109 protein-coding genes, 4 tRNA genes and 2 pseudogenes (2 of these 115 cut by a window edge) are annotated in these 115,343 nt (G+C 39.7%); 58 read left to right on the top strand and 57 right to left on the bottom strand.

Annotated elements, in window-relative coordinates; all coding sequences use genetic code 11:
* The 6 genes from pstB to MP622_RS02955 form a co-directional block, all read right to left on the bottom strand.
* Positions 1 to 650, bottom strand: partial view of a phosphate ABC transporter ATP-binding protein PstB gene (gene pstB, locus MP622_RS02980; protein WP_016166804.1) — the 5' portion only. It extends 262 nt beyond the left edge of the window; only the first 650 of its 912 coding nucleotides appear in the window; its start codon is at positions 648 to 650; the stop codon falls past the left edge of the window.
* A gap of 13 nt (positions 651 to 663) precedes the next feature.
* Entirely contained in the window at positions 664 to 2,055 is a 1,392-nt protein-coding gene (gene pstA / locus MP622_RS02975; protein ID WP_243792422.1) for a phosphate ABC transporter permease PstA, read from the bottom strand.
* On the bottom strand, positions 2,052 to 3,431 hold the full coding sequence (gene pstC / locus MP622_RS02970; RefSeq protein ID WP_243792420.1) for a phosphate ABC transporter permease subunit PstC: 1,380 nt from the start codon (positions 3,429 to 3,431) through the stop codon (positions 2,052 to 2,054). The genes pstA and pstC overlap by 4 nt, the downstream gene beginning before the upstream one ends.
* A 99-nt stretch (positions 3,432 to 3,530) precedes the next feature.
* Positions 3,531 to 4,556, bottom strand: a complete 1,026-nt coding sequence (locus tag MP622_RS02965; protein ID WP_016166807.1) for a substrate-binding domain-containing protein — start codon at positions 4,554 to 4,556, stop codon at positions 3,531 to 3,533.
* Positions 4,557 to 5,024: 468 nt separating this feature from the next.
* The gene (locus tag MP622_RS02960) at positions 5,025 to 6,404 is read right to left on the bottom strand and encodes an amino acid permease (protein WP_243792419.1); all 1,380 of its coding nucleotides are present in this window, start codon (positions 6,402 to 6,404) and stop codon (positions 5,025 to 5,027) included.
* Positions 6,405 to 6,537: 133 nt separating this feature from the next.
* Positions 6,538 to 8,262 (bottom strand): thiamine pyrophosphate-binding protein, encoded by a 1,725-nt coding sequence (locus tag MP622_RS02955; protein ID WP_243792417.1) that lies wholly within the window; start codon positions 8,260 to 8,262, stop codon positions 6,538 to 6,540.
* 133 nt (positions 8,263 to 8,395) lie between these two features.
* Here MP622_RS02955 and MP622_RS02950 point away from each other — a divergent pair, with 133 nt between their 5' ends.
* Positions 8,396 to 8,887 (top strand): Lrp/AsnC family transcriptional regulator, encoded by a 492-nt coding sequence (locus MP622_RS02950; RefSeq protein ID WP_016166810.1) that lies wholly within the window; start codon positions 8,396 to 8,398, stop codon positions 8,885 to 8,887.
* A gap of 65 nt (positions 8,888 to 8,952) precedes the next feature.
* Here the strand turns inward: MP622_RS02950 and MP622_RS02945 are convergent, their stop codons facing one another.
* Positions 8,953 to 10,485: an aspartate aminotransferase family protein gene (locus MP622_RS02945; protein ID WP_243792415.1), complete on the bottom strand. Its 1,533-nt coding sequence runs from the start codon at positions 10,483 to 10,485 to the stop codon at positions 8,953 to 8,955.
* Positions 10,485 to 11,861, bottom strand: coding sequence for a diaminobutyrate--2-oxoglutarate transaminase (locus tag MP622_RS02940; protein WP_243792413.1), 1,377 nt, complete (start codon positions 11,859 to 11,861; stop codon positions 10,485 to 10,487). Before MP622_RS02940 ends, MP622_RS02945 begins: the two co-directional genes overlap by 1 nt.
* A gap of 470 nt (positions 11,862 to 12,331) precedes the next feature.
* On the opposite strand from MP622_RS02940, the gene MP622_RS02935 reads away from it, so the two are divergent.
* The 3 genes from MP622_RS02935 to MP622_RS02925 all read left to right on the top strand — a co-directional run bounded on the left by MP622_RS02935 (position 12,332) and on the right by MP622_RS02925 (position 16,169).
* Positions 12,332 to 13,036 carry an SIMPL domain-containing protein gene (locus tag MP622_RS02935; protein ID WP_243792411.1) on the top strand — a complete coding sequence of 235 codons (705 nt, stop codon included), beginning with the start codon at positions 12,332 to 12,334 and terminating at the stop codon, positions 13,034 to 13,036.
* Between the two features lie 187 nt (positions 13,037 to 13,223).
* Positions 13,224 to 15,443: a TonB-dependent siderophore receptor gene (locus MP622_RS02930; protein WP_243792409.1), complete on the top strand. Its 2,220-nt coding sequence runs from the start codon at positions 13,224 to 13,226 to the stop codon at positions 15,441 to 15,443.
* Positions 15,444 to 15,572: 129 nt separating this feature from the next.
* Positions 15,573 to 16,169 (top strand): phosphatase PAP2 family protein, encoded by a 597-nt coding sequence (locus MP622_RS02925; RefSeq protein WP_243792408.1) that lies wholly within the window; start codon positions 15,573 to 15,575, stop codon positions 16,167 to 16,169.
* Positions 16,170 to 16,221: 52 nt separating this feature from the next.
* Here MP622_RS02925 and proB read toward each other — a convergent pair whose 3' ends face one another.
* From proB to uvrB, 9 genes are all read right to left on the bottom strand, one after another.
* Entirely contained in the window at positions 16,222 to 17,355 is a 1,134-nt protein-coding gene (gene proB, locus MP622_RS02920) for a glutamate 5-kinase (RefSeq protein ID WP_044740247.1), read from the bottom strand.
* A gap of 33 nt (positions 17,356 to 17,388) precedes the next feature.
* Entirely contained in the window at positions 17,389 to 18,606 is a 1,218-nt protein-coding gene (cgtA, locus tag MP622_RS02915) for an Obg family GTPase CgtA (protein ID WP_016166817.1), read from the bottom strand.
* Between the two features lie 265 nt (positions 18,607 to 18,871).
* Positions 18,872 to 19,246 (bottom strand): helix-turn-helix domain-containing protein, encoded by a 375-nt coding sequence (locus MP622_RS02910; RefSeq protein ID WP_016166818.1) that lies wholly within the window; start codon positions 19,244 to 19,246, stop codon positions 18,872 to 18,874.
* A 102-nt stretch (positions 19,247 to 19,348) separates the two neighbouring features.
* Entirely contained in the window at positions 19,349 to 20,023 is a 675-nt protein-coding gene (locus MP622_RS02905) for a hypothetical protein (protein ID WP_151503789.1), read from the bottom strand.
* A 13-nt stretch (positions 20,024 to 20,036) separates the two neighbouring features.
* On the bottom strand, positions 20,037 to 20,756 hold the full coding sequence (locus MP622_RS02900) for a hypothetical protein (RefSeq protein WP_044740244.1): 720 nt from the start codon (positions 20,754 to 20,756) through the stop codon (positions 20,037 to 20,039).
* Positions 20,757 to 21,045: 289 nt separating this feature from the next.
* A complete protein-coding gene (locus MP622_RS02895; protein ID WP_044740243.1) occupies positions 21,046 to 22,503 on the bottom strand; it encodes a glyceraldehyde-3-phosphate dehydrogenase in 1,458 nt (485 codons plus the stop codon).
* 277 nt (positions 22,504 to 22,780) lie between these two features.
* The gene (gene rarD / locus MP622_RS02890) at positions 22,781 to 23,716 is read right to left on the bottom strand and encodes an EamA family transporter RarD (protein ID WP_243792406.1); all 936 of its coding nucleotides are present in this window, start codon (positions 23,714 to 23,716) and stop codon (positions 22,781 to 22,783) included.
* 141 nt (positions 23,717 to 23,857) lie between these two features.
* The gene (locus MP622_RS02885; RefSeq protein ID WP_243792404.1) at positions 23,858 to 24,454 is read right to left on the bottom strand and encodes a lipocalin family protein; all 597 of its coding nucleotides are present in this window, start codon (positions 24,452 to 24,454) and stop codon (positions 23,858 to 23,860) included.
* 123 nt (positions 24,455 to 24,577) lie between these two features.
* Positions 24,578 to 26,623: an excinuclease ABC subunit UvrB gene (uvrB, locus tag MP622_RS02880; protein ID WP_243792403.1), complete on the bottom strand. Its 2,046-nt coding sequence runs from the start codon at positions 26,621 to 26,623 to the stop codon at positions 24,578 to 24,580.
* 222 nt (positions 26,624 to 26,845) lie between these two features.
* Here uvrB and MP622_RS02875 point away from each other — a divergent pair, with 222 nt between their 5' ends.
* Complete coding sequence (locus MP622_RS02875; protein ID WP_243792401.1) at positions 26,846 to 27,637, top strand: hypothetical protein; 792 nt, start codon at positions 26,846 to 26,848, stop codon at positions 27,635 to 27,637.
* Positions 27,638 to 27,816: 179 nt separating this feature from the next.
* Positions 27,817 to 29,259: a sensor domain-containing diguanylate cyclase gene (locus tag MP622_RS02870; protein WP_243792399.1), complete on the top strand. Its 1,443-nt coding sequence runs from the start codon at positions 27,817 to 27,819 to the stop codon at positions 29,257 to 29,259.
* A 40-nt stretch (positions 29,260 to 29,299) separates the two neighbouring features.
* Here the strand turns inward: MP622_RS02870 and MP622_RS02865 are convergent, their stop codons facing one another.
* Positions 29,300 to 29,479, bottom strand: coding sequence for a hypothetical protein (locus tag MP622_RS02865; protein WP_016166827.1), 180 nt, complete (start codon positions 29,477 to 29,479; stop codon positions 29,300 to 29,302).
* Between the two features lie 220 nt (positions 29,480 to 29,699).
* Here MP622_RS02865 and MP622_RS02860 point away from each other — a divergent pair, with 220 nt between their 5' ends.
* On the top strand, positions 29,700 to 30,935 hold the full coding sequence (locus MP622_RS02860) for a pyridoxal phosphate-dependent aminotransferase (protein WP_016166828.1): 1,236 nt from the start codon (positions 29,700 to 29,702) through the stop codon (positions 30,933 to 30,935).
* A gap of 85 nt (positions 30,936 to 31,020) precedes the next feature.
* Here MP622_RS02860 and MP622_RS02855 read toward each other — a convergent pair.
* Positions 31,021 to 31,436: pseudogene (locus MP622_RS02855) on the bottom strand (GFA family protein).
* Between the two features lie 204 nt (positions 31,437 to 31,640).
* Here MP622_RS02855 and MP622_RS02850 point away from each other — a divergent pair.
* Both MP622_RS02850 and MP622_RS02845 read left to right on the top strand, forming a co-directional pair.
* On the top strand, positions 31,641 to 31,886 hold the full coding sequence (locus MP622_RS02850) for a hypothetical protein (RefSeq protein ID WP_016166830.1): 246 nt from the start codon (positions 31,641 to 31,643) through the stop codon (positions 31,884 to 31,886).
* 97 nt (positions 31,887 to 31,983) lie between these two features.
* Positions 31,984 to 32,418, top strand: a complete 435-nt coding sequence (locus tag MP622_RS02845; RefSeq protein WP_044740236.1) for a PaaI family thioesterase — start codon at positions 31,984 to 31,986, stop codon at positions 32,416 to 32,418.
* A 44-nt stretch (positions 32,419 to 32,462) separates the two neighbouring features.
* On the opposite strand, the gene MP622_RS02840 is transcribed toward MP622_RS02845, so the two are convergent.
* Complete coding sequence (locus tag MP622_RS02840) at positions 32,463 to 32,909, bottom strand: hypothetical protein (protein WP_243792398.1); 447 nt, start codon at positions 32,907 to 32,909, stop codon at positions 32,463 to 32,465.
* Positions 32,910 to 33,156: 247 nt separating this feature from the next.
* Between MP622_RS02840 and MP622_RS02835 the strand changes: the two genes are divergently transcribed.
* Together MP622_RS02835 and MP622_RS02830 are read left to right on the top strand one after the other, a co-directional pair.
* Positions 33,157 to 33,232, top strand: a tRNA-Asn gene (locus tag MP622_RS02835).
* A 92-nt stretch (positions 33,233 to 33,324) separates the two neighbouring features.
* Positions 33,325 to 34,380, top strand: coding sequence for a hypothetical protein (locus MP622_RS02830; RefSeq protein WP_243792396.1), 1,056 nt, complete (start codon positions 33,325 to 33,327; stop codon positions 34,378 to 34,380).
* A 57-nt stretch (positions 34,381 to 34,437) separates the two neighbouring features.
* Here MP622_RS02830 and MP622_RS02825 read toward each other — a convergent pair whose 3' ends face one another.
* From MP622_RS02825 to MP622_RS02775, 11 genes are all read right to left on the bottom strand, one after another.
* On the bottom strand, positions 34,438 to 35,094 hold the full coding sequence (locus MP622_RS02825) for a tRNA-(ms[2]io[6]A)-hydroxylase (protein WP_243792394.1): 657 nt from the start codon (positions 35,092 to 35,094) through the stop codon (positions 34,438 to 34,440).
* 22 nt (positions 35,095 to 35,116) lie between these two features.
* The gene (gene pdxJ, locus MP622_RS02820; RefSeq protein ID WP_243792392.1) at positions 35,117 to 35,842 is read right to left on the bottom strand and encodes a pyridoxine 5'-phosphate synthase; all 726 of its coding nucleotides are present in this window, start codon (positions 35,840 to 35,842) and stop codon (positions 35,117 to 35,119) included.
* 13 nt (positions 35,843 to 35,855) lie between these two features.
* The gene (locus MP622_RS02815) at positions 35,856 to 36,566 is read right to left on the bottom strand and encodes a DNA repair protein RecO C-terminal domain-containing protein (protein ID WP_243792391.1); all 711 of its coding nucleotides are present in this window, start codon (positions 36,564 to 36,566) and stop codon (positions 35,856 to 35,858) included.
* 10 nt (positions 36,567 to 36,576) lie between these two features.
* A complete protein-coding gene (locus MP622_RS02810; RefSeq protein WP_104441740.1) occupies positions 36,577 to 36,774 on the bottom strand; it encodes an NF038104 family lipoprotein in 198 nt (65 codons plus the stop codon).
* A 34-nt stretch (positions 36,775 to 36,808) separates the two neighbouring features.
* Positions 36,809 to 37,837, bottom strand: coding sequence for a GTPase Era (gene era, locus MP622_RS02805; RefSeq protein ID WP_243792389.1), 1,029 nt, complete (start codon positions 37,835 to 37,837; stop codon positions 36,809 to 36,811).
* Between the two features lie 6 nt (positions 37,838 to 37,843).
* A complete protein-coding gene (gene rnc, locus MP622_RS02800) occupies positions 37,844 to 38,536 on the bottom strand; it encodes a ribonuclease III (protein WP_016166839.1) in 693 nt (230 codons plus the stop codon).
* The gene (locus tag MP622_RS02795; protein WP_044739971.1) at positions 38,508 to 38,882 is read right to left on the bottom strand and encodes a DUF4845 domain-containing protein; all 375 of its coding nucleotides are present in this window, start codon (positions 38,880 to 38,882) and stop codon (positions 38,508 to 38,510) included. Before MP622_RS02795 ends, rnc begins: the two co-directional genes overlap by 29 nt.
* A gap of 23 nt (positions 38,883 to 38,905) precedes the next feature.
* The gene (gene lepB / locus MP622_RS02790; RefSeq protein ID WP_243792387.1) at positions 38,906 to 39,733 is read right to left on the bottom strand and encodes a signal peptidase I; all 828 of its coding nucleotides are present in this window, start codon (positions 39,731 to 39,733) and stop codon (positions 38,906 to 38,908) included.
* Between the two features lie 21 nt (positions 39,734 to 39,754).
* Positions 39,755 to 41,572, bottom strand: coding sequence for a translation elongation factor 4 (gene lepA, locus MP622_RS02785; RefSeq protein ID WP_104441738.1), 1,818 nt, complete (start codon positions 41,570 to 41,572; stop codon positions 39,755 to 39,757).
* 172 nt (positions 41,573 to 41,744) lie between these two features.
* The gene (locus MP622_RS02780; protein ID WP_151503782.1) at positions 41,745 to 42,197 is read right to left on the bottom strand and encodes a thioesterase family protein; all 453 of its coding nucleotides are present in this window, start codon (positions 42,195 to 42,197) and stop codon (positions 41,745 to 41,747) included.
* A 161-nt stretch (positions 42,198 to 42,358) separates the two neighbouring features.
* Positions 42,359 to 43,738, bottom strand: coding sequence for a Do family serine endopeptidase (locus MP622_RS02775; protein ID WP_243793440.1), 1,380 nt, complete (start codon positions 43,736 to 43,738; stop codon positions 42,359 to 42,361).
* A 229-nt stretch (positions 43,739 to 43,967) separates the two neighbouring features.
* Between MP622_RS02775 and nadB the strand changes: the two genes are divergently transcribed.
* Positions 43,968 to 45,608, top strand: coding sequence for an L-aspartate oxidase (gene nadB / locus MP622_RS02770; protein WP_243792385.1), 1,641 nt, complete (start codon positions 43,968 to 43,970; stop codon positions 45,606 to 45,608).
* 83 nt (positions 45,609 to 45,691) lie between these two features.
* On the opposite strand, the gene MP622_RS02765 is transcribed toward nadB, so the two are convergent.
* From MP622_RS02765 to pabC, 4 genes are all read right to left on the bottom strand, one after another.
* Positions 45,692 to 46,117 (bottom strand): PaaI family thioesterase, encoded by a 426-nt coding sequence (locus tag MP622_RS02765; RefSeq protein WP_243792383.1) that lies wholly within the window; start codon positions 46,115 to 46,117, stop codon positions 45,692 to 45,694.
* An 89-nt stretch (positions 46,118 to 46,206) separates the two neighbouring features.
* Positions 46,207 to 46,806, bottom strand: a complete 600-nt coding sequence (gene tmk / locus MP622_RS02760; protein WP_016166847.1) for a dTMP kinase — start codon at positions 46,804 to 46,806, stop codon at positions 46,207 to 46,209.
* Positions 46,807 to 46,809: 3 nt separating this feature from the next.
* Positions 46,810 to 47,874 (bottom strand): endolytic transglycosylase MltG, encoded by a 1,065-nt coding sequence (gene mltG / locus MP622_RS02755; protein WP_016166848.1) that lies wholly within the window; start codon positions 47,872 to 47,874, stop codon positions 46,810 to 46,812.
* A gap of 7 nt (positions 47,875 to 47,881) precedes the next feature.
* Positions 47,882 to 48,694, bottom strand: a complete 813-nt coding sequence (gene pabC, locus MP622_RS02750; protein WP_243792381.1) for an aminodeoxychorismate lyase — start codon at positions 48,692 to 48,694, stop codon at positions 47,882 to 47,884.
* Positions 48,695 to 48,856: 162 nt separating this feature from the next.
* Here pabC and MP622_RS02745 point away from each other — a divergent pair, with 162 nt between their 5' ends.
* The 7 genes from MP622_RS02745 (at position 48,857) to MP622_RS02715 (ending at position 55,745) form a co-directional block, all read left to right on the top strand.
* A complete protein-coding gene (locus MP622_RS02745; RefSeq protein ID WP_016166850.1) occupies positions 48,857 to 49,864 on the top strand; it encodes a sulfate ABC transporter substrate-binding protein in 1,008 nt (335 codons plus the stop codon).
* A gap of 30 nt (positions 49,865 to 49,894) precedes the next feature.
* Positions 49,895 to 50,500 carry an alpha/beta hydrolase gene (locus MP622_RS02740; RefSeq protein ID WP_243792379.1) on the top strand — a complete coding sequence of 202 codons (606 nt, stop codon included), beginning with the start codon at positions 49,895 to 49,897 and terminating at the stop codon, positions 50,498 to 50,500.
* 75 nt (positions 50,501 to 50,575) lie between these two features.
* Positions 50,576 to 51,409: a sulfate ABC transporter permease subunit CysT gene (cysT, locus tag MP622_RS02735; RefSeq protein ID WP_016166852.1), complete on the top strand. Its 834-nt coding sequence runs from the start codon at positions 50,576 to 50,578 to the stop codon at positions 51,407 to 51,409.
* Positions 51,406 to 52,296, top strand: coding sequence for a sulfate ABC transporter permease subunit CysW (cysW, locus tag MP622_RS02730; protein WP_243792377.1), 891 nt, complete (start codon positions 51,406 to 51,408; stop codon positions 52,294 to 52,296). The genes cysT and cysW overlap by 4 nt, the downstream gene beginning before the upstream one ends.
* Before the next feature lie 14 nt (positions 52,297 to 52,310).
* Positions 52,311 to 53,372, top strand: a complete 1,062-nt coding sequence (locus MP622_RS02725; RefSeq protein ID WP_016166854.1) for a sulfate ABC transporter ATP-binding protein — start codon at positions 52,311 to 52,313, stop codon at positions 53,370 to 53,372.
* 50 nt (positions 53,373 to 53,422) lie between these two features.
* The gene (locus tag MP622_RS02720; RefSeq protein WP_016166855.1) at positions 53,423 to 54,346 is read left to right on the top strand and encodes a CysB family HTH-type transcriptional regulator; all 924 of its coding nucleotides are present in this window, start codon (positions 53,423 to 53,425) and stop codon (positions 54,344 to 54,346) included.
* A gap of 190 nt (positions 54,347 to 54,536) precedes the next feature.
* Entirely contained in the window at positions 54,537 to 55,745 is a 1,209-nt protein-coding gene (locus MP622_RS02715) for an outer membrane protein transport protein (protein WP_243792375.1), read from the top strand.
* 65 nt (positions 55,746 to 55,810) lie between these two features.
* Here MP622_RS02715 and carO read toward each other — a convergent pair whose 3' ends face one another.
* Complete coding sequence (gene carO / locus MP622_RS02710) at positions 55,811 to 56,518, bottom strand: ornithine uptake porin CarO (RefSeq protein ID WP_131263450.1); 708 nt, start codon at positions 56,516 to 56,518, stop codon at positions 55,811 to 55,813.
* Positions 56,519 to 56,809: 291 nt separating this feature from the next.
* Here carO and dapD point away from each other — a divergent pair, with 291 nt between their 5' ends.
* The 6 genes from dapD (at position 56,810) to MP622_RS02680 (ending at position 60,782) form a co-directional block, all read left to right on the top strand.
* A complete protein-coding gene (gene dapD / locus MP622_RS02705; RefSeq protein ID WP_016166858.1) occupies positions 56,810 to 57,631 on the top strand; it encodes a 2,3,4,5-tetrahydropyridine-2,6-dicarboxylate N-succinyltransferase in 822 nt (273 codons plus the stop codon).
* A gap of 82 nt (positions 57,632 to 57,713) precedes the next feature.
* Positions 57,714 to 58,424, top strand: a complete 711-nt coding sequence (gene queE / locus MP622_RS02700; RefSeq protein ID WP_243792373.1) for a 7-carboxy-7-deazaguanine synthase QueE — start codon at positions 57,714 to 57,716, stop codon at positions 58,422 to 58,424.
* 29 nt (positions 58,425 to 58,453) lie between these two features.
* A complete protein-coding gene (gene queC, locus MP622_RS02695; protein ID WP_044739960.1) occupies positions 58,454 to 59,122 on the top strand; it encodes a 7-cyano-7-deazaguanine synthase QueC in 669 nt (222 codons plus the stop codon).
* A gap of 16 nt (positions 59,123 to 59,138) precedes the next feature.
* Positions 59,139 to 59,549 (top strand): hypothetical protein, encoded by a 411-nt coding sequence (locus tag MP622_RS02690; protein WP_016166861.1) that lies wholly within the window; start codon positions 59,139 to 59,141, stop codon positions 59,547 to 59,549.
* Positions 59,550 to 59,621: 72 nt separating this feature from the next.
* The gene (locus MP622_RS02685) at positions 59,622 to 60,320 is read left to right on the top strand and encodes a diphthine--ammonia ligase (protein ID WP_243792371.1); all 699 of its coding nucleotides are present in this window, start codon (positions 59,622 to 59,624) and stop codon (positions 60,318 to 60,320) included.
* Positions 60,321 to 60,323: 3 nt separating this feature from the next.
* Positions 60,324 to 60,782 carry a peroxiredoxin gene (locus tag MP622_RS02680; protein WP_104441729.1) on the top strand — a complete coding sequence of 153 codons (459 nt, stop codon included), beginning with the start codon at positions 60,324 to 60,326 and terminating at the stop codon, positions 60,780 to 60,782.
* 46 nt (positions 60,783 to 60,828) lie between these two features.
* Here MP622_RS02680 and MP622_RS02675 read toward each other — a convergent pair whose 3' ends face one another.
* Positions 60,829 to 61,434, bottom strand: a complete 606-nt coding sequence (locus MP622_RS02675; protein WP_243792369.1) for a LysE/ArgO family amino acid transporter — start codon at positions 61,432 to 61,434, stop codon at positions 60,829 to 60,831.
* 142 nt (positions 61,435 to 61,576) lie between these two features.
* Between MP622_RS02675 and MP622_RS02670 the strand changes: the two genes are divergently transcribed.
* Entirely contained in the window at positions 61,577 to 62,467 is an 891-nt protein-coding gene (locus tag MP622_RS02670; protein WP_243792367.1) for a LysR family transcriptional regulator ArgP, read from the top strand.
* A 1-nt stretch (position 62,468) separates the two neighbouring features.
* Here the strand turns inward: MP622_RS02670 and MP622_RS02665 are convergent, their stop codons facing one another.
* Together MP622_RS02665 and MP622_RS02660 are read right to left on the bottom strand one after the other, a co-directional pair.
* Positions 62,469 to 63,065: a YceI family protein gene (locus tag MP622_RS02665; protein ID WP_243792366.1), complete on the bottom strand. Its 597-nt coding sequence runs from the start codon at positions 63,063 to 63,065 to the stop codon at positions 62,469 to 62,471.
* Positions 63,066 to 63,100: 35 nt separating this feature from the next.
* Positions 63,101 to 63,670, bottom strand: a complete 570-nt coding sequence (locus MP622_RS02660; protein WP_243792364.1) for a nicotinate-nicotinamide nucleotide adenylyltransferase — start codon at positions 63,668 to 63,670, stop codon at positions 63,101 to 63,103.
* Between the two features lie 104 nt (positions 63,671 to 63,774).
* On the opposite strand from MP622_RS02660, the gene MP622_RS02655 reads away from it, so the two are divergent.
* Both MP622_RS02655 and MP622_RS02650 read left to right on the top strand, forming a co-directional pair.
* The gene (locus MP622_RS02655; RefSeq protein WP_151503767.1) at positions 63,775 to 64,575 is read left to right on the top strand and encodes an enoyl-CoA hydratase; all 801 of its coding nucleotides are present in this window, start codon (positions 63,775 to 63,777) and stop codon (positions 64,573 to 64,575) included.
* A gap of 115 nt (positions 64,576 to 64,690) precedes the next feature.
* Positions 64,691 to 65,473 (top strand): nitroreductase family protein, encoded by a 783-nt coding sequence (locus tag MP622_RS02650; protein ID WP_243792362.1) that lies wholly within the window; start codon positions 64,691 to 64,693, stop codon positions 65,471 to 65,473.
* Positions 65,474 to 65,727: 254 nt separating this feature from the next.
* Here the strand turns inward: MP622_RS02650 and MP622_RS02645 are convergent, their stop codons facing one another.
* Positions 65,728 to 66,039 carry an NGG1p interacting factor NIF3 gene (locus MP622_RS02645; RefSeq protein WP_243792360.1) on the bottom strand — a complete coding sequence of 104 codons (312 nt, stop codon included), beginning with the start codon at positions 66,037 to 66,039 and terminating at the stop codon, positions 65,728 to 65,730.
* A 264-nt stretch (positions 66,040 to 66,303) separates the two neighbouring features.
* On the opposite strand from MP622_RS02645, the gene MP622_RS02640 reads away from it, so the two are divergent.
* The 4 genes from MP622_RS02640 (at position 66,304) to MP622_RS02625 (ending at position 69,275) form a co-directional block, all read left to right on the top strand.
* Positions 66,304 to 66,654, top strand: coding sequence for a hypothetical protein (locus MP622_RS02640; protein WP_243792359.1), 351 nt, complete (start codon positions 66,304 to 66,306; stop codon positions 66,652 to 66,654).
* Between the two features lies 1 nt (position 66,655).
* Positions 66,656 to 68,341, top strand: a complete 1,686-nt coding sequence (locus MP622_RS02635) for a PepSY-associated TM helix domain-containing protein (protein ID WP_243792357.1) — start codon at positions 66,656 to 66,658, stop codon at positions 68,339 to 68,341.
* The gene (locus tag MP622_RS02630; protein WP_243792355.1) at positions 68,338 to 68,676 is read left to right on the top strand and encodes a DUF3325 domain-containing protein; all 339 of its coding nucleotides are present in this window, start codon (positions 68,338 to 68,340) and stop codon (positions 68,674 to 68,676) included. The genes MP622_RS02635 and MP622_RS02630 overlap by 4 nt, the downstream gene beginning before the upstream one ends.
* 86 nt (positions 68,677 to 68,762) lie before the next feature.
* Positions 68,763 to 69,275 carry a tetratricopeptide repeat protein gene (locus tag MP622_RS02625; protein ID WP_243792353.1) on the top strand — a complete coding sequence of 171 codons (513 nt, stop codon included), beginning with the start codon at positions 68,763 to 68,765 and terminating at the stop codon, positions 69,273 to 69,275.
* 60 nt (positions 69,276 to 69,335) lie between these two features.
* Here the strand turns inward: MP622_RS02625 and MP622_RS02620 are convergent, their stop codons facing one another.
* The 3 genes from MP622_RS02620 to MP622_RS02610 all read right to left on the bottom strand — a co-directional run bounded on the left by MP622_RS02620 (position 69,336) and on the right by MP622_RS02610 (position 71,710).
* The gene (locus MP622_RS02620; RefSeq protein ID WP_243792351.1) at positions 69,336 to 70,292 is read right to left on the bottom strand and encodes a DUF4424 family protein; all 957 of its coding nucleotides are present in this window, start codon (positions 70,290 to 70,292) and stop codon (positions 69,336 to 69,338) included.
* A gap of 168 nt (positions 70,293 to 70,460) precedes the next feature.
* Positions 70,461 to 71,000, bottom strand: a complete 540-nt coding sequence (locus tag MP622_RS02615) for a cysteine peptidase family C39 domain-containing protein (protein WP_044739946.1) — start codon at positions 70,998 to 71,000, stop codon at positions 70,461 to 70,463.
* A gap of 113 nt (positions 71,001 to 71,113) precedes the next feature.
* Positions 71,114 to 71,710 carry a hypothetical protein gene (locus tag MP622_RS02610; RefSeq protein WP_243792349.1) on the bottom strand — a complete coding sequence of 199 codons (597 nt, stop codon included), beginning with the start codon at positions 71,708 to 71,710 and terminating at the stop codon, positions 71,114 to 71,116.
* A 514-nt stretch (positions 71,711 to 72,224) separates the two neighbouring features.
* Here MP622_RS02610 and ahcY point away from each other — a divergent pair.
* From ahcY to MP622_RS02580, 6 genes are all read left to right on the top strand, one after another.
* The gene (ahcY, locus tag MP622_RS02605; RefSeq protein ID WP_016166879.1) at positions 72,225 to 73,607 is read left to right on the top strand and encodes an adenosylhomocysteinase; all 1,383 of its coding nucleotides are present in this window, start codon (positions 72,225 to 72,227) and stop codon (positions 73,605 to 73,607) included.
* 143 nt (positions 73,608 to 73,750) lie between these two features.
* Entirely contained in the window at positions 73,751 to 74,587 is an 837-nt protein-coding gene (gene metF / locus MP622_RS02600; RefSeq protein WP_016166880.1) for a methylenetetrahydrofolate reductase [NAD(P)H], read from the top strand.
* 24 nt (positions 74,588 to 74,611) lie between these two features.
* A complete protein-coding gene (locus tag MP622_RS02595; protein ID WP_044739943.1) occupies positions 74,612 to 75,328 on the top strand; it encodes a 16S rRNA (uracil(1498)-N(3))-methyltransferase in 717 nt (238 codons plus the stop codon).
* 170 nt (positions 75,329 to 75,498) lie between these two features.
* Positions 75,499 to 78,360: an EAL domain-containing protein gene (locus MP622_RS02590; RefSeq protein ID WP_243792347.1), complete on the top strand. Its 2,862-nt coding sequence runs from the start codon at positions 75,499 to 75,501 to the stop codon at positions 78,358 to 78,360.
* A 144-nt stretch (positions 78,361 to 78,504) separates the two neighbouring features.
* Complete coding sequence (locus tag MP622_RS02585) at positions 78,505 to 80,784, top strand: NADP-dependent malic enzyme (protein ID WP_016166883.1); 2,280 nt, start codon at positions 78,505 to 78,507, stop codon at positions 80,782 to 80,784.
* A gap of 81 nt (positions 80,785 to 80,865) precedes the next feature.
* Positions 80,866 to 82,107, top strand: coding sequence for a multifunctional CCA addition/repair protein (locus tag MP622_RS02580; RefSeq protein WP_243792345.1), 1,242 nt, complete (start codon positions 80,866 to 80,868; stop codon positions 82,105 to 82,107).
* A 56-nt stretch (positions 82,108 to 82,163) separates the two neighbouring features.
* On the opposite strand, the gene epmA is transcribed toward MP622_RS02580, so the two are convergent.
* Positions 82,164 to 83,141 (bottom strand): EF-P lysine aminoacylase EpmA, encoded by a 978-nt coding sequence (gene epmA, locus MP622_RS02575; RefSeq protein ID WP_243792343.1) that lies wholly within the window; start codon positions 83,139 to 83,141, stop codon positions 82,164 to 82,166.
* Positions 83,138 to 84,205, bottom strand: a complete 1,068-nt coding sequence (locus MP622_RS02570) for a 4-phosphoerythronate dehydrogenase (RefSeq protein ID WP_243792341.1) — start codon at positions 84,203 to 84,205, stop codon at positions 83,138 to 83,140. Before MP622_RS02570 ends, epmA begins: the two co-directional genes overlap by 4 nt.
* 208 nt (positions 84,206 to 84,413) lie before the next feature.
* Here MP622_RS02570 and MP622_RS02565 point away from each other — a divergent pair, with 208 nt between their 5' ends.
* Positions 84,414 to 84,731 carry a hypothetical protein gene (locus MP622_RS02565; RefSeq protein WP_243792339.1) on the top strand — a complete coding sequence of 106 codons (318 nt, stop codon included), beginning with the start codon at positions 84,414 to 84,416 and terminating at the stop codon, positions 84,729 to 84,731.
* A 70-nt stretch (positions 84,732 to 84,801) separates the two neighbouring features.
* Here MP622_RS02565 and MP622_RS02560 read toward each other — a convergent pair whose 3' ends face one another.
* Entirely contained in the window at positions 84,802 to 85,395 is a 594-nt protein-coding gene (locus tag MP622_RS02560) for a 1-acyl-sn-glycerol-3-phosphate acyltransferase (protein WP_016166888.1), read from the bottom strand.
* A gap of 461 nt (positions 85,396 to 85,856) precedes the next feature.
* Between MP622_RS02560 and MP622_RS02555 the strand changes: the two genes are divergently transcribed.
* On the top strand, positions 85,857 to 86,324 hold the full coding sequence (locus MP622_RS02555; RefSeq protein WP_243793439.1) for a copper resistance protein NlpE: 468 nt from the start codon (positions 85,857 to 85,859) through the stop codon (positions 86,322 to 86,324).
* 72 nt (positions 86,325 to 86,396) lie between these two features.
* On the opposite strand, the gene MP622_RS02550 is transcribed toward MP622_RS02555, so the two are convergent.
* Positions 86,397 to 88,001 (bottom strand): isocitrate lyase, encoded by a 1,605-nt coding sequence (locus MP622_RS02550; protein WP_016166890.1) that lies wholly within the window; start codon positions 87,999 to 88,001, stop codon positions 86,397 to 86,399.
* 657 nt (positions 88,002 to 88,658) lie between these two features.
* On the opposite strand from MP622_RS02550, the gene MP622_RS02545 reads away from it, so the two are divergent.
* The 3 genes and pseudogenes from MP622_RS02545 to MP622_RS02535 form a co-directional block, all read left to right on the top strand.
* Entirely contained in the window at positions 88,659 to 89,648 is a 990-nt protein-coding gene (locus MP622_RS02545) for a LysR family transcriptional regulator (RefSeq protein WP_016166891.1), read from the top strand.
* Between the two features lie 129 nt (positions 89,649 to 89,777).
* Positions 89,778 to 91,106, top strand: coding sequence for a hemolysin family protein (locus MP622_RS02540; protein WP_243792337.1), 1,329 nt, complete (start codon positions 89,778 to 89,780; stop codon positions 91,104 to 91,106).
* Positions 91,107 to 91,388: 282 nt separating this feature from the next.
* Positions 91,389 to 91,580, top strand: a pseudogene (locus tag MP622_RS02535) (citrate transporter); the annotation flags it as partial.
* 53 nt (positions 91,581 to 91,633) lie between these two features.
* Here MP622_RS02535 and MP622_RS02530 read toward each other — a convergent pair.
* The 3 genes from MP622_RS02530 to MP622_RS02520 all read right to left on the bottom strand — a co-directional run bounded on the left by MP622_RS02530 (position 91,634) and on the right by MP622_RS02520 (position 94,623).
* Complete coding sequence (locus MP622_RS02530; protein ID WP_243792336.1) at positions 91,634 to 92,140, bottom strand: hypothetical protein; 507 nt, start codon at positions 92,138 to 92,140, stop codon at positions 91,634 to 91,636.
* Between the two features lie 160 nt (positions 92,141 to 92,300).
* Positions 92,301 to 93,293 (bottom strand): NAD(P)H-quinone oxidoreductase, encoded by a 993-nt coding sequence (locus tag MP622_RS02525; RefSeq protein WP_243792334.1) that lies wholly within the window; start codon positions 93,291 to 93,293, stop codon positions 92,301 to 92,303.
* A 148-nt stretch (positions 93,294 to 93,441) separates the two neighbouring features.
* Entirely contained in the window at positions 93,442 to 94,623 is a 1,182-nt protein-coding gene (locus MP622_RS02520) for a trypsin-like peptidase domain-containing protein (protein ID WP_044739938.1), read from the bottom strand.
* Between the two features lie 167 nt (positions 94,624 to 94,790).
* Between MP622_RS02520 and MP622_RS02515 the strand changes: the two genes are divergently transcribed.
* From MP622_RS02515 to MP622_RS02480, 8 genes are all read left to right on the top strand, one after another.
* Entirely contained in the window at positions 94,791 to 95,549 is a 759-nt protein-coding gene (locus MP622_RS02515; protein WP_243792332.1) for a Nif3-like dinuclear metal center hexameric protein, read from the top strand.
* Positions 95,550 to 95,747: 198 nt separating this feature from the next.
* Complete coding sequence (locus MP622_RS02510) at positions 95,748 to 96,374, top strand: superoxide dismutase (RefSeq protein WP_044739936.1); 627 nt, start codon at positions 95,748 to 95,750, stop codon at positions 96,372 to 96,374.
* 147 nt (positions 96,375 to 96,521) lie between these two features.
* Positions 96,522 to 96,597: transfer RNA gene (locus tag MP622_RS02505), tRNA-Asn, on the top strand.
* Positions 96,598 to 96,601: 4 nt separating this feature from the next.
* Positions 96,602 to 96,677 (top strand) — tRNA-Asn (locus tag MP622_RS02500).
* Between the two features lie 132 nt (positions 96,678 to 96,809).
* Positions 96,810 to 97,115 carry a hypothetical protein gene (locus tag MP622_RS02495; protein WP_243792330.1) on the top strand — a complete coding sequence of 102 codons (306 nt, stop codon included), beginning with the start codon at positions 96,810 to 96,812 and terminating at the stop codon, positions 97,113 to 97,115.
* Between the two features lie 99 nt (positions 97,116 to 97,214).
* Positions 97,215 to 97,290: transfer RNA gene (locus MP622_RS02490), tRNA-Asn, on the top strand.
* Positions 97,291 to 97,342: 52 nt separating this feature from the next.
* Positions 97,343 to 97,786 carry a DUF2726 domain-containing protein gene (locus tag MP622_RS02485; protein ID WP_044737381.1) on the top strand — a complete coding sequence of 148 codons (444 nt, stop codon included), beginning with the start codon at positions 97,343 to 97,345 and terminating at the stop codon, positions 97,784 to 97,786.
* Between the two features lie 224 nt (positions 97,787 to 98,010).
* Positions 98,011 to 98,640 (top strand): hypothetical protein, encoded by a 630-nt coding sequence (locus MP622_RS02480; protein WP_243792328.1) that lies wholly within the window; start codon positions 98,011 to 98,013, stop codon positions 98,638 to 98,640.
* Positions 98,641 to 98,674: 34 nt separating this feature from the next.
* Here MP622_RS02480 and ppk1 read toward each other — a convergent pair whose 3' ends face one another.
* Together ppk1 and mtgA are read right to left on the bottom strand one after the other, a co-directional pair.
* Positions 98,675 to 100,756 carry a polyphosphate kinase 1 gene (gene ppk1, locus MP622_RS02475; RefSeq protein ID WP_044737383.1) on the bottom strand — a complete coding sequence of 694 codons (2,082 nt, stop codon included), beginning with the start codon at positions 100,754 to 100,756 and terminating at the stop codon, positions 98,675 to 98,677.
* A gap of 131 nt (positions 100,757 to 100,887) precedes the next feature.
* Complete coding sequence (gene mtgA / locus MP622_RS02470) at positions 100,888 to 101,562, bottom strand: monofunctional biosynthetic peptidoglycan transglycosylase (RefSeq protein ID WP_044737384.1); 675 nt, start codon at positions 101,560 to 101,562, stop codon at positions 100,888 to 100,890.
* Positions 101,563 to 101,640: 78 nt separating this feature from the next.
* Between mtgA and MP622_RS02465 the strand changes: the two genes are divergently transcribed.
* Positions 101,641 to 102,459: a rhomboid family intramembrane serine protease gene (locus MP622_RS02465; RefSeq protein ID WP_243792327.1), complete on the top strand. Its 819-nt coding sequence runs from the start codon at positions 101,641 to 101,643 to the stop codon at positions 102,457 to 102,459.
* A gap of 17 nt (positions 102,460 to 102,476) precedes the next feature.
* Here the strand turns inward: MP622_RS02465 and MP622_RS02460 are convergent, their stop codons facing one another.
* Both MP622_RS02460 and MP622_RS02455 read right to left on the bottom strand, forming a co-directional pair.
* The gene (locus MP622_RS02460; protein ID WP_243792325.1) at positions 102,477 to 104,954 is read right to left on the bottom strand and encodes an FtsX-like permease family protein; all 2,478 of its coding nucleotides are present in this window, start codon (positions 104,952 to 104,954) and stop codon (positions 102,477 to 102,479) included.
* Complete coding sequence (locus MP622_RS02455) at positions 104,951 to 105,655, bottom strand: ABC transporter ATP-binding protein (RefSeq protein ID WP_243792324.1); 705 nt, start codon at positions 105,653 to 105,655, stop codon at positions 104,951 to 104,953. Before MP622_RS02455 ends, MP622_RS02460 begins: the two co-directional genes overlap by 4 nt.
* A 43-nt stretch (positions 105,656 to 105,698) precedes the next feature.
* Between MP622_RS02455 and MP622_RS02450 the strand changes: the two genes are divergently transcribed.
* On the top strand, positions 105,699 to 106,328 hold the full coding sequence (locus tag MP622_RS02450) for an arylesterase (protein WP_243792322.1): 630 nt from the start codon (positions 105,699 to 105,701) through the stop codon (positions 106,326 to 106,328).
* Between the two features lie 42 nt (positions 106,329 to 106,370).
* Here MP622_RS02450 and MP622_RS02445 read toward each other — a convergent pair whose 3' ends face one another.
* The gene (locus MP622_RS02445) at positions 106,371 to 106,985 is read right to left on the bottom strand and encodes a carbonic anhydrase (RefSeq protein WP_016166907.1); all 615 of its coding nucleotides are present in this window, start codon (positions 106,983 to 106,985) and stop codon (positions 106,371 to 106,373) included.
* A gap of 376 nt (positions 106,986 to 107,361) precedes the next feature.
* On the opposite strand from MP622_RS02445, the gene MP622_RS02440 reads away from it, so the two are divergent.
* Positions 107,362 to 108,330 (top strand): alpha/beta hydrolase, encoded by a 969-nt coding sequence (locus MP622_RS02440; RefSeq protein ID WP_228155366.1) that lies wholly within the window; start codon positions 107,362 to 107,364, stop codon positions 108,328 to 108,330.
* 12 nt (positions 108,331 to 108,342) lie between these two features.
* Positions 108,343 to 109,353, top strand: a complete 1,011-nt coding sequence (locus MP622_RS02435; RefSeq protein WP_243792320.1) for a hypothetical protein — start codon at positions 108,343 to 108,345, stop codon at positions 109,351 to 109,353.
* A 28-nt stretch (positions 109,354 to 109,381) separates the two neighbouring features.
* Here MP622_RS02435 and MP622_RS02430 read toward each other — a convergent pair whose 3' ends face one another.
* Both MP622_RS02430 and nfuA read right to left on the bottom strand, forming a co-directional pair.
* A complete protein-coding gene (locus MP622_RS02430) occupies positions 109,382 to 111,610 on the bottom strand; it encodes a TonB-dependent siderophore receptor (protein WP_243792318.1) in 2,229 nt (742 codons plus the stop codon).
* A 205-nt stretch (positions 111,611 to 111,815) separates the two neighbouring features.
* Positions 111,816 to 112,454: a Fe-S biogenesis protein NfuA gene (nfuA, locus tag MP622_RS02425; RefSeq protein WP_016166911.1), complete on the bottom strand. Its 639-nt coding sequence runs from the start codon at positions 112,452 to 112,454 to the stop codon at positions 111,816 to 111,818.
* Positions 112,455 to 112,613: 159 nt separating this feature from the next.
* Between nfuA and MP622_RS02420 the strand changes: the two genes are divergently transcribed.
* The 3 genes from MP622_RS02420 to MP622_RS02410 form a co-directional block, all read left to right on the top strand.
* The gene (locus tag MP622_RS02420; protein WP_016166912.1) at positions 112,614 to 113,231 is read left to right on the top strand and encodes a rhomboid family intramembrane serine protease; all 618 of its coding nucleotides are present in this window, start codon (positions 112,614 to 112,616) and stop codon (positions 113,229 to 113,231) included.
* A 176-nt stretch (positions 113,232 to 113,407) separates the two neighbouring features.
* Positions 113,408 to 113,566: a hypothetical protein gene (locus MP622_RS02415; RefSeq protein WP_228130572.1), complete on the top strand. Its 159-nt coding sequence runs from the start codon at positions 113,408 to 113,410 to the stop codon at positions 113,564 to 113,566.
* A 248-nt stretch (positions 113,567 to 113,814) separates the two neighbouring features.
* A protein-coding gene (locus MP622_RS02410) for a hypothetical protein (RefSeq protein WP_044737390.1) crosses the window boundary here: on the top strand, positions 113,815 to 115,343 show its 5' portion. Its footprint extends 19 nt past the window's final position; only the first 1,529 of its 1,548 coding nucleotides appear in the window; it begins with the start codon at positions 113,815 to 113,817; its stop codon lies beyond the right edge, outside the window.

Below are 115,343 nucleotides of genomic sequence, written 5' to 3'. Positions count from 1 at the left end.
CTCACAGCAATAGTACGTGCAATACATAAACGTTGTTGCTGGCCACCTGATAAACCTGTCCCTGGTTGATTCAGACGGTCTTTAACTTCATCCCAAAGACCTGCTTTACGCAAACTGTTTTCAACAATTTCTTCCAAGTCATATTTATCACGTGCCAAACCATGCAGTTTTGGACCATACGCAACATTGTCAAAAATAGACTTTGGAAATGGATTTGGCTTTTGGAAGACCATGCCTACTTGCGCACGCAGTAACACCACATCTAGATTTGGATCATAAATGTCCTGATTATCCAACAAAACTTTACCCGTCACACGGCATGAATCAATGGTGTCATTCATACGGTTTAAAGTACGCAAAAAGGTCGATTTACCGCAACCCGAAGGGCCAATAAAGGCAATCACTTCATTTTGATAAATTTCTAAATCAATCCCTTTAATGGCTTCAGCATCGCCATAATAAACATGAACATCAGAAGTGCTGAGTTTTACTTTGGCAGTTTCATTTTCTTTTTTTGCAGATGCTTGCGTATCAAACTGTGAAATAAACGACGTTTGACGCTTTGAATCAGCTTCAGGAGATGTAAATTGAGTCTGTTGTGGATTCACTGACTTGTCCTGCTCTAAAGAGTTATTTACAACGGTATTCATATATTGCCCTCAATTACCAGCGGACTTCAAATTTCTTACGTAACCAAATTGCAAGACTGTTTAATCCAATCATTAATGCAAGGAGTACGATAATGGCTGCCGCAGTACGTCCTTCAAAGAAGTTACGCAACTCATTACCCTGCCATAAATAAACTTGTACAGGTAATGCTGTGGCTTGATCTAATGGTGTACTTGGAATACTGGCAACAAAGGCACTCATTCCAATTAATAATAATGGTGCAGTTTCACCCAGTGCATGTGCAACACCAATGATTGAACCTGTCATGATCCCTGGGAGTGCTAAAGGAAGCACATGATGGAATACAGTTTGAATGCGCGATGCACCCAAACCTAATGCAGCTTGGCGAATGGATGGCGGAACTGCTTTTAAAGATGCGCGTGTGGTAATAATTACCGTTGGTAAAGTCATTAAACTTAACACCAAACCACCAACCAATGGCGCAGACAATGGTAACTGCATCCAGCCAATAAATATTGCTGCACCCAACAAACCAAATACAATCGAAGGAACAGCCGCAAGGTTGTTAATGTTCACTTCAATAATATCGGTAATGAGATTTTTTGGCGCAAATTCTTCAAGATAGATTGCTGATGCTACCCCAATTGGAATTGAGATAAAAATCACAATCAACATCATGAACAGCGAGCCCATAAATGCACCTGCTAAACCAGATGTTGCTGGTGCACTACGTGAGTCCGGATTAGTGAAAATATTGGTGTTAAAGGTATTTTCAATTACACCTTTAGCTTCCATAGAGTCAGCCAACTGACGAACTTCTGGGCTTAATTGCTGTTGCTCATCAGGAAGACTACGGTCAATGTTCCCTGCCAACCATACATCGACATTGGCATCAGTTAACAACTTAATATCTTCTGTTTTACCAATTAACGTTGGATCAGCCAACACCATATCACGTAAACGGTACGATTCTGAATCAGTATAAATACTGGTAAGTTCGTCACGTTGAGCCGCCAGTGACGGATCTTTTTTAATCAGACCATTCACAATCAGTGCATCCCAATCCACCATTCCCATTTCAGTTTGCCAAGCTACATAACGCTCTTGGAACTGTGCTGGAGACTCTCCTGCACGCTGTACAGGTTTAGCACCCGCATTCACAATCGTTGGGTCAAAATACACTGGAACTGACATACTGGTTTGCCAGAAGGCAGGCAAACCTTTCGCCAAAATACTGCCAAACAGTAAAACCACGAAGAATAAGCCAGAGATTACTGCTGCAAAGCCAAATCCACGAAAGATTTTTTCCTTGCGGTGACGTTTAGATAATGAGTTTTCAATAATCTTTTTACGTTTTTCGCGCAATTCAGCAGCCGATTGCGAGTCAAATGTTTGACCCATAGAAGAAGAATTCGATGTGCTCATTCGTATTGCTCGCGATATTTACGCACGATGTAAAGTGCAATAATGTTCAGACCCAAAGTAATCACAAATAAGGTCAGACCCAATGCAAAAGCAACCAATGCTTGAGGGCTGGCAAAATCTGTATCCCCTGTTAATTGCTTCACAATCGTCACTGTTACGGTTGATACTGCTTCGAGTGGGTTTGCATGAAGTAATGGACTATTACCTGCGGCTAAAACCACAATCATGGTTTCACCAACAGCACGAGATACTGCCAGTAAGAAAGCCCCTGTAATCCCAGGTAAAGCTGCTGGCAAAACTACTTTTCGGATTGTTTCAGACTTGGTTGCACCTAAACCCAAAGAACCATCGCGTAATGCACGAGGTACCTGAGTGATAATGTCGTCTGAAAGTGAAGATACGAATGGAATAATCATGATGCCCATCACGAATCCAGCCGTCAACGCACTGGTCGCATTGATGTTCACGCCGACTTGTTCACCGAGCATTCTAAAGAATGGACCAATGATCATCATCGCAAATACACCATAAACAATGGTTGGAATACCTGCGAGAACTTCAATAGCTGGCTTTACCCAAGAACGGAAGCCTGAAGAAGCATATTCAGCCAAGTAAATGGCAATCATGAGACCTAAAGGTACTGCAACCAGTAGTGCAATACCACTAACCATCAAGGTTCCCCAAATTAATGGGAGCAGACCATAACTGCCTTCCGCATTGCCTGAAGTACTAAAACCTGGGTTCCATTCAGTACCAAAGAAGAAATCCATTGGGCTGACAAAACGGAAGAAATGCATGGCTTCAGTAAACATCGACATCACAATACCGACGGTTGTCAGAATTGCCACGCCCGAACACAACGCCAAACCAATATTGATGATTTTTTCAACTTGGTTTCGTGCTCGGTATTGTCCTTGTACACGTTTTTTTGCCCAGACTAAACCGACTAAGGCAGCACAAATCACCACAGCTAATTTTGCAAAAGAACCAATACTTTCAACCTTTGCCAATTGTTGTGCAGCCGCGATTTCATATGGCGCAGCTTGATCACTTACCCCAAAACCTGATGCAATTGCCTGTACACGATCTAGAAGTACTTCAACACCCGCAGCATCCAAACCACTTAATACATTTGCAGGAACATTGTTCATAACAATGTGACGCAAAATATTGGGTTCAACGATATTCCAAACAATCAAAATTAAAAAAGCAGGGATACCACACCACAACGCAACCAATGCCCCATAATATCCTGGGCGTGAATGCAACATTGCTGAGTTATTTCCCTTACCTGCTAAGTTACGACTTTTTGCGAGACCAATTTGGTAAGCGATCGCAATTATGGCCAGTAACACGCCTATAAGTAGCAGATTCATGTATTCTCCACCGTTTTTTCAATTTTCATTCTTTGAAAAAACTCACTAAGTACAAAAAGCCAATGGTGGGAGATCCCACCATTTGCCTATTTCACTGAATTACTTAACCGCTTTACCTGCTTTAAAGTCAGCAAGGATTTTTGCACGCTCTTTGTCTGACATAGAAATCAAGCCTGCTTTTTCTAACTTAGAACCTTTACCTGAAACTTTCTTGTTTAAGAAATATTCCGTGTATTGTTGTAAGCCTTTGATTGATTGAAGGTGCTCACCTTTCACGTAGAAGAACAATGGGCGTGAAACAGGGTAAGAACCATTCAGAATTGTCTTCTCAGATGGCGCAACGTTGTTCACTGTCGCTACACGTAACTTGTCACGGTTTTGATCATAGAAGCCTAAACCAAACACACCTACTGCACTTGGAGAAGTTTTCAAGCGAGCCAATGTTTCAGTGTAGTCGCCTGCAATTTCAATGACTTTGCCGTCTTTACGGAAAGCTGAACATGCTTTCTTCTGAGCATCTTTATCTAACTTCTTGAAGTAATCGTAAGATTCACAACCAGCTTCAACCATTTTCTCTTGGAACACTTCACGTGTACCGTGGTTTGTAGCAGGAATTACAAGAGTAATTGGTTCGTTTGGAAGTGTTTTGTCAATTTGGTTCCAACGTGTATATGGGTTTGGAACTAACTTACCATTTGATGGTAATTTTTCAGCTAAAGCTGCAAATACATGGTAAGGCTTTAACTTGTATGCTGCTTTGTGTGAGTTTGACGCAAAAACAATACCGTCATAACCAATTTTGATTTCGTGAATTTTGTTTACGCCTGCTTTTTTACAAGCAGCTAATTCTGTATCTTTAATTTTACGTGATGCATTTGCCACATCAATCGTATTGTCACCTACACCTGCACAGAACTGTTTTAAACCGCCTGAAGTACCACCAGAACCCACAACTGGAGTTTTATATTGCGGAAATGTATTACCAAATTCTTCAGCTACAATACTTGCATATGGCAATACTGTTGAAGAACCAGCGATTTGAATTGTGTCACGTGCTGCATTTGCAGTTGTTGCTACAGCTGCCCCTGTTACTGCCAATGCAAGTGCGATGTGGTTTAAGCGCATACTCATCTCTCTTAATGTGTGCAATTTGAAGTACGTCACTTTTTTATTCAGTTTTGTACTTTTTTCGATATATGCATTTTGATTTTAAAATATGACAAATAAGTTACAGCAATATGACGCTTTTATGATATTTGGAGCTTGAATGATGATTTATTTAAAATTCTTTTAGATTCAATATGTAACATAAATTATATTCTTATTTTTATGTTTTCATTTCTAGCTGTAAAGTGTAACAATTCATCTTGATGTCATTTTTACATGCTTTAAAGTGTGTCCATTATCTTAATACCCTCTTACCCAATTCAGCCTTTCCTACCTAATTAAACAGGTTTAAAGCATGAATTTAAGAATCTAAGAATTTTTTACCTATCTCGAATACCTACACTTACTCTACTCAGTCATTCTTAAATACAAAAAGGGCTACCCCACGTTAGTCGGGTAACCCTAAATGTATAACCTTTAAAAACTTTAATTGGACTGTGCTTCTGGCATTACCAACATTTTTTTACGATATTTGAGCACATATGTGATCGCTAAAGCTGCCATCCAGATGGGACCTAAAATCACAGCTAAACGCATATCTGGTGTAAGCGCCATAATAATCAGAATCATACAAACAAATGCAATGGTCAAATAGTTGGTCCATGGACTTAAAATACTTTGAAACTTGGTCTGACGTCCTTGCAGTTTCATGGCTTTACTAAATTTCAAATGTGTTACTGAAATCATCAACCAGTTAATCACCAATGCGGCAACCACCAACATCATAAAGAGCTGAAAAGCTTGTCCAGGAATCAAATAATTCACCAAGACACAAACTGCTGTGATTGATGCCGATACAATTGCAGCAGGTACTGGAATACCGCGACTGTTAATTTTTTTCAATATTGCAGGTGCATTCCCCTGCTCTGCTAAGCCATGCAACATACGAGTATTACAGTAAATACAACTGTTATAAACAGAAATTGCAGCAATTAACACAACAAAGTTTAGAACATTAGCAACACCGTTACTGTTGAGTGACTGGAAAATTAAAACGAATGGACTACCACCTTCTGCCACCATATTCCAAGGATAAAGGCACAGCAAAATACCAATTGCACCAATATAGAAAATCAAAATTCGGTAGACAATTTGATTAACTGCTTTAGGAATAGTCGTTTCTGGCTGCTTAGTTTCTGCTGCGGCAATCCCAATCAACTCTAAACCACCAAAAGCAAACATAATGACTGCCAATGCCATGACAAAACCATGCATACCATGTGGGAAAAATCCACCATGCTGCCATAAATTTGCAATACCAGCCTGTGGCCCTGCTGAACCCAAGAACAGTAAATAAGCCCCAAAGCCAATCATGCTCAAAATCGCAATAATCTTAATAAAAGAAAATATAAATTCTGATTCGCCAAAAAAGCGGACATTCACCAAGTTAATGCCATTCATTAAAATGAAGAAAAATAAAGCGGTGAGCCACGTTGGAATTTCAGGCCACCAAAACTGAACAAATGTACCGATTGCACTTAATTCAGCCATGCTGACTAGCACATACAACACCCAATAATTCCAACCAGACATAAATCCAGCCATTTTGCCCCAATACTTGTTGGCGAAATGACTAAATGAGCCACTGACGGGTTCTTCGACCACCATCTCACCCAACTGACGCATAATTAAAAATGCAATAATCCCTGCTATAGCATAGCCCAACAAAATAGAAGGCCCTGCCAGTTTAATGGTTTGTGAAAGTCCTAAAAATAGCCCTGTACCTATTGCGCCACCTAAGGCAATCAATTGAATATGCCGATTCGACAAGCCTTGTTTCAAAGCATGCTGATTATTTTCATCCATACATTTTCTCCGTTGTAAGTGTAACGTCCTGTACACCTTTATTCAGCACTAGACCGAAGACCTATAATTGATCTTCGGACTTAATATGCTTTAATTTAATTCCATTTTTTAAAAAGACGCTGCGGTCTCCAGCTTAGAACGAGCTTACATTTTTACATTCCAGCGTATTTGAACGCTGAGTTAAAATTTCATAGCCACGATCACCATAGTCAAATCGTGCAATCACGTTGGCAAATTTTTTCAAACTTAAAGGAGCATCCATGGCAGGGAGTTTTAATTCCACAAAAGTCAGTCCATCCTGTTGCTGCACGTTATCCAAAACCTGTTGCAGTTGCCCAATTGTTTCAACCACATGTGATTGATAAGCCTTACTTCCATTAAACACTGCTGGAATTTGTGCATAGTTCCAGTTTTGAATATCGTTATACGCCGCATTTTCACCCATAATTAAACGCTCGATGGTATAGCCACCATTGTTCAACAAGAAAATTATTGGCTTGAGACCATGACGAATAATGGTCGAGAGTTCTTGTACAGTTAATTGAAATGAACCGTCTCCAATAAACAGAATTTGTCGACGCTCAGGCGCAGCTAACAGGCTTCCAAGTAAAGCGGGCAAGGTATAACCGATTGAACCCCAAAGTGGCTGAGAAATATATTTTGCAGTGGCGGGTAGCTTTAAACCCGATAGTGCAGAGTTTGAAGTTCCAACCTCTCCAATAATGACATCATCATCCTTAAAGAAACCTGCGATAGCATTCCACAGTAGTTCTTGACTGAGTTTCTGCTGCTCATTAACTTCAGGTCTTTTTTGTGTAGGGGACTGAGTCACAATATGGTGTGGTGTTTTACGCGGTGCTACTTTTTTATTTAATTCAACTAACAATTGGCCAATTTCAATACCCGGTATGTCCTGACCAAAAATATTCAAGCCATAAGGCTTAATTTCAATATAATTTTCAGTCGCAATTTGATGCGTAAATACTGCTGAGCCTACATCAGTAAAGCGAACACCAACCCCAATTAAACAGTCCGACTGTTCAATCACATTTTTAACATGCGGTTGACTCGCCCCACCCACATAAGTTCCGATATAACGCGGTGAGCCCTCATCCATGATGTTTTTTGCTGTATTCATACCAGCAAATGGAATCGAGCACTTGTTAGATAAATCATGTAATAAAGAGGTCACCCCAAAAACGGCAGCTTCATTGTCAATCAACAATGCTGGGCTTTTTGCTTTTGCCAAAATGCCACACAGTTGATCGACTACGCTACTTAGTAAATCAGGTTCAACCGATGGATAACTGAGATCGAGTGGACGCGCATCCACTTCGATTTTTACATGGGTAATGTCCGATGCTAGCTGAATATGTACTGGACGACGCTCCAGAAAACACTGACGTAAAACACGATCAATTTCATAAGCTGCATTGGCAGGTGTTAAACGTGTCTGTGCGACAGTGAACTCCTTCATACAGTTCATAATATTGTCATAGTTACCATCGACCAATGTATGGTGAACTAGAATGCCTTTTTGAACCACATGCAAAGGAGGAATACCTGAAATATGTACCATCGGTACATTTTCCGCATAGGCTCCTGCAATGCCGTTAATTGCACTTAGATCACCAACGCCATACGTAGTTGCCAACGCTGCAAAACCGTTAATTCGTGCATAGCCATCTGCTGCATAAGCCGCATTTAACTCATTACAGTTGCCAATAAATTCTAGCTGAGCATCTGCTTCAACTTGTTCTAAATAAGAAAGATTGAAATCACCAGGTACACCAAAAAGATGCTGTATACCCATTTGTTTTAAACGAAGATTTAAAAATTCACCAATTTCTATGAACATTGCTCGATATCCTTTGAGACCATTTTTTATTCCATAGAAAAATAATATTTCATCTACGCCGTAAATTTCGTGCATAATGAAACGGAATTTTAATAAAAATACAAGATTTGTGTATCACAAAAGGATTTTATGCATGGATAAGTTCGACTGGCAAATCATTCAAGCACTACAAAAAAATGGACGGCTCACCAATCAGGAAATTGGCGATCTAATTGGTTTATCTGCATCACAGTGTTCGAGAAGACGACAACTACTGGAGCAAAAAGGCATTATTTTGGGCTATACCGCCCGCATACAGCAGCAGGCTTTAGGCATGGAAGTGACTGCCATGATTCATATTAACTTAAGAACACATGAAGCATCTTCTCAACAAGCCTTTCAAGAACTCATCGAAGCGGAAGACAATATTCAGGATGCTTTTTCGATCAGTGGCGATGCAGATTTTATTCTGAAAGTTGTCGCTGAAAACTTAGAGCAACTTTCCCATTTTGTGACAGAACGCTTATTAACCTATTCTTTTATTGGGCACATTAAGTCTTACATTGTTTTGAAAAAAATCAAGGAACAGAATCACTTTTTACTTAAATCGAAAAGTCACAACTATCATCCTGTGCATTTAGCTTAAACATTTTTCCTATATAACAAATAAAAAAGCCTGGAATTTTCCAGGCTTTTTGAACAACATGACGATTAGTCAATCGCTGGTGTATATGTGCCTGCTTGAATAGGACCTTTAATTCGATCTGCTTCTGCAAGAACAAGAGACAGCAAGTTCTGTACGTTTTCTAATGTTGCAACAGGGCTCAGTGTCGTCATTTTCAATGATTGCACTTGACCTACTTTAGTTACACCAATATTCGCTTCACCACGCGCAAACAATTCATCTGCAACGTTTTGATTCAATGTATCCAACAATTCTACTGGGTAGCCTGCTGGTACAACACGGAATAAAACAGAGGCAAATTGTGGCTCAACCAAAAGCTCAAGACCGTCAGTTGCTTTAATATAATCGGCAACATCACGTGTCAATTTAACACCGTGATCGATCATAGAACCATAAAGCTCTTCACCTAAAGCTTCTACAGTCATCCACAATTTCAACGCATCAAAACGACGAGTTGTTTGTAAAGATTTCGATACTAGGTTAGGAACACCATGTTCTTCATCATAGGCTGAGTTCAAATATTCAGCTTCGTAGTGCATGAAACGATAGTTCGCTTCATCTTTAAGCAAGAATGCACCACAAGAAATGGTTTGGAAATAGTGCTTATGGAAATCAAGCGTAATCGAGTCAGATAACTCAATCCCATCCAACATCGAACGATAATCATTCGATAAAATTAGTGCACCACCCCATGCCGCATCGATATGCATCCACGCGCCAAACTTGTTAGTGATTTCACGAATTTTCTTCAATGGGTCAATTGCGCCCGCATCGGTTGTGCCCGCAGTTGCAACTACACACGCCACGATTTTGCCTTCTGACTGTAAATGCTCCATGGTTTTTTCGAGAGCATCTACATCCATTTGAGCATTTTCATTAACAGGAACAGTGACCACTGATTGGAAGCCCATACCCATCATCGCCATGTTCTTTTGCACAGAGAAATGTGCATTTTCAGAACAAATGACTTTAACGTTTTTCATGGCTTCTGCTGGAATACCATCGCGCTGTACAGACCACGGATTACCGTTTTCGTCTTTCCAGTTTTTCGAGATGCAAGCATCACGCGCAAGGAGTACACCCATCAAGTTAGACTGTGTACCACCAGAAGTGAATACACCTGCTTGACCTGCACCATAACCGACTTTTTGACGAAGCCAATCAATCAATTGAACTTCCATCAAAGAACCCGCTGGGCTTTGATCCCATGAGTCCATAGATTGGTTGGTTGCATTAATCAAAACTTCAGCAATTTGGCTTGCAACCATGGTTGGGCAATGCAAATGTGCTAAAGAATGAGGGTGATGTACTTTTAAGCTTTTATTTAAGAAAAGCTCAACCATACGATCCAATGACTTTTGTACACCTAAACCTTCTTTAGTTGGATTAAAAGCAATCGCATCACGTAATTCTTTGATGCTACCGCCTGTATACATTTTGTCATTTTGCAACCATGCCGCTACCGCTTTGGTAGCTTGCTCCATTGCTGACTCATAGTCAGCAATGGATTGGGCATCATTGCAGAGTAACGCTTTACGGTGTTCTGCAAAATCAACCATTATTGAGCGCCTCGCACTGCAACAAGCGCTTCAGCAATTGCTTTCTTAAAGCGAGCAATTACCTCTACACATTCTTCTTGCGTAATGATTAATGGGCAAAGTAAACGAATCACAGTACCGTTACGACCACCTTTTTCTAACAAAAGTTTGTTATCAAAACATGCCGCTTGAATTGCTGCTGCCAATTGACCGTCTGCTGGTAAAGAACCCATATGGTCAGCTGGTTTACGCTCATCAACGATTTCGATACCGATCATTAAGCCACGACCACGAACGTTACCAATGCATGGGAATTCTTGCGCTAATTTTTTCAATTCAGCTTGTAAGAAATCGCCACGCTCTTGTGCATTTTGCGCTAAGTTCTGCTCAGTAATCGTTTTTAATACGACCAAGCCAGTACCCATTGCCAACTGGTTACCACGGAAAGTACCCGTGTGACCCGCTGGTTGCCATGCATCAAACTTACGTTTAATACCTAGTACTGCAAGTGGTAAACCACCACCAACAGCTTTTGACATTACAACTACATCTGGCTCAATGCCTGCATGTTCATAGGCAAACATTTTACCTGAACGAGCAAAGCCCGCTTGAACTTCGTCAAGAATTAATACAATGTTGTGCTTTTCAGTCACTTCACGGATTTTTTTCAACCATTTGGTTGGCGCTGTCACAACACCGCCTTCACCTTGAATCGCTTCAAGAATAACTGCTGCTGGCTTAGTGACACCGCTTTCTACATCTTCAATGAAGTTTTCGAAGAAATAGGTTAACGCATCAACACCCGCTTCACCACCTAAACCCAGTGGGCAACGGTATTCATGCGGATATGGCATAAACTGTACGCCTGGCATTAAACCATTCACAGCATTTTTAGCAGACAAGTTACCTGTCATTGCCAAAGAACCATGGGTCATACCATGATAACCACCAGAGAAACTGATTACTGAGCTACGACCTGTATAAGTCTTCGCAAGTTTAATCGCTGCTTCAGTCGCATCTGCACCAGATGGACCACAGAACTGTAAACAGTACTCTTCTTTACCGCCCGGAAGATACGAAAGCAACGCTTCCGTGAAAGCATCTTTCAACGGTGTAGTTAAATCTAAAGTATGTAATGGAATGCCACTTGTCAGTGTATCTTGAATACTTTGAACGACCGCAGGATGATTATGGCCTAATGCCAATGTTCCTGCCCCAGCTAAACAATCAAGGTACTCTGTACCTTCAACATCGGTAACCCAGCAACCTAATGCTTTTGCTATCGCTAACGGTAATTTACGTGGATAGCTACGAACATTGGATTCCATCTGACTTTGGCGAGTCAAATAGTATTCGTTAGTAGAATTAGTGGCAGGGTTTACAGAAGAAACGCTCATATCGAATTACCATCTCTGATATGGGTTGAAAGAAATAAGTCTGGTGACTTGCGGTCCTTTGACTCGGTGCTTTATAGAATCTAGTTAGACAGTATTTAATTAAATAACTAGGAGCGGCATGATACCGAATTTTTCAGGAAAATAAACAACTTTTAGCAAATATACGCCCTAATTTTTTGAAATAAACTGTACACCTAACCAGCCCTTTCATTATCATCTTACATTGTGACAAGTGAAAGAAAATACGATTTTTTTTACTTTTTAGAAATTTCATTTCCTGATCATTTTATTTATCGTTTTTTATAAAATTAAACCCTTGATTTAAGACTATTTAATTTAAATATTTTTAGCTTGGCTTTCATGCAAAAATTTACAAACTCACCACAATTCCTGCAAAAGTTCCCCATGAACTGCCTATACCATTACCTTAATCAAATAAGTTTGAAAAATTCAAATAAAGGTTACTTCTTATGCGCCATTTTGTAGTTTATTCCCTCCTCCTCGGTGGTTTATTCAGCAGCACTGCTTTTGCGCAGCAAACAGAAGCTTTGAATTACAATTTAGTAAACGTACAAGCAGAAGCATCACGTCAAGTTTCAAATGACGAAATGCACGCTGTACTCTATATTGAAAAGAGCAATAAACAGCCTGCTGAATTGGCAAGCCAAATCACTCAACTTATGAATCACGCGATTGCGACTTCGCGTAAGTACCCAAATGTAAAAGTCGAAACAGGGTCTCAAACGACTTATCCAATTTATGACAACGATAGTCGCAAATTAAAAGAATGGCGTGGTCGTGCTGAAATTCAAATTGAAAGTACCGACTTTAAAGCGGCGAGTCAGTTAGTGAATGAGTTACAGCAAAACTTCCAAACTCAATCAATCAACTTTACTGTTTCAGATGCTCAACGTAAAAAAGTTGAAAATGAACTTATGGTTGAAGCCTCTAAAAACTTCCAACAGCGCGCGCAGTTATTAAGTCAGTCATGGAATAAGTCAGGCTATAATTTAGTCAATTTAAATTTAAATACCAGCAACAACTACCCTCAACCCATTATGATGCGTAGCAGTATGGCAAAATTTGCCGATGCAGAAGCAGCATCAATGCCTGAAGTTGCAGCAGGTGAATCTAAAATTACGGTGAATGCAAACGGTACTGTACAATTTAAATAATTGTAGATTTAACTTAAAAACCGTGTCACAGACACGGTTTTTTATTTTTTGTTGTTTTAGATCATATTCAAGATCGAAATCTAATCATAAATTTGGAAAATAATAGTAATTAATGATAACTATTATTATTCAATAATTGCGAGAGTCTCGATATTATATCGTCAAATTTGCAATCTCTGTGTTCAATATGTCAAACCATTTGATTCAGTCTGGTATTCTTAAGCCAACTCAAGTGTCGCCTTTAACCCGAGCGATTCAGCTTGCCCTCACATGCCTTGCGACCCAAACGGCTTTCGCAACAGATTCAGAGAACAATTCTGTCAACACATTACAAACCATTACTCTTCAAGCTGAAGGCAACTGGTTAGAAAATGCCAATGCCGAAAAAGTCCAAAAGCATGCGGGTGCCCGCACGATTATCGACCGTAAGCGTTTAGATGAGGTGGCTGCAACATCCATTAAAGATGCTCTTAAACAAGTTCCAGGTGTACAAGTCCAAGAGAATAATGGTACTGGTGGTAGTGACGTTTCTTTGAATATTGGCGTACGTGGTTTAACTTCACGTTTATCTCCACGTTCAACAGTATTACTCGATGGCGTACCTTTGTCATTTGCACCTTATGGTCAACCTCAACTTTCACTCGCCCCAGTTTCATTGGGTAATATTGAATCTGTAGACGTGGTTCGTGGTGCAGGTTCAGTACGCTTTGGGCCACAAAACGTAGGAGGAATTATTAACTTCACGACTCGTGCAATCCCGAAAGATTTTGCAGGTAATGTGAGCTTAACCACTGAATATACTTCTGGCACAGATCAAACCAAACTTAGCCCAAGTTTATTTATGGGTGGTACTCTCGATAATGGTTTAGGGCTTGCTTTGCTTTATTCAGGGACCAAAGGCAATGCTTACCGTGAAGCTAACAATCAAATAGACATTGATGATGTCATGTTAAAAACAGCGTACCAAATTACAGATGCTGATGCTGTGGCGCTAAATTTACATCATTACGAAGGTCGTGGAGAAATGCCTGAAGGTTTAACTGCAAAACAATATGCAGAAAACCCATATCAATCCAACCAATCACAAAGCTATTTTGCAGGTCGTCGTTCAGATGTGTCTTTGCGTTATACCCATCAAGATGAACGAAATAATTTTGAATTATTAACCTATTATATTGATTCATTCCGTACGAGTAATTTAGGAACAAATCAACAACGTCAGGATGGTACTCCGTTCAAACGTTTAGACAATGCTCCTCGAGATTATTCTGTATTTGCAATTGAACCTCGTTTTTCTCGTGCTTACTCAATTGGTAATACACAGAGTGAAGTTACTATCGGCTATCGTTATATGGATGAAGATAGTACTGAGTTTGCGGGGCGTACAGATTATGCTATTGATGCTCAACCAGGGAAATTCCTCGCACGCACATCGAGTAAAGGTGGCACTAAAGCACATGCCTTCTACATTGATAACCGATTCGATTTAGGCAATTGGGTAATTACCCCTGGTGTCCGCTTTGAGTCTATTGATACGCACAATAATTTTAGCGCCTATAAATCTGGTAACTTACTGAATACCGTAAATCCATCCATTCAATCTGATGAATGGTTACCAAGTCTGGCAATTATGTATAAAGCCACTGATAACTGGAATATATTTGCAAATGCGGGCGTATCTTTTGGTCCTCAACAATACAATCAGTTAGCAACCACAAACTCAAAAACAGGTATAGCAATTTCTACTTTAGATGGTCTTTCACCTGAGAAATCCAATAACTATGAGATTGGTACAAAATATTTAGGTAATGGTTTGAATGCAGAATTAACTGCATTCTATTTAGACTTTAATAAAGAATTAATTCTAGAACGTGACGCCCTTCAAAATGGCTATTGGACCGATTTAGGTGCAACCAGCCATAAAGGTGTTGAACTTGGTCTGGCTTATGACTTTGCTTACCTCGCAGATGCCTTAGAGGGACTCAAAATATATAGCAATTACACCTTCACGAAGGCTGTTGCTGAAGCAGGTAACTTTAAAGATAAAGATCTTCCATTTTATTCACGTCATACAGCCAATGTGGGTTTAGGCTATAAAGTGAATCAATGGACTGTCAATGCCGATATGTTTGCACAATCGAAGCAACATTCTCCAGGAAACCAAGAGTCTGGTATTTATCAAATTATAGAATCTTCGGATGGTAAGTACGGGGATATTCCAGGTTACTCAATTTTTGCAGTACGTACAGCCTATGACTTTGGTGAGCAATACTACGGTTTAAAAATTGCTGGCGGTATTAAAAATGTGTTCGATAAACAATATTTCACACGTTCTACCGATTCGACTGGCGGTAAATATGTTGGGCAACCACGTACTTTCTACCTACAAACCTCATTTGACTTCTAAGCTGAATAATACGTAAACGACGTAAGTTTCTTGAAATAAAAAAAGACTACAAATCTGTAGTCTTTTTTTATTTCAACAGGATGACAGAATTATTACACTTTACGCACTTTGCATACATAATCCGCTTTCATGTCTCTTTCTGAACTCAATCTCTCGCTCTTTTCATTCATCAATGCATCTCCAGATGCTAGCAACTTGAAGATTAATTTTGCGATTTTTATTGCGAATGACCTGTTATATTGCATGATTGCACTTTTTGCTTGGTTTTGGTTACGTGGTGACTATCAAATAAAGAAACAGATTCTTAAAGCTTTTATTTTTACCAGTATTGCGCTTTTCATCAGTCAATGTATTTCACACATCTACTATCACCCACGCCCTTTTGTGATGGATGTTGGACGTACCTTGATTTATCACTCACCGAATGGCTCTTTTCCTAGCGATCATATGCTCATTTTTAGCAGTATTGCTTTTTCTTATTTCTTTTCAACTTACCGTAAACTTGGTATTTTCTTAATTATGCTGGCTTGGTTAGTTGCATGGTCACGCATTTATGTAGGTGTTCATTTCCCTTTAGATATGCTCGGTGCCTTTGTACTGGCTTTTGCGCTGAATTTGTCTGGTTTAACGCTCTGGAATCACTATAAAGAAAAACTTATGGAATGGGTACTGACGCTTCATTTCTATGTATTTAGACCACTGATTCAAAAAGGCTATATTAAATAATTTGGTCTTAAAATAAAAAATCCCGCTTTAGAGCGGGATTTTTTTAAATTTTTTAGTAAATTGCCATATGATCGCGATGAATCATCTCAAGCGAACGAGCTTCACCCAGAACTTGATAAACCTTGTCTGAAGACAAACCTTTAACCAATTCTGCCGAACGCGAACTGAAATTAACACGCCCAACCGCGACACGATAACCAGAAGGGTCAACACACTCTACAACATCGCCACGGTCAAAATGCCCTTCAACCGCTTTCACACCGACAGGTAATAAACTACGATGATTATCTTTAATGGCTTTAACTGCACCATCATCTAAAATTAGACGTCCCGCAGTTTGCAAATGTGCTGCCAACCATTGCTGATGCGCGGTAATACGGTCATTGTCCGTGATAAACAAAGTGCCAAGCATTTCACCTGCCATTAAACGGGCAAGTACTTGATCACTTTCACCACTCGCAATCAGGGTTGGACAACCCGACTTTGCTGCTAGTCGTGCAGCACGAACTTTGGTGAGCATACCACCACGACCAAACTTACCACCACCACCTGCCATATCAAACAAGCTTTCATCTAAAGCCCGTACGGTATGGAACAGTTTCGCATTTGGGTTTGAGCGTGGGTCAGAATCAAACATGCCTTGCTGATCTGTTAAGATAATCAACAAATCTGCATGGACTTGGCCTGCAACCATTGCAGCAAGCGTATCGTTATCACCAAAACGAATTTCATCAGTTGAAACTGTGTCATTCTCATTGATGACTGGAATCACACGCCAATCGATTAAATTTTGCAAAGCATCACAAGAGTTTAAATAACGACGACGATCCGCAAGGTCATCGTGGGTTAAAAGCACTTGCGCTGTTTGAATACTGTGCTGTTCGAGTACACTTGACCATGTATGGATTAAACCCATTTGACCAATCGCAGCACATGCCTGAAGACTGGGTAGATCGGTGGGTCGATTCTCTAGCTTCATTCGAACCATACCTTCAGCCACAGCGCCTGAGGAGACAAGAATAATTTCATGTCCAGCTTGGTGTAAATCTGCAATTTGTTTCGCCCAATGCGAAATTGCATCTAAATCTAAGCCTTGCCCATTTGCTGTGAGTAAAGATGATCCGATTTTAACAACGATACGTTTTAAAGCCTTGAGCTGACGTTGCCCATCTACCACTTCTATCATCTTGTCCTCAGTTACATGTTGTTCGCTTGGAAATTAACGAACGTAAAACACTTCCATATCGCCATCGTCGCCATCATCATCGTCTTCATCATCATCGCCCAATAGACCAGCAAGACGCTGTTGACGACGCATTTCACGATAAGCTTCTTTAGCGGCAATGGTTTGTTCACGTGTTTCAGCTTCTAGCTGCTCACGGAATGCTTTCACTTCTGCTGCGTACTCAGGATCTTCAACTTCACGTTCACGTTGTTGTTCAATTTGATCCATGAGGTAATAAACTACTGGCTTTGTCCCTTCTGCGAGTAAACCAGAAGTTTTAAATACTGGACCTTTCCATTCTAATTCTTCAAGAATGTGATTACACCATTCTTCACTGGTGTCTGGTGCAAGTTGATCTAACTTATTAAGTACCAAAACCACTGGAAGTTTCGCCAAGGTTGGAGAAAATTTCTTTAATTCTTTGATGATCGCCTTAGCATTATATGCAGGATCCGAACCATCAATAGGCTGTACATCTACAATATGCAATAAGATACGTGTACGTGCCAGATGCTTTAAGAAACGAATACCAAGACCTGCACCTTCCGAAGCACCTTCGATTAGTCCAGGAATATCCGCCATGACAAATGAACGGTGACGATCTGCATCGACAACACCTAAGTTTGGTACCATCGTAGTAAATGGATAATCTGCAACTTTTGGTTTTGCTGCTGAAACTGCACGAATAAAGGTTGATTTACCCGCATTTGGCATACCCAATAGACCAACGTCTGCCAATACTTTCAACTCTAAACGAATTTCGCGGAATTCACCTTTAAAACCATGCGTACATTTACGCGGCGTACGGTTGGTCGATGATTTAAAGTGTGTATTTCCTAACCCCCCATCACCACCAGAAGCCACTAGAATTTTCTGACCATCTTCAACCAAATCGCCAATAATATCGCCAGAGTCAGTATCTACAATGGTTGTACCAACTGGAACTTTGAGAATGACATCTTGTCCGCCACGCCCAGCACAGTTTGCGCCTGAACCATTTTTACCCCGTTCTGCACGGAATTTACGGGTATAACGATAATCTACCAGTGTGCTCGTGTCGTCGTCAGCTTGAATATAAATGCTGCCACCACGACCACCATCTCCACCATCTGGCCCACCAAAAGGTACAAATTTTTCACGGCGAAAACTGGCTACGCCATTGCCACCGTCGCCAGCCTCTACGGTAATGACTGCTTCATCAACAAAGCGCATACTGCCAATCCTCTAAAATCTTTAAAACCGCTTATTCTGCCACATTTTAAAGAATTTCTCGAATAGTATTATTCAACTAAATATGAATTTCACGCATTATTTTTATAGGTCTAGTTATTTTTATACTTGTTTTACATTAATTTATACACAATGAACTTAAGCATACTTGAAACATTAAACTTTAATTTAATTAAGATTCTTAAGAAAGAGATTAATCTCAATGCGGCTTAATGCCTAAAGTTAAACGACCAAGTACATCATTTATCTAAATATTTACTTTAGGTTTCTGCTCTAAGATTTCAGATAAATTTCGCTCTATCCAGAAAATTAACTCATTCACTTTTTCCGCAGCCTGCGAGCCTAAAATTGTCAATTGATATTCAACCTTCGGTGGCACAATCGGATAAACTGTCCGTAGAATAAAACCATCCTGCTCTAATGTTTTCAGGGTTTGCGACAGCATCTTTTCGCTAATCCCCTCAATTTTTATTTTTAATTCACTAAAGCGGTGTACACCTTCACTTAAACAATGTAACACCAACAACGACCATTTACTGGAAAGATGCTCAAGTATTTCGCGTGATGGGCAAGCAGTTGAAAGAACTTGCCCCAATAGATTACTGGTTGCATAGGTACTCATGTATTCCCCTTACTTTAATCAGCTTACTTTTCTTATACGTACTTTCAATAGGTAAGCTACCAGATTAATCTTTAACCATCAAGGAAGCGCTGCATTCTTTACTCAAGGATGAATATTCCGTACAGGCAAATGCATATTCAGTTCTAAATTGGCTGAGGTTTTTCGTACAGCGTTGTACATGGTGGCATTAAAACTTGCGATGCGTTCCATCTTCATTGGATCATTCAAGTTGAGTTGTGGTGCAAAATGATGAACGACGTGTAAACCAACAGGTTCATTAAATTCAAAATACACGGGACCATCAAATTGAATCTTCACAGGAATGGTATACTCTCGCTTTAAATGGAAAGGTACGTCCAATTTAACTGGAATATTCAATTTCAGAGGGAATTGAGGCAACAAACGATTTTGATAAATTAAATCTGTAGTCGTTTCCACAGGCATCAACTGATCAATACGGATCATGGTTTGATAGTCAATATTCACAGTAATTGGCGTTTCGACTTCAAACTGTAAAGCGGCAAGATATTTTCCTTTTAACGGCAACTCCAATCGCCGATCAATATCAATTTGTGTACCCAACCGCCCTTTAGAATGAATATCCAAATAATTACCCACATGAATTTGAGTCGGCAAAGATGCTGGTAATATAATTTCGGAGCGGTGTGCTGAAATTTGCATCGATGCAATCACATTCAAATACAACCAAAATAAAAGTGCTATCGTAGCGACCAACCCAATAAAGCTCAAACACCAAAAGCGATAAGAAAAAAACACCTGCTTATCCCTCCTATTCAGCTCGAACCAACTGTGGTTGTTCGTACTGTGGAGACGAAAGTTTTACAGTATTTAAAGGGACTTTGAGTTGTCCATTCTGAATTTTTACGGGCAAGGTATTTTTCACATCTACGGTGGCATTTAGGGCTGTCTTAATGGGTACATTTAATTGCCCTTGCACTGGTATTTCGGTCTTCAACGTTGCATTTAAAGGAATATGCAGATTTTCTTTCAATACCGTTCGCACTGGGGCATCAAATTTCAGATGTACATTTTGTTCTAATGGCACATCAATCTGAATCGGCACATCAAGATTGATCGGGATTGAACCTTTTAACGGCAGACTAATATTTTTCCCCATGATCATCACATTTACACGCGTATCGATGGGTAAATTTTGCTGCACTTTCAGAGCTTCTCGCACAGGAATCATGGTTTTAATTGGCACTTGATTATCAAAATACACGCGTGGAGTAAGTGTCTGCGCCAGTGGAATCTCAAGCTGTTCTTGAATTGGAATTTCAGCGCGAATTCGCCCAGAGACATCCACATCTAAGGCATCATGTATTTTAACTTTGGCCTGTAATGGCTCTTGCAAGTCAATATTCACAGCTTGATTATTCAGAGGAATATAAATACTGAAATGTTGAAAGATCCAAATTGCAAGTAAGACACCGCTGAGGGTTGCTAGACTCAAAAATGCCAAACCAGCAAGCACTTTTTTTATTTGCAATGACTTAATCCTTTAAGTTCGTTTTTAATAGACTCAATTCATTTGAGTCGTTCTATCGACCATTACTGTCTTTAATTCCAATCGAGTAATGATCACATTTATTTTGAGATGAAAAAGCGACACTAACATAGCGCGTTTGGCTTAATACTACTAATTTTGTCGGAATTATGGCATTGACCTAATATGAATGCATCTTATTATTTTGGTCAATTCAAAAAAGAATGTCGGGAGTTTTGATACAAAAAAAAGAGCTTCATTTCTGAAGCTCTTTTTTTCTTAACCGAACAAATTATGCATTTGTTTCAGCAGGAACTTTTGGATAGCTTACGCCGCCCATTTGTTCAGCAATACGTAATACTTGGCAGCTATAACCCACTTCATTGTCATACCATACGTATGCAGTTAAACGGTTGCCTGAAGTAATCGTTGCCTGTGCATCAAACACACCCGCAGTACGTGAACCAATGAAGTCAGAAGATACAACTTCCGTCGAGTTGGTGTAACCAATTTGACCTTGAAGGTTTGAACTGATTGAGATTTGACGGATGTATTCGTTTACTTCTTCACGATCCACTTCTTTATCTAAAGTTAAGTTCAAAATCGCAAGTGAAACGTTTGGTGTTGGAACACGTACAGAGTTACCTGTCAATTTACCTTGAAGTGCTGGAAGTGCTTTCGCAACTGCTTTTGCTGCACCAGTTTCAGTAATTACCATGTTCAATGTTGCAGCACGACCACGACGATCCGCTTTGTGGTAGTTGTCGATAAGGTTCTGGTCATTTGTGAACGAGTGAACTGTTTCAACGTGACCATTTAACACTGTGTATTTGTCATGCAATACTTTCAATGTTGGTGTGATTGCATTGGTTGTACAGCTTGCAGCTGAGATGATTTGGTCTTCATCCAGAATGTCTGCTTGGTTTACACCAAACACCACGTTTTTCATCTCACCTTTACCAGGTGCAGTTAAAATTACGCGTGCAGCACCTGGGCATTTAAGGTGTTGTGCAAGACCTTCTGCATCACGCCATTTACCCGTGTTGTCAATCACTAACGCATTGGTAATACCATAAGCAGTATAATCAACTTCAGTTGGATTAGACGCATAAATAACTTTGATGAATTGACCGTTAGCAATAATTGCTTCGTTTTCTTCATCTACAGAAATAGTGCCAGAGAATGGACCATGAATTGAGTCACGACGCAATAAAGACGCGCGTTTCTCTAAATCACCGTCAGATGACTTACGAACTACAATCGCTTTTAGGTTTAAGCCACGGCCAAGACCAGACTGACCAATCATTAAACGTGCAAGGATACGACCGATACGACCAAAACCGTAAAGGACAACGTCACGACCTTCTACTGAAGTCGCACGACCTTCTACAGATTTAACAGCTGCTGAAACAAATGCATCAACATCGCCACCTTGCTCTTTAAATGCAACAGCTAATTTGCCTAGATCAATTTCAGCAGTACCGATATTTTCAATTTTAGCCAACGCTTGAAGAATTGGGAACGTGTGTACAACTGAAAGCTCAACGTCCATCATACGAGTGAAACGGTGTGCTTTTAAAATTTGCATAACTGAACGGTTAACTAAAGAACGTCCAAACACTGAAACCACAATATTTTTTTCACGGTAAAGCTGACCGATCAAAGCGATCATTTGTTCCGCGATTTCTTCACGGTTTTTCCAGCGACCTTGGTGTTCTGCGTGTAGGGCGATGATAGTCTCTTTGCTCACAGATACGTCCTCTAATTAATTTAATCTAAGCATAAATTTTAAAACCCAACGATTGTAAAGGATTTAGCGCCAAGTTTGAATCAAAAGCTGGTTCAGTCGCTGCTATTTTCCTACATATTCATTATAAATTTACAAAATAGTTGTAATTTTTATGATGATTGTACTTTTCCTACCAAATTTTAATAAAACTGACTTTCTTTTCAACCACCAAAAGAGAACATGAGAATCCCTTCATTTTGTGGACTCTTAGCTAGCCTAAATGCCTTTAATAGAACAACTAATCTTGATCATTTAAGCGTGTTTCGACTTTATCAATATTACGGACGAGGTTTTGCTTCTGACGCTGTTGTTTATAAAAATGTAAACACCCTTCAAGCACCAAGACCAAAACTGCACACCAAATTGGGATGTAAGTCAGCCATTCTTCTGGCGCAACTTGCTCACCTAAAGCAATTGATGCTGTCGCCAATAATACGGGTTCTAAATAACTAAGCAGACCAAATAAAATAAATGGTAAAAAACGGCTCGCTAGAATATAACTTCCTAGGCCAAGTGCACTTAAAAAACCCAAGCCGATAATGGCCCAGATTAGATGCGGGTAGTGCGATATGACCCTTAAAGCTTCTGCATCAGATAACAGATAAAAAGCGACTGGAAGAATTAAAAACAAATCCCACCAAAAACCACCCAAGTGATCGGATTTAAAGCGTCGGCGTAAATAAAAATATAAAGGATAAGCCAAGGCAACATACCATGTTTCCCACGCGACACTACCTATACGCCAAATCTCATGGATAACACCCAGTGCCGCAAGAATTACAGCCAACAGTTGCCAACGGGAAAGTTTCTCTTTATGCAAGACACAACCAATCAGCACCATAACCAAAGGCAGTAAAAAATATCCTAACGATACCGCTAACCCTCGCCCATTGATTGGTCCCCAGAGGAATAACCATAACTGTGAGGTACATAACAGTGAACTGATGAACAGCCAAAGGAGATAAATTGGATTTTGGAGTACTTTTTTGAATAATTCAGCAATAAGCTTGAGTTCGCCTGACCACCACATAAACAAGGTTAAAAAAGGCAATGTCGACAACATACGCCAAGCAAAAGTCTGCTCGCTATCTAAAGGTTTTAAAAATTCTGTATAGCCGTAAAGCACGCCAAATGTGACGGATGCCAATACCGACAGTGCTACGCCTTTATACATCTTTTCACCCAAACTATTCGCTGGGCTTAGTATAGCGATAAGTTAAATAAAATACGTCATGATTAGAATAACTTTCACACAAGTCACAACTTTGAATGTGTTCGGATAATCTATCTTCAAAATTTATTTTAAGTTTGAAAATTATTCTGCTTTACCTTTAGTGTGTGCTGTTCGAATTAAATCACTCAAATCATAGCCCAAGCTTTTAGCATATTCTAAATATTCATTCATAACTTCTGGTTTTACTTCTGGTGTACGTGACAGTACCCACATATATTTACGGCGCGGCTCGCCGACTAACACTGTTTGATAGTCATCATCCAGTTTCAAAATCCAATAATTGCCTCGTGCAACAGGGATCCAACGCACGGCTTCGGGTAAAAAGCTGACTTGTAACTTCGAATTAAATGGCGGATTTTGCACAAAGGCTTCACCTAAAGCTTGCTGCAAAATCCCCTCTTTGGAATAACAACGGTTATCCACACTCACATTGCCATTTTCATTTAAGGTATAGGTCGCAGATACATCACGCGCACATTTATTTTGAAAGTACATAGGCTTCCGAGCAATCTCGTACCACACTCCCAAATAGCGGTCTAATTCGACTTTTTCAACCACAGGCATGGGTTTGGTTTGCGCATATGCCAAAGTCGCAGCCCCCAACCCCACTAAAATCGCCCCACCAATGACTATTTTTGTTATACGCCAACTTGCTTTAGGAAGATGATTTTCACTCATAACAACATCCTTTAAACGATTGATCTGGACCAAGCCCGAATGTAATTTCTTTAAAAAATAACGGGCTTTGATCCTACACACTGTAGCGTTATGTAATGATTTTGCTGCAAAAAGTTTGTGACTTTATTGCAACAGCTGTGCTTTCAAACGCACAATTTCATCACGTAAACGTGCTGCTTGCTCAAACTGCAACTCTTTCGATGCTTTCAACATTTCTTTTTCTAGTTTAGTTATATGTTTACTGAATAATTTCGGATTCGCCAAAATATGCTGTTCATCCGCCGATAAGGCTTGTGCCTGATCTGCAATATTGGCTTCAATCTGATCATCACTGAGCACTTCACCTGTGTCAATTTCTTTCACAACCTGACGCACAGCGCTTCGTGGTGTAATCCCGTGTTCAAAATTAAACTCAATTTGTTTAGCACGACGACGGTCAGTTTCATCAATCGCCTTTTGCATAGAGTCGGTGATACGGTCAGCATACAAAATCGCTTTACCTTTTAAATTACGTGCAGCACGACCAATGGTTTGGATCAAAGAACGTTCTGAGCGCAAGAAACCTTCTTTATCGGCATCCAAAATTGCCACCAAAGACACTTCCGGCATGTCTAAGCCTTCACGTAACAAGTTAATCCCGACCAACACATCATGAATACCTGAACGCAATTCGTGAATAATTTTAACGCGCTCAACCGTATCAATATCTGAATGTAAATATGCAACTTTCACACCATATTCTTTTAAATATGAGGTCAAATCTTCCGCCATTCGCTTGGTTAATGTTGTCACCAAAACACGTTCATTGAGTTCTTTACGGATATTAATCTCAGACAGTACATCATCGACTTGTGTCAATACTGGACGGATTTCAATTTCAGGATCAACTAATCCTGTTGGTCGCACCACTTGTTCAACCACTTGTTCCGATTTTTCCAATTCATACTTTGCTGGGGTTGCGCTCACATAAATGGTACTCGGAACAATGCGCTCCCATTCCTCAAATTTCATTGGACGGTTATCTAGCGCACTTGGCAAACGGAAGCCATAGTTCACCAGATTCTCTTTACGCGAACGGTCACCCTTATACATAGCGCCAATTTGTGGCACAGTCACATGTGATTCATCAATAATTAACAAGGCATCATCAGGCACATAATCAAATAAAGTGGGTGGTGCTTCCCCAGATGGTCTTCCAGATAAATGACGCGAATAGTTTTCGATGCCATTGGTATAACCCAACTGCTGCATCATTTCCAAATCATAACGGGTACGCTGTTCAATTCGCTGCGCTTCTAGCAATTTGTCGTGTTCACGGAAAAATACAAGACGATCTTTGAGTTCTTCTCGAATGGTACCAATCGCACGCTCAAGATTATCTTTGGGTGTTACATAATGGCTTTTCGGATAAATAGTGACACGTGGGACTTTTCTAATCATTTTTCCTGTTAATGGATCAAACCAACGGATGGAATCGACTTCATCATCAAACAGTTCAATTCGAATCGCATGTTGATCCGATTCGGCAGGGAAAATATCAATAATTTCACCACGGATACGATAAGTCGCACGTAAAAATTCCAATTCGTTACGGCTATATTGCATTTCAACCAGACGACGAATGATGTCATCTCGGTTCATTCGATCGCCCTGTACAATATGTAACAACATGCTCATATAGGCATTCGGATCACCCAAACCATAAATAGCAGAAACCGAAGCGACAATAATGGCATCGCGGCGCTCAAGTAAAGCCCGCGTTGCAGACAAACGCATCTGATCAATATGATCATTAATGGCAGCATCTTTCTCAATAAAAGTATCTGAAGACGGCACATAAGCTTCAGGTTGATAGTAATCGTAATAACTGACGAAATACTCAACCGCATTATTCGGGAAAAATGCTTTAAATTCGCCATAAAGCTGGGCTGCAAGTGTCTTATTATGCGCCATGATAATAGTGGGACGTTGCGTCCGAGCAATCACGTTCGCCATGGTATACGTCTTACCAGACCCTGTTACACCAAGTAATAATTGATTGCGATAACCTTGCTCAACACCATGTACCAGTTTTTCAATTGCCTGTGGCTGATCCCCAGCAGGTTGAAACTGAGTCACCAAATCAAAAGGTTGTTGGTTATCTTGCACAGGTTTTTGACGCTCTTGCATGGTTTCCATCTTCGGTACACTTATGACTTAACATAGTATGGGGGCAGTTGAGCAACATGCAATAAGCATTGTTAGACTTTTACATGAAGCATGTTCGAATATTTCACATCTACTTCAAATGATGCCTAAAAATAATCTGTTTAAAAAAGCATAGCCTGCTACTTGACCCATGCCCTATTCAGTTGCAACATGAATCAATAATGATGATTAGATAAAGTACTTATGCGCTACCATTACCACGATGAAACAATTGTAAAAAGTTTACCTGAAGATACCGTGTTTGTTTTTGGCAGTAATCTGGCGGGTACGCATGCGGGCGGTGCTGCTAAAATTGCCTTATTACATTTTGGTGCCATGAAAGGTTCAGGACGTGGCTGGGCTGGTCAAAGCTATGCCATTCCCACCATGAATGAACATTTACAACAAATGCCACTATCCCAAATTCAACATTATATTGATGATTTTAAAATTTATACCAAGCATCATCCTAAAACCAAATATTTCATTACTTCCGTAGGTTGTGGTGTTGCAGGTTATAAAGTTGAAGAAATTGCACCAATGTTTAAAGGCATTTCTCATAACGTCATTTTCCCTGTTTCATTCCGTCCTTTTGTAGAACAAGCTTTACCTAAATTACGCCAAGCATTCTTAAAAGCTGTTTTGCAAGATCACGTTATTTTCCCGAACAAACCACTTGATCAAGTGATTGAACAGCTTCCATTGGCAGAAAATGAAAAAAGTCTGGCACAAATCATTTTAAATACACCAATGTATCCAACCGACAGTAATGGGCGAGATCGTATTTTTGAAATTGAAGATATTTTGCACCGATTAGATGCACAAGGCTTCAAGGTAGATTCACCTTTAGAAAGTCGCATGGTGATTGGCGGTATAGTGCTTGCATTACTTGAGCTTTACAACATCAATGAACAAGATTTCCTCGATGTCTGGAATCATCAACGCGAAATAGCAGCACCTAAACCTGAGAATAAAGCCCGAAAAGCAGCTCACTAATTCAACTGTATTAATATGGGGTTGCACTGAAAATACGTTCAGACAACCCCATTTTGTGGCAAGTTTAATGCCAAAATCATCACCAATTTAGATTTAATGCTTTTATTAATCACATGATTTAAAAATGAAAAAATTATCCCTATACTAAGTTCAACTTAAATAATAAATACGAGCAATCCATGGAATTATTAGATTCCTCAATTTTTGAATTATCCCCCATCGCCATGTGGCTAGAAGACTTTAGCGAGGTCAAAAAACAATTTGATCTCTGGCGAGCACAAGGTATCCAAGACCTCCAACACTTTTTACTCGAAGATGAATTTCGCGTATTAGACTGCGCACGTAAAATTAAAATTCTACAAGTCAACACCAAAACTTTAGAGCTCTTTCAGGCTCAAGACTTGGCTCACTTACAACAAAATCTGGATCTCATCTTCAAACAAGACATGGCCAAAACTCATATTCAAGAATTAATCAGTTTATGGGAAGGTCATACTGAATTTATCAGTAGTACAGTCAATTACACCATTTCAGGACAACGCTTAGATATTCAGTTACGAGGTACAGTTATTCCTGGGCATGAACATGATTTATCACTACTATTAATCACAACTGAAGATATCACACCATATAAAACAGCCTGTCGATTAGAAGAAAAAAACCGACTACTTGCTGAATCAAGGTTTAAATATTCTCCAACCTCTTTGTGGGTCGAAGATTTCAGCCGAATCAAATATCGTCTAGATCAACTCAAGCACATGGGCATTCAGGATTTTCAAACCTTCTTAGATGTACATCATGATTTTATTCTGCAATGTATTCAGGACATTATTATCATTGATGTCAACCAAGCAACACTTGATTTATTTGGCGCGGCTGACAAAGATACTCTATTCAAAAATACCCATAAAATTTTTGCGAAAGAAATGGTACAAACGTTCCGTGAGCAATTAATTGAATTATGGAATGGCAACATTCATCATCAACGGGAAGCCGTAAATTATGCCCTTGATGGCAGTATCCGACATGTCTTACTACAATTTACCGTTTTCCCAGACTACAAAGATGATTGGAGCATGGTGCAAGTTGCTCTGACCGATATTACAGCAAGAAAAAAAGCCGAAAATTATCTGGAATATTTGGGCAAACATGATGTCTTGACCAAACTTTACAATCGCTCATTTTACACCGAAGAAATGAATCGCTTGGAACGTAGTCCTTTACGTCCAGTCTCCTGCATTTTTCTAGATATGAATGGCTTAAAAGAAGTAAATGACAGTTTAGGACATGACGTTGGTGATGGACTACTTCGACGCATGGGCGGTATATTAAATCAGCTCATTCAAAACACTTTATATTCTGCTTCCCGAATAGGTGGTGATGAATTAGTGGTACTTTTGCCAGGTGCAGATGAAGCAGCCTTACACAACTGCTTGCAGAGTTTGCAAGAACTGCTACATGTCGATAATCAATTTTATGCCAGTCAGCCGATTAGCTTATCGATTGGACATGCAACTATCAAAGCACATGAACGTATTGAAGACATGCTTAAACGCGCAGATCAAATGATGTATCTAAATAAAGAACAGTATTATGAGCACAATGAACGTCGCACACGTTAATTTTGTTCATAAAAAAAGAAGTGCATGTGCACTTCTTTTTTTAACGTTTACCCATCGAACGTCGTGTACCACGTGGAGGCATCCAAGTTCGATCTGCATATTGCTCAGGTTTAGGACGCACCTGATTATGGGCAGCTGAGTCTGACGATTGCTCATCAGTTGCTGGCATTGGGAATGGGAGTTTCACCAATGGCTTATTCGTAGGCTGTTGCTTACTCATGACCATGACTCAAATAAAATCTGACAGTAGTTTAAAGTTTTTTACGCTCAGTTGCGAGTGACTTCCTACCACTTAATAATTTTTGCCTGCTTTCAAAGCAAAAAAGATTTATTTTACGCTTTTTTATGAATTTGTACTTTTTTTAAACGACGCAGTCACTCTTTTTAGGCTAAGATAATATGCTTTTTATTTTTTACCCTCCATAAGAAGGAATAACGCCGTGGACGTACGTCTATCTGATCGTGTAAATGCCATCAAACCGTCCCCTACACTAGCTGTGACTAACAAAGCTGCTGAACTTAAAGCTGCTGGTAAAAATGTCATTGGTTTGGGAGCTGGTGAACCAGATTTCGACACCCCGCAACACATCAAAGATGCTGCTATTGCAGCAATTAACAACGGTTTTACTAAATATACCGCTGTAGATGGTACGCCAGGCCTTAAAAAAGCAATTATTGCAAAACTTAAACGCGACAATAACCTTGACTACCAAGCAAACCAAATTTTGGTTTCTTGCGGTGGTAAACAATCTTTCTTTAACTTAGCTTTAGCTTTGTTAAACAAAGGCGATGAAGTGATTATTCCTGCGCCTTTCTGGGTTAGCTATCCAGATATGGTAATCATCGCTGAAGGTACACCTGTCATTGTGAAATGTGGTGAAGAACAGCGTTTCAAAATTACACCAGAACAATTAGAAGCAGCGATCACTGAAAAAACTCGTTTAGTGGTACTGAACAGCCCATCTAACCCAACAGGCATGATCTACACCAAAGCTGAACTTGAAGCTTTAGCTGAAGTATTGCGTCGTCACCCACAAGTATTTGTTGCATCTGATGACATGTACGAACCAATCCGTTGGGATGACGAGTTCTACAACATCGCCACTGTTGCCCCTGACTTATATGACCGCACAATCGTATTAAACGGTGTGTCTAAAGCTTATGCGATGACTGGCTGGCGTATTGGTTATGCAGCGGGTCCTGCAAAAATCATTGGCGCAATGAAAAAAATTCAATCTCAATCAACTTCTAACCCAACTTCTATTTCGCAAGTTGCTGCTGAAGCTGCATTGAATGGCCCTCAAGATGTACTTGAGCCAATGATTGAAGCATTCAAACGTCGTCATGACTTAGTTGTGAATGGCTTAAACGAAATCAACGGTATTTCATGCTTACCTGCTGATGGCGCATTCTATGCTTATGCCAACATCCGTCCGTTAATTCGTGCAAAAGGTTTAAAATCTTGCACAGAATTCTCTGAATGGTTATTGGAAGAAACTGGTGTAGCCGTAGTTCCTGGCGATGCATTCGGTCTTGGTGGTTTCATGCGTATTTCTTACGCAACTGCTGACGAAGTGCTTGTAGATGCGCTTGCACGTATCAAGAAAGCAGCAGATTCAATTGAAGGCGTAGACGCTGCAATTGCATCGATTGAAGCTGAAAAAGCAGCAAAATAATCTCATCCATTATTTTGTAAAAAAAAGAGCTCTACAACAGTTGAGCTCTTTTTTATTTCTATATCTTATAACTATCGACAGATATTTAGGGGTTAAACATCGCCACCACTTCAGCCTCTGTTAACTTTTTAGTTGGCTGATTCAATGAATAAAAATCGGGTTTATTATCAATGTAAATTTCCATGTCTAAACTCAGCTCTTTAGGCAATTCATCCAGTGCAAACACATTAATATTACAATAACTATGATCTTGCATACGCCAAAACAAAGTGGTTCCACATTGCTTGCAAAAACCACGTTCCCCCCATTCCGATGATTTAAAAACTCCCAATTGATCCTGTTTTAAAAAAACAAACTCTCAGGTTTTACATCAATCGTCATAAGTAAGCCACTACCTTGCCGACGACAAAGCGAGCAATGACACACATGAACTTGATAATTTGCTAAATTTACTTCAAATTGTGTTGTCCCACATAAACACTGCGCATGCCTTTTTTTCATTTTTGACACCTCTTGAACTATTTTAATTTTCATCAATGTGTATTAAAAAATAATTTTACTCATTCTACTGCTTACACTTTATAAATAAATGTAAACCCTATTTATTTTTATGAATCAAACATTTCGCAACACATTAAGCATAGCAACCTTTGGCTCGATCTTCTAATATACGCTCACACACAGCCAAATGCCTATGAGTTCATCATGCGCTATAAGATTATCGATGTATACCGACAACAAAATATTAAACGTTACATTGCTAAATGCTTAAAAGCCCGTTCACCGCAGTTTATCGTTATCGAAAGTGCTTTAACCCTTTGCCGTGATTTAGATATTGTTGATGTTGACTTCAACTCTGATCAAGCCACTTGGGCAACGGGTGAACGTATTTCCCTGCATATTTTAACTGGTGCTGACAGCCTTGATAAAATTTACGAGCTAGATGCCTAACCCACCAGTCCTCATCTTTACTTGACTTCATTTTGCGCTCACTATTATCTTAATTACATAGTTCCTTTTTAGAACTTGATAAATTAAAGGATTGCAAATGAACATAAAAGAAATGACTGGATTACAGTTGCTCGAAGCCATGTGTGCTGGAAAAGTACCTGCACCGAGTATCAGTGAAACGATCCCTATGGCACCCTATGAAGTCACACTTGGTAGCATTCATTTTAAAGCCAAGGCAGATCAGCGCCATTTAAACCCCTTAGGTGGCGTACATGGTGGCTTTGCAGCAACAGTACTTGATTCAGTAACAGGTTGTGCAGTTCACACTATGCTTGAGGCAGGTGTCGGCTATGGCACCATCGATCTTAATATTAAAATGTGCCGTCCAATTCCTCAAAATAAAGAACTCATTGCGATTGGAACGGTCATCAACATGAGTAAGAATTTGGGGATTTCTGAAGGAAAAATCATAGATGAAGAAGGAAAACTCTATGCGCATGCGACAGCCACATGCATGATTATTCGCGCGTAAATGCTATTGCACAACACCCCTTGGTGTTGTGCAATAATATTAAATTAAACATGATGAAAGGTTTTTTGCACAGATTTTAATTTCGACTGTGGTGCAGTTAAAGCTTTGTAATAGCAATAATATTTCAGAGTTCGTTCTAGCTGAACAGTACATGACGCATGCTGTGATTTCGACCAAGCTTGAGCTTGTAATGGCTTAGACCAGAGTTTGCCTTCTAAAGCATAAATATAAACACGTTCTTGCGCTTCGGTCTGCTCAGAAAAATATGTTGCAATCCAACTTTCACGTTCAGATTCAACCAACCACTTTTCTGAAAACCACAGTTGCAATAAATCACCTAAATATAATTGCACCGTAGCAAATGGTTGTATAGATACAAAAGCTCCTTCCACAGCCGTGTAATACAATTCTGGCTGCTGAATCAAAAATAAATAGTTTTCTTGATAATATAAGAATTGAGAAAAAATTTCAGGGATGCTGAGCGTATTCATTCGCTTACTCCGATTTAGCCATTTTAGTGCTGGCAAGTTGGTTTAAATCCACACTGTTAAGGTTTACACCTCAACAACTTTCTTTAATTAATCTAACAACGCTTTTTTCAAAGTACAAGTCAAAAGCGCTTTTTTTATATAAATTCTTTTTGTTTGCTCAAATATAAAACATACAACTTTAAAATCTCTCTTTTTATGCTAGTAATGCTTGACCTACTTTAAAATCTGCTTATAATCGCACTCAGATTCTCCAATAGCTCAGTCGGTAGAGCGACGGACTGTTAATCCGCAGGTCCCTGGTTCGAGCCCAGGTTGGAGAGCCAAATACAAAAAAGCCCGCAGCCTTAAAGCGGGCTTTTTTATGTCTGAATAATGAAAAAAAATATCTTATATTCCTTATAAAAAAGTTCAGTATATGAATTCGACACACAATTTAGCCGTGCGCAGACTTAAAATTTTCAGCGTTGCAGTCATAAGTTTTCTTATTCTGATCGGTCTTGCCTTAGTCAGTTGTCATCCACAAGGTAAAGTCGAACAACTAAGTAACACCCCGCCATTGCTATATGATGCTCTGACCAATCAACCCATTCCAACCACACAACAATGGATTATTCCTATAGGTCAATTTGACTCAAATGCAATTGAAACTAATTTGAACTTGAATGAATTAACCAAAAGTTTAGGAGATCGTGCTTGGCTTAGCCCATCCACTACATTTAATAATCAAAGCAGCCAACTCCATTTTTATTTGGATTTTGGTGGTCAACAGAGCTCTCGTAAAGATGCTGAATTTTATGTCCTACCTATCTGTACCAATGGGACATTAATACAAGCCTGTACATCCTTATCATCTCAATCTACCCCTACTCCATTTTTTAACTTCAATACAGCAAATAACACTGACTATCAAGCTATCCAAACCAATCAATCTTGGTACTTTTATGGACATAGCGATGCCTATGTACTTCCTGTTGTACACGCGCAACAATTACAATTTTTAGTGAATGCCCAAATACCCAAAGGTTATCAAAATGGTTGGCTCAGATTAAGTTTGAATGAAAACCCAATTACCTCCAAGCCTTCAAGCTTCTTTTTAGGACGTAACAAGCTAACTTATTTTCCATTGTTATTACTTTTCATTCCCTTACTTGTCGCTTATTTCTATCGTATTGACAGAGGGTTTCAAAGTTATCGGAATCTTTCTATTGGATTATTGGTCTGTATATTATTTGCCGTCCATAGTGTCATTTGGGATCTGCACTACATGACTATAGGATGTTTTTTTCTTAGCTTATCTGGTGTGCTTTATGCTTTCTCTAGACCCTTATACATGCTTTTTTATGGGATTGGAGCCTTGATGATTGCAGGCTATGCACAGCAATTTTATGCAGGATTTAATACTGCCTTTTTCATGCAAACTGGTCTTATTTTTTTGATTGGTATTGGACTTTTTTTCCGCAAACCTGATTAAAAAAAAGATTCAGTAAAATCATGGTGGTTCATCCAGTTGAAACACCATGATCTAACGTTACGCTGCAACTATGGCTGGAATACCACTATGGAAGCGGAAAGTTTCATCAGGCGATAGAATCAGATTTGCTTCAACTTCACGAATATGTTCAATGCGTTGCTGTATATCTTCTTCAGGATCCTTCAATTTTCCTGTTCGTGCAACATCTAATGCCAAAGCTAAATAATCCTCAAAATGCCGTGATTCAGATTTAAGCAAGTAACGGTAATAACGCCCCAACTCATCATCCACAAGCGGAGCCAGTGCATAGAAACGCTCACAAGAACGTGCCTCTACAAAAGCTCCAATAATCAAAATATCAATTAAGGCTTCTGGTTCATAAGTGCGAACTTCCTTACGCAATCCACCCGCATAACGCCCAGCACTTAAGTTTGACCACGCTTGACCACGCTTCTTCATAAACTCAAGCACTTGCTCATAATGCAGCATTTCTTCACGCACCAATTGCGCCAGTTTCACTTGAAGATCCGTAAAGAAGCTGTAACGAAACATCAGGTTCATTGCAGTACCTGCTGCTTTTTTTTCACAGTTAGCATGGTCTTGCATCAGTATTTCAAGATGATTCAATGCTTCATCCAACCAAGCCTGTGGCGTGGTACAACCCAAGAAGCCAATGACTGGCTTCATTAGTTCATCATAATTTATATTCGACATATTTGAATCTTAAAGTGGATAATCAACGTGCAGCCTTAATCACAGCTTTCATTTCTTGAACAGCTTGCGCCAACCCAACAAATACAGCATCCGCAATTAAAGAATGACCAATATTCAATTCATGAATCTCAGGAATTTGCGCAATCGGGGTAACATTTTCTAGATTTAAGCCATGACCAGCATTCACCACCAAACCCTTTTCAGCGGCATAGCGCGAAGCTTTCACAATACGATCCAACTCATGTTGCTGTGCTTCAGGCGTTGCAGCATCCGCATAAGCCCCTGTATGAATTTCAATGGTTGGTGCACCACAAGCTACAGCAGCGTCAATTTGAGCAAAATCAGCATCAATAAACAGTGAAACATCACACCCTATCGCTGTAAGCTCCTGTGTTGCTGCTTTAACCTCTTCAAAATGACCAATCACATCCAATCCACCTTCCGTGGTTACTTCTTGACGCTTCTCTGGAACGAAACAGACATGCTGTGGCTGAATCTCTTTAGCAAAGGCAACCATTTCAGGTGTCACGGCAAGCTCTAGATTCATACGAGTTTTTAACGCTGGACGCATACGACGCACATCATCATCTTGAATGTGACGACGGTCTTCACGTAAATGCAGTGTAATTCCTTCAGCACCTGCTTGCTCGCAAATTAAAGCAGCATTAACTGGGTCTGGATACGTTGTTCCACGTGCTTGTCGCAAAGTTGCAACATGGTCAATATTTACACCAAGCAAAGCAGCCATCATTTTTTCCTAATCATGTTTTAGATTGAGTGTTTTGAATCCAGAGCTGGCGACTTTTCAACGGTCGATCCCCCAACAAGGATGTAATCATTTGCCTATACAGCTTCGACAATAATTGTAACTGTTCTAGGTTAAATTCCCTACCACTTTCATAATCCTGCATACTTAGAATCTGCTCACCCAATAGCGTAGAAGATGAAGCCCGAACAGTTGGAATAAAGCCATCATTTAACTGAAAAGCATAGTTTTGATGTGCTTGAATCACCTCTTGATTTGCATCAATTGTAAAATCAAGTGGATAACCCAATTCCTCCAATAATGCATGTTCAAATTGGCGTAGAATTTGTCTTAAAAATAGTGCTGGATTAGCGTGATTATTGAGTGTTTGTAGATGCTGAATGGTTGCAGAATATTGCCGAAAAGTTTCAGGCATTTCCACTTCGAGCGGACATAAGCGCAATAAAATTTCATTTAGATAAAAACCTGAAAAAAAAGCATCGCCAAAAAAGAAAATGGGATGATGCATAATTTCCAATTTACTGAAATTTTTGAGTTCAGACTTTCCTGATGCTTGTAGACGCAACGGTTGATATTGTGGAGCTGGAGTTTGTCTTAAAATACCATCAACTCGCCCATGCTCTTGGGTAAATAAATGCACAATATGACTACGTTCACGGTATTTTCTATGGTGAATTAAATAAGCATGCAGTACTTCGTTACGCATGAGAAATTAACTAATCTTTCTTATCTTTATCATTCTTTTCGCTGTCCTCATCATCCCCATCTGGGATAACAGCACCAACCACTGCTGCGGTTCCTTTCACCACGCCTTTTGTGGTTTTATAAGCAATCTTTACAGGGACAGTAACGATCTTGTAGATACAACCTTGCAAAAACAACACACAAGCTATAACTGCAAATACTTTGACCATAACACTATCCCTATAAGATTTGTTTTATGAAGACTTAGATATCACTATAACCCAAGCTTTTCAGTGCTCGCTCATCGTCTGACCAACCACCTTTCACTTTCACCCAAAGCGTTAACATGATCTTTTGTTCAAACATTTTTTCCATATCGACACGAGCATCCATACCGATTTTCTTCAATTTTGAACCTTTCTCTCCAATCACAATGGCTTTTTGTCCTGGACGATCCACAAAAATTGTCGCATCAATATAAGTACATGCAGGTTTAAGTTTGCCTGTTTTTTCATGTACAACAGCATCTTCTATACGGAATGATTCAATTTGAACCGTTAAATCATACGGAAGCTCTTCACCGAGCTGACGCATAATTTTTTCACGGATAATTTCCGAAGCCAAGAAACGCTCAGAACGATCTGTTAATTGATCCAATGAATACATTGGTGGCTGGAAAGGTAAATATTTTTCAATAGTATCACGCAGATGTTCCAAGTTTGCCCCACGAAGTGCGGAAACAGGAACAATCTCAGCAAAATTCATTAATTTTGCACGCTCTTGAATCAAGGGTAATGCATGATTTTTATTTTCAAGCGTATCAATTTTATTAATCACTAAAATCACTGGCATTTCTGCATTTTGAAGTTTTTCCAAAACAAGTTCATCGTTTTGAGTCCACTTGTCTGCATCAAGAACAAACATGACCAAGTTTACGTCACGCAATGCAGAAGAAGCTGCACGGTTCATCATTTTATTGATGGCACGTACTTCTTTTTTATGCATCCCTGGAGTATCAACAAACACCGCCTGAGATTTTTCACGTGAATCAATACCGACAATTTTATGGCGCGTAGTTTGCGGTTTACGTGAAGTAATTGAAAGTTTTTGTCCCAGTAAGTGATTCATCAATGTTGATTTACCCACATTTGGGCGACCAACAATTGCAACAAAGCCACTTCTGAAATCAGAAGGAATGGTAGTGCCTTGTTCGCTAAAAAACCGACTAATTAAATCATTAGTGTCGCTTTGCGACTCGTGATCAGCATCGTTGTGATCGGAAGAATTTGACATGGCAGATTACTGCTCCAAAAGTTTTAAAATATCCGCCGCTGCAGCTTGCTCTGCAAAACGACGACTTGAACCTTCACCCTTAAATAGAGGCAAACCCTCAACCGTACAATTCACCTTGAAATGTTGGTTAGGCGCATCACCTTGTATATCGACCACTTCATAAATAGGAAGCGGCTTCTTACGTGCTTGCAAATATTCTTGCAATCTTGATTTAGGATCTTTCAGTTGGTCTGTCGGTTCAATATGATCTAGGTAAGGTTCATACCATTTTAGCACGATACGCTCTAATACAGTTAAGTCAGCGCAATCCACATAAATTGCACCGATAATCGCTTCAACCGTATCTGCCAAGATTGACTCACGATGATGCCCACCAGACTTCAACTCACCTGTACTTAAAATTAAGCTGGTGCTGAGTTTTAAATCATTTGCGATTTTACCTAATGCTTCTTGCCGAACCAAGGTCGCTCGCATACGCGTCAAACGACCTTCATTTTCATGTGGATAAGCATGGTACAAATAATTGGCGATAATCATTCCTAATAACGAGTCACCTAGAAACTCTAAGCGTTCGTAATTATATTTATGGCTTACCGAACGGTGCGTTAAAGCAAGCTGAAGTAACTCAGCTTGCTTAAACTGATAACCAATGCGATTCACCAAGCGAATATCACTTAGTTTGGGCTGACCTTTGATCAAAACTTTTCTCAAACTTTAACACTAAATCAATATTCAGTAAGAAAGGCTTTCTTACCTCATAACTCTTTTTCACTTGTAAACCATCAACATTGGTCACTTGAGCAATGTCTTCAAATTTAATATCGCGAACATTGTTCATATCTAAACGCTGCCCCATTTGGCTTGAAAATTTCGATGGACTGATATCAGCAGGGCTACTTTGCAGTAATTCTGTAATCTGACTATCAATCACACGATCATCCCAATAGGGTCCCCAAACTGCAATTGCAACCTTTGCTAAAAAAGCAAAACCTATAACTGCAATTAAAATACCAATATATGATGCACCTTTTTGATTTCGACGCATTTTTTATTTTCCATTTCGGTCAATTAATCAATTCTGCCGTTACGACTAAATGACGGCAGTTTAAAGCCAGGCTCTTTATGCATCCAAACATAGAATGCTCGCCCAGTTAAGTTCTCTTCAGGTACAAATCCCCAAAAACGACTGTCAGCACTTTGATCACGATTATCCCCCATCGCAAAGTAGTGCCCTTTAGGAACTTTCACTTCCCAATATAAACCATTTTCAGTTGAGTATTTACCATTTTCAATATAATTAATAAATGGTGCTTGACGAGCAACATTCACCCCTTCCAACTCACGCATTGTAAAGGTATGTTCGCCCAAAGTTTCCTTATGATAAATCGAAGTCGGTGTATCTAAGGCATCTTTCTCACGACTAAATTCCACTGGGACTTTCGCAACTTTTTTCCCATTAATCGTTAACTGACCATGATCATAAATAATATGGTCACCTGGCAAACCCACAACACGCTTAATATAGCTAATAGTCGGTTGTGGTGGATAACGGAAGACAATAACATCACCACGTGCTGGTTCACCAACTTCGAGAATTTTCTTATTCACAATTGGTAAACGCACACCGTAGTCAAACTTATTTACTAGAATAAAGTCACCTGTCTCTAAAGTTGGCACCATAGAGTCTGACGGAATATTAAATGGTTCGTACAAGAATGAGCGTAAAACCAAAACCACCGCCAATACAGGCCAGAAGTCATAAGCCCATGTAATAATGAAGTTTTCATTACCCCTTCCCTTAGTTTGTCTTTGTTTTAATACAAACTTATCTAGTAACCACACCAAGAAAAAAATCAGGGTGGCAGGCACGAGTATTAAATTAAAATCAAAATCCATGAGCTAAACAACCTCTAATTCTTATCTTTCTACTTTCAACACAGCCAAGAACGCTTCTTGCGGGATTTCTACACTACCCACTTGTTTCATGCGTTTCTTACCTTCTTTCTGTTTAGCAAGAAGTTTCTTCTTACGTGAAACGTCACCACCATAACATTTAGCTAATACGTTTTTACGCATCGCTTTTACAGTTGAACGCGCAATAATTTGTGCCCCAATTGCAGCTTGAATTGCGACATCAAACATTTGGCGTGGAATCAAATCCTTCATCTTTTCAACTAATGCAATGCCACGATGGCGAGCATCTTGACGGTGACAAATCATAGCCAAGGCATCTACTTTTTCACTGTTAATTAAGACATCAACCTTAACTAAAGATGAACTTTCGAAACGTACGAAGTTATAGTCTAGCGATGCAAAACCACGTGAACATGATTTAAGCTTGTCAAAGAAATCCATTACGACTTCAGCCATTGGAATTTCAAAAGTAATCGAGACTTGATTACCCAAGAATTTCATGTCCTTTTGCACACCACGACGCTCAATACATAGGGTCATCACATTACCCAAGTATTCTTGCGGTACAAGGATATGACACTCAGCAATTGGCTCACGTAAATCTTCTACCGTTGAACCATCAGGCATTTTTGATGGACTATCGATATAAATTATTTCACCCTTTTTGGTTAATGCTTCGTACACGACCGTAGGCGCAGAACTAATCAGATCAAGATCGTATTCACGTTCAAGGCGTTCTTGAACAATTTCCATATGTAACATGCCCAAGAAGCCACAGCGGAAACCAAAGCCTAAGGCATCTGAACTTTCTGGTTCAAAGAACAATGCCGAATCATTGATTTGTAATTTTTGCAATGCTTCACGGAACGGTTCAAAATCACTTGAATCAATCGGGAACAGACCTGCATAAACCTGTGGTTTAACCTTTTTGAAACCCGGTAAAGTAGCAACTTCAGGGGTTGCTGCAAGCGTGATGGTATCACCTACCGGTGCACCAAAAATATCTTTAATACCCGCAATTACAAAACCTACTTCACCAGCTTCAAGGATATCTGTTTCCGTATGCTTAGGATTAAATACACCCACTGAAGTTACTGGATGAGTTTGACCTGTCGATTTAACCAACATTTTGTCGCCCTTACGGATACGACCTTGTTTAATACGAACTAAAGATACAACGCCTAGATAGTTATCGAACCAAGAGTCAATAATTAAAGCTTGTAAAGGCGCATCACGATCACCCACAGGTGCTGGAATCACGTCTACTAAGCGTTCAAGTACACCCTCGACACCCAAGCCAGTTTTTGCAGAACAGGTTGGGGCATCCGTCGCTTCAATGCCGATAATTTCTTCAATTTCGTGAATAACGCGCTCTGGTTCTGCTTGCGGTAAATCAATTTTGTTCAAAATTGGCAAAACTTCTAAACCTTGTTCAATTGCGGTATAGCAGTTTGCAACCGATTGAGCCTCAACACCTTGTGCAGCGTCTACAACCAACAATGCACCTTCACAAGCCGCTAAAGAACGAGACACCTCATAAGAAAAGTCTACGTGTCCTGGGGTATCAATGAAGTTCAATTGATATTCTTGCCCGTTTGGATGCGTATAATATAAGGTCACAGAAGCCGCTTTAATGGTAATCCCACGTTCGCGTTCTAACTCCATTGAGTCCAAAACTTGGGCTTGCATTTCACGATCTTGTAAACCACCACACATTTGAATAAAACGGTCAGCCAAAGTTGACTTACCATGGTCAATGTGAGCAATAATCGAAAAATTTCGGATGTTATTGATATCAACGGATTTTTTAGCTTGCGCCATGAGTTACCTTAAGAAAAAAATAGTGCCAAGTACAAAGCTGAGGTACTAAGCGTAAGCGGTTAAACAAATTGCTGCCGATTATAGCAGATTGCAAAAATGAAAAAGTGATAAATTCGTTTAAACGTTCAGGTTTTTAAGCCTGTACATTTTTCAAACTTGTGCCAATCGGCTTTTAAACCATATAGCTATGTGAAAAATCTAATGGATTAATCTGATCATTTAAGGGTTGATACGCTTGCGAAAATGTCGGCGAAATACGTTTAGGTCTTCCTGTTTCAATTTCAACACATGCCCATTTAGTCTGCCCCATAAATAGCACAGCTTGATCGGCTGGTCGGTAAAAAACATATTGACGAAATAAATACATACTATTGATGTCACTTAACCATGTACGTAAGACAATTTGGTCGTCTAATAATGCTGCTTTTCGATATTGCACATGATGCTCGACTGCAACCATGGCATGTTTGAGTTCTAAATACTGTTGAATGCCTAAACCTAGCTGATCAATATGTGCTGTTGCAACATCCTGCATCCACTGTACATAAACTACATTATTCACATGCCCCAAAACATCAATATGTTCTGGCTTTACCGTCAAATTTAAATCAAAAATCGCGCTCATTAATTTATTCGTCCTGTCCATGGTTACATTCATGTTTAAAAACCATGTATATGTTTTTCACACTTAAGCTGATTTGACTGTCCGAACATCAGTCAAAAAAGCCAGTCTAAACTGAATAGACTGGCTTTTACTAGTTCATGTCATGATTTCACATAAAACAGTTAAATACGCATCCCTAAAATAGCACGCTGTCCTTCACGAATCAGTGAAACACGCACAATGCTATCTTTCTTTAAACCTGAAACTGTTTTGATGAACTCTTTCGAATTATTGATGGTCGTATTGTTCAATTGGGTAATCACATCACCTGGTAGAATCCGTGCTTGAGACGCCACCCCACCACGCATGACGTCTTGAATCAATACACCACCTTTAATGTTCAGTTGTGCTAATTCAGCAGGTGTTAAATCACGAATTGCTACCCCAATTTTTGGCCCAGCACTTTCTGCGCCCTGATCTACTTTAGCAGGTGTATCATCTGGGGCTGTAGTTAAGGTTGCAGAAATATTACGGGTTTTATCATCACGCAATATTTCAAGTTGAATAGTTTGATTTGGTACAGAACGGTTTAAATAATTGAGGAGTTCTGAGGTCCGTGAAATCGCTGCACCATTGTATTTCAACACAATATCACCTGTTTTTAGACCTGCTTTTGCTGCGGGTGAATTTGGTGTTACATCGGTAATTAAGGCACCTTCAGGTTTTGGTAAATTGTAAGATTCTGCCAAGTTACGATCAATATCCTGCATCATAACGCCCAGATAAGAACGCGTTACTTTACCATTCTTCTTCAACTGGTCTGCAATATCCATAGCAACATCAATTGGGATAGAGAAAGACAAGCCCATATAGCCACCTGTTCCACTAAAAATACGCGAGTTGACCCCAACCACTTCGCCACGCTGATTAAATAATGGTCCACCTGAGTTACCAGGGTTTAAGGCAACATCCGTTTGAATAAATGGAACCGATGTTTCACCCATCATATTCCGCATTTTAGCACTGACAATCCCAGCAGAAGCCGAATAATCAAAGCCAAACGGCGAACCGATGGCCAATACAGGTTCACCCACTTTAAGTTGATCTACATTCCCCGTTGTTAATGCAGGAAATTGATTACCTTTGACTTTGAGCAATGCCACATCAGTACGTTCATCACTACCAATGACCGTTGCATCTAGTTCACGACGATCGTTCATCATAATCGTGACTTTTGAAGCATTTTCGACTACATGATGATTCGTCAACAAATAACCATCTTTACTGATAAAAAATGCACTGCCATAAGCCGTTTTTTCTTGTGGAACTTGCTGCTGTGGAATTATGACTTGATTACCAAAAAAACGACGTAAGATCTCTGGTACTTGTTGCTGCATAATTTCTTCTTGGGTCATTTTTTTGACCACATTCACGCTCACAACCGCAGGACTAACTTGCTCAACTAAATTTGAAAAATCTACTGCTGGTGCGGCTTGAGTTTGTACTGCCACCATTGTAAAAACCGCAGCATACATTCCTTTTTGTAAATAGCCACTTTTCATAAAACTCATTCACTCAGTTATTGTTACGTATTAGACAAAAAATTTTTATCATAAAACTCGTTATTCTTGCGTAATAATATGTTCAATTATGTTTTAGCAAAACAAGTACTTATTTTTAGATTAAGTTATAGGAAGTTAATTGCTTTTTCTGATGAGCACTCGACTATTTTACACTTGCCTTTTATCGCAAAAAGCGTTGTCATTACCAAACTTTTTTTAAAATTAGCTGATGGAAATGTCTAATTTAAGCTTAACGCATCAATTTGATGTGATTATTGTGGGCAGTGGTGGCGCAGGTTTAAGTTTAGCACTGTCATTACCTCATCATTTCAACATTGCAGTTTTAGCAAAATCAACCCTAACCGATGCCAGCACTTATTATGCACAAGGTGGGGTTGCCGCTGTTCTGGATGAAACGGATTCCATTCAACAGCATATTGATGACACCATGATTGCAGGTGCACATTTATGTGAACTTGATGCAGTCAAACAAACCGTTGAAGGCGGCAAACCTTCTGTTGATTTCCTGCTTAATAATGGCGTGCAGTTCACTTTAGATGAACAATCGCGGTTACATTTAACCCGTGAAGGTGGCCATTCACAGCGTCGTATTATTCACGCAGCCGATGCGACAGGGCGTGCAATTTCGACCACGTTGGTACAACGTGCGCAAGAAAAAGACAATATTACGATTTTTGAAAACTTTATCGCGATAGATTTAATTACTTCGCAAAAACTTGGTCTAGACGAAGCACATAATCGTGCCCTTGGTCTATACGCACTCGATGAGAAAACCGAACAAGTTCATACTTTCCTCGCACCGTTTACCGCTTTGGCATGTGGCGGAGCAATGAAAGCTTATCTGTATACCTCGAATCCTGACATCGCAACTGGTGATGGGATTGCCATGGCCTATCGTGCAGGGTGCCGCGTGGCAAATATGGAATTTAACCAATTCCATCCTACTTGCTTATATCATCCACAAGCTCGCTCATTCCTCATCACCGAAGCGATGCGTGGCGAAGGCGCTTATTTAAGATTGCCAGATGGCGAACGTTTCATGCTGCGTTTTGATGAACGTGCAGAACTGGCTCCACGAGACATTGTTGCACGCGCTATCGACTATGAAATCAAGCGTTTAGGTATCCGTCATGTCTGGTTAGACATTACACATAAGCCAGAAGCCTTCGTAAAAGAACATTTCCCGACGTTGTATGCTCGATTACTCGAATTAGGCATTGATATTACTAAGAAAATGATTCCTGTAGTCCCTGCTGCACACTACACTTGTGGTGGTGTGGTGGTTGATGAGCATAGTCAAACTGACATCCACGGTTTATACGCGATTGGTGAGACTTCCTATACAGGTCTACATGGCGCTAACCGTATGGCGAGTAACTCCCTACTTGAATGTTTCGTCTATGGCATGAGTGCTGCTGCACATATTCAATCACATTATGTTGAAAACTATAGCTCGCCTCAAGTTCCAGAATGGGACGACTCGCAGGTCATGAACCCCGATGAAGATGTCGTCATTTTGCAAAACTGGGATGAATTACGTCAAACCATGTGGAACTATGTGGGTATTGTCCGTACCACCAAACGCTTACAGCGCGCCTTACACCGTATTGAAATGCTCAAGCGTGAAATCACGGAATATTATGAAGACTATCAAGTCAGTAAAAACCTGATTGAACTGCGCAACTTGGTCTTGGTCTCTGAAATGATTGTACGTTGTGCAATGGAACGCAAAGAATCACGCGGGCTACATTTCACTTTAGACTATCCTGAATTGGCGCCTGAACTACGCAAAACAGTACTCACTCCTCCAAACTTTCAAGTTGAAACACCTTTAGTGAATGCTGAATAAAATAAGGCAGGTACAGTTATTTTGAACTGTACCTGCCTTTTAAACCATCAAATTTAAATAAGCACAATAAATCAAATGAGTCGTTATATCACTGTGCGCTGAGGTGGAACAGAATAAGTTCCTGTTACATGTGCCACAGGTTCATCTTCATTCACTGAATAGATCCAGACTTCTCCCACAATAAGAGATTGACCAACTTTCATCAGTTTACATACACCACGCAGGTCTTGCGAGGCAGCGGGTTTTCGTAAAAAATTAATGTTCAAGTTAGTGGTAACCGTTAGCCCGACAATGCCAATTTCACCTAGTATTGCAATATACAAAGCATAATCTGCAACCGTCATCATGGTCGGTCCCGAAACCGTACCACCAGGACGCAAATCTCGATCATCAATATGATAAATGACCGTTGCTGCCCGTTCGGTAATGGATTGAATCTCACATTTTTCCAAACTTTGCGGAAAATGTTGCATCAAAAACTGAATAATTTCAGCTTGTTTACTTTGCATATTCATTGCGTATTATGATCCGTCTTCCCTATTCGATCACCACTATAAAAGATTATTCAGTGATCGACACTAGGAAAATTGATCAACTATTACACCAAATATGACAAAGCTTGGGCAAAAACTTGTTCTGGTGTCTGCGTTGCATCTAAACGTTTCATACGCTCAGGTTGTTGTTCCCAAAGCGTTTGATAACCTGCACGAACCTTTTCAAAGAAGCTGACTTTCTCTTGTTCAAAACGATCTAAAGCACCACGTTCACGCGCACGTGCCATGCCAGTTTCAATTGGAGCATCTAACCAGAAGGTAATATTCGGCATATGAGAGACAAAATGATCGTTTAATAAATTTAATTTGGTTTGATCCAAGCCACGCCCTGAACATTGATAAGCAAAACTTGCATCGGTAAAACGGTCACATAAAACAGTTTTACCTGCTTGCAAGGCTGGGACAATCACTTGTTGTAAATGCTGCGCACGTGCGGCATAAATCAATAATAACTCAGTATCATTTGACATTGATTCATCATGATTCACGGCAAGAAGTAGGCTACGGATCTGCTCAGCCATTGGCGTTCCACCTGGTTCACGCGTCAGCACAACATCTTTGCCTTGCTGTTGAAAATGCTCATGAATTTTACGAATGAGAGTGGTTTTCCCGACACCTTCTGTGCCTTCAAAACTGATAAACATGCTTCACTCCTGCTTCGACTTTAATACGGATAAATATTCTTTGACAGCGCGATTATGCTCGTCCAAGGTTGCGCTAAATTTATGACCACCATTACCCGTAGCAACAAAATAAATCGTGTTGGAGTCATCTGGATGCATTGCTGCCTCAATTGCTTTTTTACTTGGTAAAGCAATAGGCGTTGGGGGTAAGCCACTCATGGTGTAAGTGTTATAAGCAGTCGGTGTTCTTAAATCTTGGCGGGTAATATTGCCTTTATAGCGATCTCCCATTCCGTAAATGACGGTTGGATCTGTTTGTAAACGCATACCCTTTTGCAAACGACGCACAAAGACACCTGAAACTTGCTGTAGTTCACTGTCCAAACTGGTCTCTTTTTCAATAATAGACGCCATAATCAGCGCTTCATATTTATTGTTATAGGGTAGATTCGGAGCACGATTTTCCCAAGCTTGATCGAGATTTTTCATTTGACGGCGGTACAAGTCTGTCAAAATTTTCTTGTCCGATTCACCTTTATTAAAGAAATAGGTGTCTGGTGCAAATAAACCTTCAGGATGTGAAAAAGGAATGTTCAAGGTTTGCAACATTTCAGCCTGAGGCAAGTTTGAAACCTCTTTTTTTACCAGTGGATTTTGTTGTAATTGCTCTACCAGTTGTTTAAAGGTGGTGCCTTCAATGACCAAAACACGATTCATCTGCGCATTTTCAGCGTTAGAAATAAACTCTAAAACCTGACGTACACTCATACCCTGATCAATTTCATAAACACCTGCTTTTAAGCTCTCGTGAATCATGATTTTTTGATAAAGCTTTAAAATGATAGGAAAATAAATCTTATTTTCTTTCGACAGTCGATCAATCAAACCTGAGTAACTATCCCCCTGACCAATGGCTAAAAGCTGTTTTTTCCCTTCAACTGGATAGGTCTTAAATAAACTTGACCAAAGAATACCTATGACAACAGCTAGAAATAGCCCAATAAAAATTCCCCATTTTTTAGCGGAGAATGTTGCTGTTGGTTTGCCTTTTTTAGCAGGCTTTTTTTTCGGTTTTGGTTTACTGCTCATAATAAAATTAGGCTATCTGATTCAATTCTAGGGTATTAAAAAGTTCAATGCAGGGTTCAACCATTAATGTTTGCTGATCTAACACTGTAGCAATTTTCATGGGCTGCAAGGCATTACAGAAAAATAGGCTTTGTATATTTACTATCTCTTCCGATTTCACCAAACGCTGTTCGCATGGAATATCTTGCTGCTGCATACGACGAAGAATTTCAGCACGCATGACACCATGCACGCCATTATAACGAAGTTCAGGCGTAATCCATGTGTCATTTATGCGAAAGAAACAATTACTGCTTATCCCTTCAACAACTGAGCCTTGTACATCCAACACCAAAGCCTCTAGCAACCCCTGTTGATCGGCTTCTTGTTTAAGCATGACCTGTTCTAAACGGTTTAAAGTTTTTATGCCAACCAAGTTTGGCATACTCAGTCCCATAACACGCTGCAAGATACCCGACTGAATTTTCTGGTAATGAAATGTGTCAACAGCTTGAGGATAGAAGAACACCCAGATATCGGCAACATGATCGGGTAGAGTATAGCCGCGTTGTCCATTTCCGCGGCTAATGACAACTTTTAAAGTCCCATTTAGACATCCAAAACCTTGTTGCATTTCTACTAAAGTTTCAGCAATCAAATCTAAATTTGCATGAAGTGATAAACGCTTACATGCCAACTGTAAACGCGCGTAATGTAAGCGTTCCAGCTCAATTTGATTATTCACAATTCGTGCAGTCGTAAAGCAGCCATCGCCATAATGAAAAGCACGATCAAGTAAGGTGACGTTCGTAACTTCCTGTGCATTCTTAAAACAAAGCATAACCTACTCCCCCAAAGATCCTGCTGTAGTTTAGGGACTAGATTATCTAACTTATTTCTTTTTTATTCATATTAAATTCGTTTTTTATTATTTTTTTTGCAAAAAACACAGCGCTATTCTTTGCTCATGTTAACGAACATTTAGAATTATTGAGGTCTGAAAATGCGTTTTTCTACACTTAAACTCGGGGTTGTTGCTGCACTCATTTCAATTACAGCAGTACATGCTTCTGCAAAGGATTTCCTAAACGTGTCTTATGATCCGACACGTGAACTCTACGAAGACTTTAACAAACAGTTTGGACAATATTGGAAAAGCCGTACAGGTCAAGATATTAATTTCAAACAATCTCATGGTGGTTCAGGCAAACAAGCACGTGCTGTTATTGATGGCTTAGATGCTGACGTTGTTACTTTGGCTTTGGCAGCCGATATTGATGCGATTGCAGACAAAACCAACTTACTCCCGAAAGATTGGCAAAAGAAATTCCCACAAAACTCGACCCCTTACACATCAACTATCGTGTTTTTGGTTCGTAAAGGCAACCCTAAAGGAATCAAAGATTGGGGAGATTTGGTTAAACCAGGTGTAGACATTATTACACCGAACCCAAAAACCTCTGGTGGCGCACGTTGGAACTATTTAGGGGCATGGGCATGGGCTAAACACAAATATGGTTCTGATGCCAAAGCACAAGAGTTTGTTCGTCAAATTTACAAACAAACCAAAGTACTCGACTCAGGTGCCCGTGGTGCCACAACAACTTTTGCTGAGCGCGGGATCGGAGATGTATTACTGGCTTGGGAAAATGAAGCTTACCTCGCTGTACGTGAACAACCAGGTAAATTCGAGATTATCACACCATCTTTATCTATTTTAGCGGAACCTCCTGTTGCGATTGTTGAAAAGAATGCGCAAAAAGATGGCAATTTAAATCTTGCGAAAGGTTATCTGAACTTCCTGTATTCACCTCAGGGACAAGAGATCGCAGCGAAGAACTATTATCGTCCACGTAATGCAAGCGTACTGAAAAAATATTCAACAACCTTCAAACCATTAAAACTGGTGACAATTGATAAGGAATTTGGTGGTTGGACCAAAGTGCAAAAACAGCATTTTGACAACGGTGGTATTTTCGATCAAATCGTGAAAATCAATAGCGCAAAATAAAACGTTATTTAATTACACAGGAGCAACGTCATGATTCATACCGTAATCGTACCAGGTGTAGGTGGTAGTGAAGCACAACACTGGCAATCTTGGTTGCAACGTAACCTCATGTCTAGCTCCAGTGTAAATCAGACCGATTGGAACCAACCTGTCCTTAATCACTGGGTAGAGCAATTTACGAAAACTCTGCGCCCTCTTCAAAGTGATGTACAAATCGTCGCACATAGCTTTGGCTGTTTAACGACAGTGGCTGCATTAGCATTACATCCTGAGCTAAACAAGCATGTGAAAAAGTTGATTTTAGTTGCGCCAGCCAATCCTGCCCGATTTGGCGAAGCGGGTTTCGCACGTGACAGTAAAACTGATTATCAAGCATTCTTTCACCAATTGAAGATTCAGGTGCCTACAACCTTGCTCATTAGTGAAAATGATCCATGGTTAAGCTTTGAAGATGCACAACAGTTGGCACGTAGCTGGAAGCTGCAACCAGTGAATTTAGGTCAAGTGGGACATATTAATGTTGCATCAGGTTTTGGACCATTCCCTGAAATTTATGACTACCTGATTCCTGAACGCTCAATGTCTCGAATGCGTCTGTCTGATGATTATCCACATTTTCTGAACTATGCACTCTAGGGTCTGCATAATTTAATTTACTGATTATTTTACTGATTTTATTTGATCAGTATTCTCACATTTTGAGGAATTGTCATGTCGCAGCGATCCCGAGTGCTGCCAGGGTTTGGACTTTCGTTAGGTTTTACCCTCGCCTATTTATCTTTAATTGTACTGATTCCACTTTCAGCAGTTTTTATTCGATCTCTAGATATTGGTTGGTCTGGTTTATGGGAAATTTTAAGTTCTGAACGTATCTTAAAAGCCTTGCAACTCAGCTTTACTACTGCACTCTTAGCAGCGATCATTAATGTTGTTTTTGGCTTATTACTGGCATGGTGCTTAGTTCGTTATCGTTTTCCAGGTAAACGCATTGTTGATGCCTTGGTCGATTTACCTTTTGCCTTACCCACTGCGGTGGCTGGTATCGCGTTAACTTCACTTTATGCACCTACAGGTTGGGTTGGACAATATCTCGATCCTTTAGGTATTCAAGTGGCATATACCCCAATCGGGATTACGCTTGCGCTTATCTTTATTGGCATTCCTTTTGTAGTTCGTACTGTTCAACCTGTATTAAGTGACCTAGAAACAGAACTAGAAGAGGCAGCATCTGCATTAGGCGCGAATCGTCTGCAAATTGTGACTAAAATTATTTTACCCATTTTATTCCCTGCGCTACTCACAGGTTTTGCTTTGGCATTTGCACGTGGTGTTGGCGAATATGGCTCTGTCATTTTTATTGCTGGTAATCAACCGTTCAAAACTGAAATTGCACCCCTCATGATTATCTCTCGTTTGGAAGAATATGATTATGCTGGTGCAACCACCATTGCTGTAGTCATGCTGTTAATTTCATTTGCACTACTCTTTTTAATTAACTTATTACAAGCATGGGCAAGTCGTCGTACAGGGAGAAATGCAATATGAGCTTAGTTACCAACAGCAATGCCTTTGCTGAACGCCTACAGTCTCGTGACGCCACTCGTGAACCTATTTGGGTCCGTTACACTTTACTGAGCATTGCCTTAATTTTTTTCTTAAGCTGTTTAATTCTTCCGCTTATTCTGGTTTTTGTAGAAGCCTTTAAGCAAGGGATTGCAGTTTATATTCAGGCTCTGGTCGATCCAGACACTTTGTCTGCGGTCAAACTTACCTTACTTACAGCAGCAATCGCAGTTCCATTAAATGTAGTGTTTGGTGTAGCGGCAGCATGGTCGGTCGCTAAATTTAATTTCCGTGGAAAATCTATTTTAACCACCTTAATTGATCTGCCATTTTCTGTTTCACCCGTTATTGCAGGCTTAATGCTGGCGCTCATTTTTGGTACGCAAGGTTGGATAGGGAATTGGTTACTCGACCATGACATTAAAATTCTGTATGCAGTTCCAGCGATTGTACTTGCAACTGTCTTTATTACCGTTCCTTTTGTGGCACGTGAGCTTATTCCACTTATGGAAGCACAAGGTACTGAGGAAGAAGAAGCTGCAATGGTTCTCGGTGCTTCAGGTTGGCAAACCTTCTGGAAAGTCACCCTACCAAACATTAAATGGGGTCTGATTTACGGTGTAATCCTATGTAATGCACGGGCTATGGGTGAGTTTGGCGCGGTATCTGTAGTTTCAGGACACATTCGTGGAGAAACCAACACCTTACCCTTGCATGTCGAAATTCTTTATAACGAGTACACCTTTAGTGCGGCTTTTGCAGTGTCCTCCTTATTGGCTCTATTGGCGATTGTTACCTTGATTTTGAAAACTTGGGTTGAATATCGTCAGGAAAAGCAAAACAAAAGTAACAGCAGTTCAAGTCTTTAAATAGGAATGTCCCCATGAGTATTCAAGTCAAAAACATTGAAAAGAACTTTGGTGCATTCCATGCACTTAAAAATATTTCTTTAGATTTCCCAGAAGGTCAATTGGTGGCTTTGCTTGGTCCTTCAGGTTGCGGTAAAACCACCCTGCTCCGTATTATTGCGGGTTTAGAATCGGCAGATGGTGGACAGGTGATTTTAGAAGGTCAAGATGCCACTGATGTACATGTCCGGGAACGCCAAGTTGGTTTTGTATTCCAACACTATGCGCTGTTTCGTCATATGACTGTCTTTGACAATATTGCCTTTGGTTTACGTGTTCGTCCGCGTGCAACACGCCCTTCGGAAGCAGAAATTAAAAAACGTGTTACCCGTTTACTGGATTTGGTTCAGCTTGGTTTCTTATCAGACCGCTATCCTGCTCAACTTTCAGGTGGACAGCGTCAACGTATTGCCTTGGCCCGTGCCTTAGCGGTTGAGCCACGAGTATTACTACTGGATGAACCTTTTGGCGCACTCGATGCCAAGGTGCGCAAAGAGCTGCGTCGTTGGTTACGTACCTTACATGACGAATTGCACATTACTTCAATTTTCGTGACGCACGATCAGGAAGAGGCGCTAGAAGTTGCCGATCAAATTGTGGTAATGAACAAAGGCAATGTCGAACAGATTGGTTCGCCTCGCGAAGTCTATGAAAAACCAGCTACACCGTTTGTCTTTGACTTTTTAGGTCAAGCCAACCGATTTGAGGGTCACAATCATCAAGGCATTATTCAATTGGGTGAAGACCGTATTCAGTTAGATGCTGCTCAACATGTGCCACATGGCAATGTCATTGCCTTTGCACGTCCGAATGAATTACGCATTCACACCCAACCCCAAGACAATGCGATTCAAGCCACATTCTTACGTGAAATTTGGATTGCAGGCAAAGTCTTGGCAGAGTTACAAGACCGTCAGGGCAACCTGATTGAAATCACACTCAGCCCAGAAGAGTCAAAATTACATCAATTTAGACCAAATCAAACTGTTTGGTTGAGTGCAACTGCATTACACTTATTCGAAAATCAAGTCGCATAGAGACATAGAGGTGAGGCATCAACACCTCACCCGCTTTAAGGTATAGAGAAATGAATTTCCAACAACTCAGAATTATTCGAGAAACAGTGCGACAGAACTTCAACTTGACCGAAGCATCTGCTGCCTTATATACCTCTCAATCTGGGGTAAGTAAACATATTAAAGACTTAGAAGATGAATTAGGGGTTCAATTATTCATTCGTAAGGGTAAACGTCTACTGGGATTAACAGAACCAGGACAAGCCTTACTCGGCATTGTGGAGCGGATGTTGGTCGATGCCGATAATATTAAACGTTTAGCCGACGATTTTAATAAAGTAGATGAAGGGACTTTGACCATTGCTACTACGCACACCCAAGCGCGTTATGTCCTGCCGCCAATTGTGAACTTATTTAAAAAAGAATTTCCTAAAGTTCATCTTATTTTGCAACAAGCCAGCCCTGTTGAAATTACGGAAATGTTGTTACAAGGCGAAGCAGATATCGGTATTGCTACAGAATCTTTGACCACTGAAGATAATTTAGCCAGTGTGCCATTTTATAACTGGCAGCACTGCATTATTACCCCACAACAACATGAGCTAGCGCAAAAAGAAAATATTGAATTGGCTGATTTAGCGCATTACCCATTAATTACTTATCACGGTGGTTTCACGGGTCGTTCTAAAATTGATAAAGCATTTGAAGATGCCCATATCGATGTCGATATTGTCATGTCTGCACTGGATGCCGATGTCATCAAAACCTATGTTGAACTCGGTATGGGCGTTGGTATTGTCAATAATGTTGCTTACGACGCTGAGCGTGATTATCGCTTAAAGCAAATTCAAACTGATATTTTTGGTGTAAACACCACGTGGCTTGCAGTACGTAAAGGGCATTTACTGCGTGGTTATGGTTATGAGTTTATTTCACTTTGCTCGCCAGAAACTGATATTAAAGCTTTGAAAAAAGTCGCATATCCTGAAGAATAACAATCAACATGGAGGTAATGCGCTGCATTACCTCCATGTTATCAACTCAGCACTACAATGCTCAAATGTGCTATTCACAAAAATGTGAATGACATAAACCTCTTGCTTCACTCTGTAGAATTCCACACAATAACAATCACTCGCACACCAAAACAAAACCTCTTTTTATAATAATTCAGAGTATTTTAATATGTGGGTGATCCGAACATTTACATCTATAGTTATTTTTATTCCCCCCACATTGCAAGCGGGTGGCATGGAGTTGTCTGGTCAATCCATTTGGCCTTTTTTTGAAAAAGGCAATTATGCCGAATTAACCTTCGCCCGTTTAAATGCAGATATTTCAGGTCAAGTCCAAAATCAAGCTGAATTGGCTGAAATTGGGGTCACTGACTTTTCCACCGGAAACTTTGTGGAAAACCGTAATTTTGTACAGGCTGCTTTAAAATTTCAGCCTCATCCGAAAGTTTCATTCGGTCTCATCTTTGATCAACCCTTTGGTGTCGATATCCAATACCTTTATCGCCCCAATACCGTGATTGGACCGATTGAGATTGAAGCTACAGATATCAATTTTGACAGTCACAATATAACTAGCCTATTTGGCTATCAGCCTAATCCTTCGTGGCAAATTTATGCAGGTCTCGGCATACAAAGCTTTGAAGGCAACTTAGATGTGTTTGGACAAAGTTTCTATTTTTTAAATGGATACCGCGCAGAGTTTGAAAAGGATCATGCCCTAGGTTGGCTTGCAGGTCTAAGTTATCAAATTCCTGAATACGCATTACGCAGTAGCCTAACATATCGCTCGGCAATTAAACATCAAGTGCATGTAAATGAATCGATTCAGAACCAACCTATTCACTTGACGACAGCAAATAAAACTAAGATAGAAACACCCGCTTCAGTCAATCTGGATTTCCAAACAGGACTTTCCCCCCAAAGTCTGCTGTATGCTTCACTGCGCTGGGTCAATTGGAGTGACTACATCATTCAGCCGACTCAGTTTGCCGCCATTATTGAAAGTGCAGCGCAATATGCCCCTGAAATTGCTTCCTTTAACATGATTCAATATCAAGAAGATCAATGGACTGGGAAAATTGGCATTGCGCATCAATTCAGTTCGCGCTGGGTCTCTACCCTTGATATAAGCTGGGACTCAGGGAACGGCAATACAGCTTCGACCTTAAGCCCTGTCGACGGTTACTATGGAGTTGGTCTAGGCGCCCTCTATTACTGGCAACCTCAATCCTTCTTTGCTTTAGGAACACAGTATTTACGCTTTAACAAAGCCAAAACTGTACAGGATGCTGGAGCAAATACCAAACTTACTACTTTATATTCAGTGAATCAAAATGATGCATGGGTATTTGGTGGAAAAATCGGACATCACTTTTAGTTGATATTGTATGAATGTTTAAAAAAACGGGCATTTAGCCCGTTTTTCTAGAATAAGATTATCTCTTAGAAGTGATAACTTACACCGAGTTTCGCCACTGGCATCCACTCATATTTATCGTCGTTTTCGACATTACGTTCGTGTTCAGCCAATAACGCCTGATCCGCTGCTGTACCACCGACACCTGTCAGTTTAGCTTGTGGATTACCTGTGTAGTAAGCACCTACCTCACCAAACACACCAACCTTGTCATTGATTTTAGGTGCAAAACCAAGACCTAAGTAAGGTGCAATGTCATTGTTATAGCTAACCTTACCTGTCACAGACTCAAAACTGGTTGGAGTCCCATCAATCTCGATATTACCGCTACCTGCTTTAGATTTGAGCGTATATTCACTATCGACATAACCCACACCTGCTGCCATATAGAGTGAATTTGCCCACATGTTCGAGCTTGTACCCCAAGGTCGTACCTCAGCATTTAAATATGTAAGGTTATTCTTCATGTCCATGTCGTATTTTACGCCATCAACAGACAAGTCATCTGACCAAGAAACATCACCACCATTGTAACCTAGAGTTACGCCCACATAAGGGTTAGCGGTCCAAGTGACTGCTCCACCATAACCTGTTGTTCCTGCTTCAGCACGAACAGAAGTAGGAATAAGCTGATTAGAAACACGACCATCATTAATTACAGGTTCTTCTGCCATTGCAGTCCCTGCAAAAGCGGTCATTGTTGTTGCAATTGCAATTAAACTTAATTTTTTCATTGCTGGTCTCCTCAGAAGATTAAACTTTTAATCGTGAAGTTGTTTTGATGAACTCATCCTAGACCAGAACTTCGGTGCTTTTTATGAACGATTTGCTTAGTTTTTGTTAACTTTTGATACATATTTCATAAAATATAGTTTGCAAACACTTATTTGTTTAACAACTTATACAATTTAACATAGGTTTTTACTGAACTACCTTAATTATTAATTCCGATGCTAAGACGATTTTTCATCTATTTTTGGGCAAATATAGTGTAAAATCTTCAAAATTTTTTTGGAAGGAAGATCATGTCTCAGCTTTCGACAATTATCGAACAAGCCTTTGAAGACCGTGCTAATTTCACAGCAGCAGACTGTTCTGCTGAAATTCGTGACGCTGTAGAACAAGCGATTGCAGGTTTAGATAATGGCTCATTACGCGTAGCTGAAAAAATCGACGGCGAATGGGTTGTTCACCAATGGCTTAAAAAAGCAGTGTTGTTATCGTTCAAATTAAACGACAACAAGCCAATTGAGTCTTGTGATCTTCGTTTCTACGACAAAGTTGACACTAAATTCTCTGGTTGGACTGAAGAACAGTTCAAAGCTGCGGGCGTACGTGTTGTACCACCAGCAGTTGCACGTAAAGGCAGCTTCCAAGCAAAAAATGTGGTGTTGATGCCATCTTATGTCAACATTGGTGCTTATGTAGATGAAGGCACAATGGTTGATACATGGGCAACTGTAGGTTCATGTGCACAAATTGGTAAAAACGTTCACCTGTCTGGTGGCGTAGGTATCGGTGGCGTACTCGAACCATTACAAGCAAACCCAACCATTATTGAAGACAACTGCTTCATCGGTGCACGTTCTGAAATCGTTGAAGGTGTGATTGTTGAAGAAGGTTCTGTCATTTCAATGGGCGTATTCATTGGTCAATCAACCAAGATTTATGACCGTGAAACTGGTGAAATCCACTACGGCCGCGTACCAGCAGGTTCCGTGGTTGTTTCTGGTAGCCTTCCTTCTAAATGCGGTACTTACAGCTTATACGCTGCAATTATCGTGAAAAAAGTTGACGCGAAAACTCGTGCTAAAACGAGCTTGAACGAATTATTACGCGAAGACTAATTTTTCAAACTGCTTTTCGGTCTCTACGGTCAGGTATGGTCGTAGAGATTTTTATTTTTCTATCTTGTGGTTATCTTGTGCTATGAATACTCTCCGATCTTCAGCTATTCCTGTTTCTGATCCGGCTGCGGGCTTACGCATCACGGAGATTTTTTATTCATTACAAGGTGAAGCCAATACAGCAGGACTGCCAACAGTATTTATCCGTTTAACAGGTTGTCCACTACGCTGTACTTATTGTGATACCACTTACTCTTTTGAAGGTGGTGAGCGCCAATCGCTCGAACAAATTATTCAAACCACACTCGATTTTAAAACGCCCTATGTCTGCGTGACAGGTGGTGAACCCCTCGCACAGCCGAATGCTTTACCGTTAATGCAACGTCTAGCAGATCTAGGCTGTGAAGTATCTTTAGAAACCAGTGGTGCTTTAGATGTTTCTAAAGTTGACCCTCGTATTTCTAAAGTTTTAGACCTTAAAACTCCAACTTCGGGTGAAGAACAACGTAATTTAATCAGTAATCTAGATCATCTTACTCAACATGATCAGATTAAGTTCGTGATTTGCAACCGTGAAGATTATGAGTGGTCAAAACTACAGGTCGCACAATACCAACTACAAGATAAAGTCAGTACCATTTGGTTCTCCCCTGCTTTTGCTGTAGAAAAAGGTGCTGTGCGCTTACCACAACTTGCGCGTGATTTAGCGCAATGGATTTTAGAAGACCATCTCCCTGTTCGCTTCCAATTACAGTTACATAAATTGTTATGGAACGATGAAACTGGTCGTTAATTGCTTTTAAATATTTTGGAGATTTGCATATGCGCCCTCGTGCCATAGTCTTGTTATCAGGCGGCTTAGACTCAACTACTTGTTTAGCTTGGGCGCAAGCACGTTATGAATGTATGGCTATTAGTTTTATGTATGGTCAACGCTCTACCACAGAGTTAGATGCTGCAAAAGCCCTAACACAACGTGTTGGTGTTGAACATCGTATTATTAATATTGATTTAGGTAACTTAGGTGGTTCTGCTTTAACAGACCATAGCATTGATGTACCAGAACAACTCCAAGAAGGTATTCCTGTAACTTATGTTCCAGCACGTAACACCATTTTCTTATCTTATGCTTTAGCAGCAGCAGAAGTTTTTGGTGCAGAAGCCATTGTAATTGGTATCAATGCTGTTGATTATTCAGGTTATCCTGACTGTCGACCAGAATATATTGAAGCTTTTGCCAATATGGCACGCTTGGCAACCAAGGTGGGTGTTGAAGGAAAACCTCTTAAATTTGAAACACCTCTGTTACATTTATCCAAAGCAAATATCATTCGCTTAGGTATAGAACATGGCGTAGACTATAGTCAAACGGTGTCTTGCTACCAAGCAGATGACCAAGGACGTGCTTGTGGTAAATGCGACAGCTGCCGCTTACGCAAACAAGGCTTTGAAGATGCAGGCGTAGCAGACCCAACACGTTACATACCGTAATTACAGGGTACAGTTTATGAAAAATTTAAAATCAAACATTATTCTTTCTACATTGGTTTCTGCAGCTGCATTGTTCGCAACAGCTTCACATGCTGCTGAGTCAAACAAATTACAAGAAGCCTATAAAAGCACCAATGTAAAAGCTGCGTTAATTAATGTTTGTAAAGAAGAAACAGCTAAAGGTAATAAATTATCTAGCGCTGAAGTAAGCAAATACTGTACTTGTGCAGTCGAGGCAGATGGTAAATTGACCAATGCTCAAAAATGGGAAATTCAAAGCGCAATTAATCAAAAGAAAAGTCCAAGCACCTTGGCTTTTGTTCAAAAGCAGAATAAAGATTTACAAGCCTGCTTTGGCCCTCAGTTAACGACAAAATTAAAGTCATTAACTGAAGCGGCAGTGAAAAACGCGCAAGCGAAAAAATAATTCGCTCAATATGAATGAAGCCTGCTTTATGCAGGCTTTTTCTATGTCACAAAATTGATAGAACTTGAAACTATGTGCAATGAATGGAATACAAACGCTCAAGGTCAAAAATTTATTGCGTCCTATAGTGGCGGTAAAGACAGCAGCCTCGCCCTCTATCAAGCCATGCAAATGGGTGAAGCCGTTGCACTAATAGTGATGCTTGAAGAGCAAGGCTTGAAATCTCGTTCGCACGGTATGTCCTTGGACATTATCCATGCTCAAGCCAATGCGATTGGATTACCCATTTTTACAGCTTCCGCCACTTGGCAAGATTATGAAAGTCATTTTATTCAACTGCTACAAAAAGCCCAAATCTTAGGCGCAGAAACGTTGGTTACAGGCGATATTGACTTAATGGCACACGCAGAATGGAACCAATCTGTTTGCGATAAAAGTCAGCTCGGTTTATGTATGCCACTTTGGCAACGTCCACGTTTAGACATTGTGCAGGAATTTATTTCACTAGGATTTCAAAGCATTATTGTGACGGTCAATCTGAACTTAGGCATGAAAATTGAAGATCTGGGACAAATTCTGACACTGGACTATATACAAGAGCTTGTAGCCAGAGGAATTGCCCCTTGCGGAGAAGCGGGTGAGTTTCACACGACAGTGATTAATGGCCCAATTTTTAAACATGCACTCAACATTATGAAAGGTGATATTCTCTATTACGAAAATTACGCCTTTTTACCCCTTGAACTAGAACAACACCAGATTGAAGGATGAACCATGACAGAGACAATTCAACTTCCAAATCAAACTTTCCCAACCACTACAGGCGAAATCAACTTAACTGAAGTGCCTAGTGAATGGTTAATTGTTTATTTCTACCCGAAAGATTCAACACCAGGTTGTACCACACAGGCCGTTGGTTTTTCATGTTTAAAAGACCAGTTTGATGCACTGAAAACTACGATCATTGGTGTTTCACGCGATTCGGTTAAAGCCCATCAGAACTTTACCGAAAAACAGGCTTTAACCATTAATTTAATCAGTGATAAAGAAGAAGTTCTGTGCAAGCACTTCGATGTGATTAAAGAAAAGAATATGTATGGCAAACAAGTCATGGGCATTGAACGCTCAACCTTTATTTTCCATCAAGGCAAACTCGTAAAAGAATATCGTAAAGTCAAAGCTGCGGGACATGCAGAACAAGTTCTTGCTGATTTAAAAGCTTTACAAGCTTAATCAATAGAGCCGCTGTAATGATTACTCAACTCAGCGGCTTTTATCATTAAGTATTTAAAATTAAAGACAGCGCAATACTCCACATAATCAGGGCAATCAATCCATCCAAGATTTTCCATGCCTTCGGATTTTCAAAAACTGGCGTTAATAGTCGTGCTCCGTAGCCCAAACTAAAAAAGAATAACCATGATGCAGTCATGGTACCCAGTGCAAAATAGAGTTTACTCTGCTCAAATTGTGTCGAGATAGAACCGATCAGTACCACTGTATCCAAATAAACATGTGGGTTTAGCCAAGTTAATGCTAAACATACCAACAAGATCTGACCTAAATTGGTCTCATTTTGCTGTGCTGCATGCAACCCCTGATTCGATTTGAATGCTGCTAACAAATGTTGCAAGCCATACCAAAATAAAAATAATGCCCCCGCCCACTTTGCCATTCCGAGTACAGACGGGTAATGCTGAAGTACCACAGAAAAACCTGTGATTCCTAATAAAATTAAAATTGAATCGGACAGCGCACAAACAAAGCAGACCCAAAATACAGATTGTTGTTTTAAGCCCTGTTTTAAAACAAAAGCATTTTGCGCTCCAATCGCTACAATCAGACTAAAACCAACCGCGATGCCCTGTAAATACGTTTGTAACATGACTTTTTCAACTCTATTTTTGCTCCATCGCATTATCAATCATTTTTTATTTAACTAAATAAAACTAAAAAAATATCAATTTAACTCAATTTATCTTAGATTACAGCCATAGCTTATTCATGAATAAAAACCGAGCCCTTCCATGCTAAATAGTAAACAATGTGATGCGTTTTTAGCTGTCGCTGAAACAGGCAGTTTTGATTTGGCCGCCGAACGCTTATGCATTACGGCTTCGGCAGTCACTATGCGTGTACAGAGTTTAGAAAAATCCTTGGGGCATTTGTTGATTGTGCGTGAGCGTCCTTGCCGACCTACTCAGGCGGGTCTATCTTTATTGCACTATTTACAGCACAGTAGATTGCTTGAACAAAATTTAATGCAAAATTTAACGGGTAAATCCGCTGAATCTGCATTTTATCAAATCAATATTGCTACCAATGCTGACTCCCTTGCTACTTGGTTATTACCCTTACTCAAACAAAACTTGATTGAAAACAAAATTGTGCTGCAATTTCAAGTTGATGATCAGTCACATACACATCACTTACTTGAAGCAGGGCTAGTGAATGCGTGCTTGACCACTGAACCTAAGCCAATGAAAGGATGTATCGCAGCCTATTTGGGTAAAATGGATTATCGCTTTGTTGCAACACCACAATTTAAACAACAATGGTTTAAACAAGGGGTAAATCGAGAGACTTTACGTCTTGCCCCTGCCCTGATTTACAACGAAAAAGATTTCATGCATACAGGCTTTATCCAGCAAAAATTTGGACTTAACCCAACCCAATACCCCCATTTTTTTATTCCCTGTTCGACTGCATTCGTGGATGCAACTGTGATGGGTTTAGGCTATAGCTGGCTTCCAGACTATCAAGCAAATCAGTATTTACAGTCGGGCAAACTCATCGAAATTTCAGAAGATTTAAGCATCGACTTAGCGCTCTATTGGCATCATTGGAAACAACAATCGGCTCAACTTGAGCAACTGACACAGCTCTTGACCCAAAAAGCTCAGGAGCTTCTGAATTAATTCAGTCGCTTTTTTTCCATTGTCCAATCACCTGAATCTTTACTTTTTCACCAACACCACCGAAAGCTTTTTTCATGCCAAAATCGCTACGGCGGATTAGAGTATACGCTTCTACATCTAACAGATCTGAATTATTCGAATTTGGAACTAATTTGGCATTAAACGAAATTGGATGAGTCACGCCTCTTAAGGTCAAATTGCCGAGAATCTGATAACGATGATCTCCAAGCGCTTTAAATTGAGTGCTGCTAAATGTCGCAGTTTTATATTTTTCTACATAGAATAGGTCTGGGCCCAAAACCATCTGTTTGAATGAGGGTTTATTTAAGTCGATACTGGTGATATCAAGTATCACCTCGGCTGTGGCTTGTTCAGGTTGTTGCGGATTAAACTGTAGGCTGGATTGGACTTTTTCAAACTGACCTTTCATAAAAGTCATGCCAAATGTATCTATATGAAAACTGACTTCAGAATGGGGGGTTAAATGCCACGAACTTGCCCGAGCAAATTGCATAGACATAAATATGGCAAGTACATAACCGCACCTAGAAAACCATAATAGAAATGAAGTTCCATAAGGTTCAACATGACACATCATATCCATTCCCTCATACGAGGTGATGAAAATATAGTTTACTCAAGATTGGTTTTGTCTTGGGTCTGGTATTTGTGTTGTAATTGTTGATAGATCACGCTTTGCATAAAGTTTTGTAAAAATGCAATCGTACCTTGTGGGAAAGTCTCTTCCCAAATTTCACCACGATAAAAAGCTTCGCGCATCGGTGTTGCAGACATCGCACCTTCTAAACTATCAATTTCAACCATTTCCCATTCTGGAAAAAGTTCTAAATAATAAGAAGATTCATCTTTAAAGTGCCCAATCAGCCCAACCTTATGTTCAGGCTGTACTACATTTGCCACTAAACTTTTGACCAAATTCACCCATTTTTTATCATTATAAACATCAACAACATGTACAAAATGAATTCGCGCTGCATCTTGCGCAGAGAAATTCGACAAAATCATCTGTTCACGTTCTTGGGCGGTAAATGGGTTTTTAATATTCCGTTCCATCTGCGCCGAACCCAATGCCAAAATAACATGGTCACTCAGTTCCAATGCAATTTGAATGGTTCGCATATGTGCCAAATGAAAGGGCTGAAAACGACCAATAAATACCAGATAATCAAATGTATGTTTCATAGAGAATGAACTTTTTTATGAACTCATCAGTAGCAGCGTTATTGTTTAAGATACGACATAATGGCTCATAAAATTTAACTAAATTTTAAAGCAAGGATAGTACGATGACGCTCAGTTGTATTCAACAACCACATGAACATTTAAATGCAAATTTAGACAACGGTATTTTGACTTTAGCCATTAACCGTCCAAAAGCAAAAAATGCATTGTATGGTGAATTGTATTTATGGATTGCTCAAGCCCTTGATGAAGCAGATCAATCTAAAGATGTACGCGTGGTGATTTTACGAGGTGAAGATGCCGATTTCACTGCGGGAAATGACATGCAAGACTTTATGCAATTCATTCAATCCCCATTACAAGGTAAAGCTGGCGATGCACCGCCATTTGTGGTGTTAAAAGCAGCAGCACGTTTCTCTAAACCATTAATTGCTGCGGTGCGTGGTGTAGCGATTGGTATTGGCGTGACTATTTTGCTTCATGCTGATCTTGTGTATAGCGACCAAACTGCTTTATTCCAAATTCCATTTGTGAGTCTTGGACTTTCACCTGAAGGTGCAGCCAGCCAATTACTGATTCAACAAGCGGGTTACCACAAAGCGGCTGAGTTGTTGTTTACTGCACAAAAATTTAACAGCGAAAAAGCCGTTGCTGCGGGTCTAGTCAACAGTATTGAAGAAGATGTTTATGCAGCTGCACTCAAGCAAGCGCAAATTTTAGCGGCACTACCTTTGGCATCTTTACGTCAAACCAAGGCACTCATGAAACATAATCTAGACAGCATTGTGGACTGTATTGACCATGAAGCCGAGATTTTCATGAAACGGGTATCTTCACCAGAAATGGCTGAAGCCGTTGCTGCATTTATGCAAAAGCGTAGACCTGATTTTTCTCAATTTAACTAATTGGGTATCAAAGGGGGGCATTTTGCCCCTTTTGTTTTAGCTCACTGAAATACAACAACAGGGGCACTACACCCGATATATTCTAAAACGACAACATTTAAAATTTATAAATCTCATGACAAATACCAACCAACCTAACTTCATTACAGATGAATCAGGCAAATCTCGTTACTACGAGCCTGCCCCGCAAGATATTGATGTTGCTAATTTCCGTAAGGTCATTGAAAGCCGCCGCTCAGTACGTAAATTTACTGATCGCACAATTCCTAGCGACATTTTGGATGCCTGTTTAGATTTAGCGCTGCTCGCACCCAACTCATCCAATTTACAACCGTGGACTTTTTATGTCGTACAAAGCCCGAGCAAGAAAAAGCAATTGGTAAAAGCCTGCCTAAACCAATTGGCAGCAAAAACCGCGGCTGAACTAGTTGTCTGTATTGCGCGTACGGACCGTTTGGATGATATGGCAAAACGTAACATCAGTGAATTTCCGTTCCCCGAAACGCCACCCGCGGTGCAAAAATATTATCGAGTGATTCCCTACAACTACAAAACAGGCTATTTCAATGCGTTAGGCAACGTCAAAAAAGTCGTATTCAAATTGGTTCGAACATTTGATAAGCAATTGCCTGTTACTGCTTTTAACTCTGCCGATGCTAAATTATGGGCAAGTAAAACCACAGCGTTGGCGTGTGAAAATCTGGTTTTGGCTTTGCGTGCCTATGGTTTTGATAGCTGCATGATGGAAGGTTTTGATGAGCCAATGGTTCGAAAAATCTTAAAACTAAATGACCAGCAATATCCTGTCATGGTCATTGCAGCAGGCGAACGTGCGAAAGACGGCGTGTTTTTCCCACAATACCGTTTTGATCGTGAGTTATTTATTCAGAAGGTTTAACGATTTTTCTAGATGGAATCTTTTCAATAAGATTCTAGTTAATAGAATAACCTTCGGTTCGACCTACTTTTCTTTTGGGAAAAGTAGGCAAAACCTGAGGTGCGACTATAGCAGCGCAAGATCTGCAAAACTCGGCTAATACCGTTTGCATTTCAATGCATCACAGAACCATTTTTTCATAATTCGTTCTGTCTCAAACAATTGCAGATGACATTTCCGTGTATCTAATTTTCAGTTTGTAAAAGCTATTTGGGCTAAATATCCAACATTTGAATAAACTCAAAAGCTGGTTCTTCATAAGGATGACTGGTTTTAAGCGCCTGAGCCACTGCTTTGGCATGAGCTTCTGGCACAATCGTTTCTACTCGCCATTCAGGCACTTGCTCCAAACTGTCCAGCTCACCAATGAATGGATTTGCCCCCTGTACAGGCTTAAACTGTCCCATACCCAGAACTTGCCATGCACAGTGTTCATAATGACCAATTCCCCCAGCCCCTGCTGAAAAAATGGCTTGTTTAGTCGACTCGAGGTGACTCTCTGGAACGTAGTAAATTAATTTCAGCATGAGTTCCCTTTTTTCAAATTTATGAGTGTGTATATTGTGGAATGATTACTTCTTAAAACACAAGTGACCGTTCTTACTTCACAAACCATATGATTTCTAACATCAAATTAAAAATGACATTGCATACCTGATAATCAAACTTCAGTAAAAATAAGTATTTTGATGTTTCATCCACAATTTCAATAAAGCACATTTATTTATTAAATAATAATTGTTATCATTTGCATTAATATTTAATCAACTCCTGTCTCCCGATGCTCTCTCATGAATAATTCAAGTGCGCCAGACCAGCCGATAGTAACCCCCTCACTTAAAATCAAATCCAAAGTACCGACTGATGCAACGCTGCTCAAATATCGTTGCATGGTGTTTTACCGTTTTGTTTTAGCCATTTTCGGTGGCTATCTACTTTCAGCCCTGACTGCAATTGTTATTGCGAAAGCATCTATCGACTATCAAGCGACTGCTGCAATCGCCGCAACGCTATTGGCTTTTTGCATTCATTGCGCCGCATTTATTTGGGTATTTATGGTGCATAAAACGCTCAAAGCCAGCCTTGGTATTTTTATTCCATGCCTCGTTCTTTGGCTAACTTCGCAATTTTTAGGGGCTTGATATGCGTCCAGATGACAAAGTTGAAGGCCCTCGTCAGTCCATGTCGTGGTTACACACGTGGGCAAGTCTGATTTTAGGTTGGCTGCTATATGCCATTTTTGTAACGGGCACGCTCAGTTTTTTCCAGAACGAAATTACCGTATGGATGAAACCAGAACTGCATCAATCCGTCGCCAATAATACCCAAATCCAACAAACTCAAATTGCATTAGATTATCTGCAAAAGAACCATCCTCATGCAGGCAGTTGGATGATTACTCTGCCAAATTCTCGTCAAACCACCACTGAAATTATGATTCGTAAACAAGGCGAAGATCCACGTGCTCGACGTGGTGGTGAACGTATTAGTTTAGACAGCCAAACTGGAGAAGTTTTACAGGCACGAGATACGCGTGGCGGCAGTTTTCTCTATCGTTTCCATTTTGAACTGTACGGATTACCACGACTTTGGACTCGTTGGTTAGTAGGATTAGCCACCATGCTCATGCTGGTTGCAATTGTGAGCGGCATCATTACTCACAAAAAAATCTTCAAAGACTTTTTTACGTTCCGTTCGGGCAAAGGACAACGTTCTTGGTTAGATGCGCATAATGCAACCGCGGTCTTTGCACTGCCCTTTCATATCATGATCACCTTCAGTGGTTTATTACTCCTGATGTTCATGTTTATGCCTTGGGGAATTAATCAGATCTATTCAGATCGTCAAGAATTTCTCAAAGATTTACGTCCACAGATCAATACTCAACCATCCAAGCCACCATCAGAATTACGTGGTTCTGGACGGGGTGAACAAGAGCGTGGTGAGCATGGACGTCATAAAAGAGAAGCAGAACCTCAAGCGGCACCAATGGCTGATCTTATTCCAATGTTGAACTATGCAGCATCGCAGTGGCAAAACAATCCCATTGGTTCAATTCAAATCATTGCCCCAAATACCACGGCAGCGAGTGTCGAAATTAAAGCACTGTATGCAGAAAGTGTCATTGCACGAAATATTATGCCCACGTTTACCTTTAATGGAATGACTGGTATCAACACGACAGAGCAAAATTCACCTTATCGGACTTCAGTTCCAATGGGTATTTATAATGTCGTGACTGTTTTACATGAAGCACGTGGCCTAGATTTAACCCTGCGTTGGTTATTATTTAGTTCAGGGATTCTGGGCACTTTAATGGTCGCAACAGGGCTTATTTTATGGTGTGTCAAACGTGCGCCACAACAACAAAAACAAGGTTATAAATCTTTTGGTTATCGCTTAGTTGAAGTCACCAATATTACGGCAATTATTGGTTTACCTTTGGCTTGTACAGGTTATTTTTACGCAAACCGATTATTACCAGTGCAACTCGAAACACGTTTGGATTGGGAAATTAATATTTTCTTGATTACATGGTTATGCTGCCTCATTTATGCCATTTTCCGCACCCATCGTCAGGCTTGGTTGGAATTACTCGGGTTCGCGACCATCATGTTTGCTTTGCTGCCTGTTTTAAATGCACTGACAGGTGGTCATGCGTTATGGCTCAGTATTGCAGAAGGACAATGGATGATTGCCAGTTTCGACCTCATGGCATGGGCTTTGGCATTCATCTTTGGCATGGCTTATCTTAAAGTCAAAAATCATAAAGGATTAACTGCCAAAAAAACCAAAACAGCTCCTCGACCACAGGAGCTAACATCATGATGTCCTTTTTATTGATTTGGTCATTATCTAGCTTAGCCTTTATTGCCTTAGCCAGTTCGATGTCGAAACATCAAAAACAGATTTTTGGCAATGAACTCAACGCCATACAAACGCGCTACGCCACAATCATAGGATGGCTACTACTCACCTTTAGTCTAGTGATATGTATCCTGTCAGGAAAACTCAGCAATATGCTCAGTTTCTGGGTAGGTGTCCTCAGTTTTGCTGCGTTATTTGTGGGTGTATCTTTGAGTTATTTTGAGCAGAAAATCAAAGCCTTTACGCTTGCACTTTGTATGCTTAGTCTCATGAGTGCAACGATACTGTGGTTTTAATGCTGCACTCCGTCAAAACTTTTAGGCTATAATCACTCGGCCAATCTTCGGATTGGCTTTTTTAATTGACTGCCTTTGGAATTTCTATGTCTCAACTTCCTTCTATTTCAGCAGAACTCATTAATCGTGCAATTGCTGGTAATGCAGCAGCACAGTTCGAGGTTGCCACTTTATACATGGAAAGTGAAGATGAACAGCACATTGAACTTGCCGAAGAATGGGCACTGAAAGCTGCTGCAAATGGTCATGTCGAAGCCATGTACTGGCTCGGTGAAGGCTATACTGTTTATGCAAAAGAACTGCTAGAAGAAGATCCAGAAGAAGCAAAATATTATTTTGAACAAGCCTACCATTGGCTTAAGCAAGCCAGTAGCGTCAAACATGCGGCTTCCATTTTAGAACTTGCAGGTTTCTACCGTCGTGGCGATGTGGTCGAAAAAGATGTTGTAAAATCTGTAGCCTTGGTACAACAAGCCGCAGAGCTGGGTGAAGTACAAGCCATGCGCGACTTAGCTTGTATTTATGCTCATGGTTTAGGCGTTGAAATTGACGAAGCCAAAGCAGATGGGTGGAACAATAAAGCGCAACAAGCTAGCTAAGCTTGAGTAATAAAAACAGAAACTCTTTTTGAAACGGGTTTCTGTTTTAATATCCTCTATTTACGAACGGACATGAACAAAAATAAGGTCTAAATCTCGCTTTGGTAGAAAATTCTTTTTCCTCATTTCAAAACGTGTTGGGCTAATTTTTTTGACTTCTCCGTCCCAACAAAATGACACCAACTCCCCCGCATCTCGCTCTACGGTCAGTTTAAAATCTGCTATCGGTTTTGCCCAATTTGCCCCTGTTGTTAAAATATAACTTAATGCTTGATAGGGCGCGTGCTGTGCCTTGGCTTTGGCAAGTCCCGCTTTAAAGTGCTGATCCATACAGTAGGTTTTTTCATCTTCTTCTGGATAAAGTGATACTGAACCACCTACCAATGGTGCATATTGATGCTGAATACGCGTAGTACTGTTTGCTTTAAAATTTTGCTGCCAACTATAAATAACCTGCGCTTCCCAATAGATTTCATCACCTGCTTGATAAGGTTTTAACAATTGCTGCACTTGAGGTTCTTTACAGGCAAACATCCGACCACTGTAATCAACGTCTTGCTGCATATTCCACGGATACAGCAAATCGTGTTCAGTAAATCCACATTTCTTTAAAGCACTGGTCACATCAATAGGATCAGCTTCCCAATTCACTTCACCTTGCTTGGTCAGCGTGGGTAAAAAAGCCCGTACATGCTGCTGTGGTTGAATGCTTTTACCATTGGCTTGTATTTTAAAACTTTGCAGCAAATGTTCAGTATTCGCAAAATCGCTTTCACGTGAACTTCCGACACGAGGTAAAGGAAATAAGACCATTTCTTGAATATCTTGATCTGTCAGATTCTTAAATTGATAATCCACGCGAATCTGCTTTTTACTCACAAATAAATCTTCACTTTGCATGGAGATTTTAGGATTTTTCAGATATTGCACACCACCTGTCGCCACAAAACCTGTACTATCATTGGCATTGACCCAACCGCACAGACACAAGAGCCCTAAACCATAACCCCATTTCATCTTATTCATCCTTCTTCTATTTCTAGTTCTTCAATACTATATAGGTAAGTCCATAATTGATAATCAGATCAATATTACACTTCACCCTTGATATTCAACTCTACTCAATAGCATGACTTTATCCATTCTAGAGCTTAACCAAATAGATAAAGTCAACGTTCGAATCATTTAGTTCAGCGTAGTCGATTGAAGTTTCACCTCACGATCATCAATCACAATCGCTTGTCGGCAAATACCTTCTGCTTTTCGTTGCTGTTCAAACACTAAGGCAGGCATTGGTTCAAAATTATCAAAGAAACAAATTTCCTGATCATCGATTGAATAGACCAAGGACTGGTTGCCCACTTCATCTAATGTGTCATAGTAGACAATCACCATTTTACCCTGCTCAATCTGGGACTGGATCTGGGTATAGCTCAGCGCAGGCTCAATTGGGATACGTAAAGCTTTCGCTTCGGCATAACTTTGTCGTTCGGTTCGGTCAATATTCGGGTCGGGGTCGGTATGGAAAGAAACGTGAAATCCAATCTTCTTTAAAGCGACCGCTAATGCAATGGTAAATGTACCATCTTGACGATCATGTCGGCATAATTTAATCAATTCATTCATATCGACATGTGTACCATGATGCTGTAACAACATCCAAACGGCAAATACACCACAATTCGCTTCTAGATTCAGCAAAGAATCAGGAATCTCTAAAGCCATACGTTCACTCTCAAGATAATATGAGGCGGATGATATATAAATTGATCGATAAAATTAAGATTTATTAAAACATAGTCGCTTTATAGTTCATTTTTACATAGTTTTCTTTATCGTCATGGTGCATTTTTGAGATACATGAATAAAATCCAACCTGCAAACAATATTGTCCACCCGACAATAAAGAATACAGCGATAAATACATAGCGTTTAGGTTTAGACCACGTTTGAATTGTATGAGATGGATTGATGGTTTTCTTTATCATTAAGCCTAAAGCCGCCAATAAGGCAAAGATACTAATAAGCTGCAAGCCCCATAAAATTTTTGCCAACCACGAACCACGTAGGTCAAACCATTGCTGTGAATAAAAATACATAGATTTTTGTGGTTGAGCTGGGTTAACCAACACCATCGCCTGACCATTTAAAAATTGATTTTTCAACTTAGATTCAGTGAGTTGACGCAGTCCTAGTTGTTCATCTGTCAACAACATTGAATATTGACGTACCAAGTCACTTTGTTCCTCCAAATAATATTTATCCTGATATTCATATTGATAAATCACATTCATATAGGCATAACTCACACTTCTCGAACGCCGATAAACATTTGATTGTGAATCGATGAGTTGAACCTGACTGACATGCTGCCAATGAGGATGCGTCCATTCAAATTCTTTTAATTGTAATTTAGGAGAAGCACCCCAAATCATCTGAAAAAATACATAACAAATAAAAATTGAAATAAATTGAAATAGAATCCGATGTTTTGATATATATTTTCTAAGGATTAACAAATAAATAGCAAAATGAAATACGACGGCATAAACCACTATGCGTAGATTTTCTCCGTAGAAAAACATCAAATAAAGCCCAAAAACTACTGCGATTCCCCCAAATATCTGTACTACATTTTCTTTTACAGTATCCAACTTTTCATTCATCCATTCATTTCACATATTTATATTTATCAGTAGATAAGTTTAAGACATCACAATTCTGCTGAATACAGTTGATACGTTTTTATACAATCTTCATTGGAACAAAACCAAAATGTGGGTACAATACTCCGCAGTCGAGGGATGCTGCGACTTTTTCACAGGCTGATTTTCAAAAACAGTAATGTGAAATCGCTAGGCTCGACGATTCGGTTAGACATTCGTGCTAATCAACAACGGCATCCGCGAACATAATGATCAATTTTTATTTTTAATTAAGGAGATCGTAATGAACGCGGTTAATGCTTCATTTACAGATTACAAAGTTGCTGACATCACTCTAGCTGACTACGGCCGTAAAGAAATCAAACTTGCAGAAGCAGAAATGCCAGCATTGATGGGGCTACGTAAGCGTTATGCTGCTGCAAAACCACTTGCTGGCGCAAAAATCCTTGGTTGTATCCACATGACCATTCAAACTGCTGTTCTTATTGAAACATTAGTTGAATTGGGCGCAGAAGTTCGTTGGACTTCTTGTAACATTTTCTCTACTCAAGACCACGCTGCTGCTGCAATCGCTGCTTCTGGTGTACCTGTATTTGCTTGGAAAGGTGAAACAGAAGAAGAATATGTATGGTGCTTAGAGCAACAAATCAATGTGAATGGCAAACCTTGGGATGCCAACATGATTTTGGATGATGGCGGCGACTTAACTGCACTTGTACATGACAAGTATCCAAATGTTTTAGCTAAAATTCACGGTATTACTGAAGAAACCACGACAGGTGTTCAACGTCTGCTTGAAATGTGGAAAGACGGTTCACTTAAAGTTCCTGCAATCAACGTTAACGACTCAGTAACTAAATCTAAAAATGACAACAAATACGGTTGCCGCCATTCATTAAATGATGCCATTAAACGTGCAACAGACATGCTCCTTTCTGGTCGTCGTGCGCTTGTGATTGGTTATGGTGACGTAGGTAAAGGTTCTGCACAATCTCTTCGTCAAGAAGGCATGATTGTACGTGTAACTGAAGTTGACCCAATCTGTGCAATGCAAGCATGTATGGATGGTTACGAAGTTGTTGCTCCTTACAAAAACGGCGTTCAAACAGGTAAAAAAGAAGACATTAATCTTGACCTTCTTCAAAATACTGACCTAATTGTAACGACAACGGGTAACTACCACGTATGTGACGCTGCAATGTTAGATACATTAAAAGCAGGCGCTGTTGTATGTAATATCGGTCACTTCGATACTGAAATCGACACAGCATATTTACGTGGTTACAAGTGGGTTGAAGTTAAGCCACAAGTTCACCAAGTTTACCGCTCTGAAAATGACAGCGATTACCTCATTCTTCTTTCAGAAGGTCGTTTAGTTAACCTTGGTAACGCGACTGGTCACCCTTCACGCGTTATGGATGGTTCATTTGCCAACCAAGTCTTGGGTCAAATGCACTTATTTGCTGAAAAATTTGCTGATCTTCCTGAAGATCAAAAACAAGCTGCGATTCGTGTAGAACTTCTACCTAAGAAATTAGATGAAGAAGTTGCTGCGGCAATGGTTGCTGGTTTTGGTGGTGTCTTGACTCAATTGACTCAAGAACAAGCAGACTACTTAGGTGTAGCGGTTGAAGGTCCATTCAAATCGGACGCTTATAAATACTAATTTTTCATCTCTGCTAAATCCTCTCCTGTCAGGAGAGGATTTTTCCCTGAATTAAATACCGCAAGGTTCCCCCTCTCCCTCTAGGAGAGGTTTCAGGCTGAGGGTAAAAATTAATACAAGCATTTATAAAAAAGGATTTGAACATGTCGAAACACATTCCTATTTCTTTTGAGTTTTTTCCGACCAAAACGGATGCGGGCGCAGAAAAACTGAAAGTCGTACACCAAGAATTACAACTCCTAAACCCTGAGTTCTTCTCAATTACTTATGGTGCTGGCGGCTCAACTCGTGAACGTACCTTAGCTGCTATTGCTGAATTTAATGGTAAAGGCACACCAGTTGCACCACACTTATCTTGTATTGGCGATGACAAAGCTCGTATCGCTGAATTACTCGACATCTATAAAGCCCAAGGTATTGACCGCATCGTGGCTTTACGTGGGGATTTGCCTTCTGGTCAGGTTGGTCTAGGTGAATTACCTTACGCTACAGATTTGGTTCGCTTTATTCGTGAACATTCAAATGATCACTTTCACATTGAGGTTGCTGCATATCCTGAAATGCATCCGCAAGCAGAAAGCTTTGATTTAGATATTCAACGTTTTTGCGATAAAGCCAATGCAGGTGCTAACGCTGGTTTAACCCAATTCTTCTTTAATCCAGATGCCTACTTTTACTTTGTAGATCGTATTCAAAAAGAAGGTGTAAATATTCCAATTGCACCTGGCATTATGCCAATTACCAATGCAAGCAACTTGATTCGCTTTGCAGATGGAACGGGCGCTGAGATTCCACGCTGGATTCGCAAGCAACTAGCAACTTATGGTGATGATACGGCAAGCATTAAAGCTTTCGGCCATGAAGTTGTGGTCAAACTTTGTGAACGCCTGATTGCTGGTGGTGCTCCAAGCTTGCACTTTTACACGATGAATACTACTGATCCAACTCGTCAGCTTGTCACTGACCTTGGTTTAGCTTAATCCTAACTTGACGAGTTGTACTTTATGCCACGTTTTTATATTGAAGCTGAATTAGCGGTTGATACACAGATTGAACTGACCGAAACTGTTTTTCATCATTGGTGTAAAGTACTACGCGCGCAAGTGGGAGACCAAGCCACCTTGTTTAATGGGCAAGGGGGAGAATATAACGTTGAACTCACTGATGTATCGAAAAAGTCGGCCAAAGTTCAAGTATTGACATTTAACCCATCCAATCGTACTCCTGCTATTCATACCTTACTTGGTCAAGTGATGAGTAAAGGCGACCGTATGGATTATGCCATTCAAAAAGCTGTTGAACTGGGTGTATCCGAAATTCAACTGTTGACTTCTGAACGCTGTGAAATGCGCTTGAAATATGACCGTGACCAAAAGAAGTTAGATCATTGGCAAGGCATTGCGATTGCAGCCTGTGAACAATGTGGCATGAACATTGTGCCAAAAATTCTTGCACCACTCAGTTTAGAGAAATGGCTTGCGTCTGAACTGCCAGAGACTAAACTTGTGCTCGCACCTAATAAGGATGAAACAAGTCCTTTGAGCAACGCAAAGGCAAATATTGCACTGCTCATTGGGCCCGAAGGTGGTTTAAGTGAAACCGAAATTCAAACTGCAAATGAGGTTGGTTTTGTTAACTGGTGCATCGGCGAGCGAGTATTACGTACCGAAACAGCCCCTGTTGTTGCATTAGCCATCCTAAATTACAGTGTTAGACCATAGTTTTTCTAAAAAGACGAAAATACGGATAGATAAGATTGATATTTATGCATAACCTGATTAATCTAAAAGTGATTCAATGCATTGTGATTTTATTAAAAGACTAAGTAAATAAATGGAACGTATAACCTATACAGTATCTAGAACAAAACAAAAATAAGGTTATGAATGTTATGCCCGATTTTTTAGATGCGAATCTTAGATCGCAGTTACAAGCTGCGCAAATTCATAATTCCATAAGGCATATCCAATTATTTTTGGTGAGTATTCTCATTATTTTTTTATATGTTTATTGTGTTTACCAATTTAATTTTTCGCACTTTTCTCTCTATTTTAATGTTTGGTTCTTGCTCACAGAGCTCTTCGTTGGCAGTTTTTGGATACTGACCACAACTCGATTTAAATTTGAACAATACACCATCTCCCAAGCACATCACTGGGTGCAATTTCTCTGCCTAGGAACAGGTATTCTGATTGCTACTGGAATCAGTCTAATTTATTACTATTTACCTCAGGTCAATCCAAGTTTTGAACCTGTCCACGCTTTAACATTATCGGCCTTACTGTTAATCGTGACTCAAGCATTAGCACTTACCTTCTTAACCCAACGGCTTGATTATTTTTGCTTAATTTTCATTCCATCTATTGTTCCCTATTTTATATCTCAATTTATACTTACTGATCAAATTAACCAATTATTTCATCTGACCGTGAACTTCGTTCTCATCGTCATTTTATTGTGTGCCAATTCAACTGTACGAATTCATAAACGCTTATCTGCTTTATATTTGCACAATGGTCAACTCATAAAAAATGCTGAGCAACAAGTGATTCGGACTGAAGAATTATGCGAACAACTGCAAAATGAAATGAACAAATCTAAAGAAATTGAATTACAACTACAGCAAAATAACCAGCACTTAGAGCAAAAAATTCAAGAACGTACTTTTGATATTGAACAAATGAACCGTAATCTAGAAAATCAGCAACAAAACTTGGATCTTGCCCATGAAATCGCAGGTTTAAAACCTTGGGACTGGAATATTAAAAAACGTCACATATCAGTCAGTAACTACCAGCAGCAAAAAAAGCGTAAGCATTCAAAAGAACACAGTATTCAGCTACAAAACATCATTCATCCAGATGATTTGTTGTGTTTTAAAAAAGCGTTAAAACAGCATCTTCGTGCCGAGACCGATCGTTATGAAGCTACCTATCGTGTACAGCAACCCAATGGTGAATGGACGTGGGTACATGATATTGGACGTGTGATTGAACGTGATCCAACCAATAAGAAACCTTTGCGTATGGTGGGTATACAGCGTGATATTCATCAGGAACGTACCGATCAAGAGCGTTTAAAACTGGCTGCCAGTGTCTTAGAGCAAGCAGCTGAAGGTATTTTCATCCTCGACAAACATTTAAATTATGTCAATGTAAACCCTTTTTATGAAAAGATCACAGGCTTTGATAAAGACCAATTTTTAGGTCAGCATCTTTTTGCAATCACATCAAACCATAAATCCTCACAGCAACAAAATCATCAGGCAATTTTGGAGCAATTAGCCCGTACAGGGGAATATGATGGCGAGCTCACTGAAAAATTTAGCACAGGGAAAGAACTGACATTTTGGCTACATATCAATGCCATACAGGATGAGCATAATCGTGTCATAAACTATATTGGGATTGTTTCTGATCTGACAGAACGTAAACTTCAGGAACAACGCTTATCTTATTTAGAAAATTACGACACATTAACGGACTTACCAAACCGTTTTTATTATAATTATCAACTACATCAATACTTAGTATCTCATCAAGCTTCCATTCAACAGCTTGCTGTGATTCGACTCAATATTGACCGCTTCCGCCCCCTTAATGAATATTTAAGCAATAATGGTGGCGATGAACTGTTAAGACAAGTCGCTCAGCGTCTGCGTTTAACAAACACGGATGCACTGTTCTTAGCACATTTAAATGGTGATGATTTTGCCATTGTGTATGAGATTTCTCATATCCGCCCTTCTATTCAACAACATTGTCAGCGTATTCAAGATGCTTTTGCCGAACCTTTTGAGATTTTTGGACAAGAACATATTATTACCGTATCAATGGGTATCTCATTCTATCCTGAACATGGTCGACAACTTGATTATTTAAATAATTGTGCTGAACAAGCCTTGACTGAAGCGAAACGTTTAGGCGGCCACACCATGAAATATTATTCGAGCGATAACACCGCTTTACTTGAACAAGGCATTTATTTAGAACGCGACTTACGCCAAGCCATTCGTAATGATGAGCTGGTTGTTTATTATCAACCTAAAATCGACTTTAAAGATCAACATGTTTATGGTTTTGAGGCTTTGGTTCGCTGGAATCATCCAACCAAAGGTATCATTCCGCCCGCACTTTTTATTCCAATGGCAGAGAAAACTAGTTTAATTTCAGATATTGGAAGAATTGTCATTCGTAAAACAGCTAAGCAAATTAGCTATTGGAATTCGATTGGTTTTAAAAATATTTGCGTATCTGTCAATGTCGTTGCTCAACAATTACAACGTGGACAACTTCTCTCTGATTTAGATGAAGCCATTGCAACGTATCAAATTTCTGGTGAAAGTTTAGAACTTGAAATTACTGAATCTTCCCTGATTGAAAATTCAAAAACTGTCAAAATATTATTGGACCAAATTAAGCAACGCCATATTAATATTGCCTTAGATGATTTTGGTACAGGCTATTCTTCTCTGGCTTATCTCGCAGATTTCCCAATTGATATTCTAAAAATAGATCGTGCCTTCATTGCCAACATTGGAGATGGCAAACAAGATGCCATTATTAGTGCCATGGTCGCCATGGGTAAAGCAATGGGATTAACAGTCGTCGCTGAAGGAATTGAGACTGAACAGCAGCTCTGCTATCTGGAAAAACTACAATGCGACATTGCCCAAGGTTATCTTTTTTCTAAACCACTCTCTGAAAAAAATGCCACCGAATACTTGCAATTACATAAACTTATCCCTTCTTAGTCTAAGTCAATAGGCTTGAGGTCTAAGTTTGTGTAAAAAAGAAGCGTGTTCGACTGGGCTTAAAAGACAAGTAATGGTATATTCGAGCAAATTCAGCAAAACCACCAGCATACGCTGGACCACTCAGTAACAAACGAGATTCAGATGGACGATCAATCATTAAAACAGCAAGCTTTGTATTATCACGAGTTTCCAACCCCAGGTAAAATCAGTGTTACACCAAGCAAGCAGCTGGTCAACCAACATGACTTAGCACTTGCTTACTCCCCAGGTGTGGCTGCGCCTTGTTTAGAGATTGAACGCGACCCTTCAACTGCCGCCCTATATACTGCACGTGGTAACCTTGTTGCCGTTGTCAGTAATGGTACCGCAGTACTTGGACTAGGTAACATCGGTCCATTGGCGTCAAAACCAGTCATGGAAGGTAAAGGCGTCCTGTTCAAAAAATTTGCTGGTGTTGATGTCTTCGACATCGAAATCGCTGAAAATGATCCAGACAAAATCGTTGATATTGTTGCAGCATTAGAACCAACTTTTGGCGGGATTAACCTCGAAGACATTAAAGCGCCTGAATGCTTCTACATTGAGCGTAAACTTCGCGAACGCATGAATATTCCTGTGTTCCATGATGACCAACACGGTACTTCAATTATTGTAGGTTCTGCTTTATTGAATGCACTTCAGTTAAATGGCAAAAAAATTGAAGAAATCAAAATCGTTGCTTCTGGTGCAGGTGCTGCTGCTCTTTCATGTTTAGACTTACTTTGCGCAATTGGTGCAAAGAAAGAAAACATTATCGTTGCTGACTCACGTGGTCTACTTACAACCAAGCGCGAAGGTCTAGATGACTCGAAAAAACGCTATGTACAAGACATTGAAGGTACACAGCTAGCTGACGTGATTGCAGATGCAGACATGTTCCTTGGTCTTTCAGCAGCAGGTATCCTAACCAAAGAAATGGTTAAGGTCATGGCAAAAGATCCTATTATTTTTGCCCTTGCTAACCCAGATCCAGAAATTTTACCTGAACATGCACATGAAGTTCGTGATGACGTGATCATGGCAACAGGTCGTTCAGACTATCCAAACCAAGTAAACAATGCACTTTGCTTCCCATATATCTTCCGTGGCGCACTTGATGTGGGTGCAACAACCATTAACGAAGAAATGAAAATTGCTTGTGTATACGCAATTGCGCGTATGGCACACATTGAAGCAGATGCTGCAACTTATGGTGAAAAATCTGCATCTTTTGGTCGTGACTATTTAATTCCACGCCCACTTGATCAACGTCTAATCCTTGAAATTGCGCCAGCAGTTGCGCAAGCAGCTATGGATTCTGGTGTTGCAACACGTCCAATCGAAGATTTCTCGGCATATCGCCAACGTTTGTCTGAGTTTGTTTATAACTCTGCATTCATTATGAAACCGATTTTCGCTCAAGCAAAAACAGATCCTAAGCGTATTGCTTATGCAGAAGGTGAAGATCTACGTGTATTACGTGCTGTACAAATTGCTGTAGATGAAGGCATGGCGAAACCAATTTTGGTGGGTCGTACTGCGGTGATCGAAGCCAACATTAAGAAATTAGGTCTACGCTTAGAAAATGGCGTAAACATTGAAATTGTTGACCAAGAGAAAAACCCGAACTACGAAAAATTTGCTGAAGACTACTACGACATCATGCAACGTAAAGGGGTAACACCTGAATACGCACATCGTGAAGCACGTCGTCGTTCTACCTTAATCGCGGGTATGTTGGTTCGACATGGTCTAGCGGATGGTATGCTGTGTGGTACATATTCAAGCTATGACATTCATTTAGACTTCGTGAAAAATGTGATTGGCTTGAAAGAAGGTCGTACTAACTTCTTTACCTTAAATGCATTAATGCTTGAAGATCGTAACTTGTTCATTGCGGATACTTATGTAAATACGAATCCAACAGCTGAACAGTTGGCTGAAATGACCATTCTAGCAGCTGAAGAAGTGCGTCGTTTTGGTATTACTCCACGTGTTGCTCTACTTTCGCATTCTAGTTTTGGTTCAGATCAAAATGACCCAAGTGCACAAAAAATGCGTAAAGTATTTGAAATCTTGAGTGAAATTGCACCTGAACTTGAAGTTGAAGGTGAAATGCACGGTGATGCGGCAATGGACGAAACCATTCGTCATTTTGCCTTCCCGAACTCACGTTTCAAAGGTTCTGCGAACTTGTTAATTATGCCGAACTTAGATGCTGCCAACATTTCATTCAACCTATTGAAATCAACTTCTGGTAATAACGTTACTATTGGTCCTATTTTATTAGGTGCAGCGAAACCTGTTCATATCCTTACTCCAACGACTACAACACGTCGTTTAGTAAACATGACAGCATTAACTGTGGCTGAAATTCAGCAAGCTGAAACTGAAGCACTTTAATCTTTAGTGAAAAGCTCAAGTTATTGACTTGAGAAAACCTCTATTCTGTAGCATGATTGCTTGAAGAATAGAGGTTTTTTCATGCAAGTTTATTTAGTAGGCGGTGCAGTACGAGATCACTTACTCGGACACCCCTATCACGAAAAAGATTATGTTGTTGTTGGTGCTACTCCAGAGCAATTACTGGCTCTTGGCTATCAGCCTGTAGGCAAAGATTTTCCCGTTTTTCTACACCCAGAATCAAAAGAAGAATATGCTTTAGCCCGTACTGAGCGTAAGTCAGGACAGGGTTATCATGGTTTTGAGTTCTTTACCGATGTTAGCGTAACCCTTGAAGATGATTTAATTCGCCGTGACTTAACCATTAATGCGATAGCGATGGATGAAGCTGGAAAAATCTACGATCCCTATCAAGGTCAACAAGATTTAGCCAATAAAATACTCCGCCATGTTTCCGATGCATTTGTGGAAGATCCACTTCGCGTATTACGTGTAGCCCGCTTTGCTGCGCGTTATAAACCTTTAGGGTTTAGTATTGCCACAGAAACGCTTGATTTAATGCGTCAACTCGCTGAATCAGGCGAATTAAATGCACTCACCCCTGAACGCGTTTGGAAAGAGACTTCACGTGCACTCATGGAACCTCATGCAGATATCTATTTCGAGGTTTTAGAAACTTGCGGGGCTTTAAAAGTTTTATTTCCTGAAATTGATGCACTCTTTGGCATTCCGCAACGTCCTGAATATCATCCCGAAATTGACTGTGGTGTTCATACGCTCATGTCTCTCCATCAAGCCTGTAAAGCCAATTATTCACTGGATGTACGCTTTGCCGTTTTGGTGCATGATTTGGGTAAAGCCCTTACCCCTGAGCATGAATTACCTCGGCATATCATGCATGAAGAGCGTGGAATTCAACCCGTAACTCAAGTCTGTGATCGATTAAAAGTACCGACCCAAACCAAACAATTGGCCTTAGCCGTCTGCAAAGAACACTTAAAGTGCCATCAAGCTTTTGCTTTAAAGCCTGGAACACTCTGGCGCCTACTACAACGTCTTGATGTACTACGCCGTCCAGAACGTGTTGAAGCCTTCATACAAGCCTGTGAGTGTGATGCACGCGGACGTCTTGGACTAGAAGATCGTGAATATCCTCAAGCCACCTATATGCGCGATGCGATGGAAATTGTGCGTACAATTAAAGCACAAGATTTACCTGAGAATGTTCAAGGCTCTGAAATTGGCGAAATGTTGATTCAACGTCGTATTCAAGCCTTGGAAGCTTATAAAGCACAGCATGCAGTGACAAATAAGCCAGAATAATTCAAAGCCCTTGATCTCAATACATCAGGGGCTTTGAATCTTGAAGTAATTTATGATTATGAAATCTGCGCAGGGAAAGTAATCACCTGTTCCAAGCGCATTTTTTCAGTCGCCACCATCAACAGACGATCTAAACCTAAAGCAATCCCTGCACATTCTGACATATTTGGCAAAGCAGCTAATAGATATTCATCAATAGGCATCACATGCAAGTCTAATTGCTTACGCTCTTGATTATCTGCCTCAAAACGTTGCCGCAATATATCTGCATCAATCAATTCATCATAAGCATTCGCCAATTCCAAACCTTCGATATACAGTTCGAAACGTGCTGCAACCAATTCACCATCTTCATCATGTTTGGTTTTTGCCAGAGAGGCTAACTCAGGTGGGAAATCTGTCAAAAATACAGCCGTGTCAAAACCTAAACTAGGCTCTACAAAATGTGAAAACAGTAAATCAATATATCCAAGTCGATCATCACCCAAATCCAGATTTAAACCGACGCGCTGACAACACTCTTTCAGTTCTTTCAAGCTAGCCTGTAAAGGATTCAACTCCAATCGATCCATAAACGCATGTTTATAACTTAAAATAGTCGGACGGATTTCACCAAAACGCTGCGCCAAAGTCACATTTAATAGATCAGTAACTTCGAACATTAAATCTTTTAAACTAAAGTGCGGACGATACCACTCCAGCATACTAAATTCGCTGTTGTGCTTACGCCCATGCTCATCGTCACGGAAAACCTTACAAATTTGATAAATTGCTCCACTGCCCGTTGCCAATAAACGTTTCATGGCAAATTCTGGCGAAGTCTGTAAATAATGTGTTGCAAGTTTACCTTGTACATGGCGCTTTGCCTGCACCGAAGCCAAGTGCACATCGGTTACACCAGCTTGCGATAAAATTGGAGTTTCAACTTCTAAAACTTGACGCTCAGCAAAAAACTGTCGAATTTGTGCATACATTTTGGCACGTGCTTGCATTGCCGCTAAATCACAAGTCGGTTGATAATGAACTTGACTCATGCCTGTGGGCCTCCATGTGCTGCCCACTCACGTCTAAGCGGATAGTTTTTTCTTAAAGTATCAAATGCTTGTTGTTCAACTTTACCTTGCTTTACACATGCTCTTAAATTGGCATCATCTTGAGCAATATCATAAATCTGGTTTAAATGTTGAGTCAGCACGGTTTTAAAATCAGCTTGGGCAAAATATTGCTCACAACTTGGAAGTTGAGTTTCAAACCGTTTTGTCGCAGCTTGAGCAAAGACTTGGCAGAATGCCTCATAAATCATCTGAGTACCACGTGCCTTGCCTTCTAAGCTATACCCTGCAATATGTGGTGTCGCCAGTGCCAAAAGCTCTAATAGTTCAGATGAAATTTCTGGCTCGTGTTCAAAGACATCCAATACCACTGTACGATTAGTGTTTCGAATATCTTGCATTAAATCAGCTTCTGCAATCACAGGGCCACGTGCCGAATTAATTAATATGGCATTTGGTTTCATTTCAGCCAAAGTTGTCGCATTAAATAAATGATAAGTTGGATGTTGACCTGTTTTGGTCAAAGGCACATGAATTGAAATTGCATCGGCTTGTTGTAATAACTGAGTAAAATCGACCTGAGTCGCATGATCCCGATTTGCAAACGGATCATAAGCAATCACTTGCCAACCCAAGAGCTTTGCCATTGTTGCTAAGCGAGAACCAACATTCCCTAATCCCACAATGCCCAAACAAAAGTTTTGCTGAGCAGAAATCAGTTCAGGTTTTAAATGTAAAAGCGCGGTAATCACATATTCAGCCACCGCTTGTGCATTACATCCCGCAGCATTTGACCAAGCAATGCCCGCAGCATTTAAGGCTTGAATATCTAAATGATCGGTACCAATCGTAGCGCTACCCACATAACGAAGTGCTGTATTTTGTAGCAATGTTGAATTAACCTTAGTTACAGAGCGAACCAAGAGTGCATCAGCATCTACAACATCAGAATGACTTAAATTGCGACCTGGGACATGTTGGATTGCACCAAATTCTGCAAAAAAATAATCGGTAAAAGCAAGATTTTCATCAGCCACAATTTTCATGATTTGGACCAGCAATTGATTCTGCACTATCTTACTTCTTTAGAATTCTACTGACCATTCAAAAACGATTATTTGAATTTTTCTTTTTTGGTTTTACTGCACCACTGTTTACTTTACGGGCAAAGAATCAAATCTATACATTAAAAAGATTTTATATCATTTGATTGGCACGTAGAATGCTGAGCACTTTTATAAAACGCCATTCCTCATGTTACGCCTTTCCTTCATCACTTGTGCCCTGTTGTTCACAGGTTGCGCTTTTGGCACCAGCAAAGAAATAAAACAAGCTGAAAAACTACTCGAACATTTTCAATGCCACAATATTGAATCTAGCCAAATGATGCATAGCCCGATCATTAATTATTATGAATATGCATTAGGCAACTCCAGAAAAAAAGTTGAAGCTTATGTTGAAAGTTACAAAGATGGTGACATTCTGTTTCATGAGCCACTACCTGAGGTCATTTCGGCTGAATATGAACATTATAAAGAAGCTTGTCAGTCACTCGGTGGCATAAGCCAATAGCTGCATTCACACTAATAATAAAAAAGCGAGGATAGCAATACTATCCTCGCTTTTTGGTTGCTCAATTATTTTAAGCATCTTGTTGATTCAAATAGCGGGTATCAACACTGAATTTTTCTGGAAATTTAGGCTGGATTTCAGCATAGAATTGCATAATTTCTTGCATATCTTGCTCATAATTACCTGTTGGGTAAACAATCTTACCAACACCCGCTTCTTTTTTTTCATAATCCATATAGGCCAAGGCAATCGGTACACCCGCCTTAACAGCCACATGATAAAAACCCGTTTTCCATTGTTCCTGTTTTGAACGCGTACCTTCAGGTGTAACAAGCATCACTAATTTAGGATGTGTTTTAAACAAATCCGTCATTAACTCCACCATACTTGGTCGAGCTTCGCCTTCATTTTTAGGACGACGATTAATGCCAATTCCACCCATTGCTCGTACAAAAGGACCAAAAGGTAATTTCATATAACTATCCTTGATCGTTAAACGAACATTGACCCCAAGGGCTTTCAAAGCTAAACGCGCGTAAAGAGCATCCCAATTACTGGTGTGCGGTGCAGCAATCATGACACATTGATCTAAATGCTCAGGCCATTGATTATCTGTCTTCCACCCCATCAATGCCAAAGATTGTTCAGCCAATTTCTCAAACACAGCAACACCAAAACCAACAAAAAAAGACAGCGAATTCTACCAGTCTAATCGAATAAAAAAAGTACCAATTGATTAAAAATCGCCCCATTAATATATAAATGTATAAATTGTTTGTTATCGCCTTTTAGCTCAAAATTTTAATTATTGAATGATTTTCATCATGTAATTTTTTAGACATTAAACTACGGAAAATATAGATAAATAACCAATTAATTCTTATTCACGCCATAGTACTGTTCACTGCCACAGCACATTTCATTTGTAAGCAAATGTCTCTTCAATACCATTCGATCAATGCTAGGACACCTGAATTCAACTTGGTTACTGGTAGGTAAGGCACATTACACAATGCTAATGTTTTACATTTTAAATATTTTAGTTATTTATCAAATAATTTATTTTACCTTTTGGTCATAAAATCAATTAACTATTTACTCTATGACAATACTGGGAATCTAATGATGAATAAAACACTGATTGCTACACTATTAACTACTTGTGCATTAGCTGCTTGCTCTAAACCCACTCAAAATGCTGAAGTAAACACTGCAACACCTGAAGCTAAAGTTGCCTCTTCAGCCGAAATTGATTCTGCACATAATGCCCAAAATTCTTTAGACTGGGCTGGAGATTATCAGGGTATATTGCCTTGCGCGGACTGTGAAGGCATTAAGACCTTATTAGTTTTAAATGCCGATTCAACCTATCACTTAACTGAAACATACTTGGGTAAAGGTGATAACAATCCATTTAACGCTAAAGGTCAATTCAGTTTTGACAATAGTGCTAGTGTCATTACATTGGATAAAAATGGTGATCAGCGCAAATACTTTATTGCAGAAAATCGACTTTATGCACTTGACCAAGATGGTAAGAAAATTGAAGGGAACTTGGCTGAACATTACATCTTAAATAAAGCAATCAACTAAAGTAATTTTTATTTAAAAATTCTCCATAAAAAAAACCCTGCGTATGCAGGGTTTTTTGAATCAGATCGCGACTTAGTGAGCAGCGAATTGGTTCATTGTGTTTTTAGCATCATCGTGCGCTTTAAGAGCGTTGTCACCAGAGAAGATTTCTTTGTGATCATCACCGATGTCAGAACCCGCCATTGCTTGGTGTTTAACACAAGCGATACCACCACGGATTTCTTTACGTTGTACGCCAGCAACATAAGCCAACATACCTTCAGAACCGAAGTAACCTTGTGCAAGCTCATGAGTAGAAAGAGCAGCAGTATGGTAAGTCGGAAGTGTGATCAAGTGATGGAACACACCTGCTTCACGAGAAGCATCAGCTTGGAATGTACGTACTTTTTCATCAGCTTCAGCAGCCAATTCAGAGTTGTCATACTCAGCGCTCATTAATTTAGCACGGTCGTATGCAGATACATCTTTACCTTCAGCAACCCAACGATCGTAAGCTTGTTGACGGAAGTTTAAAGTCCAGTTGAAAGATGGCGAGTTGTTGTAAACAAGTTTCGCATTTGGAATTGTTTCTTTAACACGGTTCACCATGTGAGCGATTTCTTCAACGTTTGGAGTTGCAGTCTCGATCCAAAGAAGGTCAGCACCGTTTTGTAAGCTAGTTACACAGTCAAGCACAACACGGTCAATTTGAGTACCTTCACGGAATTGATATAAACCAGAAGCTAAACGCTTAGGACGGTGTAATTTACCATCACGTTTGATCAAGATTTCATCTTCTTGAGCATCAGCAATATCAATTTCAACAGTATCTAAGTAGCTGATATATTGAGAAGCGATGTCGCCTGGCTCTTTAACCACTGGGATTTTTTGAGTCAAGTCAGCGCCTTCAGAGTCAGTACGTGCAACGATGATACCGTCGTCAAGACCCATTTCTAAGAATGCATAACGTAATGCGTGGATTTTAGCGATGAAGTCTTCGTGTGGAACAGTTACTTTACCAGCTTGGTGACCACATTGTTTCGCATCAGATACTTGGTTTTCAATTTGAAGCGCACAAGCACCAGCTTCGATCATTTTCTTAGCAAGTAAGTAAGTTGCTTCTTCGTTACCAAAACCAGCGTCGATGTCAGCAATAATTGGCACAACGTGAGTTTCAAAGTTGTCGATTTGAGCAGTGATTTCAGCAGCTTTAGCAGTATCACCAGCTTCTTGAGCTTTTTTAAGTGCGCGGAATAAATCGTTTAATTCTTTCGCGTCAGCTTGACGTAAGAAAGTGTAGATTTCTTCGATCAATGCAGGAACAGAAGTTTTTTCGTGCATAGATTGGTCAGGAAGTGGACCGAATTCTGAACGAAGAGCAGCAACCATCCAACCAGAAAGGTAGATGTAGCGACGTTCAGTTGTACCGAAGTATTTTTTGTTCGCAATCATTTTTTGTTGTGCGATGAAACCATGCCAGCAACCTAATGATTGAGTGTATTTGCTAGAATCGGCATCATAAGCAGCCATATCACGACGCATAATCGCCGCTGTGTATTTAGCAATATCTAAACCAGTTTTGAAACGGTTTTGTAATTGCATACGCGCAGCATCTTCAGGACTGATGTCTGCCCATGTGTTACCGAATTTTGCTTTTAATTCGCGGATTGCATCAATCGCTGTTTGGTATGTAGTCATGATATTTTCCTGTAATAATATTAGGATTTCATCAATTGAAGCATTAGAATCCGAATAATGATTTTTGTTCAGATTTACTACACTTCATTACGATGAATACAGATTAGATTGAGTTATAAAATTAATCCAATATCCTCAAGTAATTTTCGGTATTTTTTAAAAAAATATGTAGATCAAAGTCGTATTATAAGCAATCCAACATTAAACAAAGTATTGTTATTTAAATATTTATTTAATTTCAAAAAAAATATTATTTCTTACAAATTGCGAAATTGGATTAAAAAACAATCATTAGACTTAAGTCTTGCACCCCTTTTATTTAAGATTTTGAGCTTAGTTTTGGCGACTTTATTCAATAGTTTTCCGCCCAATCATTTAAATACATATGTATAAAATATAAACTCGATGATTCCCATTTTGGACACCGATTTAAGCCATAAAATCATAATTTTTAGCTTATTTAAACTCTTCAATCATAATTGCTATTTCTTGATCTTTTTAAGGCTTTTAACTTTCATTCTTAGTCGGTTTACTTTACTATTCATTCCCAATCCGTTCTCCTCCCTCCAGCTTTTTTTCATCATATTTTCTACACAAGCCTTATCGCTTATGGCATAATCAACATAATTTCATAAGTTTATTCTTGGTATTTATTTTATGAATCTGGAGCGGGTCGACCTTAATTTACTCATTTATCTTGATGTATTATTGCGTGAGAAAAATGTCACACGCGCAGCAGAACAATTGGGCGTTACCCAACCTGCAATGAGTAACATCTTACGTCGTCTTCGTAATCTCTTTAATGACCCTCTATTGATTCGTTCTTCTGAAGGTATGACACCGACTGAACGTGCGCTTGAATTACAGCCACGAATTCGAGATGCGTTGTCTGACCTTTCTATGATTTTAGAACCGCGTACAGAGTTCCGTCCTTATACATCTAATCGTGTTTTTCGCATCATGACTTCGGACTATGCCGAAGCGACCTTAGTTCCTCGTTTAGTTAAAGCTTTGCGTTCAGAAGCGCCGAATGTTGTTTTAGACTTTCTTACCCCAAGTGACGTTTCCTATCGTGACATGGAACAAGGTAAAGTTGATTTAGCGATTAACCGATTCAACGAAATTCCGCAAAGCTTCCACCAAGTTTTAGTATGGCGTGACAGTTTTTCTTGTTTACTGAATGGTAAACATCCAGCTGCATCAAACTTAAACTTAAAAAGTTATCTTGATGCGCAACATATTTGGGTGTCAAAAACTGGGATGGGCGTAGGTTTTGGGGTAAATCCTGAAAAACAAGCTGGGTTAGGTTGGATTGATCAAGCCTTAGAACGTATCGGACAAAAACGTAAAATTTCTGTATTTACGCGCCATTATCAAATGCCAGCGCTATTAGCATCAAATGTAGATTTGATTGCAACTTTGCCCACACGTATTGCTCGCCTTCAGGCCAAGAGCCAGCATTTATTAATCAAAGATCCTCCGTTCTATATTCCCGAATTCGAGTTAAAAATGGCATGGTGCCCGCTGTTACACCATCATCCAGCACATCGTTGGTTACGCCAATTGATTTTGTATGTTGCACGCCAAATGATCGAAGAAGAAAATCGTGAATTTTTATTAAATAACTCACAATTTTCACATTATTAATTAGATTTTTCTTAAATTCTTCTTTTTTAAGATTATACTGTTAGCACTTCGGGCATAATTCAATTATTCCCCTAGTGCTTTTTTGTGTTAAAAATATTTCATAATAATGATGATCCGCAGGTGGATTTCGTGAGTCTGTTCCAGAATATTATAATCATTGCCCTTCTGATTGCGGGAGCGGGATTTCTGTCTCTGACAGAAATTGCACTTGCAGGTGCGCGCAAAGTCAAATTAAAAATTCTGGCTGAAGCAGGCGAAGAACGAGCACAGAAAGTTTTAGACTTACAGGAAAATTCTGCTGACTTTTTTGCAGCGTCTCAAATTGGTCTAAATGCAGTCGCGATTTTGGGTGGTATTTTAGGTGAAGGGGCTTTTCGACCTTATTTTCTAAATTTTGTTTCGCGTTTTTACTCTGGTGCTTGGGCAGAGAGCATCAGTTTTGCACTTTCATTTACCTTAGTCACATCATTATTCATCTTATTTGCCGATTTAATGCCAAAACGTTTGGCGATGATTGCACCTGAAAAAATCTCCATAGCAGTCATTAATCCAATTCAAGTTTTTATTAAAGTTTGCAAACCTTTGGCTTGGATCATTAATACCCTTGCAAATCTGCTCTTCCGCTTATTTAAGGTGAATACCATCCGTGATGACAACATTACCTTTGATGATATTTCTGCGGTCATGGATGCAGGCGCACAAGCAGGTGTATTATTAAAGCAAGAACATCACTTTATTGAAAATGTACTTGAACTTGAAGAACGCAATGTCCCATCAAGTATGACTACACGTGAAAATGTCATTTACTTTACCTTAAATGAAGCAGAAGACAGTATTCGACAAAAACTGGCTGAATACCCATATTCCAAATTTCTCGTTTGTAATGAAAATATTGATCAAGTGATTGGTTATGTCGATGCCAAAGATATTTTGGTGCGCATCCTCAATAACCAAAAAATTAATCAACTCAATGAATCGACCATTCGTAATGTGCTCACTATTCCAGATACCTTAACGCTTTCTGAAGTACTTGATCGATTCCGTGCGAGTAAGGAGAAATTTGCGGTTGTTATTAATGAATATGCATTGGTCGTCGGTGTCATTACCCTCTCTGATATTATGATTACAGTCATGGGTGACTGGGTTACCCCGATTGAAGCAGAGCAACAAATTATTAAGCGCGATGATAATTCATGGTTGATTGATGGCAGCACCCCCATTGAGGATATGAAACATGCTCTCGAAATTGATGAAATGCCTGATGAAGAAAACTACGAAACACTCGCTGGCTTTATGATGTACCGCTTACGTAAAATTCCACGCCCTGCGGATGTCGTAATTTTTGGTGGTTATAAATTTGAAGTGGTGGATGTAGACCATTTTAAGATCGACCAACTGTTGGTGACTCGCCTACTTCCTGAACCGAAAGATTCAAGTGAAACAGAACCACAAGAATAAATGTTAGCTGTTCTTCATATCTAAAGCCTTACAAAACATATAAGGCTTTTTTTACATTCACTCAATACTCGTCCATAGCAATTTTGCACCTAGACATATTAGATAAATGTATTTTATTGAATAGAAAAAAGAATGGGGTTGTTAAAAATATTTAAAAATCAGCATGATTTAAATACGACTGATTTCACTTCAATATTAAATAAAGCGAACACACTCAAAGGTGATTGCCTTAAAGTATGGGGCACTATTCGACGATCACTAATCCCCCTTACCTTTTGATATGAACCAATACATCTATTATCACCTTTAGTTCCATCAACTTATTTATTGTGTGGACTAGCAGTAATCCATTTTGGTGAACACTAAAAATTCACAATTAAGGGAGCTGTTATTATTTGCTTTCTGATGTTGATCACCACTGTAATTTTTGAAATATTTTCACTTCATTTAACATTGGCATTAAAACTTCCCTAAAAAAAAAGAGCAACTCATGGTGCTCTTTTTTAGTTTCGCTGCGGATTAAAAGATTAATACTTTTCTAATAAAGCCTCTAAAACAGCTTGATAGTGGATCAAAATATCATCTTCTAAAATTTTGTATGCATTGTCGAACTGCACCATTGGCCAACCTTGCTTCCAGAAAGGGAAAATATTGTGTAAATCTTCGGTAACCGTAGCATCTTCACGAGTAATTGCTTGTGCAATTTGAGCCAGAACTTGTGCAGTTTCGGCACCATCAATCTTTAAATAATCAATCCCTTGCGCTTTTAAAATACGAATACGGTCTTTTTTATAGCGAATTTTTTTTGCTTGAGTTGAATTCAAATGTAACGCCAATGTTACCGCTTCAACAAATTTCTCTTCAAAAGATTGATGTAATGCTACTAAAGCCTGTTTATGTGCTTCCTGACGTCCAGCCTTGCCTCCATCACGAATGATTTGATTGGCTTCAACATTGAGCTTATCGTTTTTCATAGACTTTAAGATGTCTAAAATTTCGATATCACTTAATTGCTCAGGAGATTGTTCAGTCATGCACTGCTCATTTACATTAAAAGGAATTCAGTATTCTCTCATATTTCCAACATAAAGAGCAGCCTTTACTTCATGCACAGCAATGAACCATGAAGAGAAGCTTCAATATATGCACATTACAGAATATTCAAGCTCACTTCACGACTAATCATACGATTGATTAAATAACTTCAACCACGATTTTGCCAATATGCTCACCTGTATCCATAGCACGATGCGCATCTTGAATTTGATCAAACTTAAAGGTTTTGTAAATCATTGGAATACATTGTCCTTGCTCCAATAACGGCCAAACATGCTCTTGTAAACCTTGGCTAATTTCTGCTTTCTCAGCCGTATTTCGCGCACGCATAGTTGAGCCAGTAATGGTCAAACGCTTCATCATAATTTGACCAAGTTTAACCTCTTTTGCTTTTGCTCCACCAAGGAAGGCGATATAAACCAAACGACCATCTTTACGTAATAAATTCAGGTTTTGTTCAAGATAAGGTGCACCCACAATATCTAAAATGACATCAACCCCTGCCTGATCGGTCTTTTCTAAAATATAACTTTCAAAATTATGTGTTTTATAATTAATTGCATCCGTTAAGTGAGCAATGGCATGAACTTTTTCATCCGAACCAACGGTTGCAAAGGTCTTCAGACCCAGTGCATTACACAACATTAATGCTGTCGTCCCAATACCGCTAGTGCCACCATGAATGAGTACTGTTTCTCCTGCTTTAGCTTTACCCATTTGAAACACATTAGCCCATACGGTAAAAAATGTTTCTGGAATTGCGGCAGCCTGTACATAACTTAGGCCCGTTGGAATATTTAAAGTTTGGCTTTCAGGCACAACACAATATTCAGCATAACCACCACCATTGGTTAAACCACACACTTGATCACCGACTTTAAACTTTTGAACATCTGATCCAACTGCAACAATTTCACCAGCAACTTCTAAACCTGGCACAGGGGTCACACCTTTCGGCATTGGGTATAAACCTTGACGCTGCAAAATATCTGGTCGATTCAATCCAAAAGCATGGACTTGCACCAAAACCTCATCGGCTTTAGGTTCTGGCACGGCAGTTTGTTCAATGGCTAATTTTTCTGATCCACCTACTTCGGTAATCACGACCTGATGCATCATTGGATTTGTCATGGTGTTTCCCTATATTGCTTTATATTCTCACGCTGTATTTGACCATAAATGAATAAACGAATGAAGTAAAACGTCCTTATCAATTCGCCTAAGTAAGTTTACGCTAGGCCTAAAAAAAGCCCCTTTTCAGGAGCTTTTTTTAAAACATTTATCTTTGCGGTAATGGAATATATTGCGAATCAGAATTCTGAACTTTGCGCTCCCCAACCACTACATCCAGAGTTAATGGCTTACCAGCACGTTCAACTTGAATTTTGATAGTACTGTTTGGCGCTTGCAATGCTACATAATTAATCAAATGCGATGCCGAGGTAATTTTTTCCTCATTCACTTGAGTAATTTTATCGCCTTTTAATAATCCTGCTTGAGCTGCAGGTCCATTTTTCAGAACGTCTGCAACCACCACACCTGCCTGTTTCGGTGCCATAATGTTTTCTTGCTGTACAGGCATTAAGCTAATACCTAACCAACCACGAACCACACGTCCATCTTTCAAAATTGAATTAAGCACTTGCTGACAGACTTTTGCTGGAATCGCAAAACCAATACCCAATGAGCCACCTGATTGCGAGAAAATAGCAGTATTGACCCCAATCAAGTTACCTGCCACATCAATCAAAGCTCCACCTGAGTTACCAGGATTAATCGCTGCATCTGTTTGAATAAAATCTTCATAAGTATTAATACCCAAATCTGAACGTCCTGTTGCAGAGATAATCCCTTGCGTTACAGTTTGACCAACACCAAATGGGTTACCAATCGCTAGTACAACATCCCCCACTTCATTACCACTCAGCTTAAAAGGTAATACAGGCAGTTTATCCAACTCAATTTTAATCACAGCTAAATCAGTATCAGGATCTGTCCCAATAATTTTAGCAGCAGCACGTCGACCATCTTGAAGTGCAACAATAATTTGATCGGCCTGAGAGATAACATGATTATTAGTTAAAATATAACCGTCCGGACGGACAATCACCCCAGAACCCAGACTATTTTCATTTTGTTCAGGATTTAATTGTTCTGGAAGTTGATTACCAAAAAACTCTCTAAATGCTGGATCATTCATAAGTGGGTGATCAAGTTGCTTAACTTTCTGTGTGGTAAAAATATTGACTACCGCAGGTGCAGCAACTTTTACCGCTGCACTATAAGACACTACCCCACCCGTTCTGGACGTATCGATCAATGGTTCAACTTTTTCAGCAGGCATTTTTACGCCATCAGGAGCAACTGGCGCTTTTGGTTTTTGATATTGTTGCCATGCAATAAAACCAATAATCACAATAATGAGTAACACCCAAGGTAACCATGTAAAGGTCCGGCGCACGTTTCTATCCTCTTAAAATATTTTAATTTCTTAATAACGAAGAATTTATGCTTATTGTAAAGGCAAATACAGTTCGATACACAAAATTCATGCAAGAGTTTTGTGATGCTTTAGTTACAATTTAAAGTATATTTTGATGATATTAATTCGTAACTTAAGAGACTTTTATGGCAACTCTGCAAGAAATTCTGCAATGGTGTAATGACACGTTAAAAACTCAAGAGTTTAAAGACTATGCGCCTAATGGTTTACAAATTGAAGGACGCTCTGAAGTTAAAAAAATTCTCTGCGCAGTCACTGCTTCTCAAGAGGCAATTGATGCTGCGATTGCACAGCAAGCTGATCTACTTTTAGTGCATCATGGTTACTTTTGGAAAGGCGAACCCAACCCAATTACAGGAATGCGTGGAAATCGTATTAAGACGCTGATCTGCAATGATATTTCATTAGTCGCTTATCACCTCCCTTTAGATTCACACCCAATACTCGGCAATAATGCTGCAATTGCCGACATTTTAGAGCTAGAAAATATTGAGGCTTTAGATCCTTCGGAACGTCACCCTATTGGCAACATAGGTTATTTAAAACAAGCAATTTCTCCAGAGTCTTTTAAACAAATCCTCACAGAACGTTTAGGCTTTAACACTATTCATTTAAATGCGAATAAGAAAACCATTCAGAAAGTGGGTTTCTGTACAGGCGCTGCACAAGACTTTATTAGCAAAGCTGCTGATCAACTTTGTGATGCCTACATATCTGGAGAAGTAAGTGAACGAACGTATTATGAAGCGAAGGAATTGGATGTTCATTACTACGCTTGCGGACATCATGCGACTGAACGCTATGGTGTACAACGCCTAGGACAAGCTGTTTCAGAACAGTTCAATCTTGAGTATAGTTATTTCGAATTAAACAATCCGATTTAATTTGGACTTGGCAAATTTTCCTTACTTAAAATATGGAGTTAAAGCAGTATGATTAGATTTATAGTATTTTTTATATACGTATAAATTCGAGCGTTATTCTGTATTGTTATTTAAAAGTATTGCGCAAATTTAGCCTAGAATCCTTTACAATAGTGCCACTTAATGTCAAAACCCAGCAAAATGCAAGGAATTGAAATCATGACAACGATCACTTTACCAGCACTTCCATATGGCTATGAAGATCTTGCTCCTCACATCAGCAAAGAAACTTTAGAATACCATCACGACAAACACCACAATACTTATGTTGTTAACTTAAACAACTTAATCAAAGGCACTGACCTTGAAGGTAAAACTTTAGAAGAAATCATCAAAGCTTCTGCTGGTGATGCAGCTAAAGTAGGTGTTTTCAACAACGCAGCTCAAGTTTGGAACCACACGTTCTACTGGAACTGTATGGCTAAAAACGGTGGCGGTAAAGCGACTGGCGCATTAGCAGCAAAAATTGATGAAACTTTTGGTTCATATGAAAAATTTGCTGAAGAGTTCGCTGCTGCGGCTACAACTCAGTTCGGTTCTGGCTGGGCTTGGTTAGTGGCTGATGAAGTAAATGGCGCACTTTCTATTATGAAAACTTCAAATGCAGATACTCCTCTTGCTCACGGTAAAATTGCAGTATTAACTATTGATGTTTGGGAACATGCTTACTACATCGATTTCCGTAATGCTCGTCCTAAATACATCACAACTTTCTTAGAAAGCCTAGTGAACTGGGACTATGCAAACGCGAAATATGCTGGTCAAGCAGCTGGTGTTGAAAAATAATTTTTATTTTTCTGCATAAAAAATCACCCTTTACGGGTGATTTTTTTGTTTTTGGGCTTTAACTGCATAATTATAAATCAAATAAAACAATTATCTTCATGAACGGGTTGACGACACCTACTTTCCTCCCTAAAATGCGCATCAGATTCTCCAATAGCTCAGTCGGTAGAGCGACGGACTGTTAATCCGCAGGTCCCTGGTTCGAGCCCAGGTTGGAGAGCCACTATTCTTCCATAGCTCAGTCGGTAGAGCGACGGACTGTTAATCCGCAGGTCCCTGGTTCGAGCCCAGGTGGAAGAGCCAAGATTCTAAAAAACCCACACATTATGTTGTGGGTTTTTTATTGCCTATATTTTAAAATCAATCTAATTGAAAATTGTAATTTCGTTGCATTTTGAATATCTTCACTACAGAATAACAGTACAGAGAATAAGAATGAATCTGCCTTGGCTAAAATCTCTGATTTTTTGGATTATTATCATTGTGGTTATTTTTGCTGCCTTTCAATGCACACAAAAGTCAGAAAATAATAAGTCTGCTTCTACCCTCATGTACGAACGCTTATATCAATGTAGCCGAGATTTAGCTGGGAAAAACCCTAGCGTCTTAACCGCTATTCAAAAACAAATTCATACCAATATGACTCAACAAGAACTCATGCAATTAATCAATTCATGTCGCCAAGCCAATCCTCTCAAAACGCAAGCCACTTATATTGAAGCAATACAGCATATTAAATAATCTTTTTGTCTATTTTTAATTCATTTAACTGAAAATATTGGAATTTTTTAACTTTTTACTTGACCTCTTAGACTTAGCCCCCTAAAATGCGTTCCAGATTCTCCAATAGCTCAGTCGGTAGAGCGACGGACTGTTAATCCGCAGGTCCCTGGTTCGAGCCCAGGTTGGAGAGCCAAGATTCTAAAGACCCACTCACTTTGTAGTGGGTTTTTTATTGAGTTCAATTTGTGTTTACATCCATTCAAACGCTGTTTTTTATTATTGGCTGTCTGGCAAGTTCTGTTTTGCTTTTAATGCTATTGCAACATTTATTTTGGAAACGTCAGCAATTTTATAAAAAGCCCCTCATTACAGCCTTTGAACAGAAAATGTTTATTCGTCTGAATGAAGCACTGCCTGAACATCATATTTTGGCACAAGTTGCCTTTAGCGCCCTCATTACAAGCAACCATTTCAAAATACGTCAACAATTCAATCGAAAGGTCACAGATTTTGTGGTGTTGAATCGTGAGATGAGAGTCATTGCAATTGTTGAATTGGATGACCCAAGTCATATTGGTAAAGAAGATGAAGACCAGCAACGCGACGCCATGCTTACCGAAGCGGGTTACACGGTATTTCGTTATACTTCTATACCTAGTGCACGTGAACTACGTAAAGATTTACTTTAATTGTCTTAAATAATAATATTGATGAACATTTACCCTAAAAAGAATCTCAACAAATTACCTAAAATTCACAACAAAATTAAAACCATTTTCAATTAATTTTTATTCAACAAATACTTACACTAGCAGCAGAGATTAAAAATCCCAATTTACAGGTATAGAACATTTTTGGCATTTAGAACACAGTCAAAAGATAATTGGATGCTCAAGTTTAGGACAATAAAATAGTGAATGAGCTTTTACTCCCAGCACCAGTATTAATTCTCTCAGAAGAAATAAATTTAGACCTTCGCCTTAAAATATTATTGATGGAGTTAGGCTACCCTGCGCACCTAATTCACTCTACACCCTATCTAGATGATGCCCTTGAAATCTATCGCTTGCATTTGCCCAACATTGCCCTGATTGATCTAAATTTTACTCAAGTACATTTACACGATTTAATACGTTCACTAAAAGCTTACCATCCTTATGTGATTATTATTTTGATGGCACCACAGGGACAAACTGAGCAGATTTTCCGTGGCATTCAATCGGGTGCACATGGTTACTTTTTTATAGAACAGACTGACCGTGAGATTTTACAGCAGATCAGAACAATTTTAAGGGGCGGTGCCACCTTACATAGTGAATTAGCACAGTATATTCTTAATGCACAGACTCAAAGCCAAGCTCGGCAATTCATTAACCAATTTAAAGAAGCACCAAGTCAATTATTCACGGCAATAGAGTTAGAAATTTTATCTTTACTTGCTAAACAGCTTAATACCCGAGAAATCGCACATCAACTTGGGATTCCACTTTACAGCGTAGAAGGACGGATTAAATCGATTTACCGACATTTAACCCATAAATAAGAAAGAGCCTACTTGAGGCTCTTTCTTTTGACTGCTATTTAATAATTTCTAACAAAGTACGTTGGGCATTATGTGGCTCTTCCCCTTCTGCAACTTGAGCACGTACCCATGAACCATCACCTTTTAATAACCATGCTTGCTGATTGTCTTTTAGATAATTGAGTAAGCCTTGTTGATAAATCCGCTTTTTCAATGCTGGATCTTCAATTGGGAAACATGCTTCAACACGGTTAAACAAGTTACGATCCATCCAATCCGCACTCGAACAATACACATGCGGATTACCATTATTACTAAAATAGTAAACACGTGTATGTTCCAAGAAGCGTCCTACAATAGACCGCACACGAATATTTTCAGACAAGCCTGGTAACCCTGGACGCAGGCAACAAATTGAACGAATAATCAGGTCTATTTGAACACCAGCCTGTGAAGCCTCATACAGCTTATTAATTAACTGCACTTCCGTTAGCGCATTCACTTTCACAATAATCTGTGCAGGTTTTCCTGCTTTGGCATTGGCAATTTCATCGTCAATAAAATTGATTAATTGCGCATGTAGCGTAAATGGTGCATGCAAAAGTTTTTTCAACTTTGCCATTTTGCCCATACCTGTCAACTCTTGGAAAATGCGATGTACATCTTCACACAGTTCTTTGTCTGTTGTGAGTAAACCATAGTCGGTATAAATACGGGCATTACCCGCATGGTAATTTCCTGTACCTAAATGGACATAGCGTACCAATTTATTATTTTCACGGCGGACGACTAAAATCATTTTGGCATGTGTCTTATACCCGACAATACCATACACCACCACAGCACCTGCTTCTTGTAAAACATTGGCCACTGCAATATTCGACTCTTCATCAAAACGAGCACGTAACTCAATCACCGCGGTGACTTCTTTACCATTCCGCGCTGCCTCTGCCAAGACTTGTACAATCTCAGAATCGGCTCCACTTCGGTACAACGTTTGCTTAATCGCTAGAACTTGTGGATCTCGTGCAGCTTCACGCAAAAAGTTAATGACTGGAGCAAAGGATTCAAACGGATGGTGCAATAAAATATCTTGCTTTTGCATCGCTGAAAAAATGTTTTCAGCTTTTTTCAATACTTTTGGAATCACAGGTGTATGTGAATCATAGCGCAAATGTGGACGCTTAAAATTTGACAACAATCGTGCCAAATTTACTGGACCATCCACTTTATACAACTGCTCTTCTTCTAAATCGAATTCATCAAGCAAGTAGTCATAAATATGTTTAGGACAGTTTTCGGTCACTTCCAAGCGTACCGCACGACCAAAACGACGTGAATTTAGCTCACCTTTTAACGCTTTCGCTAAATCTTCGACATCTTCATTTAAAGCCAAATCCGCATTCCGCGTTACACGGAACTGATAACAGCCCGTCGCAGTCATTCCAGGGAATAAGTCAGAAACATGCTCATGGATAATGGCAGATAACATGACATGGTGTTCTTTACCACCCGTCAATTCATCGGGTAAACGTACAACTCGCGGCAATGAACGTGGTGCGGGTACAACAGCTAAATCAATTTGACGACCAAAGGCATCTTTACCTTCCAAAGTCACAATGAAATTCAAACTCTTGTTAACTAAACGTGGGAATGGATGTGCTGGGTCTAAACTAATCGGGGTTAATACTGGGGCAACCTGTTCTTGGAAATACTTTTTCACCCAAGAAGATTGGGCTGGGGTTAGCTCACCACGACGCAAGAAACAAATGTCTTCTTCACGTAACTTCGCTAAGATTTCTTCATTTAAAATACGGTATTGGCGTTCAATTGCAGCATGTGTTGTTTGAGAAATTTGATCCAAAACTTGTTTAGGGGTTAGACCATCGGGGGTATGACTTTCATTGCCCAAATCCAACTGTTCCAACATGCCCGCAACACGAATTTCAAAGAACTCATCTAAATTTCTTGAAAAGATCAGCAAGAAATTCATGCGTTCTAGCAATGGATGCAACGGATCGACAGCTTGCTCAAGAACACGTAAATGGAAATCTAAAATAGAAAGTTCACGATTAATAAATCGATCATTATAAGTATATTCAACTGGCTCTAATGGAGTCTGTGCCGCCGTATTCATAATCAACCCATGATTTTAAGACGTTATCTGTATAGTCATAAGTATGCTTCAATTTTGTGACATTTTCATAAAAAAAGCCCAAAATATTTTGGGCTTATAATGCTTTATGCTGATAGCTGAATTAGGTGGCCTTAAGGTATTTCACTATAACGCATATATTTGCGAATCATTTTTTTACGAATTTGGACTTTTCGATCATTCTGATGATCTTGATAATATTTAGGGTTGGGTAAAATTGCAGCTAAAAATGCTGCCTGATCACGCGTTAAACTTCGCGCACTTTTGCCAAAATAATGCTGTGTTGCTGCTTCTACGCCGTAAATATTTTCACCAAATTCTACCGAGTTTAAATAGACTTCAAGAATTCGCTGTTTCGACCACATACGCTCCATCATCCAAGTGGCGACAGCCTCTTGCCCTTTACGAATAAAAGAACGCTTATTGTATAAAAATAAGTTTTTCGCCAACTGCTGAGAAATAGTCGATCCGCCCGCAACCACTTTGCCTTTGTCTTGGTTACGTTCTAAAGCGTATTGCATGCCTTCCCAGTCAAAACCATGATGGTGCATGAATTTTCCATCTTCAGATGTGACCACAGCACGTTTTACATAATCGCTAATCTCATCATAATCCCGCCATGTGTGCTGAATTGGTTTTGATGGTTCAGACCAGTAATCTAGACGCATGAACATAGTTGTTTCGACTGGATGTGTACGCCACCACAGCAAACTGCTAAATATCCATAGCTGTACAAGTAAAATAAAACTGACAATGACTAACAAAGTTCGAACAAAAAAAGCTTTCATGTCAGTAAGTTGCTCCAAATATTTTCATTCTTTCGTGCTAAGCTTGGTCAAAATATAGATTCAAAGTCAAACAATAGCATGTCTCATTCAACACCACCTTGGCTTCCAAGCAAACTGAATATGCAAGATTGGTGGCTCACAACCCTTTTCATTGCGGTCAATGTCGGGTTATTTCTCTGGCAAATTTTCTCTGGAGTCAATGTCAGTGATCCAAGCCTACCAGATGCCATACGCTGGGGAGCTGATTATGCACCTTTAACCTTTTTAGAGGAACCCATCCGCCTATTCACGAGCATGTTTTTTCATTTTGGACTTATTCATTTAATGTTAAACATGTGGGCGTTGTATATTTTTGGCAGTGTCGCAGAACAACTCTTTGGTCGTTTTTATTATTTCATGCTCTATCTTGCAGCAGGATTAATGGGCAGTCTCTTTAGTGGTTCTTTGGCAATACATGACACGGTAAGTATGTTGAATCAGCAAGTAATTGATTCCTCTTTACTGCCACATGTCAGTGCGGGTGCTTCAGGTGCTGTGATGGGCTTAGGTGGTGCTTTAACCTTACTTTCTCTCTTTCCTGTTCTACCACAACAACGCTTTATTCTAGATAAAAAGACCTTAATTATGGTCATGGGCATTAACTTGGTGATTGGACTCACGATCTCTGGAATTAATAATGCTGCGCATGTTGGCGGAATGCTGATGGGCGCAGTCCTTGCAGGTATTTGGTATCTGTGCCAAAAGTGGCAAAAACCTGCCCTAAGCTTCATTTTGGGTACAACTGTAGCCGTCGTGAGCTGCTGGTTCCTATACCAGTATTGCCTGCAACAAGTTCAACTGATTCAACCAATTTGGGCTGAATTATTACAGGCTATGCGTCAACGCTACCATTTTTAAAGACAGAAAGATGAATCTTAAGATTGATTCATCTCTCTTAAACTTTGTAATGGTGGGATATCACAGAGATAACTCAAACGATAACGCCCAATCAGTGAGCACAACACCATCATACTCACAGGTAGAATCAACCAGATTTCCCAATGGGCTTGGATGCTTAGGTTCATTCGATAACTGGCAATTGCACTGATCAATTCGGCAAAGAAACAAGCCACAATACCTGCCAGTAACCCCATAAATCCAATTTCCAGTGTCAGCATATTTTTGAGCATACGTTTGGAGCTACCAAATGAACGAAGTAAAGCGACTTCCCTTTTCTGCTCATCCATCAATAAATTAAGACAGGCAATTAAGACCAAAATGCCTGCAAGGCTGACCAGTGTAGCCAGAATGGTCACAACCTGAATCAACACATTCATCAAGCGCTTAATTTCATCCAGTATTAAGCCCACATCAATAAAGACCGTATTACTAAATTGCTGAATTAATTGAATCAGTTTTGGCTTGTCTTGCTCTGGAACATAAAAGCTGCCCAAATAACTGCCTGCATTTTCATCCAAAGTTTGTGGAGAAAAAATAAAGAAAAAGTTTGGGCTAAAACTTTCCCATTCAACTTCTCTTAAATTGACTACTTTGGCGTGTAGCATACCTTCAGGCAAACTAAAGCTTAAGCGATCACCCACCTGTATACCCAATTCTGTCGCAGTTTTCGCTTCTACAGAAACCTCTCCGACATGCGTAAACTTTGCTTGTCCTTGTACAATTTTATTATCCGTTGGTAGGCTACTGCTTTGAGTTAGATTCAATTCACGACGCAATGAGTTATTTTCCTTAACCAATTGTTCCGAAAAAGGTTGTTCATTTTTTGCGACTAATCGACCACGAATATTGGGATATAAAGGCGTGCTGTTCCAGCCATGTGCCAGTAATTGCTGCTTGAATTGGGGTACATCAAATGGTGGCAAACCGTAAACAAATTGATTTGGCGTACCTTGTGGCAACTGCTGTTGCCAACGCTCTAACAAATCAGTACGCAGGACAGCCAAAACAGTGATTAAACTCAGACCTAACGCCAACGCCGTAATCTGAAACGCAGTCTGATAAGGTACTTTAACATAAGCCGAAACTGCCATTTTTAAGCGTTTTAAAGCTTTCAAAACCAACCAGACCAAAACATACAAAAGTACACTCAGGGCAATGATGCCACCAATCACCAAACTGGTCAGTGGCAAATTTTCGGTAAGAATGATACTAAAAATAAATAGACTCAGTGTACCCGACACTAAAGTCCACAAGAAAACACGCATAGATTGCGTTTGTTGACGAATCACACGGATTGGCGGGGTGTACATCAACTGCCATAAATTCGGCAAAATAAAACCTGTCAATACCACTGCACTGGTCAATATGGCAATCGGCAAAGGGCCTTTCAGCATTGCCCATGCAGAAAATTGTAGCTGCAAGTTCGGAATCAGTTGTAGCATGAGCTGTAATAAGCCATAACCCAATACAACGCCAAGTAATACACCAATCAAAATCGCAATGCTCAACATAAATAATAAAAGATAAGCATAGACTTTTAAGATTTGGGGTTTAGAAGCCCCCATACAACGTAATAACGCAATATAGTCTTGGTTTTGTTGTACATAGCGTTGACTGGTCAATGCAATCGCGATACCACACAGCAAAATAGTCAGAATATTCGCCAACTGTAAAAAGGTATCTAAATTCTCTATTGGGCGCATCAGACGAGTATTGCCTTCGGTGGCATTACGCAGTTTCAACCCATTGGCATCTTCTGCATTAACTCCCGTGACATTCTTTGTCGTTTTCTGTTGTTGTTTGAATTGTGTTTGAAACTGTTGAATATTATTCGTATCGCCCGCCATCAATAGACGATAATCAATTCGACTGCCGACTTGAATGGCATTGGTTCGCGCAATATCTTGTTGTGCAATCATCACTGTCGGTGAAAAACCTGAAAAGCCAAGTTCTTGATTGGAGTCATGTTGAATCTTTGCGGTGACTTTAAACGTACCATCTGCAATTTGAATTTGGTCTCCCAACTTTACCCGCAATAAGTCCATCACCCGTGGACTTAACCAAACTTCCCCACTTTGAATAGGGCGATGTAGCTCCGGTTGTAACTGAAGTTTCCCTCGGAGCGGGAAATGTGCATCAACCGCTTTCACATTCACCATGACAAATTGCGACTCTGTATGCGCCATGGAGTTAAACACGGTAACCTGTGACTGTTTTAAGTGTTGGGCTGTCGCCTGATCCTTCCAACGTTGTTCAATTTCCGACTGATCTGACAACACTAAATCTGCAGCCATCAGCTCTGCGGCTTGTAAAGTCACCGCATTCTGGATTTGCTCATTACTAAATTTCAGTGCAGTCGTCACACTAATCGCCAGTACTAAAGCAATAATCAGCAAATACATCCCACTACTTTTCAGACTTTGCTGCAATAAAGGTCGAAATAGAGCACTCATACGTGATCACCACCCTGCACGTGTTCATGCAACTGACCTTCAAATAAATGGAGATGACGTTGGCATTGTCTTGCCAATTTCAAATCATGCGTAACCAGTACCAAGGTGGTGCCTAGTTCCTGATTTAAAGCAAATAATAACTGCTCAATCTCTTTGGCTGTTTGACTATCTAAATTACCTGTAGGTTCATCTGCAAAAATAATTTTAGGCTGACTAATTAGAGCACGTGCAATCGCCACACGCTGTTGTTCCCCACCAGAAAGTACTTTTGGCGTTTGCTCTGCCTGTCGCTCTAACCCGACTTTTTTAAGTAGCTCTAAAGCACGGTGTTCTGCCTCTGCATATTGAAAATTAGCGTGCAAACGCAAAGGTAACATGACATTTTCTAATGCGGTTAAGTGCGGCAAAAGTTGAAAAGACTGAAAAACAAAACCAATATATTTCAAACGAACCAACGCTCGTTGTTCTTCATTAAGCGCAGCAATATTTTCTCCACAAACAGTTAATTCACCACCACTGGCTTGATCTAACGTGGCCAAAATTCCCAATAGAGTTGACTTACCAGAACCTGAACGCCCTGTAATGGCAATTTGTTCACCTTCCATAATGTCGAGATTTAAATTTTCAAAAATTGAGAGACTTTTATCTACAAGTTGTATTTTTTGTGTCAAATTCTGGGCAGAAATTACGGCTTGTGGCATGATGAATCTCTCTTCTATTGTGCTCAGGTTTTCGTCAGTTACTATGCGTCAATCTCGTTTTAAAGTATTCGTTTATTCTTGGGTGATGGGGCTAATGCTCTGCCTAAGTCCAGTGATGGCTTCAGCTAAAACTATTCTGATTCTCGGTGATAGTATTAGCGCAGGTTATGGTTTGCAGCCACAGCAAGGATGGGTCACACTGTTACAAAAACGATTAGACCAACAGTATCCGAAACAGCATCAAGTGGTCAATGCGAGTGTGAGCGGTGAAACTACCAGTGGTGCTTTAGCACGTTTACCCAAATTACTTGCTACTTATAAGCCAAATATTGTGGTCATCGAACTGGGCGGAAATGATGGTTTACGTGGTCAACCACCACAAATGATTCAACAAAATCTAGCACGATTAGTTGAGCAAAGCCAAAAGGCAAAAGCCAAAGTCATTTTGTTTGGAATGAAAATGCCGCCCAATTATGGCACAGCCTATAGCAAGGCTTTTCAACAAAACTACACGGTTGTCAGTCAACGCTATCAAGTGAAATTACTGCCCTTCTTTTTAGACGGCATCGCGGGTCATAAAAATTTAATGCAAAAAGATTTAATTCATCCTAATGCTCAAGCACAACCCCAATTACTTAATTTAGCTTATCCATATATTAAAGGCGCTTTATAAAGCGCCTTTAATCATATCTATATTTTTTATAGATCAAATGCCTTAGAAGTCAAAAAAAATCACTTCACCTGTTTCGAGTGAATATTCCGCACCGACAACAATCATCTTGCCTTTCGCAATTAATTGTTCCAATACAGCCGAACCATGACGTAATTGATTAACAGAAGCAAACACATTTGAACGAACAGCATGGTTCGAAAGTTTTTTCAAATCGTTTTTCAACTCAGTTTGCATCAAGGTTTCAACAGAAGGACGCACTCGGTTCACAATCGACATCAAATTATTTGATGGTGGACACTCTGGGTTCATTAAAGTGTCAATGGTCGCTTGAATGGCACCACAATGGCTATGGCCAAGAACAACAACTACTGCACAGTCATAACGTTCAGCAGCAAATTCCACACTACCCACTTGCGAAGGAGCAACCACGTTACCCGCGACACGAATAACAAATAAATCACCTAAGCCTTGGTCAAAAACCATCTCGGCAGGAACACGCGAGTCTGAACAACCAAGTATAATTGCAAAAGGATTTTGATCTTCTGCCATTTCAGCACGTTCTTGGTGCGTCAATTGTTTAGGGAGGGTTGTTTCCCCAGAAACAAAACGTTGGTTTCCTTTTTTAAGACGGTCTAATGCTTCTTGAGCCGTTAGCATTCTTTTTTCCACCATGATTTGAAGTTTCAATATTCTAATACCAGCAAAAAAGAATGTCACTTGCAAAAAAGAATACGGCTAGACCTTTTTAGATTGGCAAAAAAGTTCAAGTGCTTTTTGTTGTTACCTTGAAGTAAATCACATTATTTTATTTTTATATCAATCATTTCAATAAACTTGTTCGTGACATTTTAGTGATTGTATTTACAATAGATCTTTATAAAGTCAAAGATTATTCTTTATACCAATTCCAGTTTTTTGCAGTTTCAAGAACAGATTTTCTACAACAAAATTTTAGCGATAAGGATTTAAGTCAATGACACAAACTCGTAAATATTTTTCTCATTTTGTTACTGCAATGGGAATCCTAATTACGATGTCATTGCCCAATGTTGCTTCAGCTAAAAATCCTCAACTTTCTCCCGAGCAAATTACGCTACAAAATTTTTTACAACAAGAACGTGAAGATTGTGGATTAAAAACCAAAACCCTCAAAGTCGGAGATATTTTTTGGAGCTATAACGAAGGAGGATCGAGTCAAAAACCTACTGTTTTACTGATTCATGGGTTTGGAGGAAATCGTGACAATTGGAATCGCGTTGCTTCTTATCTCACTCCCAACTATCACGTCATTGTGCCCGACCTACCCATTTATGGGGATACCAAAGTTCCATCCAATTTTGATATTGCTGTTCCGAATGTCACCTCCAGCCTTCGACAATTTGCTGAAGCTATAGATATCGAGAATAAATTGAATATCGCAGGTCACTCTTTAGGCGGGTCAATTGCCACCCTATATGCTGCGCAATATCCTTTTGATACACAAAGCTTATTTCTATTAAATAGTGCAGGCATCTACAAAAAAGCCAACACCCCCTACACCAGAGACCCACATTTTTTAAAGCATATTATTGTGTCAAAACCTGGTGATTATGATGAGGTTCGTCATGAGATCATGCAGAATCCTCCCAAACTCTCTCCAGAGCTCAAACATGCTAAAGAACAACTCTTGATTGCACAATCAGGTATAAATAATCTCGTCATTGAGCAAATTTCGACATTAAATCGCATCTATACCCCTGAAACATTTGCTCGAATTACCCGCAATGTAGAAGCACCAACTTTAATTTTGTGGGGCAAACAAGATAAAATCTTTAATGTTGAAGTTGCAGATGAATTAAAATCTCTGTTGAAACGTGCCGAAGCACCTGTCATTCTGAACAATGTGGGTCATATGCCTTTATTGGAAGCAGATAAACAAGTTGCGAATTATTACCTCCCATTTCTCGCAAAGACCCAAAATCTGAAAAATCCATTGGCGGATCAACTGATTCCTTTACATTAAATTTGAGCTTTTATGCAAAAACACCCCATGATTGAGCAACTGATCGAAGCTCATCTACAATTTTTAAATCATGAATTTACTCAGTCAGAAACCATTAAAAATGAATTTGTTGAGTTTTATCATTGGTTCAGAAAGCAAAAATTAAAACAAATTTGGACAGTCGAACAAATTCATCAATTAATTGACCAACAAATCTTAAAGACACCTGCCAGTGATTTTTTAATTGAACAAATTGCAGAACATATTCGCTTTGCCTTAGTTCATCCTGCAAATGACCAGACCAAAATCGCAGATGCCATTCCTGTGCTTACTGTCGATAAAATTGCTCAATACGTCGCCAGTAAAAGTGGGCATAGACAACGCTTAATTCATACCGTTGTGAACAACCCTGCTTTCTCTGCCATGATTACACAACTCATTCAGCACGCGATTCATGACTATTTAGATAACTCTGTCATGGTCAAGCATGTGCCGGGCGTTTCTCGTTTTATGAAAATGGGGAAATCTGTTTTAGAAAGTGTGACTGATTCAAACTTGGATCAAGCCATTCAGCATTATTTACAGAAAAATATTCAGAAACTCAGTCAAATGAGTGAACAAGTGTTAAATCAGCATTTTAATGATGATAAGCTTTATCATTTTCAAGCCAATTTGTGGCATAAAATTAAAGACTTACCTCTAAATGTTTTAAAAAACTATATTGAGATTGATGACTTGCCACACACTGTTGGTTTAGGTCATGAAATTTGGGATCACTTACGTCAAAGTGAATACATGGCACAACAAGTGAAAGATGGCATCTCGGCATGGTATGCACGTAATCAAGACCGAAGCTTTGATTTATTGTTCCGTGACTTAAATATTGATGAAGCATTAATCCAAAATCAGTTACAACATCTGTTAGAACCGATTATTCAGAATATACTGCAATCAGATTACCTCACTCAACGTGCACGTCATTATTTAGAAAAGTTCTATTATTCTGACAGTACCTTAGCAATCTTGAAAAAAGGCGCTGAATAGCGCCCTTTTGTTCTACATTTAAATCAACTTAAAATTCATATTTCAGACTCGCATAATAAGCACGACCTGGTTCGTTATAAGTTTGGTTCACAGAGTTATCACGTAATAATTTTTCATCAAACAAATTGCTAACACCAAGACGACCACTGATTTGATCCGTAAATTTATAGCCTGCATTAATGCCTGCTATACCATAACTTTTCACGGCAGTAACATTCATAGCGCCATTTTCAGTATTCGATTCTGCATATTGACGTGGCTTTTGGCGACCATACTGGGTATATACAAAGTTCACATCCATGGCATCGGTCACGTTATAGTTAAAGATGGAGTTAATCGTATAATTCGGTACAATCGACAGCGGATTACCTGTTTTTTTATTCTCCGAATCCATCATATACGTTACATTATTGGTCCAACTTGCATTATCAAAGCTTAAGGTTACACTTCCTTCGAGCCCTTGAATCAATGCTTCAGGCACATTTTCCCACTGTAAAATGTTATGACCCGCTGTTGAAGTGGTTAAAACAGTTTCTCCTGCTGTAATTTTATTTTCATAATCGTTTCTAAACCACGTTAAGCTGGCATTGACCATATCTTTTTCGAATTGAACACCCAGTTCTTTATTAATCGAGGTTTCAGGTTTTAGATCCGCATTACCGATTAAATAGCATTGGGAAATTTGTGTGGCTTTAATTGGGCAACCATTACCACGGGTATATAACAAATAACCTTCTGAAGTTTGATACATATTTGGCGCTTTATACGCCTTTGCAATGCCACCTTTCAGGGTAAAGTAATCGCCCAATTTTTGGGTAATGTTTAAGCTCGGACTCCAATTCGAACCTGATTTATCATGATCATCAAAACGAACACCAAGGACTAAATCAGTACTATCTGTCACCTTAAAGTTATCTTCAATATAGGCAGAAGCGATTCGTGATTGCATGCTTTCACGGTCAGCAGATAAGTTGATGAGTCCAGAAGCATCAGTTTGTACTGTGCTCGATGGATCCTTGAAGTCATCTTCTACCCATTCAGCACCCACAGTTAAAACTTGAGGAACAACAATCTCTAAAGGAATATTCGTTTCCGCATTAAAACGCAACGTCTCTAATGTAGAAGTCTTTTTATTAAATGAATTTGGACTCCCTTCTGGCCCACCAGCAAGAGATTCTGGAATACGTTTATTCTTGGTTTTATCGTATTGTGCGATGAGTTTAGTATCGCCCCAGTCCCATTTTCCTTCATGCGTTAAAGCATAACTGTCCCGATACATGGTATTGGTTTCTTGGCCTAATAAGCCTCGGACATAATCTGCATTGCTAAAGCTTCCACCTGTACCAGCAGCATCAAAGTTACTGTTTTGAATATCACCTGTATATTCATTGCCTTGTCGACCTGTTGCAATATCCAACAAAAGGGTTTGCTGATCATTCACTTGCCAAGCCAGTCGTCCTGCAATATCTTGATTCTCTACACCTTCACGACCTGCCGCACGCGTTCCCGACGCAGTGAGCGGATTAATATCTGGTGCATCTGCATCGGTCTGGTTGTAATTACCATACAAACGATAAGACAAAACATCTTTAACAATCGGACCACTTAAATTAAAGCCAACACGATTGGTTGCTCCCTCTTTGGAATCTTCTGGCTGATTGGTATAAAGCTCAACCGAACCATGTACTTCATTGGTTACTTTCTTGGTTTTAATATTGACCACACCACCCATGGCACCTGAACCATAACGCGCAGCAGCAGGACCACGTAACACTTCAATCGATTCAATTGCATCTGCTGGTACCCAGTTTGAATCTCCACGCGTATCACGTTCACCACGCCAACCATAACGAACTGAGTTTCTAGAGTTAACGGGCTTACCATCAATCAAAATTAAGGTATTTTCGGGCCCCATACCACGAATATCAATTTGACGGTTATTGCCACGTTGCCCTGTTGCACTGTTGCCTGTCAAATTCACACCAGGCATACGACGAACATATTCAGAAATGTCATTCACTACAGGAAGCTTATCTAAATCTTCTTCAGTAATGATAGATGCCCCTAGGGATTGCTTTACTTGCTCTTCGGCAGTCAGAACAATTTTTTCAAGTTTGGTTGGATCTGTTTGTTGTGTCGTAATTTGCGCAGTTGAAGAAGTTTGCTGTTCTGTCTGTAAATCTTCAGCATTACTCATCACACTCATGACCGACAAAATTGAAAGTGTTAATGCTGATTGGACAATACGTCTGTTCATACAAATATCCCAAAGGTGTGGAAGATAGAAAAAAACGTGAAATTTCGGTTTCAGAGTGTAACAAACATAAATATAAATGCAATTATTATTAATAATAATTCTCATTTATATTTAATATTTATTGAAAATTAGGGGAGTTTTGTATGCAACAGGCATAAAAAAACCTCCATATTATGGAGGTTTTTAATGTATTACGTTCAAGTAATTACTTGAAATATGCACCTTCTGCTTGGGTATGATCCGTCTGGTCAATCACACGCTGTAACTCTGGAACGTGTTGTTTCAAAGTCGTTTCTACCCCTTGTTTCAAGGTCACATCAATTGCTGAACAACCTTGGCAACCACCACCAAATTTAAGTACAGCAGTTAGACCATGCTCTTCATCTTCAACCACTTCAACCAAAGCACAGTTGCCACCGTGACCTGCTAAACCTGGATTGATTTCAGATTGTAAAACATAAGTAATACGCTCTTCGACAGAAGCATCAGGCCCAACACGTGGAACTTTTGAATTTGGCGCGCGGAAAGTCAACTGACCACCAAAACGGTCTTTGTTGTAGTCAATGACTGCATCTAATAAATATGGAATAGATGGTGCGTCAACATAAGCAGGGAAATCTGGATAGTCTTGCTTATAATCTGTTGGCACAACTTCTTCAGGCGCACTATATGCCATACAACATTCAGCACGAGGTGTTCCAGGATTCTCCACAAAAACACGTACACCAATACCTGGAGTATTTTGTTTCGCCAGTAAATCACGCAAATACTCTTGTGCAGTTGGTGTAATCAATAAGTTTGGAATTTCTTCTGCAACTGCAGTGCTGGTGTTCTCAGTCGACATAACAATATTTCCTCAAGCTGAAGTCGCTATTTTAACTGAAGATGCGGGTAAATTAAAAAAAATCAACTAAAATTGTCGGATTTATTCTAAAAGTCCTGTGCAATGAATCAATTAATGGCATTATTGAGATTGAGTCATTAAAAATTGAACCTTTTCTATATGCTAAATCTGCCTTTCAACCATACTGTTGCGCTGATTATCATTACTGTGGTGGTTTCCCTTCTGGCATTCTCTAATCAGAAATTGATGAGTCGCTTGATCTTTTGGCCACCTGCAATGCAAAAAGGACAATATGACCGTTTTATCACGCATGGTTTTGTTCATGCGGATGGCGCTCATTTGCTCTTCAACATGATTACCCTATTTTTCTTTGGGAGTATTATTGAAAGCTTTTATCGTCAGTATTTTTACGACCTTGGCTTTGCCCTATTTTATTTGGGTGGATTAATTTTTGCTATTTTACCAAGCTACTTAAAACACAAAAACGACTTCCAATGGGCCAGTCTTGGCGCTTCAGGTGCCGTGTCTGCGGTTCTGTTTGCTTATATCCTGTTTGAACCATGGAAGCTGATTTTTGTATTCTTTATTCCTGTACCTGCGATTATTTTTGCGGTGCTCTATATTGCCTATAGCATTTGGTCAGGAAAACGGGGCAACTCTCATATTAATCATAGTGCACATTTATGGGGTGCAGCTTATGGCGTCGTTGTGACCATTTTACTTGAACCCCGCTTAATTCCACATTTCTTCAATAAGCTAACCCAGCTACCATTTTAATATTTTAGATTAATCAAAAATGGGGGATACATTCACGTTCCCCCCATTTTTAAAAATAACTTTTATTTCATAACAGCTTTTACATAAAACAAATCGCAGCAATAAAATAATTTGACTAAAATTAAGTTTAAAACAATAGATAGAATATGGAGAATAAATATATGTATAAATTTCTCATGATTATCGCTACTTGTCTCAGCTTAAACATACTCACGGCTTGTGCTGTACATACACGCGAAGGCAGTATTGTTGTTGACCCGAATGGCAACTTAGGACACTACGAACATGGTGGTGATTTCTGCCCACCAGGTCAAGCCAAGAAAGGGCGTTGCTAAGTCACAGCTTAAATTGAATTTTTCTTTGACTGTCAGTCGATTGACTAGACTGACAGTGCCTGCTGATTTCAATTTTCCTCAATATTTATGCAAATTTCTGCGCACTCTTCCAAGCTTTTCACAAACTGAGTTTAAAACTTTAGACGCTCAGGACATAAATTGGTAGTTAATGCCACCCCAAACTTTAATTTGGCATAGATAATGAATACATCTGTATATTAATACTGTAATCAGACGAGATTTTTTGCATGTCCAGCACTTTAGAGGGTCTACAGTTCCCTGTTCAACCCGATACTCAAAAACCAAGTACAACTCGCACAGGCAAGGAAATTATTGCTGAGGCATTATCGATTGTAGACAATCAATCTGCCCAACAAGTGCTAAAAGAAAAGAAATGGCGTAAAAACTATCCAAAGTACTTTAAAGCCTTGGTCGAACATGGCATTCGCAATTGCAGCAATCCGATTAGCATTGCAAAACAAGGTCTGCATAAAGCTCAACATAGTTTTGAGTTTTACCGTAATGGTCAACGTTATTTATTAAAAGACATGATGGATGTGCCCTTAGCTCAGTTGCATACTGTTCAGTTAAAAGGTGAAAGCTTAGTTGATCCAGAATGGTACATTCCTTATCACGGACAAAACCTCAAAGGTGAAGCTTTACTTGCACAAGTTCAAAAATGGGAAGATGACGGCATTATTGAACCTTCTCATGCAGACGCCTTACGTTTAGCCAATGCACACCCTGAATGGTTCGATCTTTCTGACCGCACCATGGTGCTATTTGGTGCAGGTTCTGAAGCAGGTCCACTGACATGGCTGTCCAAATGGAAAGCCAATATTGTGGCTGTGGATTTACCTAACAGCAAAGTTTGGCAAAAAATTCTCAATACCATTCAAAATGGTAATGCAACGTTGTATGCACCAAGTCAGACTTCTCTTTCCGACCAGACGCCAACTCGTGAACTCTATGCCAAGCTTGGGGCAAATTTACTTACCCAAACTCCAGAAATTGCACAATGGCTATTACAAAGCGAACATCAACTGGATTTGGCAGCTATTGCTTATCTCGATGGAGAGAAGCATGTCCGCGTTGCCATGGCCATGGACAGCATTATGAAAGTCGTTAGTGAACAAAAAGCCGACACCAGCTTAATGTTTATGTGTACGCCAACTGATGTTTATGCTGTACCCAAAGAAGTGATTGAGTCTTCAGCAGACAAATTCCGTTATCGCTCTCAAATGCAGAAGCTGCTGACTAAAGGTGTAGCAACAGCATCTTTAAAACATTTTTTCCAGAGAAACCTGCATGACCTGATTAAATCTGACAATGGTCAAGTCTATGGAATCGCAGACTGCCTGGTGATTGAACAAGGCCCGAACTACGCATTGGCGAAACGTATTCAGCAATGGCGCGCAACTCTGGCTCGTCATGAAGGGCAACGTGTAAGTATTAATATTGCCCCATCGACCACCACACACTCTGTGACCAAAAATCCGCTGCTCAAAGCCGCTTTTAATGGTGCCAGTTTATTTGATGTCGAAGCTTTTAAACCTGAAACGACCAATGCCATTATGGCGGCGCTGTGGATTCATGATTTACGTAATCCTGACTCGGTCGCAAATCCTGAAACAGTAATGAATCATCCTTTAGAGTTGATGATGCAGGGTGCCAATCATGGTGGATTATGGCGTGTAGCTTATTTGGCACGAACAGCGCTACCGTTTGCTGCAATTTATGGCTTTGCGACAGATAAACTTCCACTAAAAAAAGCGTT

The organism is Acinetobacter sp. PK01 (genome assembly GCF_022819285.1).
Lineage (GTDB): Bacteria > Pseudomonadota > Gammaproteobacteria > Pseudomonadales > Moraxellaceae > Acinetobacter > Acinetobacter tandoii.
This window is presented reverse-complemented; position numbering and strand designations above follow the sequence as displayed.

Excerpts from the sequence above, each read along its gene's own strand:
- pstA (WP_243792422.1), bottom strand. The coding sequence starts at position 2,055 with ATGAGCACATCGAATTCTTCTTCTATGGGTCAAACATTTGACTCGCAA.
- pstC (WP_243792420.1), bottom strand. The coding sequence starts at position 3,431 with ATGAATCTGCTACTTATAGGCGTGTTACTGGCCATAATTGCGATCGCT.
- MP622_RS02965 (WP_016166807.1), bottom strand. The coding sequence starts at position 4,556 with ATGCGCTTAAACCACATCGCACTTGCATTGGCAGTAACAGGGGCAGCT.
- MP622_RS02960 (WP_243792419.1), bottom strand. The coding sequence starts at position 6,404 with ATGGATGAAAATAATCAGCATGCTTTGAAACAAGGCTTGTCGAATCGG.
- MP622_RS02955 (WP_243792417.1), bottom strand. The coding sequence starts at position 8,262 with ATGTTCATAGAAATTGGTGAATTTTTAAATCTTCGTTTAAAACAAATG.
- MP622_RS02950 (WP_016166810.1), top strand. The coding sequence starts at position 8,396 with ATGGATAAGTTCGACTGGCAAATCATTCAAGCACTACAAAAAAATGGA.
- MP622_RS02945 (WP_243792415.1), bottom strand. The coding sequence starts at position 10,485 with ATGGTTGATTTTGCAGAACACCGTAAAGCGTTACTCTGCAATGATGCC.
- MP622_RS02940 (WP_243792413.1), bottom strand. The coding sequence starts at position 11,861 with ATGAGCGTTTCTTCTGTAAACCCTGCCACTAATTCTACTAACGAATAC.
- MP622_RS02935 (WP_243792411.1), top strand. The coding sequence starts at position 12,332 with ATGCGCCATTTTGTAGTTTATTCCCTCCTCCTCGGTGGTTTATTCAGC.
- MP622_RS02930 (WP_243792409.1), top strand. The coding sequence starts at position 13,224 with ATGTCAAACCATTTGATTCAGTCTGGTATTCTTAAGCCAACTCAAGTG.
- MP622_RS02925 (WP_243792408.1), top strand. The coding sequence starts at position 15,573 with ATGTCTCTTTCTGAACTCAATCTCTCGCTCTTTTCATTCATCAATGCA.
- proB (WP_044740247.1), bottom strand. The coding sequence starts at position 17,355 with ATGATAGAAGTGGTAGATGGGCAACGTCAGCTCAAGGCTTTAAAACGT.
- cgtA (WP_016166817.1), bottom strand. The coding sequence starts at position 18,606 with ATGCGCTTTGTTGATGAAGCAGTCATTACCGTAGAGGCTGGCGACGGT.
- MP622_RS02910 (WP_016166818.1), bottom strand. The coding sequence starts at position 19,246 with ATGAGTACCTATGCAACCAGTAATCTATTGGGGCAAGTTCTTTCAACT.
- rarD (WP_243792406.1), bottom strand. The coding sequence starts at position 23,716 with ATGTATAAAGGCGTAGCACTGTCGGTATTGGCATCCGTCACATTTGGC.
- MP622_RS02885 (WP_243792404.1), bottom strand. The coding sequence starts at position 24,454 with ATGAGTGAAAATCATCTTCCTAAAGCAAGTTGGCGTATAACAAAAATA.
- uvrB (WP_243792403.1), bottom strand. The coding sequence starts at position 26,623 with ATGCAAGAGCGTCAAAAACCTGTGCAAGATAACCAACAACCTTTTGAT.
- MP622_RS02875 (WP_243792401.1), top strand. The coding sequence starts at position 26,846 with ATGCGCTACCATTACCACGATGAAACAATTGTAAAAAGTTTACCTGAA.
- MP622_RS02870 (WP_243792399.1), top strand. The coding sequence starts at position 27,817 with ATGGAATTATTAGATTCCTCAATTTTTGAATTATCCCCCATCGCCATG.
- MP622_RS02865 (WP_016166827.1), bottom strand. The coding sequence starts at position 29,479 with ATGAGTAAGCAACAGCCTACGAATAAGCCATTGGTGAAACTCCCATTC.
- MP622_RS02850 (WP_016166830.1), top strand. The coding sequence starts at position 31,641 with ATGCGCTATAAGATTATCGATGTATACCGACAACAAAATATTAAACGT.
- MP622_RS02845 (WP_044740236.1), top strand. The coding sequence starts at position 31,984 with ATGAACATAAAAGAAATGACTGGATTACAGTTGCTCGAAGCCATGTGT.
- MP622_RS02840 (WP_243792398.1), bottom strand. The coding sequence starts at position 32,909 with ATGAATACGCTCAGCATCCCTGAAATTTTTTCTCAATTCTTATATTAT.
- MP622_RS02830 (WP_243792396.1), top strand. The coding sequence starts at position 33,325 with ATGAATTCGACACACAATTTAGCCGTGCGCAGACTTAAAATTTTCAGC.
- MP622_RS02825 (WP_243792394.1), bottom strand. The coding sequence starts at position 35,094 with ATGTCGAATATAAATTATGATGAACTAATGAAGCCAGTCATTGGCTTC.
- pdxJ (WP_243792392.1), bottom strand. The coding sequence starts at position 35,842 with ATGGCTGCTTTGCTTGGTGTAAATATTGACCATGTTGCAACTTTGCGA.
- MP622_RS02815 (WP_243792391.1), bottom strand. The coding sequence starts at position 36,566 with ATGCGTAACGAAGTACTGCATGCTTATTTAATTCACCATAGAAAATAC.
- MP622_RS02810 (WP_104441740.1), bottom strand. The coding sequence starts at position 36,774 with ATGGTCAAAGTATTTGCAGTTATAGCTTGTGTGTTGTTTTTGCAAGGT.
- era (WP_243792389.1), bottom strand. The coding sequence starts at position 37,837 with ATGTCAAATTCTTCCGATCACAACGATGCTGATCACGAGTCGCAAAGC.
- MP622_RS02795 (WP_044739971.1), bottom strand. The coding sequence starts at position 38,882 with ATGCGTCGAAATCAAAAAGGTGCATCATATATTGGTATTTTAATTGCA.
- lepB (WP_243792387.1), bottom strand. The coding sequence starts at position 39,733 with ATGGATTTTGATTTTAATTTAATACTCGTGCCTGCCACCCTGATTTTT.
- lepA (WP_104441738.1), bottom strand. The coding sequence starts at position 41,572 with ATGGCGCAAGCTAAAAAATCCGTTGATATCAATAACATCCGAAATTTT.
- MP622_RS02780 (WP_151503782.1), bottom strand. The coding sequence starts at position 42,197 with ATGAGCGCGATTTTTGATTTAAATTTGACGGTAAAGCCAGAACATATT.
- MP622_RS02775 (WP_243793440.1), bottom strand. The coding sequence starts at position 43,738 with ATGAAAAGTGGCTATTTACAAAAAGGAATGTATGCTGCGGTTTTTACA.
- nadB (WP_243792385.1), top strand. The coding sequence starts at position 43,968 with ATGGAAATGTCTAATTTAAGCTTAACGCATCAATTTGATGTGATTATT.
- MP622_RS02765 (WP_243792383.1), bottom strand. The coding sequence starts at position 46,117 with ATGCAAAGTAAACAAGCTGAAATTATTCAGTTTTTGATGCAACATTTT.
- tmk (WP_016166847.1), bottom strand. The coding sequence starts at position 46,806 with ATGTTTATCAGTTTTGAAGGCACAGAAGGTGTCGGGAAAACCACTCTC.
- mltG (WP_016166848.1), bottom strand. The coding sequence starts at position 47,874 with ATGAGCAGTAAACCAAAACCGAAAAAAAAGCCTGCTAAAAAAGGCAAA.
- pabC (WP_243792381.1), bottom strand. The coding sequence starts at position 48,694 with ATGCTTTGTTTTAAGAATGCACAGGAAGTTACGAACGTCACCTTACTT.
- MP622_RS02745 (WP_016166850.1), top strand. The coding sequence starts at position 48,857 with ATGCGTTTTTCTACACTTAAACTCGGGGTTGTTGCTGCACTCATTTCA.
- MP622_RS02740 (WP_243792379.1), top strand. The coding sequence starts at position 49,895 with ATGATTCATACCGTAATCGTACCAGGTGTAGGTGGTAGTGAAGCACAA.
- cysT (WP_016166852.1), top strand. The coding sequence starts at position 50,576 with ATGTCGCAGCGATCCCGAGTGCTGCCAGGGTTTGGACTTTCGTTAGGT.
- cysW (WP_243792377.1), top strand. The coding sequence starts at position 51,406 with ATGAGCTTAGTTACCAACAGCAATGCCTTTGCTGAACGCCTACAGTCT.
- MP622_RS02725 (WP_016166854.1), top strand. The coding sequence starts at position 52,311 with ATGAGTATTCAAGTCAAAAACATTGAAAAGAACTTTGGTGCATTCCAT.
- MP622_RS02720 (WP_016166855.1), top strand. The coding sequence starts at position 53,423 with ATGAATTTCCAACAACTCAGAATTATTCGAGAAACAGTGCGACAGAAC.
- MP622_RS02715 (WP_243792375.1), top strand. The coding sequence starts at position 54,537 with ATGTGGGTGATCCGAACATTTACATCTATAGTTATTTTTATTCCCCCC.
- carO (WP_131263450.1), bottom strand. The coding sequence starts at position 56,518 with ATGAAAAAATTAAGTTTAATTGCAATTGCAACAACAATGACCGCTTTT.
- dapD (WP_016166858.1), top strand. The coding sequence starts at position 56,810 with ATGTCTCAGCTTTCGACAATTATCGAACAAGCCTTTGAAGACCGTGCT.
- queE (WP_243792373.1), top strand. The coding sequence starts at position 57,714 with ATGAATACTCTCCGATCTTCAGCTATTCCTGTTTCTGATCCGGCTGCG.
- queC (WP_044739960.1), top strand. The coding sequence starts at position 58,454 with ATGCGCCCTCGTGCCATAGTCTTGTTATCAGGCGGCTTAGACTCAACT.
- MP622_RS02690 (WP_016166861.1), top strand. The coding sequence starts at position 59,139 with ATGAAAAATTTAAAATCAAACATTATTCTTTCTACATTGGTTTCTGCA.
- MP622_RS02685 (WP_243792371.1), top strand. The coding sequence starts at position 59,622 with ATGTGCAATGAATGGAATACAAACGCTCAAGGTCAAAAATTTATTGCG.
- MP622_RS02680 (WP_104441729.1), top strand. The coding sequence starts at position 60,324 with ATGACAGAGACAATTCAACTTCCAAATCAAACTTTCCCAACCACTACA.
- MP622_RS02675 (WP_243792369.1), bottom strand. The coding sequence starts at position 61,434 with ATGTTACAAACGTATTTACAGGGCATCGCGGTTGGTTTTAGTCTGATT.
- MP622_RS02670 (WP_243792367.1), top strand. The coding sequence starts at position 61,577 with ATGCTAAATAGTAAACAATGTGATGCGTTTTTAGCTGTCGCTGAAACA.
- MP622_RS02665 (WP_243792366.1), bottom strand. The coding sequence starts at position 63,065 with ATGATGTGTCATGTTGAACCTTATGGAACTTCATTTCTATTATGGTTT.
- MP622_RS02660 (WP_243792364.1), bottom strand. The coding sequence starts at position 63,670 with ATGAAACATACATTTGATTATCTGGTATTTATTGGTCGTTTTCAGCCC.
- MP622_RS02655 (WP_151503767.1), top strand. The coding sequence starts at position 63,775 with ATGACGCTCAGTTGTATTCAACAACCACATGAACATTTAAATGCAAAT.
- MP622_RS02650 (WP_243792362.1), top strand. The coding sequence starts at position 64,691 with ATGACAAATACCAACCAACCTAACTTCATTACAGATGAATCAGGCAAA.
- MP622_RS02645 (WP_243792360.1), bottom strand. The coding sequence starts at position 66,039 with ATGCTGAAATTAATTTACTACGTTCCAGAGAGTCACCTCGAGTCGACT.
- MP622_RS02640 (WP_243792359.1), top strand. The coding sequence starts at position 66,304 with ATGAATAATTCAAGTGCGCCAGACCAGCCGATAGTAACCCCCTCACTT.
- MP622_RS02635 (WP_243792357.1), top strand. The coding sequence starts at position 66,656 with ATGCGTCCAGATGACAAAGTTGAAGGCCCTCGTCAGTCCATGTCGTGG.
- MP622_RS02630 (WP_243792355.1), top strand. The coding sequence starts at position 68,338 with ATGATGTCCTTTTTATTGATTTGGTCATTATCTAGCTTAGCCTTTATT.
- MP622_RS02625 (WP_243792353.1), top strand. The coding sequence starts at position 68,763 with ATGTCTCAACTTCCTTCTATTTCAGCAGAACTCATTAATCGTGCAATT.
- MP622_RS02620 (WP_243792351.1), bottom strand. The coding sequence starts at position 70,292 with ATGAAATGGGGTTATGGTTTAGGGCTCTTGTGTCTGTGCGGTTGGGTC.
- MP622_RS02615 (WP_044739946.1), bottom strand. The coding sequence starts at position 71,000 with ATGGCTTTAGAGATTCCTGATTCTTTGCTGAATCTAGAAGCGAATTGT.
- MP622_RS02610 (WP_243792349.1), bottom strand. The coding sequence starts at position 71,710 with ATGATTTGGGGTGCTTCTCCTAAATTACAATTAAAAGAATTTGAATGG.
- ahcY (WP_016166879.1), top strand. The coding sequence starts at position 72,225 with ATGAACGCGGTTAATGCTTCATTTACAGATTACAAAGTTGCTGACATC.
- metF (WP_016166880.1), top strand. The coding sequence starts at position 73,751 with ATGTCGAAACACATTCCTATTTCTTTTGAGTTTTTTCCGACCAAAACG.
- MP622_RS02595 (WP_044739943.1), top strand. The coding sequence starts at position 74,612 with ATGCCACGTTTTTATATTGAAGCTGAATTAGCGGTTGATACACAGATT.
- MP622_RS02590 (WP_243792347.1), top strand. The coding sequence starts at position 75,499 with ATGCCCGATTTTTTAGATGCGAATCTTAGATCGCAGTTACAAGCTGCG.
- MP622_RS02585 (WP_016166883.1), top strand. The coding sequence starts at position 78,505 with ATGGACGATCAATCATTAAAACAGCAAGCTTTGTATTATCACGAGTTT.
- MP622_RS02580 (WP_243792345.1), top strand. The coding sequence starts at position 80,866 with ATGCAAGTTTATTTAGTAGGCGGTGCAGTACGAGATCACTTACTCGGA.
- epmA (WP_243792343.1), bottom strand. The coding sequence starts at position 83,141 with ATGAGTCAAGTTCATTATCAACCGACTTGTGATTTAGCGGCAATGCAA.
- MP622_RS02570 (WP_243792341.1), bottom strand. The coding sequence starts at position 84,205 with ATGAAAATTGTGGCTGATGAAAATCTTGCTTTTACCGATTATTTTTTT.
- MP622_RS02565 (WP_243792339.1), top strand. The coding sequence starts at position 84,414 with ATGTTACGCCTTTCCTTCATCACTTGTGCCCTGTTGTTCACAGGTTGC.
- MP622_RS02555 (WP_243793439.1), top strand. The coding sequence starts at position 85,857 with ATGAATAAAACACTGATTGCTACACTATTAACTACTTGTGCATTAGCT.
- MP622_RS02550 (WP_016166890.1), bottom strand. The coding sequence starts at position 88,001 with ATGACTACATACCAAACAGCGATTGATGCAATCCGCGAATTAAAAGCA.
- MP622_RS02545 (WP_016166891.1), top strand. The coding sequence starts at position 88,659 with ATGAATCTGGAGCGGGTCGACCTTAATTTACTCATTTATCTTGATGTA.
- MP622_RS02530 (WP_243792336.1), bottom strand. The coding sequence starts at position 92,140 with ATGACTGAACAATCTCCTGAGCAATTAAGTGATATCGAAATTTTAGAC.
- MP622_RS02525 (WP_243792334.1), bottom strand. The coding sequence starts at position 93,293 with ATGACAAATCCAATGATGCATCAGGTCGTGATTACCGAAGTAGGTGGA.
- MP622_RS02515 (WP_243792332.1), top strand. The coding sequence starts at position 94,791 with ATGGCAACTCTGCAAGAAATTCTGCAATGGTGTAATGACACGTTAAAA.
- MP622_RS02510 (WP_044739936.1), top strand. The coding sequence starts at position 95,748 with ATGACAACGATCACTTTACCAGCACTTCCATATGGCTATGAAGATCTT.
- MP622_RS02495 (WP_243792330.1), top strand. The coding sequence starts at position 96,810 with ATGAATCTGCCTTGGCTAAAATCTCTGATTTTTTGGATTATTATCATT.
- ppk1 (WP_044737383.1), bottom strand. The coding sequence starts at position 100,756 with ATGAATACGGCGGCACAGACTCCATTAGAGCCAGTTGAATATACTTAT.
- mtgA (WP_044737384.1), bottom strand. The coding sequence starts at position 101,562 with ATGAAAGCTTTTTTTGTTCGAACTTTGTTAGTCATTGTCAGTTTTATT.
- MP622_RS02465 (WP_243792327.1), top strand. The coding sequence starts at position 101,641 with ATGTCTCATTCAACACCACCTTGGCTTCCAAGCAAACTGAATATGCAA.
- MP622_RS02460 (WP_243792325.1), bottom strand. The coding sequence starts at position 104,954 with ATGAGTGCTCTATTTCGACCTTTATTGCAGCAAAGTCTGAAAAGTAGT.
- MP622_RS02455 (WP_243792324.1), bottom strand. The coding sequence starts at position 105,655 with ATGCCACAAGCCGTAATTTCTGCCCAGAATTTGACACAAAAAATACAA.
- MP622_RS02450 (WP_243792322.1), top strand. The coding sequence starts at position 105,699 with ATGCGTCAATCTCGTTTTAAAGTATTCGTTTATTCTTGGGTGATGGGG.
- MP622_RS02445 (WP_016166907.1), bottom strand. The coding sequence starts at position 106,985 with ATGCTAACGGCTCAAGAAGCATTAGACCGTCTTAAAAAAGGAAACCAA.
- MP622_RS02440 (WP_228155366.1), top strand. The coding sequence starts at position 107,362 with ATGTCATTGCCCAATGTTGCTTCAGCTAAAAATCCTCAACTTTCTCCC.
- MP622_RS02435 (WP_243792320.1), top strand. The coding sequence starts at position 108,343 with ATGCAAAAACACCCCATGATTGAGCAACTGATCGAAGCTCATCTACAA.
- MP622_RS02430 (WP_243792318.1), bottom strand. The coding sequence starts at position 111,610 with ATGAACAGACGTATTGTCCAATCAGCATTAACACTTTCAATTTTGTCG.
- nfuA (WP_016166911.1), bottom strand. The coding sequence starts at position 112,454 with ATGTCGACTGAGAACACCAGCACTGCAGTTGCAGAAGAAATTCCAAAC.
- MP622_RS02420 (WP_016166912.1), top strand. The coding sequence starts at position 112,614 with ATGCTAAATCTGCCTTTCAACCATACTGTTGCGCTGATTATCATTACT.
- MP622_RS02415 (WP_228130572.1), top strand. The coding sequence starts at position 113,408 with ATGATTATCGCTACTTGTCTCAGCTTAAACATACTCACGGCTTGTGCT.